The sequence below is a fragment of the Corallococcus carmarthensis genome (assembly GCF_003611695.1).
In the GTDB taxonomy this organism is placed as follows: Bacteria; Myxococcota; Myxococcia; order Myxococcales; family Myxococcaceae; genus Corallococcus; species Corallococcus carmarthensis.
On record NZ_RAWE01000001.1, the window covers coordinates 1 to 115,343 of the forward strand.

The window sequence follows — 115,343 nt, forward strand, 5'->3', positions numbered from 1 at the left end:
GGGCTGGGCGGGCTCACGGCGGCGGCGTTGCTGGCGCGCGGCGGCTGCGAGGTGACGTTGTTCGAGCGCTCGAAGCTCCTGGGCGGGCGGGCGCGGACGACGGAGGTGGACGGCTTCCGCTTCAACCTGGGCCCGCATGCCCTGTACCGGGCGGGCGCGGCGCTGCGGGTGCTGGAGCGCCTGGGCGTGAAGCCCCAGGGAGGCATTCCGGGACCGGTGGGCTCGCATGCGCTGCGAGGTGGCCGGCTGCACACGCTGCCTCGCGGGGCCGTGACGCTGATGACGACGGACGTGCTGTCGCTCGCCGGGAAGCTGGAGGTGGCGAAGCTGCTGGCGGGGCTGATGCGCATCGACACGGGGCCCTTGGGGCGCATGTCCACGCGGGAGTGGCTGGAGACGCGCCTGTCGCGGAAGGACAGCCAGGCGCTCCTCGCGGCGCTGCTGCGCGTGTCCTCGTACTGCGCGGACATGGAGGCGCTCAGCGCGGAGGCGGCGGTGAAGCAGCTCCAGTGCGCGACCGCCGCGAACGTGCTGTACGTGGACGGAGGCTGGAGCACGTTGGTGGACGCGGTGGAGCGGCTGGGGCGCGAGGCCGGCGTCCGGCTGGAGCTGTCCACGCGGGTGGAGACGGTCGTCCTCCAGGAAGGGGGCAAGCGTGTCGAAGGCGTGCGGCTCGCGGACGGCACCGTGCACGGCGCGGACGCGGTGGTGCTGGCGGGGAGCCCCGCGGACGTGGCGGCGCTCGTGCCGGGAGACGCGGTGCTCGCCCGGGAGGCGCGGGAGGCGGTGCCCATCCAGGCGGCGACGCTGGAGCTGGGACTGTCTGCCCTGCCCAGGCCGGATGCGTTGTTCGCGCTCGGGCTGGATGGGCCCTGGTACGCCTCGGTGCACTCGGCCTCCGCGAAGCTGGCCCCGGAAGGGAGCGCGATGGTGCACGTGGCGAAGTACCTGGGCGGTGCGGACACGGAGGCGACCGAGGCGGAGCTGGAGGCGGTGATGGATGCGCTCCAGCCGGGCTGGCGCGCGAAGGTGGTGGCGCGGCGCTACCGCCCCTCGCTCACCGTCAGCGCCGGGCTGCCCCGGGCCGTGAACGGCGGGCTGACAGGGCGTCCCGCGGTGGCGGTGCCGCACGTGGGCGGGCTGTACCGCGTGGGTGATTGGGTGGGCGCGGAGGGCATGCTCGCGGACGCATCGCTGGCGAGCGCCGAGGCCGTGGAGCAGGCCCTGGTGCAAGGAATGGGGGCGCCCCAGCGCCGCGCGGCGGGAGCTTGAGCTGGCATGGCAGTGGAACGGTGCCACATGGTGAGGGCTTGAGCCGGATGGCTGCGCGGGCGAGAAGGGCACCCGGCATGGACGCGCACCGCCGCCGCGCGGTGGAGGCTTGAACGGGATGGACTCACAAGCGCGAGGCGCACTGGGACAGGCCGCACGCGAGCACGAGCGCTTCCTCTGGGGGCTCTGCTACCGGATGACGGGCGTGTCGGCGGACGCGGATGACCTGGTGCAGGAGGTCTATGCCCGCGCGCTCGCGAAGCCGCCGGAGCGCCTGGACACGCTGCGGCCCTGGCTGACCCGTGTGGCCGTCAACCTGGCGCGAGACCACCTGCGCCGCCGCCGCCGCGAGGGCTATGTCGGACCGTGGCTGCCCTCGCCGGTGGAGACCGGCGACGAGGAGGTCCCTCCCTCGGTGGAGGCGCGGCTTCAGGGCGGCGGCTCGACGGAGGGGCGCTATGAATTGCTGGAGAGCGTCTCCTACGCCTTCCTCCTGGCGCTGGAGGCCCTGTCGCCCAAGCAGCGGGCGGTGCTGCTGCTGCGGGATGTCTTTGATTACTCGGTGCTGGAAGTGGCCGAGGCGCTGCGCATGAGCGAAGCGAACGTGAAGGTGGTGCACCACCGCGCGCGGGCGGCGATGGCCGCGTATGACCAGGCGCGCTGCGTGCCCACGCGCGACTTGCAGGCGCGCACGCGGGCCGCACTGGAAGCCTTCCTGGGAGCCCTGGCGACCGGAGACGTGGCCGCCGCGGAGGCGGTGCTGTCCTCGGATGTGCGCGCACTGACGGACGGAGGCGGAAAGGTGCGCGCGGCGCAGGTGCCCATCCTGGGTCCTCAGCGTGTCGTCCTCTTCTTCCACCGGCTGATGGAGATGCGGGGCCCGCCGAAGGCGTGGGAGGCGCGGATGCTCAACGGCCTGCCCGCGGTGGTGGCGGTGTTCAACCCGGCGAGGGATCCGCTGCTGGCCCTGAACTCGGTGATTCGCGTGGACGTGGACGCCAGCGGACGGATCCGCGAGCTGCACTCGGTGGTCGTGGACCGGAAGCTCGCGGGCCTGCGCATGCCCATGCCGGAGTGACCCGGACTTCGGGAAAATATTGTTTGTCGTAGACCTTCCGTGAAAGCCATTCGTTTGACGGAGTTCCCAGGGCGCGGCGAGCAGGGCTCGCACGTCCAGCAATGAGGAGCTCATGTGATGGTGTGGAAGAAGTGGACCTCCAGGATCCTGATGGTGGGGGGGCTGTCGTTGCTCGCAGCGTGCGGCAGTGAGTCCCGGCCGGCGGAAGTCATCCATTCCCAAGCGGCCGGAGACGTGGCGCTGCTGATTGAGCGGGAGGACGGCGCGGGGCCCTACGTGGAGAGCACGGCGGAGCGCTTCCGGGTCGTCGCCTCGGGCGAAGCCATCAAGTCCGTGCGCTGGAGCGCCAACGCGGGTGCCGTCGAGCCCGCGGCGGAGCGGGTCACCTGGACGCTGCCCACGGCGGGGAGCGCTTCCCTGTCCGTCTTCGTCGAGACGGAATCCGGCAAGACGGCGGAGGGTGCGTTCCACTTCAACGTGGTGGCCGCGCCGCTCGCCTCCAGCTCCGCCATCGACACGGGGCCGGATGTCACGGGCAGCAGCTGCGACATCGCGTTCGACAGCACGGGCAATGGCCACGTCATCTACACGAACGACACCCACAACAGCCTGTGGTACGCGAGCTGGGACGGCACGTCCTGGACCAGGGAGCTGATTGAGGGGCCCGGCTTCAACAACGGCGGCGTCTTCGTCGTGAAGGGCGTGCTGGCCGTCGACCCGGTGACCGGCACGCCGCACGTCGCCTACTCCAAGGGAACCGGCAGCCTCGCCACCGCGACGACGCGGGTAGGCTACGCCACGCGCGTCAATGGCACCTGGGTTCGGGAGGAGGTCGACGCGGCGGTGGTGATGCGCTTCAGCCTCGCGCTCAACCCGGCGCAGGCACAGCGGCCGGTCATCGTCTTCAGCACCAACTCCACGGGGACCCTCAAGGTCGCGACCCGGACGGCGGCGAACACGTGGTCCACCGTGTCGCCCTCCGCCGCCTCCCTGTCGCTCACGAGCGACGCCCTCTTCGACGCGACGGGAGCGCTGCACTTCATCACGCACCAGAACGCGAGCGGCTACGTCAACCAGTCCCTGCAAGTCCTCCGGGGCTCGACCCTGGAGTCCTTCCCGCTGAAGACCAGCACCACCGCGCCCTGGCTCGCGACGGCCTGGGCGCCGGACTCGCACCTGCTGGCGCTCTCCAACAACATCTCCGAAGGCGAATGGAACGCCATCGAGGACATCGCGGTCGGGACGCCCGCGGCGTCCAGCACCCGGAGGGTTTCGACGGTGGATTACAAGTACGCCTCGTCGGACCTGGCCTACGGCGGAGGCAAGCCGGTCGTCGCCCTGCGCAATGGGACCGCGCTGGCGCTCGGCACGACGGACGCGCAGGGCTTCTGGACGTACACGCAGCTGGGGACGGTGCAGGACAGCTCCCGTCCGAGCGTGGCCATCCGTCCCACGGATGGCGTGCCGCACGTCTGCTACCAGCGGGACGGCAAGGTGAGCTTCCAGTAGGGCGCCACCGCTGACACGTCAACGGACACGTCAGGCCTCCCGTGCGTGGGGGCCTGACGTGCCAGCCGCGTCCTCCCGGCGCGTCCCTCCGGGGAGCGCCGGGCTGGTCTGGTTGTTGCTCATGGGCGTCCCCGCCGCGGTTGCACAACCTGAAAGCGATTGAATCCCATGGGACGACCCTCGAAGTTCAACCCCCTCGCCGCACTGTGTCTGGGCTTGATGGGCCTCACGGCCGGCGCGCAGACGCTGCCCGCCATCGCGCAGGTTCCGCCGAACCCTCCGCCCGCGCTGCCCGCGGGCACGAAGGTGACCTGTACCCAGGGCCCTGGCACCGGAGCCGCCGCCGCCACCTGTCCGGTGCTCAAGTTCGACGGCTACACGTACTGGGCGCTCAGCTACGGCGACAACCGCGTCTCCATGGACATCGCCGCGTATGACGCCGCGGGCAAGCTCGTGGCGCAGTGGGAGAAGCCGGGCGCCCGCTACGTGTACGGCATCACGGTGAACCCCGCGAACAAGACGGTGACCTTCGCCGGCCAGTCCGACGCGAAGATCACCATGACCTGGGACGAACTGGCGCCTCCGCCCGTGGTGGTCCAGGTTCCGCCGGCTGCTCCCTCCATCCCCGCCGGGATGAAGGTGACGTGCACGCAGGGCCCTGGCACCGGTGCGGCCTCCGCCACCTGCCCCGTCATCCAGTGGAAGGGCTACACGATCTGGGCCTTCAGCTACACGGACAACCGCGTGAGCATGGGCATCGTCGTGTACGACGCCGCGGGCAAGGTCGTGGCGCAGTGGGAGAAGCCGGGCTCGCGCTACGTGTATGGCATCAGCGTGAACACGACCGACCGGACGGTGACGTTCGCCGGCCAGTCGGACGCGAAGATCACCATGAAGTGGAGCGACCTGCTCCCGCCTCCGCTTCCTCCGGTGCCCCAGTGGGTGCTCCAGCCAGCTCCGCAGGGCGCGACGCTCAAGCAGATCTCCGTGGGCAGCGCCAACGCCGTCTGGGGACTCGACAGCGCGGGCTTCAACTGGAAGTGGACCGGCTCGGCCTGGCAGAAGATGGGCGGCACCGTGAGCAACATCTCCACGGCCTCGGACGGGACGCTGTGGGCCACCAATCCTCCGGACTCCCTGCGCGTGCTCAAGTGGGACCCTGCTGGCAACAAGTGGACCTGGAACATCCCCACCGGCATGAAGCAGGTCACCGCCGTCAACGCCAACACCGCGTGGGGCCTGGACAACGGCGGCTCGCTGTTCCAGTGGACCGGCTCCGCGTGGGAGAAGAAGGGCTGCTGCGTGAGCCAGCTCTCCGTCGGCTCGGACGGCGAGCTGTGGGCCACCAACCCGCCGGACTCCAACCGCGTCCTGCGCTGGGACGGCGCGAAGTGGACCTGGAACATCCCCGCCGGCATGACCTTCGTGTCCGTGGGCAGCGCGAAGAACATCTGGGCGCTGAATGCGTCGGATGGGGTCTTCCAGTGGACCGGCTCGGCCTGGAAGCAGGTCCCCGGCGCGCTGCGGAACATCTCCGCGGCCGGCGATGGCTCCGTGTGGGGCCTCAATGCCCAGGGGATGGTCTACAAGTGGCAGTGACGTAGGCCCGAAGGGCGGGGCAGGCGTGGAGCCGCGCCGTCCACTCCCGGATTGCCCCAAGGGATGAAGCCCCTGCCCAAGCGCTCCCTCCGTCACCAGTTCCCTGGTGACGGACGAGGCGAGCGAACGGGAGGGGCGGGCATGGCGGGACTGGGGGACGACTCACCGGCGGAGGGCGCGCCATCGCTGTTCGCCCGGCTGGCGGTGGGCGTGTTCCATCACCGGGGCCGGGTGTTGGTGGGCACGCTCCTGCTCCTGGCCGCGGCGGTGTGGGCGCTGCTGCGGGGCGGGAACCTCACCACCGGGACCATCGAGGGCATCGAATCCGCGCGGGCCGAGGCGCTCGCGCGGAATGCCGCCGCCGGGTCGAACGACCAGACCCTGGCGGTCATCTTCCATCACGATGACTGGACCACGGACGAGCCGCGCTTCGCCCAGGCGGTGACGTCCGTGCTGTCGCGCGTGGAGCGGCTGCCGGAGGTCGCGTCGGTGGTGTCTCCCATTGGCGCCCCCGAGGCCTTCCGCGTCCGCTTCGTGGCGAGGACGGGCCACGACCTGCTGGCGCTGGTGCGGCTCAAGGGCGGCGAACGCGAGGCCACGGCCGCGTTCCCTGCCGTGCGAGCGGCGCTGGAGGACGCGCGTCTCCAGACGACGCTCACCGGCAAGGTGGCCTTCCTGGCCGCGCTCAACGAGCTGCTGGAGCACGACCTGCTGCGCGCGGAGCTGCTCTCGTTCCCGCTGGCGCTGATTGTCTTGCTGTGGGTCTTCCGCACGGTGGTGGCGGCCATGCTGCCCCTGGTGGTGGGCGGGCTGGCGGTGCTCTGCGGCGTGGCGGGCGTGCTGCTCTTGTCGCACGTCACGAACATGGCCCAGTACACGCTCAACGTCGTGTCGCTCATCGGGCTGGGCGTGGCCATCGACTATTCGCTCTTCATCGTGAGCCGCTTCCGCGCGGAGCTCGCGCGGGGTTTGACGACGGAGCAGGCGCTGACGCGCACGTTGGACACCGCCGGGCGCGCGGTGGCGTTCTCGGGGCTGGCCGTCACGGTGGGGCTGGGGGGCCTGCTCTTCTTCCGGGGCTCGTATCTGAGCGCCATGGGACTGGGCGGCGCCCTGGTGGTGGCCTTCGCGGTCCTCTTCGCGCTCACCGTGCTGCCCGCGCTCCTTGCCTGGCTGGGGCCCCGGGTGGACAAGGGACGGCTGCCCTTCGCGCGCACGACGGGGCGCGGCGGCGTCTGGCACGCGCTGGCCACCTGGGTGATGCGGCATCCCTGGTGGGTGCTGTTGCCGACGCTGACGTTGCTGCTCGCGATGGGGCTGCCGTTCCGGCGTCTGCAATTGGCGGCCACGGACATCACCGCGCTGCCCGAAGGCACCGAGGCACGCCAGGGCGCGGAGACCCTGGCCCGCCTGTTCCCCCGCGAGGCCGCCACCCGGGTGCTGGTGGCGGTGGAGTTCCCCGGGGGCAATCCCCTCACGCCGGAGCGCGCGGGCGCGTTGCACGACGCCAGCCGCCGGATCGCCGCGATGCCCGGCGTGGTCGGCGTGGAGAGCGCGGTGGACCTGGGCCCCGGCATGGATAGGGCGACCGTCCAGCGGATGGCCGCCGCGCCACCCCAGCTCCTTCCGCCGGAGCTTCAAGCCGCGCGGGCCGCGTACGTCACCGGCAACGTGGCCGTGATGCAGGTGCTGACGTCCTCCGCGCCCAGCAGCGTGGAGGCGAGGAACCTGGTCCGCGCGCTGCGCGAGGACCGCACGGTGGGTGACGGCCGGTGGCTGGTGGGAGGTCAGACCGCGACGGACGTGGACGCGGCGGCCTTCGTGAAACACCACACGCCCGCGGCGGTGGGCTTCGTGATGGGGATGACGTGCATCGTCCTCTTCGTGCTGCTGCGCTCCGTGGTGCTGCCGTTGAAGGCGCTCCTGATGAACCTGCTGTCGCTGTGCGGTTCGTTCGGGGCCCTGGTGTGGATCTTCCAGGAGGGCCACCTGCACCGGCTGCTGCGCTTCGAACCCGGGCCCATCGAACCGTCGCTGCCCATCCTGTTGTTCTGCGCGCTGTTCGGCCTGTCCATGGACTACGAGGTGCTGCTGCTCAGCCGGATCCGCGAGGAGTGGCTGCGCACGGGCGACAACACCCACGCGGTGGCCGAAGGGCTGGAGCGGACCGGCGGCCTCATCACCAGCGCGGCGGCCATCATGGTGGCCGTGTTCGCGGCCTTCACGCTGGCGTCGGTGGTGGTGGTGAAGGCGATGGGGCTGGGCATGGCCATCGCGGTCGCGCTGGATGCGACGCTGGTCCGGGTGCTCATCGTCCCCGCGATGATGCGCCTGATGGGGGACTTCAACTGGTGGGGCCCCGGCCACTGGAGGCGCTCACAGCCGCGGGCGCAAGGGACGGAGGTGCGGCCATGAACGCGCGGACCCTCGGGTGGACGGCGGCGGGAGCGGCGGCGCTGGGGGTGCTGGTGCATGGACACCGGGAGCTGATGGCCGGACTGCGGCGGCGTGCCGCGCCGTCCGCGAGACGCTTCGAGCCTCCCTCCGTGACGATCATCCGGCCCATCCGGGGCCTGGACGTGGACGCGCGCGAGAACGTGCGCGCGCTGCTGGACCTGGACTATCCCGGCGAATGGGAGGTGCTCTTCGTCTTCGACAGCGAGGACGACCCCGCGTTCCTTCCCACCGGGGAGGAGGCGGCCTCACGTCCGACGCGCGCGAAGCGGGTGGAGCTGGTGGTCGCGGGCGAGCCTCCGGCGGGAATGACGGGCAAGCTCAACGCGATGCAGGTGGGCGTGGCCTGCTCCCGGTGCGACCTGCTGGCCTTCAGTGATTCGGACACGCGGCCCACGCCCGGCGTCCTGACGGCGCTGGTGGGCGCGCTGCTGGAGGATGGCCAGACGGGCGCCACGTTCGCGCCCATCTACGCGGCGGCGGACGCGCCCCTGGCGGGCGACGTGGGCTACGGGCTGCTGGTGAATGCGTGGTACGGCGCGTCGGTCGCGTGCACGGCGGAACCGGATGGCGCGCTGCCCTTCATCATGGGGCAGTTGATGGTCTTCCGCCGCCAGGCGCTCGCGGCCATCGGGGGCGTGGGCTGCGCCGCCGGGCAGTTCGTGGATGACATGTACCTGGGGCGCCGGCTGCACCAGTCCGGGTGGAAGAACCGCGTCGTCCATTCACCCCTGCGCGTCGTCACGGGGCACCTGGGGCTGGGCGCCTTCCTGCGCATCTTCCGGCGGTGGATCCTCTTCTCGGAGACAGGCCTCCCCGGCGCCTTCGCGCGGCCCCAATGGGTGCGAGGCGCGGTGAGCTGGCTGTCATGGGGGGCCCTGGCGGCGGCGGTGGCGCGCAGGGCCTGGGGCGGCGCGGTCCTGGCGGCGCTGCCCATCGGCTTCTCCGTGTGGAGCCAGCTGCGGCTCCAGCGGGCCTGTCACGGACCTCAAGTCGCGCCCCGGCACTACTGGGTGCCGGCGGTCCTTCCGTTGCTGGGTGCCGGCGTGGCGCTGTCCGCGCGGCTGTCGCGTGACGTGGACTGGCGCGGCCGGGGCTACCGGTTGGATGCGAAGGCGCGCCTGGGTGAAGCCCAGCCGGCCCGGGCCAGCGTGTAGACGGGACGGCGGACGCGACGATGCAGCCAGCTCCCCATCTGTTCCATCGCGCTCGCCACGGTGCCGCGCAAGGGCGGCCCGGCCGAGCGCAACAGCGGCGCGGCGGACCGCAGACTGCCCCCGGGGCCCCGCGGCGCGAGCATCGCGGCGAAGGCATGCGCGACGACGCGCAGGTACTCACGGGCCATCACCCGCATGCGGGGCTCCTCCGAGGAGAGCAGGGCCATGGAGGCGCGCGCGCCGCCAGGGCTGTGCTCCCAGTAGTGCAGCAGGCCCATGCGCAGCGCCCGCATGCCCTCGTCCTGTCCGGCGAAGGCGCTGTAGAGCGCGGACGCGAGCGCGACGCGGGTGCGCTGCGCTGGCCTTCGCGCGTGCGCGTAATGCTCCAGCGCGCGGGCGACATTGCCTGGATGGCGTTGCAGCGATTCCTGGAGCGCGAGGGCATCGTGGAAGCACGACGCCATGCCGCTCGCCGTGAGCGGATGGCAGCACGCGGCGGCGTCGCCCACGAGCACGGCGCTCCCCATCCAGACGGTCTCCGCCAGCCAGTCGTCGTTGGAGGCCATGCGCACCGCGGGCTGCTGCTCCAGCGCCCGCAGGACGGCCTGTCTCAGCCGCGAGGGCAGGGCGAGCAGCAGCTCCGGCCGGTCCCGCAGCGTCTGGACCGTGCTGCCCAGCGGCAGGTCCACCATCACGCGCGCCACTCCCGGCTGGATGGCATAGGCCAGCGCATGCACGGCGCCTCCCACGAACTGGTGGCCGTGGTCGGGGTGGGTCAGGCAGTCGCTGTCCACGGTCACGCCCAGCATGGTGGACAGGCGCGTGTGGTGCTCCGCGATGCCCAGCATCCGCCGCACGGGCGACGCGCGTCCGTCCGCGGCCACCAGCAGCCGCGCCCGCACGGAGTGCTCGGTGCCCGCGTGCGTGTAGCTCAGGCGCACGCCGTGCTCGCAGTTGTGCTCCACGGCCGTCACGCGGGCCCGGGTGCGCACGGTGACGCCGCGCCGCCGCGACACCGACTCCAGCAGGGGCACGGTGAGGGCCGCGTGTTCCAGCGACAACCCGGTGACACCGCGACCGTAGGGCAGGACGAGCGTGCGGGCAGGGGCATGGAAACGCACCGCGAAGCCGCGCACGGGCTGGGCCGTCCACCCATCCACGACGCTCCCGAAGCCCAGCGCCCGCAGGTCCCGCACCCCGGCCGGGTGGAGCAGCTCGCCCGCGAGCTGCTTGTGCCGGTCCACGCCCGCGTCCAGCAGCAGGACCGACAGCCCCAGCTCGGAGAGCGCCGCCGCCACCGCGCAGCCCGCGGGCCCACCTCCAGCTATCACCACCTCGGCGTCCTCCACGTGGCCTCCGCCCGGTCCCCAGACTCCATGTCTGGTATTGACGAATTAGCCATTGATGCGCGTTACCGCACGCAGAGGAGGCAGGCATGAAAGAACAGGGAGCGTCATTCTGTCGCACGCAACTGCCCCGGGTCTCCCGGACGTTCGCGCTCAACATCCCGCTGTTGCCCGGCCCCTTGGACCTGTCGGTGACGGTCGCCTACCTGCTGTGCCGCATCGCGGACACGCTGGAGGACGAGGCCGCCGGAGCGCACCCGGGTGCATTGCTCGACGAACTGGGGGGCCTGGTGTCGCTGGAGCCGGGCTGGGAGGCCCGTGCCCGCTCCTTCGCGCGGAGGGCGCGGCTCGCCCTGCGGGACGAGGCCCCCGCCGCGGAAGCCGAGCTGGTCCTGGAGACCCTGCTGGTGCTTGAAACCCTGGCGTCGCTTCCCTCCTGGGTCCACCCGCCCATCGCGCGGTGTGTGCGCACGATGACCGGCGGGATGAACCAGATGCAGCGGATGCACGGGGGGAGCGGACAGGTCATGGGGCTGCCCGACCTCCAGGCGACGTTCATGTATTGCTATTACGTGGCCGGCGTCGTGGGCGAGATGCTGACCGGCCTCTTCATCGCCAGCTCACCCCGGGTTGCCTGGCGTGAGAAAAGGCTCATGTCGCGGGCGCCTGCCTTTGGCCGGGCCCTGCAGCTCACCAACATCCTGAAGGACGTGCGCGAGGACCTGGACCGGGGATGCTGCTGGCTGCCCAGGGACCGCATGGCCGCGCATGGCCTCACGCCCGCCACGCTGGTCCTGCCCTCCTTGCGCTCGCGGGCGGTGGCGCTGATGGACGAGCTGGTGGCGGTGGCGCGCCGGGAGCTGGACGTCGCGCTCGAATACTCGCTGGCCCTGCCCGCGGAAGAGCCCGGCCTGCGGCTGTTCTGCCTCTACCCGCTCTTCTTCGCGGTCGCGACGCTCAATGCGATAGAGGGCAACCCCGCGGTGTTCGACCCCGAGCCGGTGAAGATGGGCCGGGAAGCGGTGGCGACGCTGATGCGGCTCACGCAGGAGCGCGTGTCATCGGATGAAGCGCTGCGGGCGCTCTACGCCGGCTGCTCGCGCGCGTCCCGTGGCGGCATGGAGGCCTGGACCTGATGCGGCCGGCCCGCGACGTGCTGGCCCGGACGCAGGAGGCGGATGGCTCCTGGAAGGGCGACTACAGCGGCCCGCTCTTCCTGGGCCCGGTGTACGTGGCCGGGCTGTACGTGATGGGGCGCACGCCGGACGCGCCTGTCCGCGACGGGATGGTCGCCCACATGCGTGCCCATCAGAACGCGGATGGCGGCTGGGGGCTGGACGTGGAGTCGCCCAGCCTCGTCTTCACGTCGGTGCTCAACTACGTCGCGCAGCGGTTGCTGGGCGTTGGCGCGGACGACCCGGACCTCCTCCGCGCGCGGGCGTGGTTCCTTCCGCGGGGAGGTCCACTGGGCAGCGCGTCCTGGGGGAAGTTCGTCCTCGCCCTGCTGGGGCTCTACGAATACGAGGGCCTGGCGCCCGTGCCTCCCGAACTCTGGCTGTTGCCGCGAGCGCTGCCCTTCCATCCCTCCCGGCTCTGGTGCCACTGCCGCATGGTGTACCTGCCCATGGGCTGGCTTTGTGGCCGCCGGGCCCGCGCCACGGAGACACCGCTGCTGGCCGAGCTGCGGCGCGAGCTCTACCCCCAGCCCTACGCGGACGTGGACTGGAAGGCGGCGCGCGGACGGGTGGCCGGGACCGACGCCTACAGCCCCCACGGTCTGGGTTTGCGCGCCGTGCACCGCGTGCTGGGCCTGTACGAGCGATTCCACTCGAAGCGGCTGCGGGCTCGCGCGCTGGACGAAGCCCTGGCGTTGATTCGCGGGGAGGACGAGGCGACGCACTTCGTCTGCATCGGGCCCATCAACAAGGTGCTCGACATGGTGGTGTGGCACGTGGCGCGGCCGGAGGGCCCGGAGGTGCGCGCGCACCTGGAGCGCCTGCCGGACTACCTCCAGCACACCCGCGAGGGCATCACGTTCAACGGCTACAACTCCTCCCAGCTCTGGGACACCGCCTTCGCGGTGCAGGCGCTGGTGGCCTCCGGAGAATCCGTCTGGGCGCGGGACACGCTGGCGCGAGCGGGCCGCTTCCTGGAGGCGCAGCAGGTGCTGGAGGATTCACCGGACGCCGCGCGCCACCACCGGCATCCGAGCCGGGGAGGGTGGCCCTTCAGCACCCGCGCGCACGGCTGGCCCATCAGCGATTGCACGGCGGAGGCGTTGAAGGCGTGTCTGTTGTTGGAACCGCTCGGGCTCAATCGCGTGCCACGCGAACGCCTGGGACAGGCCGTGGCGTTCATCCTGTCATTGCAGAACCGGGACGGCGGCTGGGCCACCTATGAGCGGCAGCGGGGACCGCACTGGCTGGAGCGGTTCAATCCCTCGGACGTCTTCGCCGGCATCATGGTGGACCCCAGCTACGTGGAGTGCACGTCGGCCTGCATCCAGGCGCTGGCCGCGTGGCGCGAGGCGTCGCCGGCGGCACCCGTGGCGCGGGCCATCGCGCGGGGCGCGGACTTCCTGCGCCGCCAGCAGCGCCCGGACGGAAGCTGGGAGGGTTCCTGGGGCGTGTGCTTCAGCTATGGCACGTGGTTCGGCGTCACCGGCCTGCTGGCCGCCGGAGCAGGGGCCGCGGACCCCGCGCTGCGCAAGGCGGCCACGTTCCTGAAAGCCCACCAGCGCGCGGACGGCTCCTGGAGTGAAACCATCCAGGGCTGCCGCGAGCGCCGCTGGGTGGAGGGGCGTACGGGCCACGCGGTGACGACGTCCTGGGCCGTGATGTCGCTGGTGGCCGCGGGCGACGCGAACTCCGACGCCACGCGCCGGGGCGTGGCGTGGCTGCGCGCGAGGCAGGACGCGGAGGGCCAGTGGCCACGAGAGCCCCTGGCCGGGGTGTTCAGCCGCACCTGCGCCATCCACTACGACGCCTACCTGCGCATCTTCCCGCTGTGGGCGCTGTCGCTCGCGGAGCGACAGGCCGGAGTCTTCACGGCGCGCGAAGGCTCTGTGACCCCAGGTAGTCCATCTTGCCCAGGTTGACGCCGTTGTGACGCAGGAGCGCGTACGCGTGGGTGACGTGGAAGTAGAAGTTCGGGAGCGCGTTCTCCAGGAAGTAGTCCGCGCCGCTCATCACCTGGCCCTCCCAGCGGGGGTGGGTGACCACGCGCCCGGCCGCGCCCTCGAAGTCCTTCGCCGTGAAGGTGTCCAGGTACGTGAGGGTGGACTGGACGCGGGCGCTGAGCTCCTCCAGCGTCTGCTCCGTGTCCGGGTTCGACGGCGCGGCCTTGCCTGTCAATCGTGAGGCCGCCAGCTTCACGGCGTCACAGCCGATCTGCACCTGCCGCACGAAGGGGAGCTGGTCCGGCGCCAGCCGGAAGCCCAGGTAGATGTTCGGGTCGAAGGACTTCGCCTTGGCGTGGGCCGCGGCCGTCTCCAACCACTTGTTGAGCTGCCCGAGCTGCTTCTTCATCTGGGAAAAGGTCTCGAAGTACATGGGCGCGCAAGCTAACGGGGCAGTGCTTGCCGCGCGACCCAATCCGGGGCGTCCGGATCCGAAGAATCCAGACGCCCCGCGTCACGCCGTGGTCACGCGTGGCGTCAGAAGGTGAGGGTCAGGTCGTGCAGGATGGCCGAGCACCCCGTCTTCGTTCCCGCCTCGTCGCCCGACGTGTCGCCCACGCAGGTGAGGGTCTGCACGATGCGCGTGTTCGACGGCAGCTGCGGGAAGCCCCATGCGTCTTGCGAGTGGCCGGTGTCCGTGTACTCGAAGTTGAACTCGGGGCCGAACACGCCGTAGTCCGCGATGGGGCACGGCGACGGAGTGACGCTCACGATGGGCGTCGCGGTGGTGGCGATGTGGTACCACTGGCCCCCCTGGACCTTGGTGGTTCCCCCCACCTCGGTGCCCCAGATGAACATGCCGACCCACAGCTGGTTGCCGCTGCGCACCTCCAGCTCGAAGTTCATCTGCATCAACGGTCCGTGACCGGCGAAGTCCGCGTCTCCACCCGTCTTGGGCGGGACATAGAAGGACAGGGGGAAGTCGTTGATGGTGATGGTGCTCAGGCCCTGCTCCGTGGTGGCCACGGACGGCTCCGCCGGGGACTCCGGCGCGTCGAGGACTTCAGGGCCGCCGCAGGCGCCCAGCAACAGCGCGGCCGCCGGCACGGCGTAGGACACGAAACGACGCAACATGGTTGACTCCTGGGCGTGGGTGGAAGACGCCGGCAGGAGTACCGGGCTTCAACGGCACCCGGAACGTCGCTGACGCCAATGGCCCCCGGCCCGTGGCGAAGTGGCCGCGGGCGGGGGTGAGCTGTCCATGGCGGCAATGCCTGTCATCCCGTGCCGGCGGTCCGCTCAGGCCTTGAAGGTCATCAGCGGCTTGAGCCGGGCCACCTCCCGGACGATGTCCGCGTCCACCTGCGAGGCCACCACCGGACCAATGGGCTTGTAGGCGGCGGGTGCCTCTTCGATGCGGCGTTCGGCCCGCAGCGCGATGCAGTCCACCCCCGTCAGCCCCAGGTCCTCCTCGCGGTGCTTCGCGCCACCGCGCGACATGGAGAAGCGCGAGTGCGCCCGCCCCGCCCCATGTGAAGCCGACGCCAGCGCCTTCGCGTTGCCCAGCCCCCGCATCAGGTAGGACGTCGCGCCCATGGAGCCGGGGATGATGACCGGCTGGTCCTCCTCGGCGGGGCAGGCTCCCTTGCGCGCCAGCCAGCCGCCTTCCCAGGGCAGGGTGATGTTGTGAGGCACGTCGTAGACGAGCGGCGCCTCCACGTCCCCGAACAGCTCCCGCAGCGTCTGCCGCACCAGCTCCGCGAGCAGCAGCCGGTTGAGGAAGGCGTAGTTGGCCGCCGTGGCCTCCGCCCGCAGGTACTCGCGCACCTTCGCCGGGTCCGCGATGGGAAAGATGCCGCTCGCCGGGTGCGGCGCCCCCACGGGCCACGCGGCCCGCGCCCGCTCCTGCCAGGTGCGCCCCACGTGCTTGCCCATGTCGCGCGAGCCCGAGTGCACCATGAACGCGAGCTGCCCCTCCCGCACCCCCCACGCCCACGCCTGCGCGCGGTCCACCACGGCCTCCACCCGCTGCACCTCCACGAAGTGGTTGCCGCCACCAATGGTGGCCAGCCCGGGGTCCCGCACCACGCCTTCCCGCCGCAGCCCGGTGGGCGCCCAGACGGGGTCTCCTTCCAGCGCACCGCCCAGGTAGACGCGCGCGGACTCGCGGTCCAACTGCTCCAACTCCGCACGGGCGGACATGCCCAGGGGCTGCGCCACCGTCTCCTGGAGCCAGCCGGGCAGGCCGTCACGCAGGAGCGCCTCCAGCGCGCGCGAGCCCTGGGCGACGTCCCGCGTGCCGAAGAAGCAATGCCCCTTCATCCGCTCGACGAAGGCGTCGCGGCGGGCGAGGAAGGCGTCCACGGGGATGTCCGCGACATGCAGGCGCATGCCGCAGTTGATGTCCGTCCCCACGGCGCCGGGGACGACCAGGCCTTCGGTGTGGACCACCGACCCGATGGCCACCCCGGAGTCTCCGGGATGGAAGTCCGGCGTCGCGCGCACCTGCTTCACGCGGCCGCCTTCGGGATGGTGGAGCGCGGCGAGCGCCGCGAGTTGTTGAAGCGCCTTGCCCTCCACGGGCAGGTCCGGGGGAAGCAGGACCTCCGCGGGGGGCGCATGGGGATCCGCCTGGAGGCGGACCGTGTAGACACGACCGTCGTAAGCAACGTCGAGCCCCTCGCGGGCGAGTGCCCGCAGGAGCCGGTTGAGTTTCGGCTGCATGACCTTCTCGGAATCTGACCCGGGCGGACCTCAACCCGGGGGACGTGAGCGATGGATTCGAGACCTCGGGTCAGCAGCCGCGGCCGGGATGCCGGAGCATCCGCGCCTCATGGGACGCCCCTGCTCGCGCGGCCTGACAAAGCCAGGGGCGGGCAGGGGCGGCACCACGGAGGGACGCGCCTAGGAATACATCGCCGCCCTGGTTCCCTCGGCGAGGAAGTAGGCGCTGTTCACGAGCGCCAGATGGCTGAACGCCTGCGGGAAGTTGCCAATCATCCTGCGCTGGCCGGGCAGGTACTCCTCGGCGAGCAGGCCCACGTCGTTGCAGAGCCCCACCAGCTTCTCGAAGAGCTTCCGCGCGTCCTCGGTCCGCCCCAGGAGGTGGTACGTGTTCGCGAGCCAGAAGGAGCACGCGAGGAAGGCGCCCTCCTCACCGGAGAGGCCGTCCACGCTCGCCTCCGTCCGGTAGCGCAGCACCAGCCCTTCCGGCATCAGCTCCTCCTCGATGGCCCGCACCGTCCCGGCGATGCGGGGGTCCTCCGGCGGGAGGAACCCGCTGAGCGGGATGAAGAGCAGGCTCGCGTCCACGCCCTTCGAGCCGTAGTACTGCGTGAACGTCCCCCGCTGGGCGTCGTAGCCCTTGCTGCACACCTCGTCGTGGATGGTCTGCCGCAGCTTCACCCACGGCGCCTTGTCCTCCTTCAGGCCGTACTTGTCGATGGCGCGCACCCAGCAATCGATGACGATCCACGCCGACACCTTGGAGGCGGTGAACGAGTGCGTCGGGCCGCGCATCTCCCAGATGCCGTGGTCCGGCTCGGTCCAGACCTCCGACACGCGGGTCGCGAGGGTCTTGAGCGCCTTCTGTCCGCGATCCGCCAGCTTGCCCGCCAGCTCCGCATGGATGTAGAGGACCGCGGCGAACTCGCCGAGGACATCGAGCTGGAACTGTGAATAGGCCCCGTTGCCGATCCTCACGGGCCGGGCCCCTTCGTAGCCTTTCAGCCAGTCCAGCGTGACCTCGGTGAGGCGGCGCTCGCCCCGGATGCCATACATGATCTGGAGCTGGCCCGGCGCGCCACCAATGGCGTGCTCCAGCCAATTGCCGAACGCTCCCGCTTCGTTCAGCAGGTTGGCGCGCATGAGCGCGTTCAGCGTGAGGACCGAGTCGCGGATCCAGCAGAACCGGTAGTCCCAGTTGCGCTCACCGCCCGGGGTCTCCGGAAGGCCGAACGTGGGCGCGGCGACCAGCGCTCCCGACGGTTGGTAGCTGCACGCCTTGAGGGTGAGCAGGGAGCGGACGACCACGTCATCGTAGTGGGGGGGCAGGTGCAGCTGCGAGGCCCAGTCCTCCCAATACGTCTGCGTCTCACTCAGGGCGGTCTCCGGATCGAGCGCCGCGGGGGCGTCATCGTAGGGCCGGGCCCAGGAGAGCACGAAGGGGATCCGCTGGCCGGCCTTCACCGTGAACTCCGACTCGAAGGGAGGCGGCTCCTTGCCGGTGCCGCCTCGGAAGAACACCGCATCCGGACCGGCGATGGCGGTGGAGGCTCCGTCCCTCCTGCTGATGAGGGGGACGGTGTAGCCGTTGGCGAACCGGGGGCGCATCTCGGAGCGCATCGCCACCGTGCCACGGACGCCCTCCACCCAGCGCACCAGGTGGGGGTTTCCCTTCCGGATGGGCATGAAGTCCACGACGCGCACCGTGCCGTCATCCGTCACGAACTCCGTTTCCAGGATGAGGGTCTTGCCACGGTAGCGGCGCCGCACCTCGCGCACGGGTGCCTTCGGCGCGAGCTTCCACCGGCCGTTGTCGGGCGTGCCCAGCAGGGACGTGAAGCACGCGTCCGAGTCGAAGTCCGGGAGGCAGAGAAAGTCGATGGAGCCGTCCTTGGCCACGAGCGCGGCCGTGTACAGGTCTCCGAGGAGCGCGTGGTCCTCGATGAGCACGCCTGGTTCCGCCCGGGTTTCGCTTCCCCATCCCGTCCTGGGGGCTTCGCTCGTCCGTGCGGTCTCTGTCGAAATCATGGATTGCCTCTTGGCCTGCGGTGGGGGGTCCAGAAAAAGGTAGGTCCCGGCACCCTGGATGCAATCGCGAGGGCTGAGGGACCGCGCCGTGGGCGGGCGTCAGGGGAGCGCAGCGGGCGGGGGCCATCCGGGTCGTGCGCCGGACCTGACAGACTTGCGAAAAGGCCGCCCGTTCGAGGACGGGAACCGCGATGATCCAGGACATGCCGAAGCAGCAGTGGAACGGAGCGGTGTCATGACGGTGGCTGTCCTACGGGCCCAGGCCCCGGAGTTCGACGTGGCGTCCATCCTGGACCGCTTCCCGGACTGCCACCCCGATGCCGTCTGGCTTCAAGGGGAGCAGCGGCTCCAGGGGAGGCATTCGACCTCTGGCTTCAACCTCACCCTGGTGGAGGATGGCGAGGGCACACTGCACGGGCCCGTCGCCGCGGCCCGCAGGCAACTGGAGGTGCTGGCCCCCCTGCTCATGGAGCTGCGGCAGCAGGCCGTCCCCTGTGTCGTGGACTTCGGGCTGTTCGTCGGCACTTCCCGTCACTTCACCAGCTCCATCCACTTCCCACCCGACGACGTCCGGTGGTTCGCGGACCAGGGAATCGCCCTGGCGGTCTCCGCCTACCCGACCGCCGAAGAAGAGTCGGAGGACGGGGCGGGAAGCCTCCAATGAGCGCCAAGACCGCCCCCGGCTGGGACCCGGAAGCCGCGCCGACCTTCTGGATCAACCATGCGTCCCGGTTGTTGATGCGCCACTTCGAGCAGCGGCTGCGTCCGCTGGACTTCGGCATGGCCTGCCTGCCGGTGGTGGTCGCGCTGGAGGAGCATGGGCCGCTGTTGCAGAAGCAGCTCGCGGAGAACGCGCGCGTCGAGCAGCCCACCATGGCCGCGCTCCTGACGCGAATGGAGCGCGACGGGCTCATCGAGCGTGAGCCGCATCCGGACGACAAGCGCGCAAGCCAGATTTCCCTCTCCGCGAAGGGCCGGGAGCGCCTGCCCCAGGCGAAGGAACAGCTCACGGAGGTCGCGGAGCAGGCGACCGCTGGCTTCAGCGAGCGCGAGCGCGCCACGTTCATGGCGCTCTTGCGCCGCGTGGTGGCCAACCTCGAACCTGCGTCCGGGGACTGAGCAATCATTTCCTTGGAGCACAAGGGCGGCTGGCATCGCCAGTTGAGAACCTCTCAGGCCGGGTGGATTCAGGAAGGCAGTCTGGAATTGAGCCGGTAGGGTGCGCCCCCCTCCGGAGGATTCCCTTCCGGCATGGCTCATGGTGAGGCCTCTTGAACCGTCTTCCCTTCCTGATGCGCGCGCTGCGCACCGGTGCGCTCTGTCTCGTGGGCGCCAGCTCGCTGCTGACCGCCTGTGATTCCAAGGATGATCCACCTCCCACGCCAACCCCGGTGGACACCTCACCGCGCACGCTGACGCTGCTCCAGACCAGCGACCTGCACACCAACATCTTCGCGTGGGACTACTTCACCGGGAAGGCGGACGCGAAGCGCGGCCTCGCCAAGGTGGCCACGCTCGTCAAGCAGGAGCGTGCGAAGAACCCGGACTGCACGCTGCTCGTGGACACCGGTGACACCATCCAGGGCTCGCCGCTCGGCACCTATGCCGCCCTGGTGGAGAACGCGCCCCAGCACCCCATGGCCACCGCCATGAACGAGCTGGGCTATGCCGCCATGGCCCTGGGCAACCACGAGTTCAACTACGGCCAGCAGGTCCTCAACAAGTTCAAGAACGAGGTGAACTTCCCCCTCCTGGGCGCCAACGTGCGCAAGACCGAGGACGGCTCCGAGGCCTTCACCCCGTATGTGCTGACCACGGTGTGCGGCGTGAAGGTCGGCATCCTCGGCCTGGTGACGCCGGGCGTGGCGACGTGGGAACGCAAGGACAACATCACCGGGCTGCGCTTCGATGATCCGCTGGAGACCGCGAAGCTCTACGTGCCGAAGATGAAGCAGGCCGGCGCGGACGTGGTGGTGGTGGCCATCCACAGCGGCCCGGACAAGCAGCCGGTGGGCAGCGCGACCAGCCCCGAGTCGTGGCTCGCGGACTACGCGGATGCCACGAAGTGGACCGACCGGGGCAACCTCCCCGGTGAGAACGAGGCGGTGCAGATCGCCCAGCAGGTGGCGGACGTGGACGTGCTCCTCACCGGCCATACCCACCAGCCCATCCCGAAGATGCTGCTGAAGAACCAGGACGGCCGCGAGGTCCTCCTCACGCAGCCCAACCGCTGGGGCAGCCACCTGGCCGACGTGCAGCTCAACGTCACCTGGAACGGCGAGCGCTGGGGCGTGGACGCGCACGACTCACAGCTCCACGCGGTGGACGACAAGGTGGCGGAGGACGCCACCGTCGCGCAGCTCACGAAGCGCTACCACGACGCCACGGTGGCCTACGTGAACCAGAAGATCGGCAGCACCACCGCGGCCTTCACGGGCGGCTTCGCCGGACGCTACGTGGACAGCGCCCTGTCGGACCTGCTCAACATCGTGCAGGAAGAGGCCGCGGAAGAGGCCGGCTTCCCCGTGGACCTGTCCGCGACCGCCCTGTTCTCCAATGACGTCGCGCTGCCGGCGGGGGACGTCACCCTGCGCGACGCCTACAGCGTCTACATCTACGACAACACGCTGTACGTGATGGAGATCAACGGCTCCATCCTCCGGCGCGCGCTGGAGCTGAACACGAAGTACTTCAAGCAGCTGGACGCGGCCCACCTGCCCGCGAAGCCCGAGGACGCGAAGGCCACCACGCCCGTCGTCGCGGACTACAACTGGGACCTCTACTCGCGCATCGACTACGGCTACGACCTCACGAAGCCCGAGGGCTCCCGGCTCACGCACCTGCGCTTCCAGGGCCTGGACGTCCGGGACGACCAGGTCTTCCGCATCGCGGTCAACAACTACCGCGGCGGTGGCGGCGGTGGGTACAGCATGTTCAAGGAGGGCCGCCTGCTGTGGTCCTCTGCGGACGGGGTGCGTGACTACGTCGCGCGCTACATGCAGGAGCACCAGAACCTGTCTCCGGACGCGGTGAACACCTGCAACTTCACGCTCGCGCCGGACCTCTACACGCCGTACTTCCAGGCCTCGCTCGGCCCCGCGAAGTGCGCGCCCGTGAAGTGACGTAGCCACCCGGGGACGCCCGGTGGACAGCCCTCCTCCCCGGAGGGCACGTCCCACCGGGCCTCCCGCGTTCCTACCTTCCCGGCCGATGGCCGACCCACGCGCGGAAGAGACGTTCCAGAAGAGCATCCACACGGTGACGCCGAACGGCGCCCCTCCCCGGACGGAGATGGACAGCCTCGGCTCCCGGCGGATTCCCGCGGACGCCTACTGGGGCATCAACGTCAGCCGCGCGCTCGACAACTTCGCCATCAGCGGGCGCCCCATCTCCGTGTATCCCGACCTGCTCTACGGCTACGCCTGCGTGAAGCAGGCCGCCGCGCGTGCGAACGCGGAGCTGGGAGTCCTCGACAGGACGCGGGCCGAGCTCATCGACCATGCCTGCGAGGACATCAAGGCCGGCAGGCTGCACGACCAGTTCATCGTGGACGTCATGCAGGGCGGCGCTGGCACCTCCACGAACATGAACTTCAACGAGGTCCTCGCCAACCGGGGCCTGGAGCTGGCGGGCCATCCCAAGGGCCACTACGAGCACCTGGATCCGAATGACCACGTGAACCGGAGCCAGAGCACGAACGACACCTACCCGACGGCGCTCAAGGTCGGGTTGATGCTGTCCATCGAGCGGCTGCTCGAGGAGCTCCAGCGCCTGGAGCGCGCGTTCCGCGACAAGGGTCAGGCGTTCGCGGGCATCGTGAAGATTGGACGGACGCAGTTGCAGGACGCCGTGCCGATGACGCTCCAACAGGAGTTCGAAGGCTTCGCCGTCACGCTGGCGGAGGAACACGCGAGCCTGAAGGACGTCAGCCGCCGCCTGGGGGAAATCAACCTGGGGGCGACGGCGATTGGCACCGGCATCGCGGCGGACCCACGCTTCGCGGAGGCCGCCCGCAGGCACCTGGCGGACATCACCGGGCGCCCCATCGTCACCGCGCCCGACCTGATTGAAGCGACCACCGACGTGGGCGTCTTCATGGAGGTGTCCGGCACCCTCAAGCGCACCGCGATGAAGCTGTCGAAGATCTGCAACGACCTGCGGCTGCTCGGCTCCGGCCCCCAGGCGGGCTTCAACGAGCTCAACCTCCCGCCCCGGCAGGCGGGCTCCAGCATCATGCCGGGCAAGGTGAACCCGGTCATTCCGGAGGTCGTGAACGAGGTGGCCTTCGTGGTCGCCGGAGGCGACGTGACGCTGACCATGGCCGCCGAAGCGGGGCAGCTCCAGCTCAACGCCTTCGGGCCGGTGATGGCCCACGTGCTGTTCGAAAACCTCAAGTATATGACCGCCGCCATGGCGACGCTGCGCGTGAACTGCGTGAGGGGCATCACCGCCAACGAGCAGCGGCTCGCGCGCCAGGTGGATTCCTTCGTGGGCGTCATCACCGCCCTCATGCCGCACATCGGCTATGCCCCGGCGACGCGGCTGGCGAGGGAGGCCCTGGCCACGAACGCCAGCATCGCGGACCTGGTGGTGGCCGCCGGGCTGCTGACGCGCGAGCAGCTGTCCGAGCTGCTCACTCCGGAGCGGCTGACCCGTGGCCAGGCAATGACGGCCCAGGACGAAGACGAAGAGGGCCCGCGGTAGGCGGCCTGTCCGCCTTCAGCGTGAGTCCGCATGGTCCCCCGCCGCCTGCGCAGGTTCCTCCGTGAGCCCTACTGGCTGCTCCTGGGCGGCCTGATTGTCGTGGGCGGGGCGCTGGGAATCGCGCTCGCCCGCGTCCAGACGGACGCCGCGCCGGCCCTGTTCGGGCATGCCTGGCCAGGCGACATCGACTACGCCCGCGGCGCACTGGGGGCGCTGCTCGGGCTGCAGATCACCGTGCTCACCATCGTCCTGTCGCTGAACGCGCCGGTCATCCAGTCCGCGGCGAACCAGTACTCGCCGCGGCTGGTCCCCATCTACCTGAAGAACGCGCCGCTGCGCCGCGCCATCCCCTTCTTCGTCCTCTCCACCAGCTACATCCTCGCGGCCGTCCGGGAGCTGGGCCTCATCGAGGACGCGGGAGTGCGGCCCCGGCCGGTCCTCTCGGGGGCCATCGTCCTGGTGCTGGTGGCGCTCCTGCTGCTCATCGTCTTCCTGGCCCGCACGTTCCGCTTCCTCCGGGTGGAGCGCGTCCTCGGGCTGGTCCAGCATTTGATCGTGTCGGCCACGGAGCGCCGCATCCAGGCCCGCCTGAAGCGGCTGACGCTCGACCCGTCGGCGCCCCTGCGGCTGCCGGCGGACGCCACCTCGATCCTGGCCGCCTCGTCGGGCTATCTCGCGGAGGTCGACCTCCAGGACCTCACGCGGCGCGCCCGCGGCTGGGGTGTGCGCGCCCGCGTCTGCATCACCGTGGGCGAGTACATCGACCAGGAGGAGGTCATCGGCTGGGTGGTGGCGGACAAGGGAGGCCCCGTGGACGCCCACGTGCTCCGCGACCTCGCTGACACGCTGGTCATCACCTCCGCGCGCGAGCCGGACTGCGACCCGTCCCTCGGGCTCCGCATCCTCGTCGACGTCGCGAACCGGGCCCTGTCCTCGTCGTCGAACGACTCGTACACGGCGCGGCAGGCGCTCCAGCAGATCCGCTCGGTGATGCGCCGGCTGGCGGCCCTGCCCCAGGGGGACTGGAACGTCGTCGACCCCGACGGCAGGGCTCGCGTCTCCGTCGTGGCCCTGCGGCTGCGCGACTACCTCTTCCTCGCCGTGGATGGCCCCCTCCATTACGCGGGGGGCGATCCCGAGGTGTTGGAGGAGGTGCTCCAGATTGCCCTCACCGTGGGCCTGGCCGCGCGCGACGCGCAGGACCGCGCCGCGGCGCACGCCCTCTTCGCCCGCGTGCTCGCGGACGTCCAGGGCTCCCCGGAAAAGGAGCGCTTCCACCGCCTGCTCACCCAGGCGGAGCGCGTGCGGGCCACCTTCCAGGGTGAGCGCCGCACGAGCGTCGAGCGGGGGCGGGCGGATTGGCTGCCGGACTGAAGGGACCGCCTCAGTGGCGGCTTGCGCGGGTGGGTGCGAAGCCCATGAGGAAGTCGATGAGCAGGCGGGTGCCGTAGCCCGTGGCCCCCTTGCTGCGCCACGCGTTGTCGCGCTCGGCCCGTGCCGTCCCCGCCATGTCGATGTGCGCCCAGGGCAGCCCGTCCACGAACTCCTCCAGGAAGAGGGCCGCGGTGATGGCCCCGGCGTTGTCGCCGCCGACGTTCTTCATGTCCGCCACCTCCGACTCCAGCTCCTGACGGAGGCGCCGGTCCAGCGGGAGCTGCCACACGGTGTCACCGGTCCGCTCCCCCGAGCCCTTCACCTGCTCGACGAGCGCCTGGTCGTTGCCGATGACCCCCGCGCTCAGCACCCCGAGCGCGCGCTGGCACGCGCCGGTGAGCGTGGCGATGTCCACGATGGCGTCCGGCCGGGGCGTCTGCTCGGTGGCCAGGACGAGCCCGTCCGACATCACCAGGCGGCCCTCGGCGTCGGTGTTGATGACCTCCACGGTCTTCCCGCCGCGGACCGTCAGCACGTCCCCGAGCTTCATGGCGGTGCCCGACGGCATGTTGTCGGTGCACATCAGGTACGCCGTCACCTGCGTCTTGCAGCCCAGGGACTTCAGCGCCGTCATCGCCGCGAGGATGGCCCCCGCGCCGCCCATGTCGCCCTTCATGGTGGCGTGGACCAGGTCGTTCGGCTTCAGGCCCAGCCCGCCCGAGTCGAACATGATGCCCTTGCCCACCAGTGAGACGCGGCCCACGGGCTGGCCCTTGGGGGTGTACGTCAGCTTGATCATCCGCGGCGGCTCCGCGCTGCCCGCGTTGACGCCCAGCAGGCCTCCGCAGCCGAGTCTGGCCAGGGCCTCTCCGTCGAAGACCTCGACCTCCAGGCCGCACTGTTTGGCCAGGGACTCGGCCACCTCCGCCATGCGGGCGGCGGTGAGCAGCGTGGCGGGGGCGTTGGAGAGGTCGCGCGCGAACGCCGTGGCGCGGGCGTGGATGCCCCCGCGCGCCATCCCCAGTTCAACCTCCGCGGTGTTCCCCGAGCCCGCGACGAGCGTCAGGGTTTCGAGCGGCGGCTCCTGCTCCGACTTCCGCTTGTAGGGCCTGTAGCGGTAGCGCGCGAGCAGGACGCCTTCGGTCAGGGCCTGCGCGGCGACGTCCGCCGGGACGGTTCCGGTGTCCGGCAGCTTGAGCGCGAGGTGCGTCTGCTTGCCGGAGGCCCGCGCGAACGCGGCGGCGGCATCCCGGAGCTTGCCTGCGTCCAGCTGCGCACGTGCCCCCACGCCGACGACGACGAAGGGAGGGCCGTCCGTGCGGGGAATCACCAGCGTCTGACCGGCCTTGCCCTCGAAGCCCGCCGCCTTCAGGAACGCGCGGTCGAAGTGGGGGTCCTTCACCCCTTCGTCGGCTCCGACGAACGCGCCGATGCAGCCGGCGTCGGTGGGGAGGGATGACGACACGGCGAGCTTCGTCGCCTCCGGGGGTTCGATGGAAGGAGCGGGGTGGAACTCGGCCTGAGCGCGCGAATGAAACGAGGTCAACATGGAAGCCTCCTGATGGAGGAACTGGGCATGGAATCGGGAGGGTGCAACATCCACCAGGTCACTCGCCCCTGCCTCCGGGAGCGGTTTTCCGGCGGATGGAAGGTGTGGATGTTCCGCGACGCAATCCTCATGAGGGGGGAAGCCCATGCGCACACTGCCGTCGAAGCGGATGTCATTGCTCACCGAGCGCGAAGCCCAGCTCGTCCTGTCCAGCGCCCCACGCAACCTGGCCGAACTCACGCCACGGGAACTGCGTGGGCGCATCCTGCGAACGCGCCGCCTGATGGAGAAGTACCAGGACGCGGCGCAGCGGCAACGCAGGGAGGCGCTGCGCAAGACGGTGCCCTCCCGCTCCCGCCGCGCGGAAGGAAACATCAACACCGTCCAGAAGGCCGAGTACTTCGCGCTCACCCTGGAGCGCTTCGAGAAGCGGCTCGCCCTGCTGGAGCGCAAGGCGCAGGTCCGGGCCCGCGCCGCGAGCAGTCCCGCGCCCCGCAGGGCGAAGCGAGTGGCGGCGGGAGGACGCAAGCCCGCACGGCGCACGCGCGCCGCGGGGCGCACCGCGAAGGCCGCCGTCTCCCGTAAGCGGACCTCCCGCCAGAAGCGCGGAGGGGCCCTGAAGCAGGAGCGCTTTGCTTCCCTCAAGCGTCAGGCCCAGGCCTCTGGCAGGGGCCGCCGGACCCAGGCGAGGCGCGACTCGCGGCGCTGAGTGTGAAGGCCCTGGTGGCGGTGGAACGCCTCCTTCACGGCGAGGCGTTCCATCCCCCCGGGCCTACCCGAGCCCCCATGGCAATCCAAGCACCTGCCAGGCCACCAGCAGGGCAATCCACACGGCGAAGACCACGATGACGTACGGCAGCATCAAGGCCACGACCGTCCCTACGCCCGCGTCCTTCTGGTACTTCTGGGCGAAGGTGACAATCAGGGCGAAGTAGGCGTTGAGCGGTGAGATGGCATTGAACGGGCCGTCGCCCACGCGGTAGGCGGCGAGCACCGCCGCCGGGTCCACGTTCAACCGCATCAGCAGCGGCACGAACACGGGCGCGAAGATGGCCCACTTCGGGATGGCGCCCGTCATGATCAGGTCGAGGACGGCGACGACCAGCACGAACCCGACGAGCAGCGGAAGCGCGCCCAGGCCCGCGTGCTCCAGGGCATCGCCCACCTTCACGGCCGCGAGCGTCGCCATGTTCGTATAGGTGAACAGGGCGATGAACTGGCTGATGATGAAGAGCAGGAAGATGAGGCTGCCCAGCCCGGCGACCGCCTTCTCCATGGCCTTGATGACGTCCACGCTGTTCTTGAGCGTCTTGGCGCCGATGCCGTAGGCCGCCCCCGTCACCAGGAACAGGATGGTGATGGCGACGATGAGGCCGTTCATGAACGGCGAGTCTCCGACGAGCGCGCCCGTCTCCGGGTTCCGCAGTGGAGCGCCCGGGGGCAGGGCCAGCAGCCCGAAGAACACCAGGACGCCGATGAGCCCCCAGAACGCGAACTTCAGCCCCCGCGACTCCTCCGGGGACAGCTTCGCGCCCGTCGTGGCCGGCTTCTCTCCCGTGTAGGGACCCAACCGGGGCTCAATCAGCTTGTCGCTGATGAGCGACACGACGATGGTCAGCATCACCACGGAGGCGGCGGAGAACCAGAAGTTCGCCGTCAGGTCGATGGAGCGGTCCGGCGCCATGATGTGGATGGCGTCGTTGGTGATCTCCGTCAGGATGCCGTCCAGGGGTTTGATCAGGATGTTGACGGTGAAGACCGCGGCGACACCCGCGAAGGACGCTGCCAGCCCGGCGAGGGGATGCCTGCCCACGGTCAGGTAGGCCGCCGCCGCCAGGGGAATCAGCACCAGGTAGCCGGCGTCCGCGGCGATGCTGGACAGGATGCCCACGAACACCAGGATGTACGTGAGGGCCCGGGCCGGCGCGACCGCCACCAGCTTGCGGATCAACGCGCCCACCAGGCCCGCCGCGTCCGCGACGCCGACGCCCAGCATGGCGACGATGATGACGCCCACCGCGTTGAAGTCCATGAAGTGCTGGACGACGCCCGCGAACATGAAGCGCAGCCCCTCGCCCGTCAGCAGGCTTTTCGCGGCGGTGGTTGTCTGCTCCACCTGGTGCGTGTCCGGGTTGATGGTCTCGTAGGTGACGCTGGCTCCCAGCTTGTAGAAGATGTGGGAGAGCACCATCACGATGGCAATCAGCGCGACGAAGATGATCGCGGGGTGGGGGACCTTGTTGCCCACCCGCTCGATGGTGTCGAGCACCCGCTCCATGCCCTTCTTCTTCGGCGGCGTGCGCTGTTTCTTCTTCGTTTCACCTGGAACGTCGATGTCGTCGAAATGAGCCGCTTTGGCCATGGGAGTGCTGCTCCTTTCCAATCCCTCAGAGCTCCAGCTCGGCCCCCAGTGAGAGCGAGGTGTCCGTCCGGACTTTTCCCGCCGCGGGGGCGCTGTCGTGTTGCAGTTCGAAGAACGTGGTGAGCGCGAAGCGTTCCGTCATGTCCACGGACAGCTTCGTGGTGGAGTCCAGGAGCACGCGCGTGTCGCCGAAGACGTCCGGAAGCAGCACGGCGTCCTCGCGCAGGTGCACCCGCTCGTTGATGTCGTAGCGGAACGCCATGCCCACCGCGGGCGACCACAGGGTCACGTCCGGCAGGTTCTCGCGCGTGGGGGTGTACTGGAACCGGCGATCCCGGGCGACGCTCCCACCCAGATAGAAGCGCAGGAGGAGCTCGTTCGACTCCTTCTCCCGCTCCAGGACCGTGAGGCCGATGCCCAGCTCCGCCTCGGTGCGCAGCTCGATGCTCGCGGGGTGGTCGGTCTCCGCGCCCAGGAAGGTGTAGGCGCTGAGCAGGCGCGTGAAGCGGTAGTCACCGCGTGCCCATCCGCCCAGGTTCTTGGCCGTGACCTCCCGCTCCCCCTCGTCCTCGGCGGCCGCGTTGCCGTAGGCGCCATCCGCCTCCAGGGTGAGCGCCCACACCGGGGAGTCGTACTCCGCCAGGGCATCGCCCGTGAGGGTGAGGGCGCGGCTGTTGCCGGTGAAGAAGGAGGCCCCGAGCCCGAATGAGCCCGTCCAGGGCCCTTCGTCCTCGTCGTCGTCCTCGTCCTCGTCCTTGTCCTCGACAGAAGCCGAAGAGCGGGCATCCGCCGCGTCGTCAGGTGGCGTGGGCGTCTGGGCCAGGGCGGCGAAGAGGAAGAAGAGTGGACTCATACGTGCCTTGGGGAAGGAGGGACCTGCCCGGACAGGCGTGGAGCACGCGGCGGTGCTCCCAGCCTGGCGGCCTCGGTGGTTCTCGGAGGCCTCCTCGGGTTCCACGCAAGCTTCGACACGCACTGCGCGTCCTGCAATCGCATGGCGGGATGCCAGGGGTTGGAACCCTCGTCCCGTTGCTTGTCAGAACGTGATGATGGCTTTGTTTCCAGGCGCCCCGGTCAGGGGTGCACGGCGTCCTGGATGAACCGGCTCAGCGACTCCGCCATCTTCTGATGCGTGGCGGCGGACGGATGCCAGTCCTCGCCAACGCCGTCAGCGAAGGGGTTCTGCATGGCCATGACGTGGCGGTAGACGCGGGTGTCACCCTGGCGCTGGCGCTCCGCCACCAGCGAGGTGATCCAGTCGCCGACGTGCGCGGACTTCACCACGCCCTGCTGTTCCATCCGCTTGTAGCCATCCGTCATGCTGCCCAGCGTGCAGATGATGTGCGCGCGGGGATGCAGCGTGCGGAGCCGTTCGAGGAAGGTCCGGTAGGCAGACGTGAAGGCCGCTTCGTCCGGAAGGAACGCGGGCGTTCCCCCGCCCGCGAACGTGTCATTGGTGCCGGCGTTGAGGACAATCACATCCGGCGAGTCGTGGGAGGAATCCCAGGCGGCGGGATGGTCCGGGACGGCGCGCTCGTAGATGGCGGGAATCAGCCCGGACGTGGACAGGTCCAGGTTGCGGTAGACGCCATGGCCCGAATAGCAGACGAACGTGGCCTCCGCGCCCAGCTGCCGGGCCGTGAGCCAGCCATAGCTCCGTCTGGGATTCTGGTGCTTCGACGTGAAGGTGGGCGCGCTCCAGGACGCGGACGTGGGGATGAGGGAGACGTCGGTGCCGTAGCCGCAGGTGATGGAGTCCCCCACGAACTCCATCCGGAGTCCGGTGTGCTGCCGAGGCGGTTCCTGAAGCTCGCCGTGCACCTCGAGCGCGAGGAGCGTGCTGGCCCCCACCAGGGATTCCGTGCGCTTGGTGATCTCCACCGTGTGCAGTCCCTGGGGCAGGTCGCTGGCGAGCAGGTACGTGGCCTGTCCCGGATGCACGGCGAGCAGCTTGGGAGGTGCTCCGTCCACGATGACGTCGAAGTGGTTGGTCCCCACGTCGCCGCCCAGGCCCGCGTCGTCGAGCCGCATCCGCACGGCGTCCCCTTTGAAGCGCGCGCGAACCGTCACGCCCGGGTGGGAGAAGACGACTCCGGCGCTGGAGCGGTACGTCCGGCCCACGTACCGCACCCGCGCGTCCGTGGCTGGAATGCTCACCCAGGTCATGGCAGGGCTCTCCGGTGTGGGGGAGGGGGCCCTGCACGCGGCCAGTGACAGCCCAATGCCAAGGCAGACGCCCCGGAAGCGCCGTACGAATGCGGTGATGGGCGAGCGGTCGGGCACGGGCTCCCAGCGTACACACAAGGAGGTGCCAGGACTGATCGACATCAAGGCTGTCGCCTCCAGCTCCCTCCGTGCCCTGGCCTTCCGCCAGGACGGCTCGGTCTGGGCGTGGAGGGACAACCCGGCGCAACAGCCTGGCGACAGCCCTGTCGGACGCAATGCACCGGCGCAGGTGCCGGGGGGCCAATGGCGGCGGCCAGCTCGGCAATGGCGAGGCGGCGAACAGCCCCCGCCCCATCCCGGTGACACTGCCGCAGGGGAGGGAAGGAACAGGGGGCTTGCGCTGACTGGATGACCAGATTATAAATTGGGTCAATGAGTCAGGACCCTCGGACAGCCATCCTCACCGCCGCCGGCGAAGTCTTCGCCCGCTTTGGCTTCAAGAAGGCCTCGGTGGAGGACATCGCCCGGCGCGCGGGTGTGGGCAAGGGCAGCATCTACCTGCACTTCGAGAGCAAGGAGGCGCTGTTCGAGGCCTGCGTCCAGATGGCGCACGCGGGGAGCCTCTCCGAGCTCAAGGCGAGGGTCCGTCGCGCCTCGACGTCCGAGGGCCAGGTTCGCGCCTATATCCAGTGCAAGCTGGAGCAGCAGAGCCGGAAGCCGCTGGGAGAACGCATCGAGTTGAGCACGCTCCTCGAGCTGGGCGTCCAGGCGGCCCAGTTCATCCCCCGGATGGTCGAGGATGACGTGGCGGTCCTGGCGCACATCCTCGAAGAGGGCGTGGCGCAGGGAACGTTCTCCGTGCCCGAGCCCCAGCACGTGGCCCGGGGCCTCGTGACGCTGATCATGCAGCTCGCCGTCAAGTTGATGCCGGAGGAGCAGGAGCCCGCGCTGAAGCAGTCGGTGGACAGCTTCTTCGAGGTCTTCATCCGCGGCCTCCTGGCCCCGCCGAGACCTTCCAGCTGACACGCCCTTTCAAGCCCCGCTCCGCGCCCGGGCGCGGTGGGGCTTTTTTACGTCCGGGACTGACCAGAAAACCAATCCAGTCACTCAGTGCCGGAATCCCCAGCGCCCCCGGCCCACAGCACGAGGAACGAAGCGATGAAGACATTCGTGAAGGCAGCAGCGGTCGCGGTGGCTTTGGTGGCGGCGGGGTGTGGTGGCGGCAACAAGCCCGTCGTTCCCCAGGCCTCCGCCGCGCAGGTCGTGCAGAAGCCGGTGGGCGTGCGGGCCGTGACACCTGCCACGCAGCTGGAGTCGAGCGTGCTGCGGGCCACCGGCAGCGTGCGCTCCAAGCAGGCGGCGACGCTGAGCGCGCAGGCGTCCGGCACGCTCACGCGCGTCAGCGTGGACGCGGGCGACACGGTGAAGCGCGGCCAGGTGCTGGCGCAGCTGGACACGTCCAACGCGCGCATCGCCGTCAACCAGGCGCGCGCCTCCAAGGCGGCGGCGGACGCGGCGCTGGATGGCGCGACGTCGGAGTTGGAGCGGACCCGCGTGCTGGCGCAGTCCGGCAGCCTTCCGCGCGCGTCGCTGGACAAGGCGGAGGTGGGCTTCCGTCAGGCGCAGGCGCAGGCGCAGCAGGCCGCCGCGGCCCTGGACAGCGCGCAGGAGTCCGTGCGCGACGCCACGCTCACGGCCCCCTTCGATGGGGTCATCACCAGCCGCGGCCGCAACGAAGGCGACTACGTGTCGCCGGGCACGGCCATCTTCGGGCTGGTCAACACGCAGTCACTGGAGGTGCGCGCCCCGGTGCCCGAGTCGCTCGTGGACCGCGTGTCGGTGGGCGCCGTCGTGAAGGGCACGCTCAATCCCTCTGGCGCGCCGTTCGAGGCGCGGGTGAAGAGCCTGGGCGCCACCATCGACGAGCAGACGCGCACCGTGGAGGTGCTCGCGGAGGTGCTGCCGGCGAAGGACAGTGGGGCGCGGCTGCGCGCGGGCGCCCTGGTGGAGCTGGACTTCTCCAGCGTGGCGGCCAGCGGCGGCGCGCCGGAGCAGGCGGGCCTCTTCCTTCCCACGCAGGCCGTCAATGCCCGGGGCCAGCAGGGCTTCGTCTGGGTGGTGCAGGACGGCAAGGCGCAGCGCCGCGACGTCAAGGTGGAGCGCGTGCTGCCCGGCTTCGTGCGCGTGGTGCACGGGCTGGGCCCCGCGGAGCGCGTCGTGGCGGACGCCAGCCTGCCGCTCCAGGACGGCACCGCGCTCCAGGTCGTCCAGTAGCCCGGCGCCTCTTTCCTCCCATCCCTTTCCCGCAGTACGCCAGCCATGCTCCAGACCTTCATCAAACACTCTGTCTTCACCGTCATGCTGATGGCGGCGGTCGTCGTCTTCGGCCTGTATGCCTATCCACGCATCGGCGTGGACCAGTACCCCAACGTCGACATCCCGTACGTCACCGTCACCACGCTGCTGCCGGGCGCGGACCCGGAGTCCATCGAGAAGAACGTCACCGACCCGCTGGAGGAGGCGCTCAACACGGTCAACGGCGTGGATGAGCTCAACTCCATCAACCTGGAGAACGTGAGCCAGGTGACCATCGCCTTCAAGCTGGGCACCGACGTGAACATCGCGGCCCAGGACGTGCGTGACCGCGTGCAGGCCACGCTGCGCTCGCTGCCGGACGACATCGAGACGCCCGTCGTGGAGAAGTTCGACATCGGCGCGGCGCCCATCCTCACGCTGTCCCTCACCGGGTCCCTGCCCGTGGACGAGCTGACGCGCGTGGCGGAGGACGTGGTGAAGCCCGCGCTGCAAAGCCAGCCGGGCGTGGGCAGCATTGGCGTGGTGGGTGGCCGCGAGCGGGAGGTCCAGATCGTGGTGGATCCGCAGCGGCTGCGCGGCTACGGGCTGGCCATTGGCGACGTGAGCCAGGCCCTCCAGTCGCAGAGCGTGGACCTGCCCGGCGGGCGCACCACGCAGGGCGGCCGTGAGCGCATCGTGCGCCTGACGGCGGAGGCGCGCAGCGTGGGAGAGATTGGCGACATCATCGTCGCCAGCCCCAACGGCACCCCGGTGCGCGTGCGGGACGTGGCGGCGGTGGTGGACGGCGCGCAGGAGGCGCGCGGCCTGGCTCGCTCCGACACGGGCGCCGCCATCGCGCTCGTCGTGCGCAAGCAGTCCGGCGCCAACACGGTGCAGGTGGCCGAGGCCGTCAAGGACTCCCTCGCGGAGCTCAACGCCGACCTGCCCGAGGGCGTGACGGTCAGCACCATCAGCGACAACTCCACGAACATCCGCGCGTCCATCCACGCGGTGCAGGAGGACATGCTGCTGGGCGGCGTGCTGTCCGTCCTCATCGTGCTCGTGTTCCTGCGCAACCTGCGCTCGACGCTCGTCTCCGCCATCGCGCTGCCGGTGAGCGTCATCGGCACCTTCGCGGTGATGGCGCTGCTGGGCTTCACCTTCAACATCATCACCATGCTGGCGCTGACGCTCTCCATCGGCCTGCTCATCGACGACGCCATCGTGGTCATCGAGAACATCGTCCGCCACCTGGAGGAGGGGAAGACGCCCATGCAGGCGGCGCTGGAGGGCACGAAGCAGATTGTGGTCGCGGTGCTCGCGGTGACGCTCGCCATCGTGGCCGTGTTCGTCCCCGTGGCCTTCATGGAGGGGATGATTGGCCAGTTCTTCTTCCAGTTCGGCGTCACCGTGGCCGTGGCGGTGCTCATCTCCTACGCGGTGTCCATGACGCTGACGCCCATGCTCTCCAGCCGCCTGCTCAAGGGGCACGGACATGGCGCGCCCACCAACCGCGTGAGCGCCGCCATCGAGAGCGCGCTCGTGTGGGTGGAGAACGGGTACCGCCGCATCCTGGGCGCCGTGCTCAACCGGCGGGGCCTGGCGGTGGCCGCGGCCGTGGGCGTGCTGGTGTTGACGCTGGGGATGGCCCGCTTCCTCAAGTTCACGTTCATCCCGCCCGCGGACAACGGCGCGGTGCGCGTGACGCTGGAGCTGCCCGTGGGCTCCACCCTGGAGGACACCGAGCGTGAGCTGGCCGTCGTGGCCCGGCAGGCGCGTACCCTGGAGGGCGTGAAGGAGACGTTCAGCACCGCGGGCGGCGGCACGCTGGAGGAGGTGCACAAGGGCGAGGTGCTGGTGAACCTGATTCCGCGCAAGGAGCGCTCCTTCGACCAGGAGACCTTCAAGGTCCAGCTGCGCGCCGCGCTGGCGCAGCGGCCCGGCGTGCTGCTCACCGTGCAGGACGCCGCGGGCATTGGCGGTGGGCGCAACCAGCAGGTCCAGTACGTGCTGCGTGGCACGGACTGGTCCCAGGTCGTCGCCGGCAGTGAGAAGCTGCTCACCGCGATGAAGTCCAACCCGGGCTTCACCGACGTGGACACCACGTTCCGCAGCGGCAAGCCGCAGTACGACGTGCGCATCGACCGCGAGCGCGCCGCGAAGCTGGGCGTGCCGGCCGCGCAGGTGGGCCTCTCGCTGCGCGCCTACCTGGGCCGCGACCAGTTCATGACCTACCGCGAGGGCGGCGAGACGTACGACGTGAAGCTGCGCCTGCCGGACGCGACGCTCGCCTCCGAGGAGGCGCTGGGGCAGCTCACCGTGCGCGGCACCAACGGGCAGCTGGTGGAGCTGCGCAACGTGGCGAACATCACCCCGTCGGAAGGCCCGGTGCAGATCGACCGGCAGAACCAGAAGCGGCAGATCACGCTGCTCGCCAACCTGGCCCCCGGCTACACGCTGGGCGAGGGCATGGCGTACCTCACGGCGCAGGCTCGGCAGGACCTGCCCAAGGGCGTCGTGGGCGGCTTCGCTGGCAACGCGAAGGAGCTGGGCAAGACGACCGCGGCCTTCGCCACCGCGCTGGGGCTGGGCATCCTGCTGCTGTACATGATCCTGGCGGCGCAGTTCGGCAGCTACATCCACCCGTTCACCATCATGCTGTCGCTGCCCTTCGCGCTCATCGGTGCCATCGGTGCGCTGCTGCTGTCGGGCAATGCGCTGTCCATCTTCGCCCTCATCGGCGTCATCATGCTGATGGGCCTGGTGGTGAAGAACGGCATCCTGCTCGTGGACTTCACCCAGCAGCTGCGCGAGGCGGGCCGGAGCGCGCGCGACGCGCTGTTGCAGGCCGCCCCGATGCGCCTGCGCCCCATCCTCATGACGACCATCGCAATGGTGGCCGGCATGGTGCCGGTGGCGCTCGCCCGGGGGGATGGCGCGGAGATGCGCGTACCCATGGCGCTGGTCATCATCGGCGGCCTCATCAGCTCCACGGTGCTGACGCTGGTGGTGGTGCCCGTCGTCTACTCGCTGCTGGACGGGCTCTCCGCGCGCTTCACGCGCCGCGAGGCTGACGCTCCCGCCCCGGTGGCCGCCCAGCTCGCGGAAGAGGGCGCGCACTGACCGCGCGTCCCCAGTCCCTTTCTTCCCAACCCCTACAGCTCGACCTCCATCATGTTCATTCGTGCTCTTGTCTCCAGCGTTCTGCTGACGCAGGCCCCCGGTGTGTCCGACAGGCCGGTCCTGACCCCCAGCCCCGAAGTGAAGGTGGCTCCGGTGGGTGCCTTCCCGCTGCTCACCCTCGAGGAGGCCATCGCCCTCGCGGAGAAGCAGAACCCCAGCCTGGACGCCGCCCGCGCCCGGCTCCAGCAGTCCCAGGAGCTGGGCAACAAGGCCTGGGCGGGCTACCTGCCCAGCATCACCGCGAGCGGTTCGTATACGCGCTACCCCAGGGACGTGACGTTCGCGCTCCCCGGGGCGCCGGACCCCATCACGCTGCAGAAGCAGGATCAGCTCTCCGGCCAGCTCTCCGCGCGGCAGGCATTGATCGTCCCCACGCTGTGGCCCGCCATCCAGAACGCCTACCTGGGGGAGAAGGCGGCGGCGCTGACGGCGGAGAACTCGCGCCAGGAGATCCTCTTCGCGGTGGCCCGGGCCTACCTCGGCGCCGCGAGCCTGCGGGAGTCCCTGGCGGTGCAGGAGCAACTGCTCGACGTGCGCCGTGGCTTCGAGCGCGACGCCGAGGCGCGCTTCGAGGCGGGTGACGCGGAGCGGCTGGCCGTCCTGCGCGCGACGTTGGATCGCAAGCAAGCGGAGCAGGAGGTGGTGCGCAGCCGCAATGCCTACGCCACCGCGAGGAGCGCCCTGGCCGCGCTGCTCGCGCGGCCGGTGGACTTCGACGTGGCGCCGCCCCAGGGTGAAGCGGTCGCCGTTCCCGCTGAAGCGGGTGACGCGGAGGGCGCTGAGAAGACCGCGCTCGACCGGCGTCCGGACGCGGCGGCGGCGCGCATCAACGTGGATGTCGCGCGCGGCGGACGCAAGCAGCGCCTCTTCGAGTACCTGCCCAACCTGTACGCCAACGGCAACTACTCGGCGGCGAACACCGCCGGGCTCACCGGCCAGAGCACCACCTGGACCGCGGGGCTGTCCCTGTCGTGGACGTTGTTCGACGGCGGGCTGCGCGAAGCCAACCTGCGCGAGTCCTTCGGGAGGATCGCCGAGGCGAACGCCAACCTGCGCGGCCTGGAGGAGCAGATCCGCGACGAGGTGCGCAAGGCGCGCAGCGAGCTGGAGAGCGCGGAGGTCAACCTCAGCACGGCCGAGGAGCGGGTGAAGCTGGCGTGGGAGAGCGCGCGGCTGGCGAAGCAGAACTTCGACGCCGGGGCCACGACGTACCTCCAGGTGACGGACGTCAACGCGACGCTCGCGAGCGCCCAGCTGTCGGCCGTGGCCGAGTCGCTCAACGTGCGGCTGTCCCGCCTGACGCTGATGCGGGCCATGGGCCTCTTCGACCCCACGGGTCATTCCCTGGTGTCCCGCTAGCCATGCCCGGCACCTCCCTTCTGGGCACGCTGTCGGGCCGTGCCTGTCTGCTCGCCGCGCTGCACGTCGTGGGGCTTCCAGGCCTGGCCCTGGCCCAGGCGTCACCGTTGGAGTTGAAGGCCGAAGCCGCCCCGCCGGAACCCGCGGTGCTGACGGGGCGCATCGAGCGCATCGAGATCCAGGGCAACACCCGCACGAAGGAGTCCGTCATCGTCCGGGCGCTGCGCATGGCCCCGGGCGACGCGCTCACCGCCGGGGACGTCGGTGAGCTGAAGCGGAGGCTGATGAACCTCAAGCTCTTCACGAGCGTGGACGTGACGACGCGCGCGGACGGCCCGGGCATCGCGCTCCAGGTCCAGGTGGAGGAGCGCTGGACGCTGTTGCCCATTCCCGTCTTCTCCTCCAGCGACGGGCAATGGCAGGCAGGCGTCTTCGCCGTGGAGAGCAACCTGCTGGGACTCAACAAGACGCTGGTGTTCGGCGGACTGGGCGGCAACCGCGGCGGCACGCTGTTCACGATGTACCGGGACCCGGGCATCGCGGGCAGCCGCTGGACGGGGCTCGTCACGCTCCAGGTCTCCAAGACGGACCGCGAGCGGCGCGTCGAGGACGTCGTCCTGGAGGCGTACACCGACCGCCGCTTCGACATCGCGGGCACGCTCGGCTACCAGCTGACGCCGGAGCTGAACGTCGGCGGGGGGCTGTTCTCGCTCACCAACAAGCCGCTGGCCTCGGCGGTGGGGGGCTCCGTACCCGAGCGCGGGTCGGTGCATGGCGTCACCCTCATGGCGGAGTACCTGGGCCAGGACTTCCACTTCTATTTCAACGAGGGGCTGGTGGCCCGGGCCAGCTACCGCGAGGGCGTGAGGGCCCTGGGGTCGTCCCGGGACCTGCAACAGCTCTCCCTCTCCGCTAGCTACACGCTGCCCGTCCTGGGCACCCACGCGCTGACGCTGACCGCGATGCATTCACGCAGCCTGGGCAATCCCTTCCTGGACGCGCAGCTGCTGGGCGGCGTCACGGGGAGCCGGGGCTTCACCTCCGGGACCCTCTGGGCGGAGACGGCGAGCACCGCGACGCTGGAGTATCAGGTGCCGCTCTGGAGCCCCCGCCTGGCGACGTTCACCGCGCATGTCTTCGTGGATGTCGGCCGGGTGAAGTGGAGGGACTCGCTGACCCGGTATGCCGCCCCGGGCGTGGGGTTCCGCGTCTACATCCGCGACGTGGCCATTCCCGCCGTCGGCGTGGAGGTGGTGCGCGATCCGGAGTCGGGAGACTTCCTGCCCGTCGCCACGGTGGGGTTCGGTTTCTAGATGACGGTCCTGTCCATCCTTCCAAGGCAGCGCGCCGCCGTCCTCGAGGCCGCGCGCGAAATCTTCGCGAGGCGGGGCTTCACGGAAGCCTCCCTGGGGGACATCGCCACCCGCGCCGGCCTGGCCCCGGTCCGGATGCCCCTCCACTTCAAGAACAAGAAGGCGCTCTTCGACGCGGTGGTGGATGAAGTCCTCGCCGAGGCGCTCGCGGGGCTCGAAGCCGCCGTGGGCGCGGCGTGGACCCCCGCGGAGAAGATGCAGACCTTCATCGAAGCGCGTCAGGGGCTGGCGGAGCGGATGGTCCGCCAGCTGCGCATCACGCCCCGGGCGCTACGCGACATCCTCCCGCTCGTCGAACCGCGCCTCGCCGCCCCCAGGGCTCGCGAGGTCGTGCTGCTGGCGGCCATCTTCGAGGAGGGGAGGGCGCAGGGCACCTTCGACGTCCGAGACACCCGCGCCGCGGCGCGCGCGTTGGCCATGGGGCTTCAGCACGTGGAGTGCGCGCTGCTGCGCTTTGGCCTGCCCCCCGGTGCGCTCAGCCGCCCATGAGCGCAGGGGCACGCCGCCGGGACACGCCCAACGCCACCACCGCGAGGACGACGAGCCCCACCCAGGCATGCCGGGACGCCGCCTCCACCCAGGTATCCAGGGGCGTGCTCACGCCCAGGGCCCGTTCGACCACCCAGCCACACGCGGCGGCGCCACCCACCGCCGCGCCGCCAATGCGCAGCGCGGTGAAGCCCTTCCCCCGGCTCCACAGCAGGAGCCAGGGCAGCACGAGCAGCACCACCGCGGCCTGCATCACTTCGATGCCCAGGTTGAAGCCCAGGATGCTCATCGCCAGCGCGCCGGAGTCGAACCCCATGCCCGCGAGCACCGTGGCGAACGCGAGCCCGTGGACGAGCCCGAACATGGCCGCGACGACGGGCTCCCTGCCCGGGAAGAGCGGACGCACCGCGTGCACCGCGGACACGAGGATGCTCACCGCGATGAGCACCTCCACGGGCTGGCTCGGCAGGCGGAGCATGCCCACGGCCGCCGCCGCCAGCGTGAGCGAGTGGCCCACGGTGAAGGCCGTCACCACATGGAGGACGCGCTTGAGGCTTGGGCCCAGACGGTCCGGCTCGCGCCAGCGGCCTTTGCGCGCGAGCAGCGGCGCGGGCAACAGCAGCACGAGCAGGAAGAGCAGGTGGTCCGTCCCTTCCGCGATGTGGTGCACGCCCAGGCGGAAGACGGCCTGGAAGCCCGTCCACCACGAGCCGTGCGTCCGGTCGATGCGGAGCGACGGCGTCTGGGCACTCACCGCGCCCACCATCTCCTGGCCCTCGCCGAAGAGGCCGGTGTGGAAGTCGCGCCGCACCGACACCAGCGCGCGGTGGTTCATCACCTCATGGATGATCAACGTGTCGTTGAGCGTGAAGACGCGCGCGGAGGCGCCCGGCGGTGCCCGCAGCGTGATGTGCGCCACCAGGCAGTCCCCGTCCTCCACGCGCTGCACGCCCACGTTGCCCACCTCGACGTCGAAGGGCCGGCCATCGGGCGCCGTCGCGCCGAAGTGCTCCCGGAGGTAGGCCGGGAGCTCCGCGGAGCGCTCGCGGACGACGTCCGCCGGCGCCGCGCTGAACGACTTCGTCAGCGCGAGCGAGAGCTGATCCAGGGGCAGCTGGACCTCCGCCTGGATCGCGCGCTCACCGACGTCGAGCAGCACGGCCGTGTTCTTCACGAGGTGCGCGTGCGCGGACACCCCCACCAGGAGCACGGCGAGGCCCAACGCCCAGGTCCGATGCTTCGTCATGCGCCTGGCGGAAGGGGCGGTCATTGGGTCAGCTGGTTCCCGTAGTCCGTCTGCTTGTCACGGTAGATGGTGTGGTAGTGCGTGTTGTCCCTCAGGACGACGCCCTGCTGGCACGCGACCTCGAGCCAGACGCGGGGCCCGTCGATGCGCATGTACGTGCCGTTGAGGTCCACGTCGACGCCCGCGGACTTGGTGCCGGCCCAGGCCACGTAGGTATGGGCGTAGGCATCCGCGGAGGTGTACGCCGCGACGAGCGGATCCGCGATGGCGGGCGCGAAGTCCGCCACCCACTGCTTGATGGCCGCCGTCACCAGCGCCTGCTGGCTTTCGGTGAGCGTGGAGACGAGCACGCCCTGCTGCGTGGGGAAGACGACGTTGGAATAGCTGCCGGTGCCGAACTCCACGGGCCCGAGCACGACGTCCGAGTAGGTCCCCGTGATGTAGGCGGCGTCGAGCTGCGCGGGCGTCAGGGCGTCGTACATGGCCACCATCGCGTCGCCGTCGTCCACGAGCGGCGCGTAGGTGCCGCCGCCATCCAGGGTGAAGGGCGCCTTGGGCTCCGCGCCCAGGTGGTTGGGCGTGGGGTAGCCCGTGCCGCCCAGGTACGTCACGTTGAAGGCCATGTGGTGGCCGCCAATCTGGAGCATCCAGTTGCCCGTCGTGGACGGCGTCCCGATGAACGCGATGACGTAGTTGTCCGACGAGTAGTCGAGCACGAGGCCACCCATGCCGCCGTCGCCGCCGGGAGGGCCGCCCATGCCGCCGTCGCCGCCGGGAGGGCCACCCGTGCCGCCATCGCCGCCCGGGCCACCGCCGGTGCTGCCGCCCTGCTGGTCGAGGTAGTCATCCGCCGCGAAGACGCCGGTCATGTCGGCGTAGCCCTCGGCGGTGAGCACGAGCGAGGCGAGGTTCAGCGCGGCGGTCTTGCTCTCGGCGCTCAGCGTGCCCCACTTCAGGCCGTTGCGCGTGACGCCTGGCAGGTTGCTCCAGTACGTCTTCTCCACCTGGGCCGTCCAGGCGTAGAGGACGGCCGCTCGCTGGGCTTCCGTCAGCGTGGCGAGGAACGCATTGGACGCGCAGACCACCTGCTCGATGTGCGTCGCGGCGGTGGCGCAGTTCGCGGGGGTGGTGCCTCCATCCTCCGTACCCGCGTCCGCCTGCGTTCCGGCATCGGCCCCGGTCCCCGCGTCGGGCGAGGCTCCCGGGTCCGGATCGTCACCGCAGGCACCCAGTGCCAGCATCGAACAACTCACTCCAAGACACAGCCAGCTGACGGCAGGTCGCCGCATTCGCCACCCCTGGGGAAGGTTTCCAGGGTCATGGCTTGTAGCCGCGAGTCCTTAAGAGAGTCTGAAGGGCGGACTTCGCGGTATCGTCGCGCGAAGGAGTGACTCCCGCCCTATGCCAGGACCCTTCGCGAACCTCTCCCAGTTGGTCCAGTGTTCCGACGAGGAGCTCGAATCGCTGGTGGAGCAGGCCGACTTCGGCGACTTCGTGGCCAGCCGCGACCTGCCGCCGCTGCGCGAGCGGCTGCTCCGGCTCGAGCGTGAGCGCGGCATCACGGAGCTCCACCGGCGGGCCTCCGACAAGGTCCTGGCCGCGGGGGCACGGCTCGTGGAGACCCCGCGCTACATCGGCATGCAGCGCTGCTTCGCGCTCAGTCCGGATGGACGCCATCTCGCCATCGCGAGCAACCGCCTCGACGAATCGCACGGTGGAGACGTGCGCATCTGGGAGCTGGCGACGGGGCGCGTCGTCGGCGCCGTCGGCTTCGAGACGGCGCTGGTGGGCTCGACGCGGGAGCCCTCCTGCCTCCAGTGGTCGCCGTCGGGGGAGTGGCTCGGCGTCATCCTGGATCAGGTCATCATCGGCGTGCTGAGGACCTTCGCCGGGACGCAGCCCTCCTTCACCGCCGACGTCACCCGGCGCTGGGGCTCGCCGCCAGCGTGGGGCGTCATCCATCCCAAGACCGTGGAGAACACGGGGCACCTGCCCGCCTGGTGCTGGTCTCCGGATGAAACCCACCTGTTCATCTCCACCCCCGGGCCCGACGGCGCTCTGGGCTGCATCGTCCCTTTTCGGGAAGGGACCCGGGTCAACGAGGACAGTGACGGGATTCGCTGGTGCCCGGCCCGGTTGGACGGACAGCCTTCGAAGTCGCGACCGCATACCTGGGTGCGGTGGAGCCCGGATGGCTCACGCATCCATGGCTATTGCAAAGACGAGTTCGTCCTCGACCCGAACACCGACCCGAAGCCGGAGCCCCATCCCTCCGCCTCCCTCATCGACGTGCGGAGCGGCGACCTCCAGTACCGTTTCGATGAGCTGAAGCTGCCGGTGGCGTTCTCCCCGGACGGTGCCAGCCTGGCCTACGGTGACAAGGAGGCCCGGCTCGCCCACGGACACACCAGCCGGACGGTGACCGTCCTGAGCAAGCAAGCCGACGTGTCCATTCACGCGGTCGAGGAATACGTCTGGTCCCGTGACGGCCGGCGGCTGGCCGTGCTCATCACCGGCTACGAGTACCCCCAGGTCCTTGTCTTCGAGGACGGCAAGTTCCTGTGCCATGTGGACCTGAAGCGCCGTTCGTTCGGGCCGTCTTCCCGGAGCGGCGACCTGGGCCGCTGGGCCTGGTCTCCGGATGGCTCCATGGGCGCGTGCCTGCTGCGTGAGGGAGCAAAAATCGAGCTGTGGAAGGTGGGGCCCTCGCCCAAGCTGCTGCGGCGGCTCGAGGGCGCCGGCCGCATCGATGGACTGGCCTGGGGCGCGGACGACACGCTCGTGGGAACAGGCCACCATGACATCGCCTTCTGGGACGTGAACACCGGACAGCTGCGCTTCCAGACCTCGTTGGAATTGGAGCCGGGCCGCGTGCCGCCTCCGGAGGACTGGAACCCCTGGCCGGACGAGGTCGCACGGTTCATCCCGACCGAGCGCGGCTGGGACTTCACCCGGGCGCAGCCGGACGGCACCGTGGTGTGTCCCCCGGGCTCGCGGGACAAGCTCGAGCCCAGGCTGATGTTCTCCGTGGCGGGGCGCCATGCCTGGCCGTGGCGTTGGGCTGTCGGGACCCGGCATGCGCGGTGGGAGGACCCGGCACCCTTTCCCGTCGCGCCCCAGGAGGAGGCCGCGTTCGAGGAGCGGCGCGTCCCCGTGCCCGAAGGCGAGACGCTGGAAGCCAGAGACGCCCGGCACGGGAAGTGGGGATTCTTGAAGCAATACCAGGCCCCCACGCGCCCCCTGGACCACTACAGGGCCGACCCTGTGTTCACGCACGGTCCCGCCATCTGCCGCGCCAACCTCACGCCGTATCTCGGCAAGGGGGTGATGCTGCGCCAGACGCAGTACGGGACGTGGTACGCCCTCGGGGCCCTGCTCGAGGTCTCCGATGAGGGAATCCTCCTCCACCCGCGTGCGCCCATCGGCTCGTACCGCGAGCGGCTCCTGTCCTTCCGGGACATCCTCTGGATTGGACCGGCGGTGCCACTCGAAACGCCGGAGGGCTAGTGCCAGGTGCCCACGCCGAAGCCCCAGCCGAAGTAGAGGCGGGCCACGTCGGCGAAGCCGCTGATGCGCCACGAGGTGTCGGGCGACATCAAGCCGAAGACGGACCAGCGGAACAGGCGCACCTCCGCGCTGGCGGTGCCATGCAGGCGGGGCCCGGTGGAGTCGAAGCGGCTGGGCTCCAGGTAGCTGCCCGCGCGCAGCTGCAGCCGGTCCTCGAGGGGCTCGAGCTCGGCGCCGATGCGGGGTGAAATCGAGAGGTGCCGCCCCGAGCGCTCCAGCCGCTGCGACAGGAAGGAGTCAAAGCCAATGGCATTCGAGGCCGCGCCGCTGATGAGCACCGAGCCGGTCAGCAGCAGCTTCGCGCGCGGCAGGGCCTTGAAGCGCTCGGCGCGGTCCGGCCCCCAGGGCAGCTGCAGGGGCCGCTCGCCGAACTGGTAGGCAACGCCCGCTTCAATCTCCCAGGGGAGCCGGATGGAGGAGGGCAGGTAGAGGCCGGCGACCTTCACGTTGCCCGCCTCGTCCGCGGTGGCCGGGCCATTGGGCGTGAGCCCCCCATGGACGGGGGCCCGGAGGGTCAGGGCGGCACGCAGCGGCAGGGCCAGCGGGGTCCAGACGGCGCCGGCCTCGACGTTGATGCCGGACATGCTGGCGAGCTTGTTGTTCGCATCCTCCGCCACGTTGATGTCCAGGGAGACGGCGCGGATGCCGACTCCCACCACCAGCTCCCGGTCGAACAGGGCGCGGGCGAGCTGGACCTGGAAGCGGCTCATGCCGAGCTGGAGGAGCTGTCCGTTCGCGTCCTGGCCCAGCGTATAGGTCTGGATCGACGTCTGGCCGCCGAACCCCCAGGGGCCCCACTGAATCAGTCCCCCGAACTGGGTGAAGATGAAGTCGTCGTTGGCGAAGCCCACCGCGCCGTTGTTGTCGAAGTCGTTGCCGCGCAGCGAGCTGGGGAATGTGAAGGCCAGTGACAGGTCGAAGTCGACGTGCTGGGACGAATAGAGCGGGCGCACGGCCGGAGCGGCCGTGTTGACGCTGACGCCCTCGACGCCCTCGGCGATGGGGGCGTACGCGCCGGCAAGGCCCGACACCCGCACCGGCGCCAGCACCGGTCCCTGGTACACGTCGATGGCGTAGTTCGAGCCGGTCAACGGCGGGTTGTCCGCGAGCGCGGCCCCGCTGGAGACCAGCACGGCCACGGCGGCGATCAGCGCGAGGGAAGAGGGGAGGACCGAGGCCCTGGTGGCTTGGATCGGGCGCGGCCGCGCGGACTCACGACGCAGCGACCGGACTTGGAGTCGGCACACAGGCCTCCTTTTTATCACACCCTCCCGGAGCCGCGTCTCCGTGAAGCCTCCGAGCGAAGAAGGCCAGGATCTCGTCGCGAGCCGCGAGGGTCGGCTCTCCGGCCGCGTCGATGAGGTGCGCCGTCACGACGCTGTGCGCGCCGCCGACGACCCGTTCGAAGAACGGTGGAGGCCTGGGGTTCGCGGCCGAGGCGGGCAGCACCTTCGGGAGGAAGCGCGGCCCCAGCGCTTCGGCGTAGGCCGCGAAGCGCTGTGCCGTGCAGTAGCGATCGCCCTCGAAGCGGTACGCGAGCACTGTCAGGTCCTCGCGCTCCAGCCGCTCCTTCACGGTCGCGGCTTCACCGGGGGCGATTTGAATCGCGCCCGGGTTTTCGAGCGGCAGTGAGGGCTGGCAGAGGACGGGGGCCAGCACCGCGGGTTCGAGCATCATGCTGAGCGCGAAGTTGCCGGTGAAACACATGCCGATGGCGCCGACGCCGGGGCCTCCGCATTCCTCGTGCGCGAGGCGTGCGAGCGCACGCAGCCACAGCGTCACCGGACTTGATTCGTTCGCCGCGAACGCGCGGAACTCCGCGCTCACGCAGGCGCGCTTCATCACGGCCAGCCCTGCTTCCGCCTGCGGGTGGGCACCATCCCTCCCGAACAACGACGGCATGTAGACCGTGAAGCCTGCGTCTCGCACCCACCGGGCGAAGCGCGCGACGTGAGGGCTGATGCCCGGCATCTCGGCCATGACGATGACCGCGGGACCGCGACCGGCGACGTAGACCGGGCGCATGGCCGAATCGAGGGTGATGGACCGCCGCTCGAAATCGTCGAGCGGGTCGTCAGCGGTGGACTCAAGGGCGGAGGTTCGCATGCCTGGACGATGCGGATAATCCACCGTCCAGGGCCAGTGGCGACATTGACAAGCTTCGGTCTAGTCTTGCCATCGTGATCACTCATGTCGTTCTGGATGGAGTGGCCGAAGGTCCGCTGGGCGTCGGACTCGACGTGGTCGCTACGGCCGCGCGGCTCGTGGAGGCAGGCCTCTCCCCGGGGCCCGGGCGAGCGAAGCCGCTGCGTCAGCGCGTGGTGTCGCTCGACGGCCGTCCCGTCCGCTCAGGCACGGGACGCTCCATCTCCGTGGACGGCACGCTCATCCTCCGAAGCGTGAAGGCCGGAGACGTGCTGCTGGTGCCTGGACTCTCCGCGGCCAGCGAGCGCGCCATCGAGCACCTGCTCTCCCGCCCCGACACCGCGCGCGGCATCGAGCTGCTTGCGCGCGCGGCGGCGAAAGGAGCGATGGTCGCGGCATCCTGCTCGGCGACGTTCGTCCTGGCCGCGGCGGGGCTCCTCGCGGGACGGAGCGCGACGACGACCTGGTGGCTCGTGCCCGCGTTCGCGCGGCGATTCCCCGAAGTCACCGTCCGCGCGGACCGGATGGTCGTCGAAAGCGAAGGCGTCCTCACCGCGGGCTCGGCCTTCGCGCACGCTGACTTGATGTTGGCCATCGTCGCTCGCGTCGCGAGCCCGTCGCTCGCGCACCTGGTGGCCCGGTACCTCGTGCTCGACGAGCGCGTTTCACAATCAAGGTACATGGTGATGGAGCATCTGCGCGTCGCGGATCCGGCGCTGCGCGCGGTCGAACGCTTTGTCGCGGCGAACCTCGGCCGGCAGCTGTCGCTGGACGAGCTCGCCCACGCCGCCGCCACCTCCACGCGGACGCTCGCACGGCGGGTGCAGGCCGGCCTGGGAATGACGCCGCTCGAGTTCGTGCAGCGGGTCCGCGTGGCCCACGCCTCCCACCTGCTGGAGACGACCCGGGAGTCAGTCGACGAGATCTCCGCCCGGGTGGGCTACGCCGATGCGGCCGCGTTCCGCCGCGTGTACCGGCGCTACGCTGGTGAGACGCCACGAGGACGGGTATCGAGGGCCACCCGGAAGGGGTGAGCCTGAAGGCGCGCGCAGTCCCGTTCGCTGCACCCCGGAGCCCTTTGGCTGCACCCGCCCGGAAGTGGCGCGGGTTCGGGCGTAGACTCCACGGGCCGTGGAATCCACCTCTCCCTCCGCATCGGCGCCCTCCGTGCTGCTGCCACTGCTGCGCCGCCTGCCGGTGCTGATGCTCCTCTTCGCGGTGCCGGGCCTCGTCACGGCGCTCCACACCTGGGTCTATGCCCAGGCCAAGGACCCCACCTATTCCTTGAGCCGGGCGCTGCTGGTGCAGGTGCCGCAATGGCAGTACTGGGCGATCGCCACCCCGTTCATCCTCGCGCTCGGACAGCGCTTCCGCCTGGAGCGCGGCGTCTGGCCCCGGAGCCTCGCGGTCCTCCTGTCCGCCCTCGTCGCGGTCATGGTCCCCTACGTGACCATCATCTACTTCGCCGCCCGGGCCGCGGGAGAGACGTGGCTCCTCCAGACCTCGCTGGGGCGGATGCTGCCGCTGATGATGGCCAAGTACAGCGTCCTGTCCCTGCTCATCTACGGCGGCATCCTCGCCATCGGCTACGCCGTCGACTACCACCGCCGCTATCGTGAGGGAGAGCTGGTCCAATCCCAGCTGGAGACGCGCCTGGCCCACGCGCAGCTCGACGTCCTGCGCGCCCAGCTCCACCCGCACTTCCTCTTCAACACGCTCAACGCCATCTCCGTGCTCGTGCGCAAGCAGGACACCGCCGGCTCCATCCGCATGCTCACCGGCGTCAGCGAACTGCTGCGCATGGCCCTCCACACCACGGGCCGCCAGCACGTCCCGTTCCACGAAGACGTCGACTTCCTGGAGCACTACCTCGACATCGAGCAGACCCGCTTCCAGGATCGGCTCCAGGTGGTCCGCGCCATCGACCCCGCCACGCTTGGCGCGCTCGTGCCCAGCCTCATCCTCCAGCCCCTGGTGGAGAACGCCATCAAGCACGGCATCGCCACCCGCTCCGGCGCGGGCCGCGTGGAGCTGCGCGCCTCGCGCGAGGGGGCGCGGCTGGTGCTGGAGGTGCTCGACGACGGTCCCGGGCTCGCTCCGGGCTGGGACCGCCAGGACGGCCGCATCGGCGTGGCCAACGTGCGCGCCCGCCTGCACCAGCTCTACGGAGACCGCCACGTCTTCACGCTGGAGAACCGGACCGGAGGCGGCGTGCGCGCCCGGCTGGAGCTGCCCTTCCAGGCCGCCGCCGTGCAGGAGGCGCTGGGGGCATGAACGCGGCCGCCGCCATCCGCACGCTCGTCGTGGATGACGAACCCCTGGCTCGCGAGGGCCTGCGCCTGTTGCTGGCCACGGACTCCGAGGTCCGCGTGGTGGGCGAGGCCGGCAACGGACCGGAGGCCGTGCGCCTCATCCGCGAGCAGCGGCCGGACCTGGTCCTGCTGGACGTGCAGATGCCGGAGCTCAACGGCTTCGAGGTGCTCGCCCAGCTGGGCCCTGGCGAAGTGCCCGCCGTCATCTTCGTCACCGCGTATGACCAGTACGCGCTGCGCGCCTTCGACATCCACGCGCTCGACTACCTCCTCAAGCCCTTCCGCGACGACCGCTTCCACGACGCCATCGGCCGCGCCAAGGCCCAGATCCGCCTGGCCAGGATGTCCGACCTCGGCCAACGATTGATGTCCGTGCTGTCCACCTATGGCGAGCGCGACGGCACGCCCGCTCCGGCACCCACGCCCGCCACGTCCGAGCCGTGGGTGCGCCGGCTGGCCATCCGCGACACGGGCCGGGTGGTGTTCCTGGACGTGGACGAAATCGAATACATCGAAGCCGCCGACTACTACGTGCAGATCCACGCGGGTGGGAAGGCGTACCTCCACCGCGAGACGATGCAGAGCCTGGAGGCGCGCCTGGAGCCGGAGCGCTTCATGCGCATCCACCGCTCGGCCATCGTCAACTCACGCCGCATCCGCGAGCTGCGCAGCGAGGGCCGCAGGGACCTCGTCGTGGTGCTCTCCTCCGGCGCGGAGCTGCGTGTCGCCCGCAGCCACCGGGAGAAGTTCCAGCACCTGCGCTGAGCCGCGAGCCCCGTTCGCCGCACGGTGGCACCGGTTCGCCGCATGCCTGTCCCCACTGGCTGAACACTCCGTCCGCGCGGCGCTCGCGCAGGCACCGTGCCTCCCGTCACCCCATCGCCCACGGAGGCACTCCATGCCCTCTTCACCCGCTTTGAACAGACAGTTCGCGCGCTCCATGGCCCTGGGTGCGCTGCTCGCGGTGGCCTCCGCGCACGCCGCGCCAGCCGGGTCGTATCCGCTTCCCCCGGTCTCCTCTCGCCATGAAGCCCGGATTGAACAGGCCCGAGCCTTCGCTCGAAAGCTGCTCAAGGACTTTCAACTGCCGGGCCTCTCCGTGGCCGTCGCACAGCGCGGGCAGGTGGTCTGGTCGGAGGGTTTTGGCTTCGCGGACCTGGAGCAGGGCATCCCCGTCACGCCGCTCACCCGCTTCCGCGTGGGCAGTGTGTCCAAGGTCCTCACCGCCGCTGGCGTGGCGCGTCTGGTGGAAGAGGGGCGCTTGAACCTGGATGCCCCCATCCAGAAATACGTGCCTTCATTTCCCACGAAGCCCTGGCCCATCACCACCCGCCAGCTCACCGGACACCTGGCGGGCATCCGTCACTACCTGGACCGGGATGAACCCATCTTCAAGGAGGCAAGGCACTTCAGCAGCGTCACGCAAGGACTGGGCCTGTTCCAGGAAGATGCGTTGCTGTCCGAGCCTGGAACGGCCTACGCCTATTCCAGCTATGGCTTCAACCTGGTGGGGGCCGTGATGGAAGGCGCGGCCCAGGAGGAGTTCCTCCGCTACATGCAGCGCGCGGTCTTCGAGCCGCTGGGCATGCGCCATACCCAGGCGGACCATCCCCATCAGCTGGTTCCCCACCGCACGCGCTTCTACGCCAATGGCCCTGAAGGCAGCCACCTGCACGCGGCCCACGTGGACAACAGCTACAAGTGGCCCGGAGGCGGCTTCCTCTCCACCGCTGAGGACCTCGTCGTCTTCGGCTCCGCCCACCTGCAGCCCGGCTTCCTGCGCAAGGAGACCCTTGCGCTCCTCTTCACCCCGCAGAAGCTCAAGTCCGGCAAGGAGACGGGCGTGGGCATCGGCTGGCGGATCGGCGTGTCCGCGCAGGGGCGGCGCATCCTCCACCACCGGGGCGCCATCGAAGGCGGCCGCGCGATGCTGATGATCTTCCCGGACTCCCAGCTCGTCGTGGCCCTGCTGGCCAACACGTACGCGGACTTCGCCGAGGAGCAGGCCGCCCAGCTCGGGGAGCTCTTCATGACAGCGCCCAGGTGAGACTCACCTGCGCTTCCGGACGCTCCGGGGCTCAGGCTCGGCCAGCGTCGCGAGGGCATCCACGAAGAGCCGGACCTTGTTCGGGAGGTTCAGCCGGCTCGGGTAGACGACGTGGATGGCCCGCAGCATCGCGGGCTTCGGACCGAAGAGGACCTTCAGCCGGCCGTCCCGGACCGCCTCCTGGCTGAGGATGTCCGGCACCCGCGCGATGCCGACTCCCGCGATGGCCGCTTCGCATGCGAGCTGGGAATCGTTCACGATCAGGACCGGATCGATTCGTGACTTCACTCCCTCTGCCTCCCAGGTCTCGAAAGGGCTGAAGCCAATGCAGCGCGCGGAGCGGAGCTCCCTGGCCTCCGGAGTGCCGTGCTTCGCCAGGAAGCGGGGACTCGCCACGAAACGGACCGCGCCCTCTCCCAACTTTCGCGCCACGAGCGACGAGTCATTGAGCGGGCCGATGTGGATGGCGACATCCAGCCCCTCTTCGATGAGGTGGACGCGGCGGTCCGCCAGCACCAGCTCCACCTGCACCTGGGGATAGCGGGCGAGGAACTTCGAAATCACGGGGGTCAGGTAGTGCCGGCCGTAGGTCACCGGAGAGGAGACCCGGATCAGGCCGGTGGGGTCGGCCTGCCCCTGTTGCACCTCGCTGTTCGCTTCGTCGATGAGCGCGGCGATGGCGGCGCAGCGCTCGGAGTACGTCACGCCGGCTCCGGTGACCCGCAGGCGCCGCGTGGTTCGTTCCAGAAGCCGCACCCCCAGCCGTTCCTCCAGATGGCGGATGCGCTCGCTGATGGTCTGCTTGGTGATGCCGAGCTTGAGTGCCGCCCGGGTGAAGCTCTCCTCTCGGACGACCGTCGCGAAGAGGACCATGTCGGCGGGTGGGATCATGGCCGTCAAGTTTAACCTGACAATGAGTTCGTCCGGGGCCGCATTGTCCGGACACCTCAGCCGCCGCATGTTGTTGCCTCCCGCGACACCCAGGAGTGCCACACATGAAGCTCTACTTCGCCCCCAGGACCCGAGCGGTCCGTCCCCGATGGCTGCTGGAGGAACTCGGCGTGCCCTACGAGCTGGTCAGGGTCGACCTCGCTCAGCAGCAGAACACCACCCCCGCGTACCTGGCGGTGCATCCGCTGGGAGAACTTCCCGCGCTGGTGGATGGGGACGTCACCTTGCTCGGGTCCCTGGCCGCCTGTCTCCATCTGGCCGACCAGTTCCCGGAGAAGCGCCTGGCGCCGCCGGTAGGGGCCGCCGAGCGCGGCTCCTACTACGGATGGATGGCCTTCGCGGAGATGACGCTCGATCCCGTGGTGATGGCGTTCTACCGGGACGCGCAGTCGACAGGGGAGCACACGCCCTCGGATGAGGAGGTCGCGAAGCACAGGGCCCGCCTCACGGCCGTGCTCGACTTCATCCAGGAGGGACTCGGCGGCCGTGAGTTCCTCGTGGGAGAGAGCTTCACCGCCGCCGATGTGGTGATGGCTTCCATCCTCCACCTCGCGAACGCCCTGATGCTGCTCGGCGGGCACCCGCGCCTGGTGGAGTACGTCCGGCGCCACAGCCAACGTCCGGCGGTGCGCAGGGCTGTGTCTGGGTGAGCCGCGGGAGCGCTACGGCGCCGCGCCTTGCCACGGGCGACGCGAGCTCGTGGATGTCGCTGTTGCGCACGCTCGTGCTTGGCTGAGAGCCCTTGCGAAACTCCAGGAGGTTCTCGGATGTCTGTTCTGTTCGTCGGACGTGTCGTGGCCGATGAGCTACGCGGGCCGACCCCGCGCGAGCTCGTCGATATTCTCGTCGCCAAGGAAAGTTTCAATGACCTCGTCGATGTCATCGACGAAGGCCTTTGGCGTCCCGGAAGGCTCACAAAGGAGCCCCTTGAGTTCAAGTTTCAGTCGACCTTCCACAGACGGAGGGCTTCCTCCGCGATGATGTCGGGGTTCTCCTCCTGGAAGAACAGCTTCCCGCCCGGCACGAAGCGGATCCCCTGGGAGCCGGGGAACGTGCGGTCGAGGTAGTGCGCGTCCTCGTTCGAGAAGATGTCGTCGCTCTCTCCCCAGACGATGCGGACCGGGATGTCGGTGCGAAGGAGCTTCGCCTCGATTCCCGCCAGCGGGTTGGGGAGCAGCGCCTCGTGGAAGGCGTGGTACTGCGCCTTCCGCTTCGGTGAGCTCACGACGGGCGAGGCGTAGGTCTCGACGACCTCGTTGGTGAGGGTGTTGGGGTTCTGGAAGACAGCCGCGCCGAACGTCGAGCGGGCCATGGCCGGGTCGGTGAGCCACGCCGCGGTGGAGGCCGCGAGCGTCCCAGCGAGAGACATTTCAATGGCTGGCATGACCTTGGGCGGAGGGCTGTTCGGCTCGGTGTCGCAGTTCGTCAGGAGGAGGGTCCGGACCCGCTGCGGGAACTTGACCAGGAAGAGCTGTGCGACCGCGCCGCCGCTGTCACTGGCGACGATGTCGACCTGTGAGACGCCGAGCGAGTCGAGCAGGGCCGCGAGCATGTCCACCTGGTCGGCGGCGGCCAGCGACTGGTGCTCGGGGACCTCCGAGTAGCCCAGTCCCATGAAGTCGGGGGCGATGCAGCGCCGGACGTTGCACAGCCGGTCGAACGCGCCGCGCCACTGGAAGCCGTTGAGGGGGGCTCCGTGGAGGAACAGGGCCGCGTCTCCCGAGCCGCGCTCCACGTAGGCAATCTTTCCGAACGAGAGCGGGGCGAAGCGTCGCGCCGCCCGCCAGGCCGCCGCGTCCGTCTCATGGGCCGCCGTGATGCCAGCCGTGGTGGAGTGGGACTCCGGGTGGGATGCGCAAGCGCCGAGCATGCTGACCGCGAGGGCGATACCCGCGGACTTGAGGAAGAACCGACGTCTCATGGGGCGAGCTCCGGAAGAAGAGAACGTGTCGATGATTGCAGCGAGTTCGTATCGGCGCGCGCACACCTGGCCGTTCTCGGGCACAAACGGATGAACTTCCGTGTTGCGGCCCGGCAGTCCCAAGAGGAAGGTTCCCGCGATGACTGATCGACCCTCGTGCTACCCGAGCCTTCCGGCCGCGCTGCTGAAGAGCCTCGGCCCGGGGCGCACGCCGTTGCTCGATGTGCTCACCTCTCCGGTTCCGTCCGGTCGGTTCGACTCGCCGGTGGATGACCGCCATGTCCTCTGTCTGCACGTGGGGGAGCCGGTGCCGGTGACGTATCGCGTGGGGAAGGCCGAGCGTCAGGGGGCGCGTATCCACGGTCAGTTCTGCGTGGTTCCGGCCGGGTCAAGCACGCGGTGGACGTTGTCGGGCCCGGCGCGCTCGTTGCTCCTGAGGCTGACGCCCGCGCTGATGAGGGAGGCCGCGGAGGCCATGGGGGTGGGGGCGCAAGGGGAGGCACTGGATCCGGCCATCCACATCCGGGACGCGCAGGTCGAGCGCATCGGCTGGATGATGCAGGCCGAGGACCACGATGGATATCCGGGTGGGAGGCTCTTCGTGGACAGCCTGGCGATGGCGCTCGCCGCACGGCTGTTCGCGTTGCAGTCTCCCCCGGAGGCCTCGGCGCCCAAGCGTCGCCACGCATTGCCGGCGTGGCGGCTGCGGCAGGTGGTCGAGTACATCGAGGCGCACCTGGACGAGGATCTGACGCTGCCGGAGCTGGCGGGGGTGGCTGGCTTCAGCCTGTCTCACTTCAAGCCGCTGTTCAAACAGGCCACGGGACTGCCGGTTCATCGGTTCGTGCTGGAGCGTCGCGTGGAGCGCGCGCGGCTGCGCTTGATGGAAGGGCGCAAGAGCCTGACGGAGATCGCGATGGAGGCGGGCTTCTCACACCCAAGCCACATGGCCCGCTGTCTGCGCCGCTTCCTGGGCATGAGCCCGACGGAGATCGCCCGGGCGTCACAGTGAGCCAAGGTGCTCCAGCACCTGCTTCGCACGCGCCCTCGAAGAACCTTCGACCTCAAGCACCACCACGCCGAGGGCGTAGGGATCCTCGAGGAGGAGTTCCTTCATCTTCTCGTCCACGGAAAGGCGCAGCGCCTCGTCCTCCGAGGAGGAGAGTGCAATCCGATCCGGCTGCTCGATCCCCACCAGCACGATCAGGTCGAGCGTTCGGAGGGCGTTGCGTACGCGCGGGAGCCATGCGTCGAGGTCGAACGCGTCGCGGTCCTCGTGGGCCAACAGGTAGCCGATGAAGTCCACGGGACATCGGTCGAACAACACATCGCGCGGGCCCTCGTCGAGGTCGGCGATGGACCGTGCGAGCTGCGCTTCGAAGTCCTCGACCGACGGGGGCGCCGCGAAATCGTACCCCTCCTCCTCCAACTGGTGGTACGGCTCCTCCACCGTCACATAGGCCGGGAGAAGGTCGGACAGCTCGTCGATCAGGGTGGACTTTCCCGCGCGATGCGTGCCGGAGACAGCGATTCGCATACACAAGCCCTATCAGGTCTTCGCCGCTGAGAGCGCTTCCACTTCCAGATCCAGAGGGACTTCCGTGCGCACGGGCCACGAGGCAGCATGGCCTCATGCCGCGCGCCTCCCGCTTGCTGGAACTCATGCAGATCCTGCGTCGCCGCCGCGCGCCGGTGAGCGGTCAGGAACTTTAAAAGGCGCTCGGGCTGAAGGTGCTGCAGCAGCCCACGGACATGCCATTCGGGTTCACGCTCGTGGTCGAGGACCCCGACGGACACCGGCTGCGCCCGTTCGTGCTGGCTGAACGGCCACGCTGAACCATGGCCGGGCGCGGGTCCTCTGCGTCAAAGCAGCTCCGCGAGGCGAGCCCGGTCCACATCGACCTGGAGCTGGCGTGCAGCGATGGCCGCCGCACGACCCAGGACGCCGGTATAGGTGGGAAACGAGAGCGGAACGCGAGCCAGCTCATCCACTCTCATCCCTGCCGCGATGGCGATCGCCGCGGTCTGGACCAGGTCGACCGCACGCTCACCCACCACGTGGCAACCGAGGATCTTCCGCGTGGCGCGGTCGACGATGAGCTTGCAGAACCCGGTCGTCCGACCATCGATGAGGGTCCGCGTCGTCGAGTCGAAGCGCACGACGGCCACGACGATGTCGTGCGATTGACGTGCCTTCGCCTCGGTCAGGCCGGCTTGCGCGTACTCGGGATCGGTAAAGCTGCCCATCGGACACACCTCGTCCGTGACGGAGATCATGGGTGCCCGTGCCGCGTTGGAGCCCGCGACGAACCCGTCCTGCAACGCCTGGGGGACCAACATGAGGCGCCCCGTTACGTCTCCAGCGGCGAAGATGTGGGGCGCGGAGGTGCGCAGCTGAGCATCGACGCGCACGAAACCTCGCGAGTCGGTTTCGACGCCCGCGGCCGCGAGGTTGAGCGCGGCGGTGTCGGCCGTCCATCCCACGGCGACGACGACGAGCGCGGCCTCGGCGCTGTCCCGCACGCCGTCCCTGGAGAAGACCATCCGCACGCCGTCTGGCGCCGTTTCGAAGCGTTCAATGGTGCCGAAGGCCTCGCGCACCACCATGCCGGCCTGACGGAAGGACTCCGCGACGGCGGCGGACACGTCGTCGTCCTCGGTCGGCAGGATGCGTGCTTCCGCCTGGAAGAGCTGCACCCGCGTGCCGAAGTCCGTGAAGACCGACGCCACCTGGACTCCCGTCGCGCCACCGCCGACGACCACCATCGTCGGAGGAACGGAGGTCAGGCTCCACGCATCGCTGTGGGTCTTCGTGAGGTCGAATCCCGGGATGGGCAGGCGCCGGCTCACGCCGCCGGAGCAGAGGATGAACTTCTCCGCTCGAAACCGCGGCCCGCGCTGGGTCTCGAGGGTGTGGGGGTCCGCGAAGCTCGCAGTGCCGGCGTGCTCGTGCACGGTGACCCCCGCCGCGGCGATCTGCTCGCGCAGGGCAGCGTGAGTGCGAACGTCGCCGGTCACCTCGCGCACGCGCTCGAGCAGCCGCTGGTAGTCCAGCACGAGCTCGGTCACCGAGATGCCATAGCGCCCCAGTTGCCGGGCGTCGCGGAGCAACCGCGCCGCCTGCGCCAGCGTCCTCACCGGAACCGGTCCGTCGTGGGCCGCCATGCCGCCGAACTCGTCGCGGGTGACGAGGGCGGTCCGGGCGCCCAGGTCGCCAGCGCGGAGCGCCGCGAGCAGTCCCGCGGGTCCGGCTCCGACAACCACGACGTCCATGTCCGCGGAGCCGTTCATGTCCGGAGGTCCCCCAGCCACCGCAGCGCGCGCAGCCCGGGCATGAAGCAGTACTCGCCTCCGCGCGTGACCACGAACAGCGGAAGGCCCTGCAACCGCCTGGGGATGGGCCGCTTCGGAAAGGAGAAGACGCCTGTTCCGTCGTGAGCGCCGGCCAGGGGGTCCTTCGCCTCGCCCAGCCCGAGAAATTCACCGGCGTTGAGCCACTCCGCTTGCACGAACTCGAACTGCCGTCCGAGGTGCGCACCGATGAAGGCGAACATCAACCCTCGCTCGGCGCCATCGTCCTCGAGGACTCCGTCGGGCAGCTCGGGGCCGTAGGCGGTTCCGCGCCGGATCATCCGGTGGAGCCTGACCACGCCAGCGACGGACGCGTCGCGGGGGTTCGCTCGCCGGATGTGCGACGCGGGAGGCGTCTTGTATCCGGTCGGGTCATCTGAATAGTGGAAGTCATTGTTGCGTGACGCATCGGCGCCAAGGCCGGGAGCGTCGTGGTGGGGGCACAGCGCCAGCGGCGCGCCGCTCCGCCATCTCCCCATCATCTTCGCTGCCAGGACCTCCTCGTCCTCCGTGCTGCTCGCGGCGTTCTTCAGGTACTGCCTGAACGCGGCCACCCGCTGATGAAGCTTGCGGAAGGCGACGTACGTTCCATTGCGCCCCAGGACGTCAGGCTGGGGCATCGGGGACACGCCGCCCGTCTCATCGGGGTAGCCGAGGACGAATTCGCCGGACCTGAGCGGCGCCTCATGGGGATTGCTCCCTGGAATGCCGCTCCCCTCGACGGCCGGATGGCTGATGCCATCCTTGAACCCGAACGGCTCCTTGCCCGTGCTCAGGGCGTGGCAGTCCTGACGCCAGATCGCCTCCACGCCGCCAAGCTCTCGCAGGGCCGCATGCGCGCGAGCCAGCGCGGCTTCGAGCCGGACTTGATCCGGCGAAAGCGCCGTCAACACGACGTGGACATCGCTCGTTCCCAGCGGCGGTTCCCAGTGTTCGGGGCTGCTCTCGCCGTCGTCGCCCAGCGCCTTCGCCCGGGCGGCCATGCCCTGCCGGAACTCCCACGCGAAGCTGTCCAGGGAGTCCTCGGGCACACCCAGTGCCTCGAGCCCGTGGTACGTGAGCGCGACGCTGAGCCCGCAGTCCGCAATAGGGCTGTTCGGATGGGCGGCCGCGGTCACCGCCGAGCCGAGCCGCCGCATCAGCTCGCGTCCCGCGCTCCGGTCGTCGATGCGCAGGAGGATGTAGGTCGCGACGTACGGAGACGGACGGGGTCGCAGCACTCCGCTCTGGATGTCGTCCAGTTCGAGCATCTCAATGGGCCGTGGCAAGGTTCTTCCAGAAGCGCACGAGACTCTCGTCCGCCCCGAACAAGGTGCTGAAGATGGTGGAGTCCGCAACCAGCACATCGCCGGCCCTGCCGTCGCCGGGCGGCATCCACACCAGCGCATTGAACTCGGTGTTTCCCGCGTTCGTGAACGGATGGGGCCGCGTCTGGTCGATGGGCTGCTTCGCCAGGACGCGAGCCGAACGGGAGTCCTCCGGGGTGACCGCGTAGTGCGGCAGGTGCATGTGGAAGTTGAAGTTCTGGACCCCGGTGAGCCAGCCGCGCGTATCCAGGTCCGCCATCACCGTCAAAGGGACGCTCCGGTTCGTTCCTTGGACAACGGCGGGGCGGAGGCCCCAGCGGTTCTCGACAGGGATTCCCAGTCCCTTCATCAACGAGCGGGTATAGCCGCCGAAGCGTTGCTGACGTGGGACCAGTGCGTCGCCGTGGTGGGCGTATTCCAGGGCCCGCTCGTCCAGGTCCGGCGAGTGCCCGACGTCGTGGTGGGGGCCCATGACCAGACAGGTGCCTTCGCGCTTCAAGAATGCGCGGACCGCTTCGATCTCCTCCGGGGCTGCCACCTGTCCGGTGACATCGTGGTCCAGACCGAAGACGAGCAGCGTGTCCGCATCCGCGAGCACCCGCTCGTCGAGCGGCAGGGGGAAGCCCGCCTGGTCGACCCGCTGGAACATGGGGACCGCGTGCCCGGTGACCTCTTCGATGACCTGCTGGAACTTCACCCACGCCCAGAAGAAGAGCTCCAGGGAGCCCGAGATTCCCTGCTGGAACCTCAGCGGGTCCGCCCACTGCGGGGACTCGTAGCCGGGCCAGAGCACCCGGCGAACCTCGGTCATCGTCGAGAACCGGTTGTCCATCTCGGCGGGGTTGCGATTGGCTTCTCCGGGGTAGCTCCAGGACGTGTAGACGCTGACCCGCCGATGGTCCCTCGAGTATTTCCTCGGCGAGTGGTTCTGGTTGTACGTCCGCCCGGATGGCGCGCTCATGACAGTCCCCTACTGCATCTGCTCGAGCATCTCGGTGAACGAGGCCTTGAGCTTCAGGGCCTTCTTGATCTCATCGCTCGTGAAATACGGATACTCGCCGTATTCGAGAAAGCTGGTGCACTGGTGGTCCCGGATGAACTTGACGAACGCGGCTGCGTTGGTCTTCCAGTCCATGGGAAACCCCTCGAGGTTCTCGAAGGCGGTGTTGATTCCGGACTTCGTGAAGAGAACGACCGCGTCCTCGGTGTATTTGTCGAAGTCGGTGTCGAAGATGCCCTGATACATGAACCGGGTGTCGTCATCGAAGAGCACCCAGCGGAGGTAGTGGAGCTTGAGCGGCGCGAGGAGGTCAGGGGCTCCCTTGAGCGCTTCGGCCAGGCTCTGGCCGTAGCCGCGCAGCGTATCGGCGCGCCCCGGCTTGACGTTGGCGACGATCGTGAAGCCATAACAGGCGGGGGTCTTCGGGAAGATGGGACCGTACTTCCCCTTCTCGAGGTGATCCGTCGACCTGGGTATCGCCATGGCCTGAGGTTTGATCTCCATCGCCAGTCTCCCTGTGCTCGTGCACTTCAAGCTCGGGGTGGAGTGCCTCACCTGCAAGCACGCCATGGCCTTCGAGCGGAAGAGCACAGGCTGTCCCGTCGTCCCAGCACGCAGGGCCGCGAAGGCATGTCGCGACCGGCAGCACCCGCTCCGGTGCGAGGAACGCCATGCGCCCCCACCGGGCAGCGGAGGGGGCGGTGGCTCAAACCCCCGTCAGCCGACGTACGCCGCGAGGTGCTTGCCGGTCAGCGTTGATGGCGCCGCGACCAGCCTGGCCGGGGTTCCTTCGAACACGATCCGTCCGCCGTCATGGCCCGCGCCCGGCCCCAGGTCGATGAGCCAGTCCGCGTGCGCCATGACCGCCTGATGGTGCTCGATCACGATGACCGACTTGCCGGCGTCGACCAGCCGGTCCAGCAGCCCGAGCAACTGCTCGACGTCAGCCAGGTGCAGGCCGGTGGTCGGCTCATCGAGCACGTAGACGCCACCGTCCTCGCCCATGTGCGTCGCGAGCTTCAGCCGCTGCCGCTCGCCCCCCGACAGCGTGGTGAGTGGCTGGCCGAGCCGCAGGTAGCCAATGCCGACGTCCGCCATGCGCTTCAGGATCGCGTGCGCGGCCGGTGTCTTCGCCTCGCCGGCGCCGAAGAAGGTGACCGCGTCCGCGACGGGCAGGTCGAGCACCTCGGCGATGTTGAGCCCGCCCAGCCGGTAGTCCAGCACCGCCGCCTGGAAGCGCCGGCCCTCGCAGTCCTCGCAGACCGTGGTGACGCCGGCCATCATCGCCAGGTCGGTGTAGATGACCCCTGCGCCGTTGCAGGTGGGGCAGGCGCCCTCGGAGTTGGCGCTGAACAGGGCAGGCTTCACGCCGTTGGCCTTCGCGAACGCCTTGCGGATGGGCTCCAGCAGGCCGGTGTATGTCGCCGGGTTGCTCCGCCGCGAACCCCGGATCGCGCTCTGGTCCACCGTCACCACCCCGTCGCGGCCCGACACCGAGCCGTGGATGAGCGAGCTCTTTCCCGACCCGGCCACGCCCGTCACGACCACCAGCACGCCGAGCGGGATGTCGACATCGACCTTCCGCAGGTTGTGGGCGCTGGCGCCGCGCACCTTCAGGGTTCCCGACGGCTTGCGCACCGTCGGCTTCAACGTGGCCCGGTAGCCCAGGTGCCGCCCGGTGAGCGTGCCGCTGGCCCTCAGCCCGGCGAGGGTGCCCTCGAACACGACCTCGCCACCGGCGGTGCCTGCGCCGGGGCCCAGGTCGACGATGTGGTCCGCGATCTCGATGGCCTCCGGCTTGTGCTCGACGACCAGCACGGTGTTTCCCTTGTCGCGCAGCCGCAGCAGCAGGCCGTTCATCCGCTGGATGTCGTGCGGGTGCAGCCCGACCGTCGGTTCGTCGAACACGTAGGTCACGTCGGTGAGCGACGACCCGAGGTGACGGATCATCTGGGTGCGCTGGGCCTCCCCGCCCGACAGCGTCCCCGCTGGCCGGTCGAGGCTGAGATAGCCCAGTCCAATCTCCACGAACGAGTCGAGCGTATGCCGCAGCGTCGTGAGCAGCGGCGCGACGGACGGCTCGTTCAGGTCGCGCAACCACACGGCCAGGTCGTTGATCTGCATCGCACAGGCGTCAGCGATGTTGATGCCCTTGATCTTGGAGGACCGGGCGGCCTCGCTGAGCCGGGTGCCACCACACTCGGGACAGGCGGTGAACGTCACCGCCCGCTCCACGAAGGCGCGGATGTGCGGCTGCATCGCTTCGACGTCCTTGGACAGGAACGACTTCTGGATGCGCGGGATGAGGCCCTCGTAGGTGAGGTTCATCTTCTCGATCTTCAGCTTGGTCGGTTCCTTGTAGAGGAAGTCCTGGCGCTCCTTCTTGGTGTAGTCACGGATCGGCTTGTTCGGGTCGAGGAAGCCAGACTCCGAAAAGATGCGGACGTACCAGCCGTCAGCCGTGTAGCCGGGGATGGTGAGCGCCCCCTCGTTGAGGGACTTGCTGTCGTCGTACAGCTGCGACAGGTCGATGTCGGTCACCGAGCCCATGCCCTCGCACCGTGGGCACATGCCGCCGGTGACCGTGAACTCGCGCTTCTCGGTCTTGCCCGCGTCCTTGCCCTTCTCGATCGAAATCTGACCGACCCCGCGAACGGATGGGACGTTGAAGGAGAAGGCATTGGACGAACCGATGTGCGGCTTGCCGAGGCGGCTGAACAGCACCCGCAGCATCGCGTTGGCGTCGGTCGCGGTGCCGACCGTCGAGCGGGAGTTGGCGCCCATCCGCTCCTGGTCGACGATGATGGCGGTCGTCAGCCCTTCCAGGACGTCGACCTCCGGCCGTCCCAGCGAGGGCATGAACCCCTGCACGAACGCGCTGTAGGTCTCGTTGATCAACCGCTGCGACTCCGCCGCGATGGTGCCGAACACCAGCGACGACTTGCCCGACCCCGAGACGCCGGTGAACACCGTCAGGCGCCGCTTGGGAATCTCCACGCTCACGTCCTTCAGGTTGTTCTCACGGGCACCCCGGACGCGAATCAGGTCGTGGCTGTCGGAGGGGTGCTGGCGGGAGGAGGGCAGGGGCTTGGTCATGGCGGTCAGCGTATGACTTGACGGGTATATGAAGCAATGGGTATATGACCCGCATGGAATCATCGTTCGCGATCATCGCGGAGCCAAACCGCCGGAGCATCCTCAGTCTCCTGGCGGCGTCGGAGTGCTCCGTCGGCGAGCTTGAGCGCCAGCTGCGGATGCCCCAGACCTCCGTGTCCAAGCATCTGCGCGTGCTGCGCGAGGCCGGCTTCGTGGAGTCGCGCGTCGAAGCCCAGCGGCGCGTCTACCGGCTCCGGCCCGAACCGCTCATGGAAGTCGACGCCTGGTTGACGCCGTTCCGGCGCTTCTGGACGGCCCACGTCGATGCGCTCGAACGCCACCTCGACCGGATGGACGCAACACCCGAGACACCCACGAAAGGAAAGAAGCGATGAGCCACCGTGCGAAGTACACGCCCGGCCCCGCGGCGGGAGCCAGGATCCAGAAGGAAGGGGACAAGTGGACGCTCGTGCTCGTCCGCGACCTGCGCCATCCCCCCGCGAAGGTCTGGGAGGCCATCACGGACCCCGAGCATCTGCGCGAATGGGCGCCGTTCGACCCTGACCGGAACCTCAGCGCCGTGGGCACCGTGAAGCTGTCGACCGTGGGCACGCCGACGCCGCAGGTCGCCGAGTCCCAGGTGAAGCGGGCGGAGGCGCCAAGGCTGCTCGAATACGGCTGGGGTGGGAACGACATGCGCTGGGAGCTGGAGCCGCTGGGAAGCGGCGGCACCCGGCTCACGCTCTGGCACAACATCCACCGTGGCTTCATCTCGATGGGCGCCGCGGGCTGGCACATCTGCTTCGACGTGCTGGAGGGGCTGCTCTCTGGCGACCCCCTGGGCCGCATCGTCGGCCCCGAGGTCATGAAGTTCGACGGCTGGCAGCGCTTGAACGCCGAGTACGCGAAGCAGTTCGGCGTCGAGCCCGCCGGTTTGCCCTCCAACCCCCGGACCTGAACATGCCCCGCTCCAAAGGACTCATCATCGGCTTCTGGCTCGCCACCGCGCTGTTCTGTTTCGAGATTGGCTTCACCGCCTACGCGCAGCTGAGCCTGAAGGAAGCGGCGGAGGGGTTCACCCACCTCGGCTTCCCCGGCTACTTCCGGGTGGAGCTCGCCTTGGCCAAGATCCTGGGCGTGGTGGTGCTGCTTGCGCCGGTGTCGGCGCGGCTCAAGGAGTGGGCCTACGCGGGCTTCGCCTTCAACCTGGTCTCCGCGCTCATTGCCCACTTTGCGGTGGGGGATGGCCCGGAGGCGTGGGGCTTCGCGGCGGTCACGAGCGTGCTCTGGGTGATCTCGTATGTCCTCTGGCACCAGCTGCAGGCCCGCCCGCTGACTCATTCGCTCGAGGCCGCCCATGGGTAGCAATGATCAAGCGACCGGGAAGGCCGCTTCCCGGCTCATCGACCAGCGGATTGTCGACCTGGGCGATTGGCGCGGGGAGACCCTGGCCCGCATGCGGGCGCTCATCCTGGAAGCCGACCCCGGGATGACCGAGGAGTGGAAGTGGATGGGCACCCCGGTCTGGTCTCACGGCGGGATTGTCTGCACCGGGGAGTCGTACAAGAAGGCCGTGAAGCTCACGTTCGCGAAAGGAGCGATGCTCCCGGACCCGTCAGGCCTCTTCAATTCCAGCCTGGAGGGCAACACGCGAAGGGCCATTGACCTCCACGAAGGGGTGAAGGTGGACGCGCGCGCGTTCAAGGCGCTCGTGAAGGCCGCGGTGGCCCTGAACAGCCTGCCGGCGAAGAAACCCCGCCCGGCCACGAAGTCTCCGGCGAAGCCCGCTGCGCCCAAGTCGAAGACCGTGCGGAAGAAGAACTCCGGCTCCTGATCCTCAGCGAAGGGGGACGCCGGGAACGCATGAGTCGTAGAGCGCCAGTGAGACCTTCGAGGTCTTCCTTGCGCGCAGCCAGGTCACGCCGTGAAGCTCGAAGTCCACCGCGCAGACGACGATGGGCCTTCGCCGGGCGACGTCCTCGAGGCGGCGGAGTACGGCGGACAGCATTTCGCCGTTGAAGGGGGAGTACAGAAAGAACACCGAGCCATCGAGCTCGGTGTCGGCGGCGTTGGCGTGAACGAACGAGACGAGGGGAAGGGCCAGCTCGGCGCAGCGTGCCCTCGCGAGGTGGACAAGAGGCTCTTGAAGCTCCACGCCCTGCGCTCGCGCCCCGGACAAGAGGTGCGCGAGGATCACCACGCGACCCAGCCCTGAGCCCAGATCGACGAACGCGTCGTCGCGCCGGAGCGGTACCTCGGACACCATCGCCAGAATTTCGTCCACGCCGCTCGGCAGATAGGGCACCGCTCCGCGTGGGAGGTTCGCGATGTCTGGCGGCGGCTCATCGAACCCGAGCAGCTCGTCGAGCCAGACGTCCCGCTCGAGCGAGGGGATCGAGAGAAGGAGCTCGGAGAGCGCGGCCCCTCGCAGCGCGCCGGACTCGATGTCGGCGCGCGCCATCCGAAGCCGTTTGTCGTGAATGCTTTCGCTCCTGACGGGGGTTTGCTGGCGACAGCGTACGCCCATCCCCTTCGTACCTCCCACCGCCAGGCCCGGTTCTCCCGGAGTGCGTCTCGATGGGACGCAGAATTCGCGGGTTTCGTCGCGCCATGACGCGGCCGGGCTGGGGTGAGGACCTGCCCCGGGGCAATCCTTGGTGGCGTGTTAATTGCTCCAGGCCTCCTGCGCTCACGCACCGCGGAGTGTCATTGGCTCCGCTCGGTGCCGCGCCAGAGGACCAAGATGCCACTATGTCTGACCTGTGCACGCGACTACTTCGGGACCTACTGCCCGAGCTGCCACGCCCCTTCGCCCCTCTACTCCAAGGGGGGACCGAAGAAGGTTTCTCCCTCCGGCAACGAGCTGATGGCCGCGCAGGTGAATGCGTGGCTCGCCCAGGAGCAGGAGGGCATCCGTTGGAGCCGGGTCTTCTGGCGCAACAGCGTGCATGAGCTCATCCGGGAGAAGCTCACCCATCATCGGTGGAGCATCGAGCGGTTCGAGAACCTGGTGACCTACGGCAGCGCCGAGCGTGTCCGTCAACTGGGGCAGGGGGGGATGTTCTTCGGGGACCCGCTCGAATGGGACCTGGGCATCGCGAGCTGTGGCGTCACGGCGAACCAACTCGCGCTGGCCGTGCTGGGACGCGCGGAGGGCAACGCCCTGGTGAACGCGGCGACCGCGGCCCTGCGGATGGCCAACCAGGAGGAGGTTGTCACGCAGGGAGGAATCACTTCGGGCGGTGGCATCGACAACCTCGAGAATGCGCTCTCCGTGGCCGGGCGGAGACTCGCCATCGTCAACTTCGGCCCGAGCCACCGCCTGCTGCTTGAGAAGGGGCCCTGCTCCGCGGTCGAGCTGCTCCAGAGCTGGTACGATCCGCAGCCAGGTCATGGCTACACGTTCGCGCGGTGGTTTCGCTCCGCCGACTCCCGGCTCCGTCACACCGTTGGAGGTTTCATCATGCTCCTGCGGGTCGCGCTCACGGAGGGACACGCTCAGCGAGCTGCCGCCACGAAAGAGCTGTTTGCTCCGGTCGGCAGCAACTTCAACGAGGTGCTGAACTCCAATGTGCGGCCGACCTTCTCGATTCGCGATGTCCAGTTCCAGCAGCTCAAGACCTCCCTCACGAACTTCTGCAACCAACCTGCGTCCATCTTCGGGTGAGGAGCGCATCGCACCTGCACAGCGGGAACGCCCAGGGAAGGCCGCGATGAGTGATGGACGGGAGACCCAGGAGGCGCGGCGCCTCGCGGAGCTCGGTCTGCGTCCTGGCGAAGCGGTCTTCAACGCCGGTCGCGACGACGTGCTGGTGATTCAGCGCCGGGATGGAGACGTCGTCCGGCTTGACCTGGACCTCGTCGACTTCGAGCGCGCCGACTCGGGGCTCGACCTGCTCGAAGTGGCCCGGACGTCGCTCGACACGACGCGGCTGGAGACGCGCTCTGCGAGGCCCTCGTCCACGCGTGCTTCGCCCACCACTGCGCCTCGCCTCAATGCATGGAGACAGTGTCCGCTGGCGGGAATGGTCAAACCTCGGGCCATGGGGTGGAGTGCCGTCCATGTCCGTTCCCCCTGCGTGGCATCGCTGGAGTTCCGCCGCTGGCTTGATCTGGCCCTTCGGGCTCCCGCACTTCTTTCCGCTGCTGGGGGTCTACATGCTGATGTTCAACAAGCAGTTCCCCCAAGGGATGGCTCTGGGGTTCGCCGTCACCGGCCTCTTCCTGGGCCTCGTTCAATGCTTCTGGCGTGGCTTCAAGGCGCTGTTGGTCACCCCAGTCTTCTTCGTCCTGGCATATGCGCCCATTCCGCTGGCCCTGACCCTGGTGGAGTCGCGCATGTCCTTCGGTTCGCTGGCGATATTCGCCGTGCCCTGGTCCTGCGGCGTCATCCTGCTGGGCCAGTGGGTGCTCGACCGTTGGTGGGCGGGCCCTGCCCCGACGACTCCGCCGCGTCGCCGCTACAACACCGCTCGTTTCTGAGCGCGCGCTATGCTGGTCGCCACTTCCCATGGCCTCCTCCCGGAAATCTCCTGGCTTCGTCTCCAGCTACGTGCTGCCTGCGCTGTTGCTCTTTGCCCTGCCGCTGTTCGGGTTCTGGTTCTCCGGTCATGCCTCCGACCGCTTCGACGCGCAGGTGCTCGAAGTCGTCGAGAAGCAGATCGGCCGGGACACGGAGATGACCGCGGCGGACCGTCAGGAGGCGCTCTCCTTCTACCGCGCGGTCCCCGCGTCGGTGGCATGCCTGAGCGACCGCGAGGAGTTGACGGGCTACCGCGACAACCTGGGCGAGGCGTGCTCGGACGTGAAGCAGTTCGGGTGGGCGCATACGGCCGCCTGGATCCTGCTGGCGCTCGGGCTTGCCTCCACGGTGGTCGCGCTCCTGTGCGTCCTGGCCGCGTTCATCTCACGCCCCTTCCAGTACGGCGGCTTCCTGGTGGGCTGGCACGTGCTCCGCATCACCAGCGCGCTCCAGGTGCTGGGGCAGGGCGCCCTGCTCGTGTGGCTCTCCTACTGGGTGACCGCGCTGTGGTTGGAGCGCTACTCCCCGAAGCTCATCCTCCTCATGGCCATCGCGGCCGGACTCGCCGTGATCGTGGTGGTCATGGCCATCTTCCGCCGTCCGCCCACGGACTTCGACGTGGAGGCGGAAGAAGTCCCCGAGGCGCGCGCGCCGGAGCTGTGGGCCTGCGTGCGCCGGCTGTGCGAGCGGCTCCAGACGTCGCCGCCCGACCACATCCTCGCGGGCATCGACACCAACTTCTTCGTCACCGAGCATGAGGTGCGCGTGGGCGGGCGCATGCTCTCCGGCCGTACGCTCTTCGTGAGTGTGTCCCTGCTGCGCCTGCTGGAGCGCTCCGAAGCGGAGGCGGTGCTGGCGCACGAGATGGGGCACCTCCTGGGCGGAGACACGGGGCACAGCAAGCGGCTGGCGCCCATGCTGTCGCACTTCGGCCACTACCTGCAGGCGCTGTACGAAGGAGGCCTGACGCGTCCTGTCTTCTATTTCATGCAGGCCTACCGCGGGCTGTTCGAGCTGTCGCTGGGCCGCAGCCGGCGCGCCAGCGAGCTCGCGGCGGACCGGCTGGCGGCGGGTGTGACGTCGGGGCAGGACATCGCCCGCTCCCTGGTGAAGGTGGGCGCGTACGCGGGCTTCCGCGATCGCGTGGAGGCGAAGCTCTTCGCCCAGGATGAGCAGCACCAGTCGGTGGCCATTGCGCGGCGGGTCGCGCACGGCTTCTCCGAGTATGCGCAGTCCGAGGCGGTGCACGACGACCTGCAGCGTGCCGTGACGCCCCATCCGTTCGACTCCCATCCGCCCCTGGCCGCGCGCATGCAGAACGTGGGCGTCCAGCTCAAGCCCGCGGACATGGCGCAGGTGCTCCTGGAGCCCGTGACGTCCTCATGGGTGGAGGCCTTCGTGGACGCCGAGGCCATCGAGGCAAGGCTGTGGGGCGTCTACGAGGAGCGCTTCGCCCAGGCCCATGACCTGGCGCTGGCCTGCCGTTACGAACCGTCCACGGACGCGGAGCGGCAGCACGTGGAGAAGCACTTCCCGCCGCTCACCTTCGAGGGCAAGGAGGCAGGCTTCGAGGTGCGGATGGACTACGCACAGGTGAGCTGCACGGAGTGGGAGCAGCCCGTCCCGTTCGACCGGGTTGCTTCCGCCGCCACCGCCGACCGCATGTTCAAGAAGTACCTGGACCTGAAGGTCACCGGGGAGAGCCGCTTCAAGAACGGGCGCTCCCTCTGCCTGAGCAAGCTGAAGGATCCGGATGCGGCGCTGGCGGCCTTCGAGCGCTTCCTGGGACGGCACAGGTTCATGAAGGCGCACCGCTCGGATTCGCAGGCCGCTTGAGGGGGGAGTTCCGCTCGCTGGCGTCACGGCGTCGGCAAGCCGGGACCTGGAGCCCGCTGCACCCTGGCCAGACTCCCTGATGACTGGCGTCATGCTCCTGGTGACCGCAGTCACCGGCTGGGCGCATGGAGCGCGTGCCCCGGCGCCCCCCATCCCTGAGAGATCCACGGGTTACGGGGACGCACCGGGCTGGCATCCGCGCTGCAATGAGACAGCGCAACGATGTCCCGAACCCGGTGACCCCATGATCCTCGCCAAGCCCTCGGCCCTCTCCTCTTCCGCGCTGCGCCCGAACGCTGCTCCGTCCGCTTCCGTCAACCCGAGGCAGTTGCTGTCGGCGGGGCCTGTTCAGGACGTGGGGGCCGGGAGCCTCCAGGGCATCCGGGGCGGGCCCGCGCGGGGCTTCAGCCCGGTGGATTCGTTCGAGCCCGCGATCATCAACCGGCGGCAGCCCCGCACGCAGGAGGCTCAGCCGGCTGCCGCGGCTCCCCAGTCCTCCGGTTCTGGCGTCCCGAGCGCCAACGACAAGCGGCCGGCCGGGGACAACCGCTCCGCGGCGCAGATCGTCGATGACTCGCCCGTGCTGAAGAAGCTGGGCCGCCAGAAGGACATCAAGTTCGAGCAGCTGTGCAAGCAGACGGGGGTCGACCCCAAGCTCGACCTGAAGGACCCGAAGCAGAACGCCGACGGCGTCTACCGGCTGACCAAGGTGCTGGAGTTCATCGACAGCGCCAAGGCCTCCACCGGCGGGGACCGGTCGAGCAAGGTCCAGGGCGGCCAGGGCGACGGCAACATCGAGGGCATCACCAAGGATGGCGATGCGCGCCACGGCACCGAGGCCGGCATGCTCAAGGACTTCGCCGAGAAGGGGTACTCCTTCCTGGGCGAGCACCAGCTGCCGACCACGAAGGACACCCACGTCAAGGCGGACGGGAGCAACAAGGACAACTTCCAGTGGGCCGCGGGCGAGGCGGGCAAGGCCCTGTGGTTCGTGCCGGGACTCAGCAACGTCCTGACGGGGGTCGGCAACTCGGAGGGTGGCTTCAAGGGCGTCCTCGAGGGCGCCGCGACCGGCTACTTCAACACCTTGAAGGGCGCCGCGGAGGGCGTCATCGGGTCCATCACGAAGGGCCGCGCCAACCCGGCCTCCATGCTCTTCGGAGCCGCCATGGGCGCGCTGGGGAGCACCGAAGCCGCTCCGCAGCCGGTGAAGGACATCGCCAACCTGTTCTGAGCCAGGGAGGCGGCCCTCCATCCGGCGGAGCCGCCGGGCAGCGTGTCCTCGGCAATCCAGGCCGCCCTGAGGTGGCGCGTGCCCGGGTCGTAGCGCACCAGTCAGACGTGGCGGTTCGCGGTGTCCACGGTGTGCACGAACAGCTCCGTCCTGCCGTTGGCGTCGAGGTCTCCGGCCTGCGGGTAGGCGTCGCGCTGGCTCATCGTCCAGCCGCCCGGAAGGGTGTTCTGGAGGATGCCGTCCGCCTTGATGCCATGCGTGGCCGGGTCGTAGCGCAGCACGCCGACGTAGCGGTCTCCCGCGTACATACTGCGCACGATGAGCTCCGATTAGGCATTGGCACTGTTCAGGGCCGGGCGAAGCCGCGCAGGAGCGCTGCGAGCGCCGCGGGTTGATCCTCGGGCAGGATGTGGGCGGCGCCGGAGAGGCGCGCGGTCGCGAGATGGTCGCACAGCGGCGCGATCTGCCGCGCGAGTGCGTCGCCGACAACGCCCCCGGCGATCGCGAGCGCCGGGACGCTCAGGCGCTCGACCTGCGCAAGGCGCCGTGCGTTTTCGGGGAGCGCGCGGTAGTGCGCAAAGGCGCAGCGGAGCGAGTCCCGGCCGCGGTAGGCCTCGAGGAATGCGGCGCGCGCCTCGGCGGGAAGGCCTCGCTTCGTGCCAATGGCGAAGAAGTGGTCGAGGTACGCCTCCTCGTGGCCCGAGATGACCTCCTCCGGCATGCCGGGGATCGCGTGGAACGCGAACCACCACGGCGGACGGAACGCCTCCGCGCCAGGCAGCCCACCGAGGAGCGCCTCCATGACGACGAGCTTCTTCACGCGCGCGGGATGGCGCGCGGCGGTGAGGAACGCGATCGGCGCGCCGAGATCGAGGCCGATGACGACCGCAGGCTCCTTCGTGTGCGCGTCGAGCACGGCGAGCGTGTCGGCGACGAGCGTGTCGAGGTCGTAACCCGACGCCGCCCGCGTCGTCGCGCCGAGGCCCCGGAGGTCCGGTGCGATGACGTGGTGCTCGCTGGCGAGCTCTCGCATCACGTTCCTCCACACGAACCAGGTGTGCGGAAATCCGTGAAGGAAGAGGAGCGGCGGACCCCTGCCGGCCGATGCGACGTGGATCGCGATCCCGTTGGCCTCGACGACGTCATGAAGGAAGTCGTTCATGGGAACCACCTTGTGCCCGCGGATCGCTGGTATCAAGAGGATACCAGGAGGCGTCCAGGGGACTTGGATGGGACCAAGGCACCTGGAGGAAACCACGATGGCCGCACGCAAACCGGGAGGCCCCTTCGTCGCGACGTGCCCGACGCGTGAGCTGCTCGACCAGCTCGCTGACAAGTGGTCGGTGCTGCTCCTGCTCGCGCTCTCCGACGGACCGGTGCGCTTCAATGCGCTGAAGCGCAAGGTGGAAGGCATCACGCAGAAGATGCTCGGCCAGACGCTGCGCCGCCTCGAACGCAATGGCCTTGTCGAGCGCCGCGTCTTCGCGACGGTCCCCGTCACGGTGGAATACGAGGTGACGCCGCTGGGCCGCTCTCTCTACGGCATCGTTGACGCAATCCGGAACTGGTCGATCGACCACATTGGCGTCGTCCAGAAGGCACGCGAGCGCTTTGACTCGGCCCGCGACCGCGAGCAGGACGCCACGGGCGGAGCTCGACCGATGCGCGGCAGGGGGCGATGACAGCTGTCCTGGCCCTGGTGACCGCAGTCACCAGCGCGCTGGCTGCTCCCGCGAGGTGCCTCCCGCCAACTGCTTGAAACCACAGGCGGGCTTTGGCCACACCGTTCGACATGGGGACGGCATGTCGGATGCAGTAGGGCAGAGCATCGACGTACCGCTCTCCTTCGCCGCACCTTCTGAGGTTCCTCCCATGTCCCGTCGCATTGGTTCGTCCCTCTCCCGCTCCGCGACCCTCCCGTCCTCGTCGGTGTCTTCGCCCAAGCCTCCGGCGCGCGCGTCGACGCTCCCCGCTTCGAAGCCCACCGCGACGGCCACGAAGCCCACGGCGAACGCACCGGCGGCCACGGAGTCCAAGCCGCTGAAGCACGCGGGTGCCCCTGAGGGTGCGCCCTCCTACAGCCCCTGGGAGATGAGCACGGGCCAGGCGTCGGACGTGTCGGTGAGCGGCGGTGACAACAAGCTCACGGCGCCCCCGGCCGCGAAGCAGACGATGTTCATCGACAAGCCGGGCAGCCCCTTCCAGAAGGACACCTTCGGTGGCGGCAGGCTGAGCGGCAACGTGGGCTCGATGCAGGCCTCCACCACCAGCCACAGCGGCGGTGGCGTGCACCACTACTCGGCCCAGGCCGAGGTGCAGGGGCCCAACGCCGCCTTCGAGCTCCAGAAGACGCACGCGGGCCGGCTGGGCGTGTCGAGCGCCCAGCTCACCGGCGAGGCCAACACCTTCAAGGCGCAGGCCCAGGCCGGTGTGTCGGCTGACACGAACTCGCACGCCTACACCGCCGCGTTGACGGCCAAGGCGGAGACGGGCGTGGGCGTCACGGCGAGCGCGAGCCACGACTTCAACCGGCACGTGGGGGGATACGTGAAGGGCGAGGCGAAGGCCTCCGCCTCCGCCTTCGCCGAGGGCGTGGCCACCGTGGATCCGAAGACGGCCACGGCGATGGTCTCCGGGAACGTGGGCGCGGCCGCCACGGCGGGCGCGTACGCCACGGCGGGCGGTCATGTGGGCCGGGTGCACGGCTCGGTCACCGCGGGCGCGGTGGCGGGCGCGGCGGCCCAGGCGGGCGGCAAGTTCGGCCTGGAGAATGGCTTCCTCAAGCACTCCGCGGACGTGAACACCGCGGTGGGCGTGGGCACCCACGTGAAGTCGGACGTGGCGGTCGACCTGCGCCACCACATCAAGCCGGGCATCGCGTCGGGCCTGCGCCCCGCCCTTGGGTCCGCCATGAGCGTGCCCGCGCCCGCGATCGCCATCGAGCCCGAGAAGTCGGGCGTCGAGAAGTTCTTCGCCAAGGCCTTCCACAGGTCGTGACACGCCCCGGGTGGCGGTTTCCATTCCCGCCAGTCAGGGCTTCAAGCCGGAGCCGCGCGCCCCGGCCCTTCCAACGGTGACCGGAACAGGGAGGCCGCGAGGATTCCTGTCGCCATGTACCACCCCAGGATGGGGCCCGCCCCCGCTCCCATCACGGGTACCGGGAAGTTGCCGAGTGCCGTCACGCCGAGCGTCGCCGCGATGTAGACGACGAGGCTGGCGGAGAGGGCCCCTCCGTGGCCCTCCCTGGCCCGCCCTCGTGCGGTGCCAAGCGCTGCTGGCACCAGGAGGAGCGCAAGCGCCACGACGCCCGCGACGCCGAGCGCGGGCGACAGCGACGTGGCCAGATGCACGATGCGCTCGACGTGGGGCACCGCGGCGAGCGGGTCTGGCTGGAGCCATGAGGCGAGGCCGATGACGAGCACTCCGGCGCAGCTGAAAGCGCGCTGGAGCCAGTGCGCCGAATGCCCGCGGGCGAGCAGGGTGCTTGCCGCCAATGCGAACGCGGTGCCCTGGCCTGCGTCGGGCTGCACCGCATGAACCGCCGACAACCCCAGGGCCAGGACGGCGGCGACGGCGAAGCGCTGGCGCAGGGCGACACTCATCCCCAGCAACACCCAGGGAACGGCGATGGTGGAGGCATGCAGGCGTATGGGCCCCAGCACCATCCATCGATGAACCCCATCGAGTCCCGGGAAGAGGAGCGTCGAAGCGGTGAGCAGCACCGCGATGAACGCGAGGGGGACGGAGGCTCGCAGGAGGGTCCTGCCCGGAAGGCGTCCCACCCTGGCCGCCACGCCGGCCCCCAGTGCCGCCGTCACCGCATTGACGGCGAAAGCGGTGACGGGCACGCCACTTCGCCATGCGACGAAGGCGCCCAGGAGGATTGCGGGCAGTGGCAGCAGCACGAACCCCTGTGGCGAAGCACCTGGCGTCTCGGTGGGCGTCATGGGACGCGCATCGTACGGAGTTCAGTCCCGCGCCGTCTTGAACGACTTGCCGGTGGCCTGCATGCCATTCCCCCGACGAGGGCCGACATGCACTTCATCCGGGACGCGGGCTAGCTACAGGGCGCGCCACAGACGCCAGCGCCACGGGCCTGACATGCCGCCGTGTTGATGCAGAACAGGCCATCCCCCGTGCAGCAGCCGAGCAAACGCGAGGGTTCGTCCGAGGTCTCGTCCGGAACCGCGCTGCTGGGGGCAGTGGACACGAGCACGGCTTCTTCATTCGCCACGACTTCATTCGGGGCGAGCTGAGAGGAAGAGGGGACAGCCATTCCCACCACGAAGGCAAAACTCAGGGCGACTCCGGAAACGAGCTTCCGCAGCATCTGGGGCTCCTTGGTTTGAGAGGCATCAGGGATGGTACTCCCCGTGCGCCTTCAATCCAAGACGCCACAGTGAAAGTGATTCTGCACCTGGTGCAGCGAATTGGACCGGCACGGCCAGCCACAAGTTGCCGGGGAGCTCCGGTCAGCCATGACGCAGCGACCCGCTCCCGGGCCGTCACTGGCGATCAGGTCAGTCCGCGACGCTGGCGAGCCCAGGTCTCGAAGCTCATCAGCGAAAGGCCGTAGGACCGCGAGATCTCAGGTCGTGCCAGCACCGGGGCGACGTTCATGAACGTCAGGCCGTGCGCCACGCTGGGATGCAGGCCGGCCGCGACAGCCTCTTCGATCGTGCCGGACTGGACGACGTACTCCTTGCCATCGATGCGCGAGAGGAGCTCAACGGCCTGCGGAAGCGTGAGCAGGTCACCCGCCAGTTGCAGCGTCACCCCGTTGAACTTCGCGGGGTCGTTGATCGCCGCCGCGGCGGCCTTGCCAACGTCCTCCGGCGCGATCATCGCGACAGGCTTGTCGGTCCTGATGACCGTGACCAGCCGGCGCCCGTCGACGAAGCTGGCGGGGTCCAGCATCGGTTGATCCATGAAGGTGGCGGGCAGGATGAGGGTCCAGTGCTTGAAGCCCGCGTTGCGTACGAGGTCGCAGGTGGCGAGCTTGTTCTCCCAGTACTCCTCGTGCGACTTCCAGCGCCCCTCCGCCCAGCCCTCGACGTCGCGGTGGTCGCCAACGCCGGACGTCGCGGTGTGCACGAACGTCCCGACGCCCTGGGCAAGCGCGGCCTCGACGAGGTTCCTCCCTTGCTGGCGCTCCTTGCTGAAGTCGACACCCGTCGCGGACATGATCGGTGACTGCATCGAGAAGACCGCCCGCGCCCCGGCGCAGGCGGCGCGCAACGAGGCCGGATCATCAAGGTCCCCGACGACCACCTCGGCGCCAGCCGCCGCCAGGGCCCTGGCTTTGGGTGCCTCCGGATCGCGCACCAGCACGCGCACCCGCGTGCTGCCATCGGCCAGCAGCGCCCGGGCGGTGGCGCCGCCCTGACGCCCCGTGGCGGCGGTGACGAGAACGGGATCGTGACTGCTCATGGGCAGCTCCTTGCGTAAGTGGGGGACCCCACCGTTTCGCTCTTCTTAAACAGGGGGGCCCTCCGTTTGTCAAGGCGTGGGCGGGTGAGTAGAAGAGGTCCGTGGAGCATGTGAAGCCGTTGCGAGCGGACGGGCGACGCAACCGGGAGCGGATTGTCGCGGTCGCCGCGGAACTGGTCGGCAGGGATGGCGCGCAGGCGTCGCTCGAGGAGATCGCGCGGCGAGCGGGCGTCGGCTCGGCGACCCTGCACCGGCACTTCCCGTCGCGGCAGGCGCTGTTGGAGGCCATCTTCCGGGATGGTGTCGCGCAGCTCTGTGAGCGGGCCGCGGCGCAACCGGGCAGGGATCCCGCCGCCGAGCTGGCGGACTGGCTCGAGGAGCTGACGGGCTACACCGCGGCCAACCGCGGGCTTGCCGCCGCGCTGCTGACCGGCCCGGATGGCCTCTCGGCCGAGGAAATCTGCTGCACCGACATGTTGCTTGGCGTGTTGAAGACCCTGGTGACACGGGCGTCATCGGCGGGCGCGATTCACGCCGGCGCCACCCCGGAGGACCTGATGATGTTGGCGAACGCGATCGCCGTCGCCAACGAAGACGATCCGCTCACCGCCCGCCGGGTGCTGCGCCTCGCGCTCACCGGCATCCGTCCGTGAACGCGGCAAGATCGCCTCCCCCACCGTTGCCGGTGCCGCGAGGCCATCCCGCAGAGCCGCGCTGTCGTCAGGGGGCGTCGGGCTGCCGGACCGAGTACTCGGTGCCCGAGCGGAAGGGGACCGTCATCGACGCGAAACCGTTGCGCGGATCACGCACCCAGGTGACGTAGTCGCGGTAGTCGGCCTTGAAGACGCCGACGTTGTCCGTCACCACCACTGCGCCCGGACGCAGGGCCGGGGTGACGAGCTTCAGCACATCGAGGGCCCGCAGGGGGAACCCATCGTTGAGCATGAAGTCCACCTCGCCGAGGTCCGCCCGCAGCGTCTGCATCGCGTCGCCGACGCGAATCTCGGCGAAGGACGCGAGCCCCGCCTCCTCCAGGTTCGCCTGCGCGCGCCGCGCCTTCTCCGGCAAGAGCTCGGTGCCGATGACGCGGCCGCCGCCGTTGTCGCGCACCGCCGCCGCCAGCCACAGCGTCGAGACGCCAAAGGACGTGCCGAACTCGACGATCGTCCTGGCTCGGAGCGCTCGCGCCGTCAGGTAGCAGAAGGCGCCCTGGGCCTGCTCGATCGCGAGGTACTTGTCGGCGAAGGCGACCTCCGCGCCTGGAACGTCGACGGGGCGGCCCAGGAGCATTCGCGGCAGCTTCGGCAGGAATTGGAGGAGGACGCCCGGTACCTGCCGGTCGGCCTCGCCGTGGAGGCGCCGCAGCACGGCGCGCACCCGTTCGTCGGGCAGGACGTCAAAGGAGTTGGACTTCATGGTTGGCCTCGGGTCAATGACACACAGCTAGCGCTGAACACCGGAGAATCCCTTCCGCCCTGGGGACCAGTAGGCGACGTTGGTGACCTGTTTCGCGGAGACGCCTTCCCGCCGTACCGCCTTGTAGAGGCGCTGGATTGACGACGCCTTCCCGGTGAGGACGCATCGCGTCTGAGGCGCGGAGCGAAGCGCGCTCGTGAGGCCGTTCTCGATGTGCTCGAGGTGACGCTCCTCTGGCTCACGCGGGGTGAGCGTCACACCGTCCGTGACGCCGATCCGCTCGAGCACGATGCGCGAGGCCTCCACGGATTCCACCTCGAACAAGAACGCAACCCCTTGCATGCACTCTGGCGTCGCTCGAAGCGCGGCCGCGGTGCCGAACGAGGTCTCGTCACCGAAGAAGACCATCGGCCGGGTGATGGCGTTGAGATCCAACGCTGAACGCGGGCCAACGAAGAAGAGCGGCTCTCCAGCAGTCGCCAAAGCGAGCCAGTCCGACGCGATGCCGTGGCCGTGGACGTAACCGAGGAACGTGGTGGTGCCGGTGCGCGGATCGAAGGAGAGCGGTGTGTACGCGCGCCCGGCCAGGCCCGCGAAGCCAAGCTGGATCATGTCGCCGGGTGTCCAGCGGCGGTCTTCGAGGTCTTCTCCGACAAGCGTCACGAGGCGGAACGCATCGCCCACGGGCTCCACTTCGCGAACGCTCGCGCGGCGGGACACGAGGCGATGGAACATGGACTCGACGACGCCCGAAGGCGCGGTGGACGGCGAGGGCATGGAAAAGCACATACCAACCGGCGCCGCTGGCCGCATTGCGCAACCCGGACAAAAAGTTTATCAAAACGGCCATGGCGGCGAAGCGGCGGAATTCGAAAGCGGCACGGCTCCCGCAGGCGACGGGCTGGACCATTCGCGGAGACCTCAAGCTGACGAGTGAGCCCCCTGGCACGGTGGCCTCGCTCGATTCGCTCGCGAACCGGTTCGTGTTGGAGTCGCGCGGGCGCTTGAAGACCGGGGTCGCACGGCCGGCGAATGCAATCGGGCTCAGCATGGCGAGCGGCGGGCTGGAGAGCGAGATGCATGCGCACCGCGAATCGCAGCTCCTGTACCTGGTGCGCGGAGAGCTGACCTGTGAGGCGTCGAGCGCCCTCTGGATCGTGCCGCCGCAATCCGCGCTGTGGATCCCCGGCTCGGTGACGCATCGGATCCGCGCGCGGGCGCCGCTCGAGGGCTACGCCGTCTTCGTCGATCCCGGAGAGGCACCGAACCTCCCGCTGGATTGCCGGGCGGTGTCGGTGACGCCGCTCTTCCGTGAGCTCCTGCTTCGCCTGACGACGCGCCCCGCGCTCTACGACCTCGAAGGACCGGATGCGCGCCTGATGCGCGTGCTCCTCGACGAGCTCGCGACGGTCTCCATCGAGAAGCACCGTCTGCCGATGCCGAACGACCCCCGGCTCCGTCGTCTGGTGGATGCGATGACCGCCCATCCTGCGAGCCGCGCGACGACGAAGACGTGGGCAAAGCGAATCGGTGTCGGTGAGCGCACCTTGAACCGTGTGCTGGTCGAGGAGACGGGCTTGAGCTTCGGCCGCTGGCGCCAGCAGCTCCACATCATCCTCGCCATCCAGAAGCTCTCACGCGGCGCGGCCGTGCAAAGCGTGGCGCTGGACCTGGGCTACGAGAGCGCGAGCAGCTTCGTGACCATGTTTCGCAAGGCGCTCGGGGCGTCGCCCGCGCGGTACATGGCCAGCCGTCTGGCCATGCCCGCTTGACCCGCGATTCGGCGGAGGGCGAACGGAAAGAAGCGAGCTCACGGACGAGCCGTGAGCCCTGGCAGAGCCTTCGTTCGCGACAGCGTTACTTCACGGCTCCCTGACGCTTGCGGCGGCGCAGGGCGCTGAGTCCAACGGCGACCGCCATCCAGCTGACGGCGGAAGCGGGGGCGGCGGTGCATCCCCCTCCTTCTTCCGGCTGCGGTTGGGTGGAGGGAAGCGTGATCGTGAAGGCCGTCGGGGCGGAGGCCGGACCCTGGTTGCCCTCGGTATCCACCGCGCTGGCCACCAGCGTGTGGCTTCCCGAAGAAAGGCCCTCGGCGAGCTCGAAGCGCCAGGTGCCGTCGCTGTTCGCACGGGTGCTCCCGATGACGTTGCCGTCGACGGAGAGGACGACCGTGCTGCCGGCTTCGGCCGTGCCGGAGATGACGGGGGTCGCGGTCTTCACCACGGCGCCGTTGGCGGGCGTCGTCACCACCGGGGCCTCAGGCGCCACCGAGTCCACGCTGAAGGAGCTGGAAGGGGCGTCGGGGCTGGTATTGCCGGCCGCATCCGTCGCCCGGGCCGTGACGGAGTGCGTCCCCTGCGCCAGCGCGGTGCTCGGGGTGAAGCTCCAGTTCCCACCGGCATCGGCCTGGGTGGTCCCCGCCGCCTGTCCATCCAGGAGGACGGTCACCGTGCTGGCGGCCTCGGCCGTGCCGGAGATGGCAGGGGTCGCGGTCTTCACCACGGCGCTGTTGGCGGGCGTCGCCACCACCGGGACCGCAGGCGCCACCGAGTCCACGCTGAAGGAGCGGGTGGGGGCGTCAGGGCTGGTCGTGCCCACCGCATCCGTCGCCCGGGCCGTGACGGTGTGTGACCCCTGCGATAGCGCGGTGGCCGGTGTGAAGCTCCAGTTCCCACCGGCATTGGCCTGGGGGGTCCCCACCGCCTGTCCATCCACGAGGACGGTCACCGTGCTGCCGGCTTCGGCCGTGCCGGAGATGACAGGGTTCACGGTCGTCACCACGGCGCCGTTGGCGGGCGTCGCCACCACCGGGGCATCAGGCGCCACCGAGTCCACGCTGAAGGAGCGCGAGGGGGCGTCAGGGCTGGTATTGCCGGCCGCATCCGTCGCCCGGGCCGTGACGGAGTGCGTCCCCTGAGACAGCGCGGTGCTCGGCGTGAAGCTCCAGTTCCCACCGGCATTGGCCTGGGGGGTCCCCACCGCCTGTCCATCCACGAGGACGGTCACCGTGCTGCCGGCTTCGGCCGTGCCGGAGATGACAGGGTTCACGGTCGTCACCACGGCGCCGTTGGCGGGTGTCGCCACCACCGGGGCGCCAGGCGCCACCGAGTCCACGCTGAAGGAGCGCGAGGGGGCGTTTGTGCTGGTATTGCCAGCCGCATCCGTTGCCCGGGCCGTGACGGAGTGCGTCCCCTGCGCCAGCGCGGTGCTCGGCGTGAAGCTCCAGCTTCCCCCGGCGTCGGCCTTGGCGGTCCCCGCCGCCTGCCCATCCAGGAGGACGGTTACCGTACTGGCGGCCTCGGCCGTGCCGGAGATGACAGGGTTCACGGTCTTCACCACGGCGCCGTTGGCGGGCGTCAGCAGCACCGGGGCGTCAGGTGCCACCGAGTCCACGCTGAAGGAGCGGGTGGGGGCGTCAGGGCTGGTATTGCCCACCGCATCCGTCGCCCGGGCCGTGACGGAGTGCGTCCCCTGAGACAGCGCGGTGCTCGGTGTGAAGGTCCAGTTTCCTCCGGCATTGGCCTTGGCGGTCCCCGCCGACACTCCATCCAGGAGGACGGTCACCGTGCTGGCGGCCTCGGCCGTGCCGGAGATGACAGGGTTCACGGTCTTCACCACGGCGCCATTGGCGGGCGTCGCCACCACCGGGGCATCAGGCGCCACCGAGTCCACGGTGAAGGAGCGCGAGGGGGCGTCAGGGCTGGTATTGCCAGCCGCATCCGTTGCCCGGGCCGTGACGGAGTGCGTCCCCTGAGACAGCGCGGTGCTCGGAGTGAAGCTCCAGTTCCCACCGGCATCGGCCTGGGCGGTCCCCGCCGCTTGCCCATCCACGAGGACGGTCACCGTGTTGTCGGCTTCGGCCGTGCCGGAGATGACCGGGGTCGTGGTCGTCAACACGGCGCCGTTCGCGGGCGTCAGCACCACCGGAGGCACCATGGGCGTCCCTTGCACGAGGACCATGCGCCCACCCGGGATGCCGTTCGTGATGACAGTGAGGAAGTAGTAGCCAGCCTGGACGGAGGGCACGGTGCCCGTCACCGAGGTGTCCGAGTAGTTCCCGCGGGGCATCCGCGTCTGGGCGCCTCCCTCCACCGCCATCAGGCCGAGCATCGGGAAGTTGGTGGCGGAGCTCTGGGAGTTCCCGCTGCTGGCCTCCGAGACTCCTCGGAAGTGATTGCCGGTCAGCTGGATGGCCGTCTGCGGTCTCAAGGCCGCGGACGGAGCCTGGAACCCGGGACGCCACGCAGCGAGGGCTCCCGTGTCCTCATACACCTCCGCGCTGACCAGCGGGCTGCCATTGCTCGAGCCTCCGGTGACGAGCACCTTGCCATCGGGCAGCAGCGTCACCGCATGGCCTGTCCGGGGCGTGTTCAAGGACGTGTCAGCGGAAGCCCATTCGCCGGTCCCGGGGTCATAGACCTCCATGCTGGCCAGGGAGCTGGTGGTGCTGGAGCCCCCGATGATGAAAGCCTTGCCCGAGGTCAGCGTCGTCGCCGTGGCGGAGACGCGGCCCGTGGCCATGCTGCCCATCAGCAGCCAGATGCCCCTGGCGGGGTCATACTCCTCCGTGCGCTGCACATAACCGCTGCCGGAGTCACCCCCGGCGATGAGCACCCTGCCATTGGGCAGCATCGTCGCCGCGTGGTCGTAGCGCTGGATGTTCAGTCTGCCGGTCTCGCTCCAGGTGCCCGTCGCGGCGTCGTAAAGCTCCGCGGTGAACCTGGCGCCGGGGTCGGACCCTCCGGCGACGAGCACCTTGCCATTGGGGAGCCGCGTCGCCGTGTGGCGGTCTCGACGGTCGCCCATCGCGCCGGTGGTCGCCCACGTGCCCGTCGCGGGGTCGTACACCTCGGCGCTGGTCAGGGCGCTGCCGTTGATGCCGCCAGCCACGAGCACCTTGCCATCTGGCAACACCGTCGCCGTGTGGCCTTCCCGCGGCGAGTCCATGGTGCCGGTGGGAGTCCACGTGCCCGTCGCGGGGTCATACACCTCGGCGCTGGCCAGGGTGCCGCTGGCGCTGAAGCCGCCGGTGACGAGCACCTTGCCCGTCAGGAGCAGCGACGCCGTGTGCCTGGAGCGCGCGGTGCCCATGGAGCCCGTGGAAGCCCAGGCGCCCGTCGTGGGGGCATACACCTCGGCGCCGGTCAGGGGGCCGGCGGCGTTGGAGCCGCCAGCGACGAGCACCGTGCCATCTGGCAACACCGTCGCCGTGTGGCCATTGTGGGCCGAAGCAGGAGCGGCCGTGGAAGCCCAGGCACCCGCTCCGGGGTCATACAGGTCCACGCTGCGCTGGGATTGACCGGAGTTGGAGCCTCCCGCGACGAGCACCTTGCCCGAGGGCAGCAGGGTCGCCGTGGCGTGGTACCGGCCAATGGACAGGGCGCCGGTGGTCGTCCAGGTGCCCGTCGCGGCGTCATACTCCTCCGTGCCGGCGCTGGAGGGGCCGTTTCCTCCCGCGATGAGCACCCTGCCAGAGGGCAGCAGGGTTGCCGTGGCGCCGTCGTGCGCGGTGGCGAGGGAGCCGGTCGTCGTCCAGGTTCCCGTCCCGGGGTCATACGTCTCGGCGCTGAGGCCGTTGCCGCCGGCGACGAGCACCTTGCCATTGGGCAGCAGCATCGCCGTGTGGCCGTTCCGGGCAGAGACCAGCGCGCCGGTGGAGGTCCAGGCGCCCGTCGCAGGGTCATACACGCTCACGCTGTTCAGGGAGGCATCTCCATTCCAGCCGCCAGCGACGAGCACCTTGCCGTCGGGCAGCAGGGTCGCCGTGTGGCTGGCCCGGGGCGCGGGCAGAGAGCCGGTGGCGGTCCAGGTGCCCGTCGCGGGATCGTAGACCTCCGCGAGGGTCAGGTAGTTGCTTCCGGACCGGCCGCCGACGACGAGCACCTTGCCGGTGGGCAGCAGCGTCGCCGTGTGCTCCCGGCGGGCACTGACCATGGGGCTCGCGTACGTCCAGGCACCTGTCGCGGGGTCATACACCTCCGTGCTGGCCAGGCCGCTGCCGAAGTAGGTGCTGGCGCCTCCCGCGATGAGCACCTTGCCATCGGGCAGGAGCGTCGCCGTGTGATTCTTCCGGGCCAGGGCCATGGCGCCGGCGGAAGCCCAGGTGCCCGTCGTGGGGTCGAAGATCTCCGTGCCGGGAATCCCGTCGCCGAGGATGTTGGCGCCTCCCGCGACGAGCAGCTTGCCTGACGGGAGCAGCGTCGCCGTGTGCTCGCCGCGGATCCCCGACATGGCGCGGGCGGACCTCCAGCTCGCCGCCTTCACCCCGCCCGTCATTCCCTCCCGTTCCAGGGCCTGGCCTTGCTGTGCCGGCCGCGCCGGGGGCTCCCCGGTGGAAGGGTCCGCGGGGCTGCAGTGGAGCCACAGGAGGCCCAGCAATAGCGGCCAGAGCCTGGCCAGGAAGGAATGGGAAGACCGCGGACGGCCGTCGCGAAACATGTCGGATGCTCCTGAAGAAGATCGAAGAAGGTGGTGCTCCGGCCCGCAACCCGCTCGCCCGTCGCAGGGTATGTCGACGGCAGCCGTCTGTGTAAGAGGCAAGAACGTTTGAAGGCCATGGGGAAGGTCGCTGGGGCTTGAACGCCAGGGACGCGAGCCCATATCGCCCGAAATGCAAGCCTGCGCGATTCAGGCAATGAGATGGATTGGAAATGGCGGGCGTGGCGAGCGCGCCCTCCCCGTGGACTGCCGGGAAGGGCGCTGCCGGTGGCCGTCCGGAATCCCGCGTCAAGCCTGGAGCCCGGGAATGTCTGTCAAATCAGAAGCGGGCGAGGAAGGCGTCGTAGCCGCCGGCGTGGGTGTTGCCGCCGAGGCTTCCGAAGGTCTGTCCAGCGACGTAGGTGTTGCCGGAGGCATCCACGGCCACTCCGTAGGCGATGTCCGGGCGCGAGGTGCCCAGCGTTCGGGCACCCAGCGCGGTACCGAGCGCGTCGTACCGGGTGAGGAAGGCATCAGAGCCGCCCGCGGACGGGATGCCGGCGAGTCCGTAGGTGTAGCCGACAACCTGCACGACATTGTCCGTTGTGACGGCGACTCCGAATGCGTAGTCGGGCTGAGTGCCGCCAAGCATGCGGCTCCAGTCGCGGTTGCCGGCGCTGTCGTAGCGGGCGAGCAGCACGTCGATGGTGCCGTTGTTGGTGTTGCCGTCCAGACTGCCGAACGTGTCGCCAGCGATGTAGACACCGCCGTCGGGGCCCACGGCAACGCCCTTGGCGTCATCGAGGTCGCCCGCGTCGATCTGCCGGACCCACTGCTGGACACCGAGGATGTTGAGCTTGAGCAGGAAGATGTCGCTGGTCCCCGGCGTGCTGGAGCCGTCGAGGCTGCCCTGGGTGTTCCCGACGACGTAGACCTCGTGGGTGGGCGTGACGGCGATGCCGCGCGCCATGTCGCCCGTGGCGGTGCCGTACTGCTGGAGCCAGTACGGGTTGCCCGCCGTGTCGTAGAGCGCGACGACGATGTCGTAGTTGTTGGGATTGCCGCCGTTGGCGAAGCTGCCGCCGGTGTATCCGGCGAAGTAGAGGGTGTCGTCCGCGCCAATGGCGATGCCGGTGGCGAAGTCATCCATCTGCGTGCCGTTCTGACGCAACCACAGGCGGTTGCCAGCGGCATCGTACTTGGCGATGAAGTAATCGATGCCACCCGCGTTCGTGTAGAAGTCGAGGCCGCCGAAGGTGGTGCCGGCCACGTACGCGTTGCCGTCCGCGTCGGTGGCCACGGCGGTGGCGCGGTCCATCTGCGTGGTGCCCAGCTGGTGCACCCACTGGAGGTTGCCGGCGGTGTCGTACCGGGCGATGAACGCGTCCTGACCGCCGGCTTTCGGGTCGGCGCCGAGCTGGCTGGTCGTCTGACCCGCCACGTAGACGCTCGTGCCCGAGACGGCCACGGCGTTGGCCTGCTCGTCAAGGTTGGCGCCGAGCTGGCGCACCCAGGAGGGGGCCGGGACCTGGGCCTCGGCGACAGCGGGGGCACCCGCGGCGCAGATGACGCTGGCGAACCCGAACATGCTCAAGAGGGGGTGTTTCATCACGAACTCCATTTCTCAGTGGGGGGACCGAACCGTGGGCAGGTCTGTCGCCACGGCACCCATGCAAGACCACGAGATACAGGCGCGCGGAAGATGGGTAGGGAAAGACACGCAACAGGCCGTGTCTCACTCGGCCCCGAGTGGCCGCTGACCCGGATGCGAATGATGCACCGTGGCAGACCCGATACACGTCGAGACAGGCACAGGTCGTTGAAAGGGATTGGAGCCAGCCTGTCGGGGACACGCCTGGAGAAACCGGGACTTCCAAGGGAGCAACGTCGCTCCAGCGGGACGCGAGCAGGAAGCGGGGTGTGCCTACCCGGATTTCGGGTAGGCACCGGTCCGCATCATCCCGCCGTCGGGCAGGTCGCGGGCTCGAGGTAGAAGGCTTCCCAGGCGCCAACGTCGGTGGGATTGCAGATGCCCACGTTGCCGCCATTTCCGCTCTGGATGGGAGCGCCGGTGGTGTTCTCCTTCCAGTTGCGCGCGGTGCCCGTCGACGATTCGAAGCCGTAGCGATTGCGGCCGCCGTGGATGCCGCAGTCGTAGCGGGTGAACGCCTCCGCCGTGGTGAGCGTGGCGTTCACGGTGAGCTGGTCCGCGACCACCGCCAGGTACGCGCCGCTCGCTCCCTTGAGCTTGTACTTCGCGCCGCTCGTGACGAGCTCGAAGATCGCGCCACCGGTCTGCGTCGTGCCGAGCGCGGCCACCTTGCCCGCGCCGTCGACGGTGAGCCACTGGTCGCTGCGCTCGCTCTGGATGCGGAAGCAGCCCGTGCTGCTGCTGGTTTCGATGTGGCACGTCGCATCGCAGCCATCCCCCGGCTGGGTGTTGCCATCGTCGCATTGCTCGCCGCTCTCGACCGTGCCGTTGCCGCACACGGGGCCGGTGCTGCCACCCGGGCAGGCCACCAGTTCGAGGTAGAAGCCCTCCCATGCGCCGCCATCGGCCGGGTTGCAGGCGCCGCCATTGCCGCCGTCACCGCTCTGGATCGGCCCGCCCAGCGTGGTTTCCTTCCAATGGGGCGCGCTCCCCGACGAAGCCTGGAAGCCGAAACGATTGCGCCCGCCATAGCCGCAGGCAAGCCGCGTGAACGACTCACCGCTGGCGAAGTTGGCGCTCATCGCGAGCTGGTTCGTGACGACCGCCAGGAACGCGTCGCCCGAGCCCTTGAGCTTGAATTGGGTGCCGTTCGGAACGAGCTGGAAGATCTGCCCTCCTGCTTGCGTCGCGCTGCCTGCGACGACCTTGCCCGCGGTGTCGATGCTGAGCCACTTGTCGCTGCGCTCACTTTGAATCTGGTAGCAGCTCCCGCCCGAGGTCTCGACGAACGTGGCCGTGTAGGTGGCCGCGCTGCCAGGCGTGGTGAAGGTGTGCGATTGCGCGCCGCCGTCCGACCACGACGAGAACGCCCAGAACTTTCCGTTCGCGTACTGCGGCGAGTCGACGCCCACCAAGCGGACGACACCGACCACGCCGGTCGTGTCATGCGGCGCCGCGAACGGCCGCCCGTCCATCAGCACCTGCAGCCCGCTCGGCACGCTGGTGACCCTGAGCGGTACCGTGACGGGGAGGACGTCGCGATACGTCGTGTGGGTGAGTCCAATCGAGTCGCGCACCGTGAGCCGCACGCGATACCAGACGTTGGCCGAGCTCTCGCCGATGCTCGGTATGGGCCAGCTCCCGCTCGTGATGCCGGTGGTGTCGGCCATGGCCGGGTGCGTGTGGGTATCGTGATGGAAGGTGATGCTCCAGGTCAGCGCGCTCGGAGGCAGCGCGCCATCCTCCAAGTCGCTGGCCGAGCCGGAGAACAGCATGTTGGTGGCCGCGGCGTAGGTCGCGCCCGCGGCCGGCGTCGCGATCGTGGCCACCGGCGGCTTGTTGGACGTCACCGTCAGCACCGCCTCGGCGCTGGTGGCCGAGCCAAGCCCGTTGGTCACGACCACGCGGAAGCGCGCGCCACTGTCAGCGAGCTGCGCGGCGTTCAGCACGTAGCTCGGCGAGGTGGCGCCGGCGATGTCCACGCCGTTCCGCTGCCACCGGTAGGTGAGAGGCGGCTCGCCGCTCGCCGACACCGTGAAGGTCGCCGGATAGCCGACGGAGACCAACGTGCTCGCCGGCTGCTGCGCGATGCTCGGAGGCAGCGACGCCGTGTAGGCGATGCGGCCCACCTGGCCCGCGCCACGCGCCAGATAGTAGAGCGCGCCATCGGGACCCACATCGAGGTCCACGGGGCCCGCGGCGGCCGTCGCGAACAGCGAACGCGCGCCGGTGTTCGGGTCGATGCGTGAGATCCAATCGTTGGTGTAGTCCGCGAAGAAGTATTGACCGACGTACGCGCTGGGAAACGCCGAGACCGGTGGGTTGTAGAAGGCCCCGCCTGCGATGCAGTTGCCGGCGGCCGTGCCGGAGCCATGCGGGTACGCGAAGAACGGCTGCGTGAGCTCCGGGCGATTCGTGAAGTAGCCTTCAGTCATCGGCCAGCCGTAGTTGGCACCGGCCTGGCCGCGGTTGATCTCTTCCCAGCCGCCTTCGCCCACGTCGTTGATGAACAGGGTCCCCGTGCCGGGCTGAACGTCGAAGGTGAAGGGGTTGCGCAGCCCCATCGCCCAGGTCGCCTTGGCAAGCCCGGTGGCGGCCGCGTAGAACGGATTGTCCGTGGGAATGCTGCCGTCCGGGTTGAAGCGCAGCAGCTTTCCAAGGGGCGTATTCAGGCTCTGCGAGTTCGAGGAGACGGCGTTCTCTCCGACCGAAACGTAGAGCTTGCCGTCGAGTCCGAAGCGAACCGCGCCGCCGTTGTGGTTGGCGGCGTCGAGCGTCGGAAGGTCGGCGAGCACCAGCTCGCTTCCGGGAACCGCCACGTTGCCGTTGGCGGTGAAGCGGCTGACCCGATTGTGGATGCTGCCGGCAACCGACGTGTAATAGACATACAGATAGTGGTTGCTGGCGAAGTTGGGATCGAACGCGACGCCCATCAGCCCACGCTCGTTGTCGGTGTCCACGGCGAGCGTCACGAACGGAGTCGCCAGGAGCTGGCCGTTCTGGACGATGCGCAGCGCGCCGTTCTTCTCCGAGACGAACAGGCGCCCATCGGGCGCGAAGGTCATGGTGGTCGGTCCCTGGAGGCCGCTGACGAAGACGGAGTCCGCGAAGTTGGCGTCTTGAACGACCGCGCCCGCGCGCGCGACCGCGAGCTCCGGGGCCTCCGGTGTCGAGCAGCCCACGGCGAGGGAGAGGACAGCGCATACGACGAAGAGCGGCATGGGATGCCATGCTCGTACACTCGTTCTCACCTGTGATTGCATCGCGACTTCTCCCGGTTGAACAGGCTCACGCGGCCCGTGGGCTGCGGGAGCGTTGGTGGTGCTGTCCTGTTTTACCTTGAAAGCCTGTTCACCGGGAACAACTTAAGAATCAGCGCGTCTCTCTTGCAGGCGTGGCTTTCTCAAAACGCCGATCCGGCACCAGCCACATCATCGCGGCCAGCACATAGACTGCCTCGGAAAAATGCCCATTGAAGAAGGCGCTGATGATGCCGACCAGGTAGAAGACCGGCGAAATCTTGCCCTTGAGATCGCGCCCGACCGCCAGCGCCAGTGTCGACTTCCGGCCCTGCGTCGCCACCATGAGGGTTTGCAGCAGCCACCAGGCGAAGGCGCACATCAGAAGCACGAAGCCGTAGAGCGCCAGCGGCACGGACGCGAAATGGTTTTCGCCCATCCAGCCGGTGGCGAAGGGGATCAGCGACAGCCAGAACAACAGGTGCAGGTTCGCCCACAGCATGCCGCCGGTGACATGGCTGATGGTGTGCAAGAGATGATGGTGGTTGTTCCAGTAGATGCCGACGTAGATGAAGCTGAGCACGTAGCTGAGGAAGACGGGGAGCAGGGGCCGCAGGTCGGCCAGCTCGCTGCTGTGCGGCACCTTGAGCTCCAGCACCATGATCGTGATGATGATGGCGATGACGCCGTCGCTGAACGCTTCCAGCCGGTTCTTGTCCATGCTTCCCCCGCGCACACTGTGAGTCGCCTGGCGGACGACCCTGCCGGTCATGCTATTCCGGAATGGCTCCCAGGAGCGGCGTCAAATCCGGATCGGCCTTCTGCATCGCCTGACGATAGGCCGGCCGCGCGCCAATGCGTTGCAGATAGGCCAGGATGTTGGGCCAGGGTGAGAGGTCATACGGCTTGAACAGCCGCATCGTGGTCAACGAGAACACGGTCATGATGTCCGCCGCCGTGAACTCCTTGCCGGCCAGATAGGGTGCCTCCCCCAGCCGCTTCTCCAGGGTCGAGAAGACCCGGTTGAAGCGCTCCCTGGCCGCCTGCAGCACCGCGTTCTTGTCCGAAGGGTCGACGCGCTCCAGATACCTCACCTGCAAGACGACCGGTTGCAGCGTCCCGTTGGCGAAGTGGAACCAGTAGAGGTAGTCGGCGAACCCGGGTTCGCCGCGCTTCACCACGAGCCGGCCATCGCCATGGGTCTGGAGCAGATACTCGCAGATTGCCCCGGACTCCCCCAGGACGAGGTCGCCGTCAGTGAGGATGGGCGCCGTGCCCATGGGATGAAGCGCCTTGTATTCCGGCGGGGCCAGCCGGTTGTCGGTCCGGCGCGGATAGCGCTTCAGCTCATAGTCGAGCCCGAGCTCCTCACAGAGCCAGACGATCCGCTCTGATTGTGACCGTCCCAGATGATGCAGCGTCAGCATGCTCGCTCCCTCGCCCGGAGCATTGTCCGGGTCATGCGCGAACCGTAAGCTGCGTGGATCCGCTGGAAAAGACGGGCCCGCATACCGGTATGGCGACTACCACCCTCCCCGAATTCCTCCGCGTTCGCCGCGAGCGGCTTCACCCCGCCTCGACCGAGCGGCGGCGGACGCCCGGACTTCGTCGCGAGGAGGTCGCGGCGCGCGCTGGCGTGAGCGTCACCTGGTACACGTGGCTCGAACAAGGCCGCGGCGGCGTGCCGTCCGACGACGTGCTCGAACGGCTGGCTCGCGCGCTCGAGCTCGACGACACGAACCGCGAGATGCTGTTCCTGCTCGCGCACGCGCGTCCGCCACCGCGCCGCCACACGCCGCCCGCCCAGGTCACGCCCTCGTTGCAGCGGGTGCTCGACAACCTGCACGTGCCCGCGCTCGTGAAGACGCCGACGTTCCAGATCGTCGCGTGGAACCGCGCCGCGGTGGCGGTGATTGGCGACTACGCCGCGATTCCCGAGCACGACCGCAACATGCTGCGCCGGGTCTTTCACCCTGAATCCGCCGCGTTCCTGCCGCATGGGGATGACATGCGCCGCACGTGCCTCGCCGCGTTTCGCGTCGACATCGAGCGTGCGGGAGCATCCGAAGAGGCCGCCGCGCTCGTCGACGAGTTGATGGCGGCGAGCGAGGAGTTCCGCCGGCTGTGGGCCGAAAATGAGTTGAGCACGCACGGCGTGAAGGTCAGGCGGATCGTCCGGCCGGATGTCGGCGAGCTCGTGTTCGAGACATCGGTGTTCTCCGTCGATGACAGCGACGGCCTCAGCATGTTGGTCCTCTCCCCGGCGGACGACGCTTCCGCGCGTGGGGTCGAACAGTTGATCCGAGCGAACACCGCGGGTGCGTCATGATGAGCCACGTCACGATTGCCGCAGTGAGTCTGGCATGACTGTATTGACGTATGGATGTTGAAGGACGTGAACCTGTCGTTCAGGCCGCTCCACGGCCCCCCGACCACGTTCCAGAGCGTGTCGATTCCGAACGCCACCGGCGTCGGCTCATCTCCCTGGGAGCGCCCGGAGATTCTCGCTCGGGGCCTACCGCCCCTGACGCTACTCGGTCAGATGAATCGGGCGCGGCAGCGCCGCGAGGAATTGCTGCACGACCGGCGAGTCCGCCTGACCGTCGTACACAAATTCGACGTCGAAGCGGCCGTCGAGCTCGTCAAGCGCGACCAGCCGCACCGTGCGCGGGCACATCGGTGAAGTGCTTTCCGGCACGAACGCGTAGCCCATGCCGGCCGCGACGAGCCCGATGAGCGTCGGGATGTCGCTGCCGACCTGCGCGATGCGCGGCGTGAATCCGGCCCGCCGGCATTGCTCGAGCAAGAACCGGTGATGCGCGGCGGACCGGAGTGGATCGAACCAGACGAACGGCGCGCCTGCGAGTTCGGCCAGTCGACGGGGCGCGCGGAAGCGCTGGCCCGGCGTGGACAGCATCGCGAGCACGAACCGGTCGCGCAGCAGCCGGATGCCTGACAGCTGTGGCGCCTCGTCCTGCCGCCACGCCATGATGCCGCCATCGAGATCTCCGCGTGCGATCGCAGTCGCCTGATCGGCCGACAGCATTGGCGAGATCGACAGCATGACGTCAGGGCAGGCGTTCCGGAAGGCCTTGAGAACGTTCGACACCACCGGCAACGGGAAGTAGTTCGGCAGCACGCCGAGACGCAGCTCGCCGAGTTGGCCGGCTGCGCAGCGCAGCGCACGTTCGCGGCTGCCCTGCAGCTCGGCGAGCAGGCGCGTAGCGTCCTGCAGAAAGCTCGCGCCGGCCGCTGTGAGCGCGATGCCCGTCGAGCGGCGGATCAACAGCGGGGTGCCGATCGCCTCTTCAAGCTCGCGGATCTGCCGGGAAAGCGCGGGTTGCACAATCCCGACCGCGCGGGCGCCGGCCATCATGCTGCCGGCTTCAGCGACCGCCACGAAGTAGCGCAGATGGCGCAATTCGACCTGTCGCATGCGGTGCCTGTCCATTCCGTCGATATACCTGGAAAGCATGACGTACTGCATTGAATAGTATTGGGAAGTATGGATGGCTCAATCTAGGTTGGCCAGCGTCATGACGACTGTCCGCGCGGCGCGGACGTTTGTCGCACTTCCACATGCCACTCCATATCCAGACTCCCTACATCCGTTCGCAAGCTGCGTCCCGCCGGCTTGGCAAAGACGTCCTGTTGAAGATCGAGGCGATGCAGCCGTCCGGCTCGTTCAAGCTGCGCGGTGTCGGTGCGGTATGCGACGCGCGGCGCGCAGCGGGAGCCCGTCGTTTCGTGTCGTCGTCGGGCGGCAACGCGGGCATCGCGGTCGCCTATGCCGGTCGCGAGCTTGGCGTGCCCGTGCTCGTCGTTGTTCCGGAGAGCACGTCCGCGCGCGCACGCGACCTGATCCGTCTCGAAGGCGCGGAGTTGATCGTCCACGGCGCTTCTTGGGCGGAGGCGAACACGTTCGCGCAATCCGTGATCGGCGCGCACGACGCGTTCGTGCATCCATTCGACGATCCGGTGCTGTGGCGGGGCCATGCGACGATGATCGACGAGATGGCGGCAGCCGGACCGAAGCCCGACGCAGTCGTGCTGGCGGTGGGCGGCGGCGGGTTGCTGTGCGGTGTGCTCGAAGGGCTGGCGCGCAACGGCTGGCGCGATGTGCCGGTCGTCGCGGCCGAGACCCAAGGCGCGGACTGCTATGCGCGTTCGGTTGCGCAGGGGCGGCCATTCGAGTTGCCAGGGATTACGAGCATCGCCACGTCGCTCGGCGCGAAGCGGCCTTGCGACGCGGCGGTTGAGTGGGCGACGCGCCATGCGGTCGACAACGTCGTTGTGTCCGATGCGGCAGCAGTGGCGGCCTCACTGCGGTTTCTCGACGAACACCGGATCCTGGTGGAGCCCGCGTGCGGGGCCGCACTGGCCGCGCTCGACGCGGCGTCGCCGGTGCTTGCCGCCGCGTCACGCATCGCGGTGATTGTCTGCGGTGGCGTCACGGCCACGGTTGAGCATCTGCAAGCATTGAGCAGCCGGGCGCGATGACAGGGGGGAGTGGGCGGATGTCGTGCCGCGCCTCCGGGGCTAGCTGGAGGAACGTTCGACCTGCAGGGCCTGCTCGACGTGCTCGCCCCTGACGTGGTGCTGGTCGCCGACGGCGGCGGCGTGGCGGCTGCGGCCCGGCGCCCGATCGTCGGTGGCAATCGCGTGGCCGGGTTCTTGTCTCGCTTCCCCACGATCGCCCCCGGCGCTCGGAGCGCAGGTGACCCTGAGCCGGTAACAGGCATGGCTCGGCTGCGCCCGGGTCCAGGAGGAATTGGAGCGCTGTTGGAGGCGAGGTGACCGAATTTCGGATGGGCACACCGGCACCGCGAATGCGTGAGGTCTCTGACCTGCATCACCCGGTGAAGACGCCCCAGCAGATGTCGTTCCGCGCCCGCTGGTCTTCGAGGACCAGCTCACGGAGGGCGGCGGGGATCCGCTTCCGCTGCCATCCCAGCTCCTTCAGGCGGGCCTTTTCCGCGTCACCCACGGCGACCGACGCGGCGGCGGCCCGGATGGCGTACGCCGCCGCGCCCAGGTAGTGCGCGGCGACGTGGGCGACGGCCACGGCCTGGCCTGCCGCGAGCGCAGCGAACCGGGCCGGGTCAGGCAACCCACGACCCGCGGCGTTGGCCACGAACGCGGTCCGGTGGGCGTCACGCATCGGCACCTCGCCCTGGATCCACGCCCGTCCCACGGCGATGGCGTCACGGGGGCGCGCGTCCTCGGGGCACGCGGTCTCGAAGAAGGGCAGGACGTGCTCCGCGCAGACGGCGGCCCACTCCGCGAGCAGGTGGTGGTCCTCGTCGGTCAGGCTCCCGCCGCGACGAACCGTGATCAACCTGGGGTCTCGCTCTTTCGGTAGGATCGGCATCGAGCGATTCTCGCTGAGCCTCCTCGTCGACGCGATGGGGTTGGCGATGGACGGTACGACGGGGACCCAACGAGATGAAACTCCCGGAACGGCTGATAGGTCTCAACGCGGATGACCAGGGGGCGTTCGCGCGCAGGAACGTCGAGAAGGCTTCGCTCGAGGAACTGCTCGACGCGCTCGACCTCGATCCGCTTGGCGAATGGGCGCTTCTCCACATCACCCACGAGCTGGTCCAGCGCGGTACGGAGATCCTCGCGCCGATAGAGGCGAGGCTGGTTGCGCGTCCGACACGCAAGGCGGCCTACGGGCTCTGCGAGGCGCTGATCGAGCTCTTCCAGAAAGCGCCAGAAACGGAGTCCTCGATCATCCGCGTGCTCATCCAGGCAGGGGAAGAGGCCATGCGGGTCGAGGCCAATCCATTCGACGCCACGACCTTGATCGTCCACCTCGCCGATTGCGCCCGATTGGCGGAGCGGGCACTCCCGGAAGCACGACCGCTGGCGCTCGCCTTCCTCGACCGCGCCCGGCACGAGCCGGAGCCCGACCGTTTTGCCGTGCGCGAAGCGGCATTCCTTGCTGGCGGGGAGGGTGGCGGCAGTCAGTGATGAGCGTGTGAGGCCCTTCGCAACGGGGCTCCAGGTGCCTCTATACCGGGCATTCCCCTGAAGGAGCCTCGCCTGATGCAAACGGGTTGTTCGTCCTGCCCGGGGAGCCTCACGCGGTCATCCCGGACGACGAGTTCCGGCCCGACCGCTTGCCCCTTCGGTTCGGACACGAAGTAGGCCCGCCCGTAGAACCGTGTTCCAGGGCGGCGATCATCCGCTGGCGGTCAGCTCTTCCGGCTCGTTCCGGAACGACTCCCTCCACTTCCTGGCCGTCCGTGAACCACACATACTCGACCTCCGCATGGCGGCCGTCGAGATCAATGGGGCGGACTCGATGCACCCATGACGCAGCGCCCCGGCCTTGGGCAGGCACAGGACGCGATTACCTGGAGCAGACACGGACGTGCACGATGGCCCTTTGCGCGCAGCGGCAGCGACACGAACGGCCTGGTGCCTTAACGCGCGATTCCGTCGAGCGCGGCGATGCTCTTTGCCGGCAGCACGAGTGACGCCGCGGCCACGTTCTCTCGCAGGTGCGCGACCGACGACGTGCCCGGGATGAGCAGGATGTTCGGCGCGCGGTGCAATAGCCACGCGAGCGCGACCTGCATCGGCGTCGCGTCCAGGTCGTTCGCGACTTCCGACAGCGTCGAGGACTGGAGCGGCGTGAAGCCGCCGAGCGGGAAGAACGGCACGTAGGCGATGCCCTGCTTCGCCAGCGCGTCGATGAGCGCGTCGTCTCCGCGATGCGCCAGGTTGTAATGGTTCTGCACGCACACGATCTCGGTGAGCGCTTGCGCCTGCTCGACCTGACGTGCCGTCACGTTGCTGAGTCCGATGTGGCGGATGAGCCCCTCGCGCTTGAGTTCGATGAGGACGGCGAGCTCTTTGTCGAGCGGGCCTTCCGTTGGCGTCATGCTCATCATGCGCAAGTTCACGACGTCGAGCGCGTCGAGCCCGAGGTGGCGCAGGTTGTCCTGGAGGTCCGAGCGGATCTCGGCGGGCGATAGCGCCGGGAGCCACGACTTGTCCGCGCCACGCCGGCCACCCAGCTTCGACACGATCACGACGTTCCTCGGATACGGATGCAGCGTGGCGCGAATGAGCTGGTTCGTGACGTGTGGTCCGTAGGCTTCGCTCGTATCGAAGTGGTCGATGCCAATCGAGATCGCCTCGCGCAGCACCGCCGCGGCCGCTTCGGGATCACGCGGCGGTCCCCAGACATGCGGGCCCGCGAGCTGCATGGCGCCGTAGCCCATGCGGTGCACCGTGAGCGATGTGCCGGGGAACGTGAACCGGCCGCCGAGTTTGTCTGTATTCGTCATGGGCTCAAATCTAGCGATGGCCACAATTCACACCAGCAAATAGCATGCATGCCAATCATGAACGTTGTTCGTGCCAGGAATCTCGACCTCAACCTGCTGCGCGTGCTCGTCGCCGTCGCCGACACGGGCTCGGTCACGAAGGCGGCCGCGGGGCTCTACCTCACGCAGTCGGCGGTGAGCGCGGCGCTCGCCCGGCTCAGCGAGTCGCTGGACACGCCGATGCTCGTGCGCCACGGACGCGGCGTGATTCTGACGAGCCGGGCGGCACGCCTCGTGACCGAGGTCCGTCCGCTGCTCGAGGCGATGCTCCAGGCCGCGCTCGCACCGGCGCGCTTCGATCCGCGCACGAGCGAGCGGATCATCCGCCTCGGGCTCGCCGACTTCGCGGACGAGTGGCTGCTGCCGCCGCTGTTGCGCCGGCTCGGACGTGACGCGCCCAAGATGCGGCTCGTCTGCATGCCGGTCCAGTTCCGCACGGTGGTCGAGGCGCTGACGACCCGTCGCGTCGACCTCGCGGCCACGGTCATCGACAAGGTGCCGCGGGGCATCCTGCGCACGCCGCTCATCCGCGGCCATTTCGTCTGCCTGTTCGACCCGCGCCACGTGCGCCTCGGAGCGCGACCCAGCAAGCGCATGTATCTCGCGCAGGAGCACGTCATCGTCTCCTTCAACGGCGACCTCCGCGGCACGGTCGAGGACAGGTTCGGAGTCGAGCGGCGCGTCCGCTGCTCGGTCGCGAGCTTCAGCGCGATCGGCGCCATCGTCGACGGCAGCGAGCTGGTGGCGACCTTGCCCGAGGCCTTCACGGCGCAGCTCCAGCGGCAGCGGCCGCACCTTCGCAGCGCGCCCTTTCCCTTCGCGCATCCCGCTGGCGGCCTGGACCTGCTCTGGCCCGCCGCGCTGGACCAGGACGAAGCATGCACCTTCGTGCGCGCCGCGATCCTCGATATCGCCAGGCAGGGATCCGCTGCTTCTTGACGTCTCGCGTGGGTGACGAGTTCAGTCCGTCAGGCTTCTGAAATAATGGGAGTCACCTGGCCCCTTGGCCGGGGGAAGGCGGAGCCTGTCGCTGGAGGAGGCTGACGCGTGCACGAGTACGATTTGATCGCGGACTGGTATGCATCCCACCGTGCAGGCCGCATGGGCGTCCCGGAAGTGACAGCGCTCGCGGCCTCACTTCCGGCCGGCGCCTCGGTGCTGGACGTCGGCTGCGGCACGGGACTGCCGCTGACACGGGTGCTGCTGGAGCACGGCTGCCACGTGATGGGCGTGGACAGCTCCCGCGAGCTGCTGGCGCGATTTCAAGCGAACTTCCCCCTCGTGCCGGTGCGCTGTGCGCCCATCCAGTCGTGCGAGCTTCAGGAACAGGCGTTCGACGCCGCGATCGCTTGGGGGGTCTTGTTCCACTTGAGCCACGAAGCGCAGGAACAGGCGATCTCCAATATCGCGAGGGCCTTGAAACCTGGCGCCGCGTTCCTCTTCACCTCAGGCGACGCGCATGGCACCATCGACGGCGAGCCGATGAATGGCGTCCCGTTCCGCTATCACTCGTACAGCGTCGACGGGTACCGCGACCTGCTGCGCGCGCACGGGCTCACGCTGGACGCGACGCACACGGACCCTGGCGGGAACGTCTACTTCCTGGCTCGCAAGACGGGATGAGGCGGCTTCTCGCCATCCGCGACACACGGGTCCGAGGCGTTTGCATGGCCGGCACACCGGACTCCCGACCGTTGTGCCTACCCAAAATCCGGTCGCTGCCTCAGGTGCCGGTGCTCGTCCTGCTCTACGACAGGCCTCCGTGGCTCGGGCTGGAGCTATCATGACGGAGCAGGCCACATGGCCCGACGCCCCATCGCGGGAGAGCGGACCTGGCACTTGAGCGAGGACAGACCGTGGAATTCCGACACCTCTCCGCACCCGCCTGGTCCGCGTTCAAGTCCTGGCTGCTCAAGTTGCACGGCGTTCCCATCTCCCACCTCCGTCTCCTGACCGGCGGCTGTCCGGCGGAGGAGCTGCCCGCGCTCGCGAAGGAACTCAAGCGCGTGCGGGCCGACTTCAAGAAGCGCCCCAACGAGGTCTCGGCCCCTGCGGACGAGCGCCTCCGGACGGCCTACGCGGCGCTCGGTGTGCCCTGGTCCGCGTGGAGCGAGGTGGCGCGCGAGGTCCAGCACGACCTGAAGCGCAAACGGTACGCGCGCTGGACGGGGGGGGATGCGCTCGAGTTCCCCGAGGGGCCTCCCGCCGAGGACCTGGTGACCGTCTTGTTGTTCGGAGGCGTGGAGCAGGCACGAACCCATCTGCTGCGCCGCGCATCGCTCGCCGCGGGCTCGCTCGAGGCGCTGTGGTGCCGCTGGCTGGCGGGTGAGCCGCTCGAACCCGGGACGCTGCGCTCGTTCGCGGGTGCGCCGGAGCGACTCGCCGAGCCCCTCTACACTCCAGGCGTCGAGGAGGTGCTGCCGCTGTTCTTCGTCGAGCCCGACCCCGCACGCGCCGAGCGGGCGCTGGAGGTCGCCTCGGCCCAGCTGGGCTCGTCCCGGTCGCAACCGTTGATGGACTTCCTGCGCTCCCTGCTCGGCCTGTGGCGTCAGGACACTCCGGTGGAGGAGGTGAGGGCGCGCTTCGATACGTTTGTCGCGACCGTCTCGCCCTCCGAGGTCGCCGTTCTGAGCGCGCCCGCCTATCTGTATGGCCGATACATCGAGGCACTCCCTCCTCACGCGCTGTTGGAGCAGGTGGGCTCGCGTCTCGAGCGCATCGCCGTGCCTGCCCGGGTTGCCGATGTCCAGCCCGTCATGGAGGTCCTCGCCGCGATCGAGGAGTTGACGGCCATGGGTCTGGGCCTCCGCGTGGAGCAGCGGCCCGGGGATGTTCTCCTCTCCGCACAGGAGCCGGAGACTGGGGGAGGGGACGAGTTCCTGTAGGCGCCTCTCGCGTGCTGTGGGCTGTGATGTGGAAGCAGCGAGCCAGTGGAGCCCACGGCTCACGCGGCGGATGTGCTCCGGCGGTAGCGCCCCGGGCTCATCCCTGTCCAGCGCTGGAAGGCCCGTCGCAGGGCCCGTGCATCCGAATAGCCCACGCGCTGCGCGATACCCGCGACGTTGAGCGAGTCGTCTGCAAGCAGGCGGCGGGCTTTCTCCAGGCGCGCGTCCTCGGTCACTTCGCGGAAGGTCCGCCCCTCGGCCTTGAGCCGGCGCTGGAGTCCGCGCGGGCTCATTCCCAGGCGCGCGCACACGCTGGCGAGCGACGGCTCTCCTCGCTCCAGTGCCTCTTCGACCTGGGCCTGGAGCCGCTCACGCCAACCCACGGGGCGTGTCGCCTCGCGTGCCAGCAGGTCCACGTGGCGAAGGAGCAGGGCGTGCAATCCGCCATCCGCCTGGCGCAGGGGGAGGGAGAGCATGTCCCGGGGCAGCGTGAGCGTGCAGGACTCCTGACGGAAGGCCAGCCGCGTCGTACCGAAGGCCTCGGCGAGGACGTCCTGCCCACGCGGGGCCGCGTGGGTGAAGCCCACCTGGAAGGGAACCAACGGCTGGCCCGTGGCCTCGCGCGCGAAGGTCAGCAGCCGCGCGAGCGTGAATTCCGCCTCCTGTCGTCCAGGTCCGGCGGGGCGGTTCGGGCAGCGATAGCGGAGCGTCGCGCGGCGCTCCGACATCGCGAGATGGAGCTCGGCGCCATCATGCAACAACCGCAAGTGACGGCTCGCGAGGTGGAGCCCCGCCCCCAGGGTCGCGGCGGTCCGGCACAGATAATCGAAGAGGTCGAACTGGCCGGGCTGGAAGGTCGTGGCCAGATGGAGCCCGAAGTGCGGGTCGCCGACAGCCGCGGCCGCATGCTCCCAGAGCAGGTGGCCACGAGGCAGGGCGATGCGCGTGTGCGCGTCCGTCAGCCTTGTCCGATCCACTCCGGCACCGCGAGCCAGGGCGTCGGCGTTCGCGCCCTTCGCCGCGACCGTGTCCAGGATGAGCCGGGGCAATTGCGTGGAGACGATGGAGGTGGCCATGGCGATGCCCTCGTCTTCCGGACGCTACGCACAACACGGGTCCGGCTCAAGCGCGCGAGGTGGCGCAAGAGGTCCCCTCTTCGTCGCGAGCGGTCCCTTCCGCGCCATGGGGCCCGGCGCTACTCACTGGCCATGCGAACCCTTTCGTCAATTCCCCTCGACGCGCGGCTCCGGGCGGCGGCTCCGGGGCGATTCATCACCCTGAGCCATGGGCAGACACACTACCTGCTGGACGGCCCCGAAGGAGGCTCCGCCGTGGTGTTGATTCCCGGCGCCACACTGCCGCTGTTCATCTGGGAGCCCCTGGTCGAGCCGCTCGTGCGCGCGGGCCACCGGGTGCTGCGCTATGACCTGTTTGGCCGGGGGTACTCGGACCGGCCGAAGGTGAGATACGGCCCGGAGCTGTATGAACAGCAGCTCACGGAGCTGCTGGCCGCGCTGGGGTTCCACGCGCCGGTGCACCTGGTGGGACTCGCCTTCGGCGGGCTGCTGGCGGTGCAGTACGTGGACCGGAATCCCGAGCGCGTCCGGAGCCTCTGCCTCATCGAACCGGATGGCTTCGGAACGAAGCTGTCGCTGGGGGTTCGGCTCATGCACGTGCCCGTGCTGGGGGAAGCCCTCTTCGCGGTGATGGGCGAGCGGCAGCTGAGAGCGCGGCTGCCGGGCTATTCACGCCGCCCCGAGCTGATTCCGGAACTCGAGGCCCGCTTCCTGCCCTCCACGCGCATCGCGGGATTCGGCCACGCGCTGCTCTCGACGCTGCGACACATGGCCATCCACACCGCGGCGCCGGCCTTTCACCGTGTGGCCGGGCTCCGCGTCCCCACGCTGCTGCTGTGGGGCCGCGACGACCGGATCACGCCCCTCCACATCGCCGAAGAGGTCCGCGCGGCCCTGCCTCACGCGGAGTTCCACATCATCGACGACGCCGGGCACCTGCCTCACTACGAGCGCCCCGACGCAGTGGCCCCATTGCTCACGGCGTTCCTCTTGGGCCGCCAGCCCCGACGTGCCGGATGATTGGCCCGCCGGGTCGGCTCGCGAACACGAGAGCAGGGACAGCCCTCAGGGTGTGACGGTCCACGTATTGTCGTTTTGCAGCGTCGCAGTGAGTGAGTAGACATTGGCCGGGTAGATGATTGGCGCCGTCTGGGTGACTGTCTGGATGTCCAGCACCGTCCCCACTTTCTGGTCAATCCCAGCCGCAACCCAATACGAGGGCGTGGGCGTAAAGACATGCTTGAGGTTGGTGCCGGCCTGGGTCGCGAACGTCCCGGCGTCCCCCATTCCGATGCCCACCGAGAACTGGGAGTTGGGGACATCCGACTGATCGTAGATGGTCAAGGTCCCGAGGCCGCCGCCGGGCTGCGCCGGAGTCAGGTTCGGGCCAGGGTTCACCGAAAACTGGGTCGTGTCACCGGCTGCTGGGTCCGCATCGATTGACATCCCTGCCACGAACGACACGCCGGGCTGGAGGACACCCGTCTGTGCCCAGAGGAAGGTGTAGTTGACCTGCCACTTGAAGGTAATCTGTGCTTTCGGCACGATCTTGTACGGGCTGGCGAGCCATGCGAGCGAGAAGATGTCGCTCGTCTGTTGCGGAAACGTCTGATAGACATAGAAAATCCACGGCTGGGCGGATTGATTCACCATGGTGAGGGAGTAGGTCGTGCCGTCGTTGGCTGACTTCACGGCCCCCGCCTCGAAGCCATTGGGCGTATCTCCTCCACGCTCCCGTGCATCCACCTTGGCAATGTAAGCGCTCTCATCTTTCGGGAGCGTCATCTCTGGCGACACGTCCATGGCAAACATCATGGGTTTCTCTCCGGTGTGGTGACTGCTGTTGGCTGGTGCGGCTGAACAAAATGGTGAAGTTTGTTCAGCACACGTCGTGCCAACCCGCGCTGAAACGGCGACGGCAGTGGCGGAGGTGGCGCTGTCGCGTGCGCGCGCATGTCCTGGACATGTCCGGACATGTCCAGGACGCGGGCGGCTTCAGTCTCGCTGCGGGGCGGGAAGCGGAACCGGGGCGGGCGCGCAGACGCGGAGGCCGATGCGGATGTCCCTCAACCAGGGCTCGTTGGGCATTCGCGAGTTGGAGCGGTTGGAGATCCGGTCGTAGTACCAGGACCCGCCGCGGGCCACCGCCTCTCCGGGCTCGCGGACCGACCGCACCCATTCGATGACGTTGCCGGCCAGGTCCATCACCCCGAAGGGGCTGGCGGAAGCAGGGTGGGCCCCCACCTCGTCCGGGCCGAAGCCCAGTGGCTGCCGGCCATAGGTCTCATCGAAGTTCGCGTCGTCCGGCGCGAGCAGGTCGCCCATGGGAAACAGGCGGGCGTCCGCGCCACGCGCCGCGCGCTCCCACTCGTATTCGGAACACAGCCGGGCTCCCGGAATGCGCCCGGAGTGGTCCAGCCATGCGAGGTACGCCCGTGCGTCCTCCAGCGAGATGGCCGAGATGGGAAAGCGCAACCAGTCCTGCACGGCCCTGTGGGCGCGGCCCGGGTAACGGATGGGCTCGCCGCTGCTCGCATAGAGGGGGTGCTGCGTGGGCTGCAGCATGAGCCGCCAGCCCGCCTTCTCCCGGGTGAGCGCCAGCGCGCCGGCCGTCGACCGCACGCCGGGCGTCCGTCGCCTCCGCTCGTCCGGTGGCAGCGCCTCAAGGAACGCGAGCCACTCGGCGAACGTCACCTCATGGCGGGCGATGAGGTAACCCCCGGTCGTCACCTGCCGGAGCGGGGGGGCCTGGAGGAACTCGCGCCGCAGGGCCTCGTCGTCGCTGCTTCCAAAGAGGAAACGGCCCGGCGGGATGTAGACGAAGCCCTCCGGGATGTCGGCCGCCCGCGGCAGGGGGATGCGCGCCTGGAGGTGCTCTCCCGGTGAGAGCACCACTGGCAGGACGGCGCGCGCCAGGCCCGGCGCCTGGAAGGTGAGGACATAGGACCCCGGGCCCGTAGCGAGGGCGTGCGACGCGATGGGCGTCGGGCCCAGGGAGATGCCTTCGGACAGCCTGGGCGCTTCGGGCACGCCCGTGTCGTGCTGGAGCAGCACCTCCGCGCCCGGCGGCTCCGTGGTGAGGTCCAGGACCGGCGGTGCGAGGAGCCGGCGTTGGCCGGTGCCGTCGTCATCGAGGCTCGCCAGCCTGCGCAGGGCTTCGCGCCGCTGTCCGGGACGGAAGAACCACTCCGCCAGCTCCATGCGCCCGGTCAGGACCTCCGCGAGCAGTCCGCGGGCCTCCCGCCGCGAGCCGTCCAGCAGCAGGGCGGTGTCGAGCGCCTGCGTGGCGCGCTGGTAGGCCTCGTCCGCGCGGCCATCGCTCTTTCGTGCCTCGGCCCAGGTCTCCTCCGGCGGCCCTCCCTCTCCCACGACCGGAGCACCGGTGAGGGCGCGCTCCCCTCGCGCGTCCCATCCCTGGAAGGCGTCCGCGCGCGAGGCCTTCGCCGCGGCATGGTGGGCCCGGGCTTCGGTGATGGACGCCCGGGCTTCATCCAGGTGCTCCTGCACCGTGCGCTCCAGCGCGTGGCGGCCCTTCAGCCAGGCCGTCCCCCCCGCCACCATCGCGGTGAGGGGCAGGGCCAGCACCAGCCCCAGGCGCCGCGCGAAGGTGCGCCGGAGCGCCCGCCGCGAGGCCTTGAGGAATGCCGCTTCCCGCCGCGTCAGCGCGAGCTTGCCGGCCGCGGTCACCGCGTCGAGCTCACGCCGGCTCCAGAGCGCCGAGGCGGGGCGGTCCGCGCGCTCCCAGCCGGCCGCGGCGAGCCTCACCCGCTCGAGCACCTGCCGCTCCTGGTGGGCCGCTTCAAGCCATCCGCGCAGGGTGGACCAACCCTCGAGCAGGGCTTCGTGCGCCACCTCGTGGACGTGCGCCTCGCCGTCCTGCCGGACCACGACGAGCCGCGCCCGGACCAGGGCCTCCAGCGCGAGGCGATTCGCGGAGGTCTCGGCACCGAGTTCCCCGGTGGTCCGCCGGACCCGGGTGCCTTCCGGGCTGATGAGTCGCAAGAGCAGGCCGCGAGCCGCCAGGCGCGCAGCGGGGGCCAGCGCCGCCAGCGCTCCGTCCGCGTGACGGCCCAGGGCCCCGGCCACGCCCCCGAGCGCCTCCAGCGACGCCTCCCGGATGTGCTGGGCCGCCCGGTCGCGTGCATCCCACAGCTCGGCGAGCGTGAACTGGAGGAGGGGCAGTCCTCCCGGGGCGTGGGCGGAGGACGCCACGAGCGTGTCCACCAGGGCCTCCGTCTCGAACGCGACGCCCGTCACGCGCGCCGGACCCACTACGGCCTCGCGCGTTCCTTCCGGGCCCAGCGGCTTGACGAGGAAGAGGGCGCGCGCCACTTCATCCTCCAGCCCCGGCAGCGCCGCCAGCCGCGTGAAGAAGTCCCCTCGCACCGTGGCCAGCGTGCGCACCCCCCGGGCCAGGATGGCCAGGTGCCCGAGCACCTGCGTGAAGGCGGACGCCTCGTCCGGCTCGCTCTGGGTGAACAGCTCCTCGAGCTGATCGATGAACAGCAGGGTGCCCCGCGTGGGCCCGGCGGCGCGCAGGGTCCGTGCCATGGCCGCGGGCTCACGCCGCACCTGGGCGGCCAGTGTCTCCTCGGACAGGCCGAGCCGGCTCGCCACCGCGGCAACCAACGCCGTGAAGGGCCGGCGCCCGGGCAGGAGCGACAGCACGGTGTATGCACAGCCGTCCTCGAGCCCCGCTTGCGTGACGAGCGGCGACACTCCCGCCCGGCACAACGAGGACTTGCCCACGCCCGAGTCCCCCGCGACGAGCACCAGCGCCTGGGAGCGAAGCCGCTCATGGATGGCGCGGATCTCCGCGCCGCGTCCGAAGAAGACCCCCCGGTGCTCCGCGTCGAAGGCCTGGAGCCCGCGATAGGGATTGCCGGGGGGGACCGGCACCGGGTCGCCGTCCTCCTTCAGGCGCTCGAGCTCCGCGCACAGGGTGTCGGCGGAGGCGAAGCGCCGCGCCGGATCGTATTCAAGACACCGGAGGAGGATGGCGCGCAGGCGGACGCCGAGCCCGCTTCCGGATGGCTCCGGCGCCGGGCCGGGGGGGCGCGCTTCGGGGGCCCTGGGGTCGTCCACCGCTCCGCTCGCGGTGGGCTCGTCGAAGGGGCGATGGCCCGCCAGCAGTTCATGAAGCACCATGCCCAGGCCATAGACATCTCCCCGCGGGCCGGGCGGTTCGCCACGCAAAGCCTCCGGCGCCATGTACCCGCGCGTGCCAGCGATGGGGACGGGGGGCCGGGCCGCGGGCGCGGCGTCCCCCGGAGCCGCCGTCCAGGACAGGGCGAGCCCGAAGTCGACGAGCTTCACCTCGCCATCTGGAAGCACCATGACGTTGTCCGGTTTGAGGTCGCGGTGAAGCACCTGCGCGCGGTGCGCGGCGGCCAGTCCCCGGCCCAGTCCCAGGGCGATGGCCAGGACCCGCTCCGGGGGGAGCGGCGTGGACAGGCTCCTCAATGAGTCGCCGGGGAGGAACTCCTGCACCAGATAGGGGTGGGAGCCCACTTCCGAGACCCGGTACACCGTCACCACGTTCGGATGGCGGAGGCGGGCGAGCGCCCGGGCCTCGGCGAAGAGCCGGTCGCGCTGGCCCGGGCCGGACCGCTCGGCGCCGATGAACTTGATGGCGACCCTCCGCTGGAGTGCCGTGTCTTCGGCCAGGTAGACGCGGCCCATTCCCCCCTGGCCCAGCAGGCGGATGAGGCGGTACTCGTCGAACGCTGGGGGAGGCTCCCAGCCCTCTGGGCCTGAGGCGCTCAAGGCATCGGAGGAAGCGCGCAGTTCCCACCCTCACAGGTCTTGGGCCCGAGGGGATCCCCGCCGCACGAGGGACACCGGGTGCGGAGCCCGCCTCCCGACCCATCGTCCGTGACGCAGTACTCGTTCTTCCAGGTCTGGGTCAGCAACAGGAAGGGCACGCCCCCATCGAAGTACTCCCTCAAGGGGGTCCCCGCGTCACCGGGCTGCTGGCAGTCGTAGCTCGCCGTCAGGTGCGTTCCTGGCGCCCCCCGGATGCTCGAGAGGGGGGCGGGGGCGTAACGCGGACGCAGACACCTTTCCCCGCCTGGCATCACTCCGAAGGGCAGGGCGCCTTGCTCGTTCCAGGCGGCCTCGAAGAGCAGCGGCGGAAGCCCTCCGCCGTCGAAGGTGTCCTGGGTCTGGATGCCATGGCCGTCGACGAAGTCGACGTAGGTGCCCTGGCACGTGAAGGGCTCGCCGTCACCGTTGTAGTCGGCGCGCGCGGCCCGCACACACGCCTGGAACAGCCGCGCGAGCGGGGGGCCTCCATCCCACTCCTGATCCGGGAGGTAGCCCCAGTGCGCGCAGACGCCGACCGCGCCCGTCGTGCAACTCGCCGTGAAACAGGGCGCGTCGCCGCCTCCGTCGTTGAATCCTCCATCCGGCATCCAGCAGCCGGGGAGGATCACGGCCTTCCCTTGATAGAAGTCACCCGCGTCCGGTGAGCATTCATTGGGGTTCTGCGTGCGATAGCCCTTGCCTGCGCAGACGTTGCGGTTCAGTGCGACATCGGTCACGGAATAGAGCTTGAGCTGGGCGCCCGCGTCTTGAAGGACCGCGGGCAGGCACGGGTCCACGGGCGGGCTCTCGGTGATTCGATAGAGCCGCCCATCGCTTCCCGTCCAGATGCCGGCGCCACCGCCGAACCGTTTCTGGAAGAAGACGCTGCCGCCATCGACTCCAGCCCAGCCGGTAGGGCTTGGCGCCTGAGGATTGACGTGATCCGGCTGGGGGGGCGTGGCCGCGCGGGAGGCCTGGGCCCGCGGCCCGGATGCGATGGGCACGGCACAGTCCTGGCCGCTCAGCGCCGCCATCAAGGCCATCATCGACAGGGGAAGGAGCGAACGCATGGGGCCCTCTGGGAAGTCTCAACCGAGGCGCGGCGGGGGGACGCGGTAGTGGTCCAGCTCGAGCCCGAAGTCCTCGATCCACCGATACACCTGCTGCCGCGAGCACCCGAGGTGCCGGGCGACTTCCGCGACCTTTCCCTGGTGCGCGCGCAGGTGGGTCTCCAACTCCTGGGGGGTGGATTCGACGGCGCGCGCCGGACGCGGAGCAGGAGGCTGGGAGGAGCCCTCCTCCGCTGACGCCGGCGCGGGAGGCCTGGCCGTCAGCATCCGCCGCTCCGCCTTCAGCTCGTGCTCCACCTGCATCCCCAGTTTCAGCGGTCCTCCGTCCGAAGCGATGACCGCGATGGAGAGCACGTTGAGCAGGCCCCGCACGTTGAGCGGCCAGTCATGCAGGAGCAGCGCCTCGGCGAGGCCCACGCCGATGGGCCGGGCTTCGGCCTTCATGCGGCCGAGCAGGTGGAGCGCGAGCGGCGCGATGTCCTCGCGGCGCTCGCGCAGGGGGGGCATCAGGAGGCGCCACTGGACGAGCCTCGCGTAGAGGTCCGCACGGAAGGCGGCCTCGTTCACCTGCGAGACGAGGTCCCGGTGGGTGGCCGCGAGCACCCGCACGTCGATGGGAAGCTCCTGCGTCCCTCCCAGGGCGCGGACCCGCCGCGTCTCCAGCACGCGGAGCAGCTTGACCTGGAGCATGGGCGGCATCTCCCCCAGTTCGTCCAGGAACAGCGTGCCCCCATGCGCCTCGCGCAGAAGCCCGTCCCGGGAGGCCGCCGCGCCAGTGAACGCACCGCGCACATGCCCGAACAGCTCGCTGTCCAGCACGCTCTCCGCGACGCCTCCGCAGTTGAGCGCGATGAAGGGCCCCTCGCGGCCGCTCATTTCATGGAGCGCGCGCGCCACGACCTCCTTGCCCGTCCCGGTTTCGCCCAGGATGAGCACCGACTGCTCATACCGCGCCGCCCGCTCGAGGTCGCGGTGAAGCCGCGTCAGCGCCGCGCTCCTGCCCACCAGTCCGTCGATACGCTGTTCGTCATTCGAGGCCTCGGAGGCCTCGGCGAAGACAAACAGCGTGTCCCCCATTCGAAGGACGTCTCCCCACGCGAGGGGGGCGCGTCCCGTGAGCTGTCGTCCATTGAGACGGGTGCCATTGTGGCTTCCCAGGTCTTCGACGAACCAGGTCCCCCCGACGTGTTCGATGCGCGCATGGCCACGGGAGAGCCGGGCATCGTCCAGGGCGACGCGGGAGAAGAGGGGGGCGCCACGCCCCAGGAGCGTCGCGCCGCTTCCAAGCCCATGCCGTTCATCCCCGATGAACGTGTCACGCGTATAGGCAAGGACGAGCGCCGCCGCTCCGGTTCCGCCTTCAGCAGAGGGCGCGTGCTCGGCGCTGAGGGTATCGTCGGTCATCTTGCCGGCACCCATCCTATTGCAAGCAGATGGAAACCGGAAAGACCTGTTCATGCTGTATATTGACAGGCCGCCCGATTCGTCATTCTGACAGCGGAAAATGACGCACCCCTGGGGGGTGCGTCATCAAAAGCCCGGGATGCTCAGAAACGGCTGCCCTTGGTGGCTGACAAGGCGGTCAACCACGGGATGCGGCCCGTGGGAAAGGAAGGAAGCGGTCTCCCTTCCTTCCCACGACTTCAGCGGCTACGGGCTGAACATGCCGGTGAGCACGCTGGCGCGGCCTCGAGGCAGCGCGCGCTTGTACGGGCTCGTCGCGAGGTCCGAGCCGGGCTGGTACCAGCTCTGGATCTCGGCGAAGTACGTCTGGCCCGCCAGCAGCACGCCCGGGGGCAGGTACACGCTCTGGAGGTCCGTGTGCAGCGCCGCCACGCGCGTCGCGGTGGTGGCGCCGTTGCTCGTGCCCAGCCGGTAGATGTTCACCACGTAGTTCGTGGCCGTGCCGACCAGCGGCTTCGACCAGCGCAGCGAGGCGTCGGTCCCCACGCCCGTGAGGTTCTGGAACGCGCCACGCGTGTTCACCTGGGGCGCCTGCACCGGCCCGACGAGGGGCTGCACGGGCGCGGCGGTGAACGCGCTCGCCTCCTGATCCACGCGGATGTCCACACCCATGGTGTAGGGCGTCGCGGTTCCCAGCGTGTAGCTCTTCGTGAAGCCGGCGGCGACGAGCGCCACCTTCTGCCACGTCGCCGGGAGCGGGTTGTTGTAGGTCATGCTCCCCGTGACGATGTCGGTCCGCAGCGTGTCAGGATTGAGCTTCACGAGCAGTGGCTGCCCGCTGATGGACGCGAACGCCGAGCTCAGCGCGGCCGGCCGGGCGGACATCCAGATCTCGTTGTACGTGCTGACCGCGCCCGGGTTCACCTGGGTGCGCATGGCTTCGAAGGCCGAGCGTCTCCAGTCCACCGCGAAGGTGCCTGTCGCGGCGGGCTGGGTGAAGGTCCCGCTGACGGAGACGGGCTGGCCCTCCACCTGCGTCATGCTCGTGTTGAGCACCTTGTGCATCGCGCGGTAGGGAACTCCATTCGCGCTCGTCTGCCACCGCATCTGCGCCAGCGAGAACACATCCCCGAGGCTGCTATCGAGCAGCACCGGGTTGAGCATGTCGGCGTAATTGAAGCTCAGCCCGGAGAGCGACGTGGCGCCCGCCAGGGGGAACCCCGTGACGCCGCTGTTGACGTAGCCGAACGCGCCCGGGTTCAACGAATACACCTCCAGGTAGTCCCCCGACTGCCAGGGAGACAGGCCGGTGGCGGACACCGTCACGGGGGTGGGCAGCGAAACGAAGGTGCCATCGCGGCCCCACTCCGTGGAGCCCAGGTCGAACGCACGGCCGGTGCTCACCAGGTAGCGCGAGCCCAGCTTCAGGTAGATGCGGCCGGAAGGGACGTTCGGCACGGAGAGGGTGCCGTCCGCGGAGCCCGTGCCCGGATAGGCCGTGAACGCCCCGGTCGTTGAGTCCCGCGTGTATGCCACCACGGACGTGGCGGACTGGTCGTAGGGCTTCGTCTCGTTGCCCGACGTGGCGACGAAGGTGACCGGGCTGGTGCCGGTGACCTGGGTGATCAGGCCCTGGGTGACCTGGGAGGTCGCGTCCGTCGACACGGAGGAGTCCACCGCCTCGGCCTCGTCGAGACCCCCGCAGCCGACCCCTGTCATGCCGACCAAAATCCCGATGGAAATCAATGTCTTATGCATTGGGAAGGCAACCCTTTCGGCGACGCCCTGATTGGCGCCGCGCAGGGAGATTCATACCGTGCCGGTCTGACATTTCCGGGAGCGCTTCGAGTCCGACTTTCCCTCGGAACTGTGAAGGCAAACGCGCTTGCCGGCAGGTGAGCCCGGCAACGGCCTCCGTTGATGACTGGCGCTGTTCCTCGTCTGGGTACGGAGTCGTGGACAATCCATGAAGATGCCATGCGTTGCCGTCCCTTCGGACAACACCCTCATGGACCTGCGCCTGCTGCCCCCTCCTGCGCAGGCACAGGCGAAGGCCGATGCGCCCCGCCCGGGTGACGCGACGTCGTCCCGTGTGCCTCCCTGGGCTCGGCGCCCATGAGGTCGAGGCGTGTCACCGGTCTCCCTGGACCCAGCGTGAAGCCGCCGCAACTCCGTGTGCTTCCTTGTGGCCGTTGCGTGGCCTTCAGGGTCGCCCCGTTTCTTTGGGGGGTCGGCAATGTATACTGGCGGACAATTACGCTGACCATGGAACGTACGGGGGCAAAGGTCTGAAGCTGTTCGGACCCTCCGCCATGCGCGTGACCCTTCCGGCGGCGGCACGCCCCCCACGGGTGCTGACGGCGGGAGTTCCCCTGAACGCTGTGTGGAGTCAAATCCATGTCCAAGCCGTGGCCCCGGTGGCCTCTGCTCCTCGCCGGTCTTTTCTCGGCGAGCTCATCCCTCGCGGCTGAGAAACTCAGCCCTGTTGCCCCATCCACGCTGATGCAGCTCCAGGTCCGGGAGCCAGCCCGTGTGGCGCAATCCCTGGCAAGCCTCAAGGCGCAAAGCCTCAAGCTCGGGCTGGGCTCGCGGGACGACTTCCAACTGTCCAGCTCCAGCACGGACTCCTTTGGCCAGACGCACGCGCGCTTCGAGCAGACATACCAGGGCATCCCCGTGTGGGGCGCCATGGCCATCACCCACCAGGGACTGTCCGCGGGGGACCTCCGCATCACCACTGACGGCCTGCGCAAGGGCATCCGCCTGGGCGTGACGCCTGCGCTGGACGCGAAGTCCGCGGTGACGAAGGCCACCCAGGAATTGGCGCCCAAGGGCGAGCTCGCCGTCACGCCGAAGAGCGAGCTCATCGTCTACCCCCAGACGCGGCTCGTGAACCGCTACCCCGGCAAGCCGGTCGCGGAGCAGAACGCGGCGGACTTCGACACGCAGGTCGTCAGCTACCGGCTCGCGTACCACGTGCACACCGAGCTGGAGAACGCGAAGGACGGCGTCAAGCACACGGACTTCATCGTCGACGCGCAGTCGGGCGAGGTGCTGAAGCAGTGGAACTCGCTCCAGACGGCCGCCGCCAAGGGCCTCGGCCACTCGCAATACAGCGGTGACGTCCCGTTGGACGTCTTCCAGAACACCCAGGGCCTCTTCGAGCTGCGCGACGTCACGCGCACCGGCGGCGAGGGCATCCGGACCTACGACGTCAACCACGCCGCCGTGCAGAGCGGCGTCGTTCCCACGCTGACCCTCTACACGGACGCCGACAATGCCTGGGGTGACGGGCAGAACTACATCGTCGGTGCCAACAACACCCTGAGCACCAACGGCCAGACGGCCGCCGTCGACGCGCACTTCGGCCTGCTGGCGACGTGGGACTTCTACAAGAAGATCTTCGGCCGCGACGGCATCGACGGCGTCGGCTCGCCCACCTACAACCGGGTGCACGCCAGCAACCTCTACAACAATGCCTTCTGGAGCGACGGCTGCTTCTGCATGAGCTACGGCGACGGCTCGTTTCCGGCCGCCGGCGGCCTCAGGTCCATGGGCGTGCTCGACGTGACGGGCCATGAGATGACCCACGGCGTCACCTCGCACACGGCCGGCCTCATCTACGACGGCGAGTCCGGCGGCCTCAACGAGGCCAACTCGGACATCTTCGGCACCCTGACGGAGTTCTGGGTGGCCAACGGCCGCGGCAGCGCCATTGGTGACACCGGCGGCAACTGGCTCATGGCCGAGCAGCTCAGCGCCTTCCCGCTGCGCGTCATGTTCCGCCCGTCGCTGGACGGCAAGAGCCCGGACGCCTGGTACCCCGGCCTCGGCAACGTCGACGTGCACTACAGCAGCGGCCCGATGAACCGCGCCTTCTACTTCCTGTCCCAGGGCGTGCAGCCGCTGGCGGTCAGCACCGACTACTCCAGCACCTACCTGCCCGCGGGCATGAGGGGCATCGGCAACGACAAGGCGGCGGCCATCTGGTACCGCGCGCTCACCGTCTACCTGTTCCCGTCGTCCAACTACCTGTCGGCCCGCACCAGCAGCCTCCAGGCCGCGGCGGACCTCTTCGGCTCGCAGTCCAACGAGTACCGCGCGGTGCAGAACGCCTTCGCGGCCATCAACGTGGGCTACACCGCCGGGACGTACGACGACCGCACGGCCCCCACCGTCGCCGCGAGCGTCTCTGGCAGCGCGCCGGACCTCCAGCTGAAGGCGCAGGCCGACGACAACGTCGGCGTGGCCCGCGTGGAGCTCTACGTCGACGGCGCCCTGGCGGGGACCGTCTCCTCCCAGCCGTTCCAGCTCCCGCTGGATGCCACCTCGCTGACCAATGGCGCGCACGCGTTGGTGGCGGTGGCGTTCGACGCGGCCGGCAACTCCGCCGCGTCCGCTCCGGCGAGCTTCACCGTCTCCAACACCTTCGCTCAGCTCCTGCTCAACCCGGGCTTCGAACAGGAGAATCTGGGCTGGACGGATGACCCGACGAACATCAACTTCCCGGTCTCCTCCGGCCCGCGCAACGGCCAGGGCTACGCATGGCTCAACGGCTATGGCACGACGCACGTCGACCGGCTGTGGCAGGACGTCACCATTCCCGCCGGCGTCACCCAGGCCGCGCTGACCTTCTTCCTCAACCTCACCACCTCCGAGACGACGACCACCGCGGTGCGCGACACGCTGACGCTGCAGGTGCGCGACACCTCGGGCACGGTGCTGGGGACGGTGGCGACGTGGTCCAACCTGGATGCGACGCTGGGCTATGCGCAGCAGAGCGTGGACCTGACGGCCTACGCGGGCCAGACGGTGCGAATCTTCCTGGAAGGCAGCGAGAACGCCTCGCTCGCCACCAACTTCCAGGTGGATGACTTCTCGCTGCGCGTCACCTCCGCGGCGGACGCCGAGGCGCCCCGGGTGAAGGCCAACGCGGTCATCTCCGGCACGCGCGTGGGCTACTTCGCGGACGTATCCGACAACGGCTTCGTCAACGCGGTGGAGTTCCTCGTCGACGGCACGTCCCTGGGCAACTCGGTCAAGTCGTTCTCCCGGGTCGTCAACCTCTCCACGCTGACGTCCGGCGCGCACACGCTCGTCGCCCGGGCCACGGACGCGGGCGGCAACGTGGGTGACTCCGCCATGGTGACGTTCTACGTGGACTCCACCTCCACCCAGCGCGTGCTCAATCCCAGCTTCGAGGCCGCCGGGAGCTGGACGAGCGCGACGACGACGTCGGGCTCGACAGGCATCCTCAGCAGCGCGTCGTTCGCGCACACGGGCAGCCGCATGTACGTCTTCTATACCAACGCGGGTCTGGCGCGGAGCTCCGTTCGTCAGTCCGTGGCCATCCCGGCGACCGCGACCTCGGCCATCTTCAGTTTCTGGCTGCGCATCTACAACGGTGCGTTCAACGACGCCGTGGCCCACCACACCATCAGCGCGAAGGTGAGGGACTCCGCCGGCACCGAGCTGGCGACGCTGAAGACGCTCTCCAACCTGGATGACACCGCCGGGGAGTACATCCAGCACCGCTTCGACCTGACCGCGTACAAGGGCCAGACGGTGCAGTTGTTCTTCGACGCGGACCAGACGGCGGCTCCTCAGATCACGGGCGGAGTCACCCAGGTCTTCCTGGACGACGTCAACCTGGTCACCTCCACCCAGGCGGACATCGAGAGCCCCACGCTCTCCGCCGCGGTCGATGGCAGCTACGGGACGGTGCAGCTCAAGGCCTCCGTGGGCGACAACATCTGGACGTCCACCCTCGCGTTCCTGGTGGACGACGCCCCGGTGACCTCGTTCACGGACGTGCAGGGCATCTACGCGACGGCGTTCGACACGAAGACCCTGTCCAACGGCACGCACCAGTTCAAGGCGACGGCCACGGACAAGGCGGGCAACACGACGGAGCGCGTGGTGACCTTCGAGGTGCGCAACTCCACCGTCCAGGACCAGGCCGCGCCGCACATCACCGCCAGCGTGGAGGGCCTGTTCGAGACCTACACGATGCGGGCCGAGGCCACCGACGACACGGGCGTTGCCTACGTGGAGTTCTACGTGGACGGCGCCCTGAAGGGCCGGACCTCGTCCGCGCCGTACCTGCTGCCGCTGTTCCTGATTCCGCTGGCGCCGGGGGAGCACATCCTCGAGGCGGTGGCGTACGACGCCTACGGCAAATGGTCCAAGGCGACCACCCCGTTCACGCTCCTGCCCGTCACGGTGGAGTTCGCGGTGGCGCAGCACGTGGTGCCGGTGGGTGGCTCCGTTGCCCTGCAGGCGAACGTGGCGAACGTGGTGAACACGGCGGTGAGCTGGTCCGTGGCGGAGGGCCGCGTCTGCGGCACCATCAGCACGGACGGCGTCTACGCCGCGCCGGGGGTCCGTGGCCTGTGCCACGTATCCGCGGCGAGCGTCGTGGTACCGACGGCGACGGCCGTGGCGACCTTCCAGGTCTACACCGGCGACATCAATGGCGACAACGTCGTGGACGGAGAGGACATGGGCCTGCTCGCGCAGGACTACGGCACCAACGGCTCCGAGGCGACCAACCTCGATGGCGCCGGCTCTGTGAACGACAACGACATCACCCTCTTCGTCAGCCAGTTCGGACGGTAATCCTTCATGAAAACGTGGATGAAGCTCATTGTTCCGCTCCTGATTGGGGCGCTGGCGGCCTGCTCCGACCCCGACTCGGGGCCGGTGACGGTGACTCCGAAGACCGTCACGGTGAAGGCCGGTGAGAAGTCGACCTTCAGCGCCTCGGTGAAGGACGCGAAGGACCCGCGCGTGCTCTGGTCGGTGGAGGGAGGCGACTCCCGCGGCACCATCAGCAGCTCGGGCGTCTACACCGCGCCGGCCGAGGCCGGCACGTACACCGTGGTGGCCACCAACGCGGTGGACACCTCGAAGAAGGACACGGCCACCGTCAAGGTGGAGGCGGTCCAGACTCCGACGGTCATCGTGAAGGTGACGCCGGAGGTGGCGACCATCGGGCAGGGGACCGTCACGGACCTCACGGCGGAGGTCTCCGGTTCCTCCATCACCGCGGTGCAGTGGTCCGTGGAGGGTGGCGACGAGAACGGCATCGTCAGCAGCACGGGCCGGTACACGGCGCCGGACAAGTCCGGCACGTTCACCGTGACGGCCACCAGCGTGGCGGACCCGACGAAGAAGGGCTCCGCCTCCATCACGGTGGAGCCCGTCGTCGTCGAGGAGGTGAAGGTGACGGTGAGCCCCACGTCGGCCACCACCACCTGGGATGGCACCGTCCAGCTGACGGCCGCGGTCACCGGCACCAACAACCTCGCGGTGCTGTGGTCCGTGGAGGGTGGCGACGCGAACGGCTACGTCAGCAGCACGGGCGTGTACCGCGCGCCGCACAAGGCGGGCACGTTCACCGTGACGGCCGCCAGCGTGGCGGACCCGGCGAAGAAGGCCACGGCCACCATCCGGGTGGACCCCGTCGTCGTCGAGACGGTGGCGGTGACTGTCTCTCCGAAGACGGGCACGGTGGCGCAGGATGCCGCCTTCTCCCTGTCCGCGCAGGTCACCGGCACCAACAACGCCGCGGTGCAGTGGTCCGTGGTGGGCGGTGACGACAACGGCACCGTGAGCAGCACGGGCGTGTACCGGGCGCCGCGCCGCGCGGGCACGTTCACCGTGACGGCCACCAGCGTGGCGGACCCGACGAAGTCCGACTCGGCCACCCTCACCGTGGACCCCATCGTCGTTCCGACGGTGGCGGTGACTGTCTCTCCGAAGACGGGCACGGTGGCGCAGGATGCCGCCTTCTCCCTGTCCGCGCAGGTCACCGGCAGCAGCAACGTCGCGGTGCAGTGGTCCGTGGTGGGCGGTGACGACAACGGCACCGTGAGCAGCACGGGCGTGTACCGGGCGCCGCGTCGCGCGGGCACGTTCACCGTGACGGCCACCA

Annotated in this window: 91 protein-coding genes (1 of these 91 running past the window's edge); 49 read left to right on the forward strand and 42 right to left on the reverse strand. The window is 69.4% G+C overall.

Going from position 1 to position 115,343, the window contains the following annotated elements; translation table 11 throughout:
• From D7X32_RS00005 to D7X32_RS00030, 6 genes are all read left to right on the forward strand, one after another.
• The coding region (locus D7X32_RS00005) for a phytoene desaturase family protein (RefSeq protein ID WP_147449948.1) at positions 1–1,272 on the forward strand (1,272 nt) is incomplete at its 5' end.
• Positions 1,273–1,390: 118 nt separating this feature from the next.
• Positions 1,391–2,350, forward strand: a complete 960-nt coding sequence (locus D7X32_RS00010; protein ID WP_120600417.1) for a sigma-70 family RNA polymerase sigma factor — start codon at positions 1,391–1,393, stop codon at positions 2,348–2,350.
• Between the two features lie 117 nt (positions 2,351–2,467).
• Positions 2,468–3,859 carry a hypothetical protein gene (locus D7X32_RS00015; protein ID WP_120600418.1) on the forward strand — a complete coding sequence of 464 codons (1,392 nt, stop codon included), beginning with the start codon at positions 2,468–2,470 and terminating at the stop codon, positions 3,857–3,859.
• 168 nt (positions 3,860–4,027) lie between these two features.
• Positions 4,028–5,458, forward strand: a complete 1,431-nt coding sequence (locus tag D7X32_RS00020) for a tectonin domain-containing protein (protein WP_120600419.1) — start codon at positions 4,028–4,030, stop codon at positions 5,456–5,458.
• 141 nt (positions 5,459–5,599) lie between these two features.
• Complete coding sequence (locus tag D7X32_RS00025; protein WP_120600420.1) at positions 5,600–7,873, forward strand: MMPL family transporter; 2,274 nt, start codon at positions 5,600–5,602, stop codon at positions 7,871–7,873.
• Positions 7,870–9,069, forward strand: coding sequence for a glycosyltransferase family 2 protein (locus D7X32_RS00030; protein WP_120600421.1), 1,200 nt, complete (start codon positions 7,870–7,872; stop codon positions 9,067–9,069). The genes D7X32_RS00025 and D7X32_RS00030 overlap by 4 nt, the downstream gene beginning before the upstream one ends.
• Here the strand turns inward: D7X32_RS00030 and D7X32_RS00035 are convergent.
• Entirely contained in the window at positions 9,009–10,418 is a 1,410-nt protein-coding gene (locus D7X32_RS00035; RefSeq protein WP_120600422.1) for an FAD-dependent oxidoreductase, read from the reverse strand. The two genes, D7X32_RS00030 and D7X32_RS00035, sit on opposite strands and share 61 nt — an antisense overlap.
• An 86-nt stretch (positions 10,419–10,504) precedes the next feature.
• On the opposite strand from D7X32_RS00035, the gene D7X32_RS00040 reads away from it, so the two are divergent.
• Both D7X32_RS00040 and D7X32_RS00045 read left to right on the forward strand, forming a co-directional pair.
• Positions 10,505–11,551 carry a phytoene/squalene synthase family protein gene (locus D7X32_RS00040; RefSeq protein WP_120600423.1) on the forward strand — a complete coding sequence of 349 codons (1,047 nt, stop codon included), beginning with the start codon at positions 10,505–10,507 and terminating at the stop codon, positions 11,549–11,551.
• Complete coding sequence (locus D7X32_RS00045) at positions 11,551–13,512, forward strand: 2,3-oxidosqualene cyclase (RefSeq protein WP_120600424.1); 1,962 nt, start codon at positions 11,551–11,553, stop codon at positions 13,510–13,512. The genes D7X32_RS00040 and D7X32_RS00045 overlap by 1 nt, the downstream gene beginning before the upstream one ends.
• On the opposite strand, the gene D7X32_RS00050 is transcribed toward D7X32_RS00045, so the two are convergent.
• From D7X32_RS00050 to D7X32_RS00065, 4 genes are all read right to left on the reverse strand, one after another.
• Positions 13,460–13,942, reverse strand: coding sequence for a DUF1993 domain-containing protein (locus D7X32_RS00050; RefSeq protein ID WP_244238767.1), 483 nt, complete (start codon positions 13,940–13,942; stop codon positions 13,460–13,462). The two genes, D7X32_RS00045 and D7X32_RS00050, sit on opposite strands and share 53 nt — an antisense overlap.
• A 128-nt stretch (positions 13,943–14,070) precedes the next feature.
• Entirely contained in the window at positions 14,071–14,667 is a 597-nt protein-coding gene (locus D7X32_RS00055) for a hypothetical protein (protein ID WP_120600426.1), read from the reverse strand.
• A gap of 165 nt (positions 14,668–14,832) precedes the next feature.
• Positions 14,833–16,257: an RtcB family protein gene (locus D7X32_RS00060; protein ID WP_120600427.1), complete on the reverse strand. Its 1,425-nt coding sequence runs from the start codon at positions 16,255–16,257 to the stop codon at positions 14,833–14,835.
• A gap of 180 nt (positions 16,258–16,437) precedes the next feature.
• Positions 16,438–18,207, reverse strand: a complete 1,770-nt coding sequence (locus tag D7X32_RS00065; protein WP_244238768.1) for a glycoside hydrolase family 15 protein — start codon at positions 18,205–18,207, stop codon at positions 16,438–16,440.
• Between the two features lie 313 nt (positions 18,208–18,520).
• Between D7X32_RS00065 and D7X32_RS00070 the strand changes: the two genes are divergently transcribed.
• The 5 genes from D7X32_RS00070 (at position 18,521) to D7X32_RS00090 (ending at position 24,363) form a co-directional block, all read left to right on the forward strand.
• Complete coding sequence (locus tag D7X32_RS00070) at positions 18,521–18,949, forward strand: hypothetical protein (RefSeq protein ID WP_120600429.1); 429 nt, start codon at positions 18,521–18,523, stop codon at positions 18,947–18,949.
• Positions 18,946–19,404, forward strand: coding sequence for a MarR family winged helix-turn-helix transcriptional regulator (locus tag D7X32_RS00075; RefSeq protein ID WP_120600430.1), 459 nt, complete (start codon positions 18,946–18,948; stop codon positions 19,402–19,404). Before D7X32_RS00070 ends, D7X32_RS00075 begins: the two co-directional genes overlap by 4 nt.
• Before the next feature lie 173 nt (positions 19,405–19,577).
• Positions 19,578–21,407: a bifunctional metallophosphatase/5'-nucleotidase gene (locus tag D7X32_RS00080; RefSeq protein ID WP_120600431.1), complete on the forward strand. Its 1,830-nt coding sequence runs from the start codon at positions 19,578–19,580 to the stop codon at positions 21,405–21,407.
• Between the two features lie 88 nt (positions 21,408–21,495).
• The gene (locus D7X32_RS00085) at positions 21,496–22,989 is read left to right on the forward strand and encodes an aspartate ammonia-lyase (protein WP_208752261.1); all 1,494 of its coding nucleotides are present in this window, start codon (positions 21,496–21,498) and stop codon (positions 22,987–22,989) included.
• 30 nt (positions 22,990–23,019) lie between these two features.
• Positions 23,020–24,363, forward strand: a complete 1,344-nt coding sequence (locus D7X32_RS00090) for a DUF2254 family protein (RefSeq protein WP_120600432.1) — start codon at positions 23,020–23,022, stop codon at positions 24,361–24,363.
• A gap of 10 nt (positions 24,364–24,373) precedes the next feature.
• Here D7X32_RS00090 and D7X32_RS00095 read toward each other — a convergent pair whose 3' ends face one another.
• Positions 24,374–25,912 (reverse strand): leucyl aminopeptidase, encoded by a 1,539-nt coding sequence (locus D7X32_RS00095; protein WP_120600433.1) that lies wholly within the window; start codon positions 25,910–25,912, stop codon positions 24,374–24,376.
• Positions 25,913–26,057: 145 nt separating this feature from the next.
• On the opposite strand from D7X32_RS00095, the gene D7X32_RS00100 reads away from it, so the two are divergent.
• Positions 26,058–26,621 (forward strand): hypothetical protein, encoded by a 564-nt coding sequence (locus D7X32_RS00100; RefSeq protein WP_120600434.1) that lies wholly within the window; start codon positions 26,058–26,060, stop codon positions 26,619–26,621.
• Between the two features lie 63 nt (positions 26,622–26,684).
• Here D7X32_RS00100 and D7X32_RS00105 read toward each other — a convergent pair whose 3' ends face one another.
• The 3 genes from D7X32_RS00105 to D7X32_RS00115 all read right to left on the reverse strand — a co-directional run bounded on the left by D7X32_RS00105 (position 26,685) and on the right by D7X32_RS00115 (position 30,440).
• The gene (locus D7X32_RS00105) at positions 26,685–28,274 is read right to left on the reverse strand and encodes an AbgT family transporter (protein WP_120600435.1); all 1,590 of its coding nucleotides are present in this window, start codon (positions 28,272–28,274) and stop codon (positions 26,685–26,687) included.
• A gap of 25 nt (positions 28,275–28,299) precedes the next feature.
• Positions 28,300–29,127 (reverse strand): DUF481 domain-containing protein, encoded by an 828-nt coding sequence (locus tag D7X32_RS00110; protein WP_120600436.1) that lies wholly within the window; start codon positions 29,125–29,127, stop codon positions 28,300–28,302.
• 221 nt (positions 29,128–29,348) lie between these two features.
• The gene (locus tag D7X32_RS00115; protein ID WP_244238770.1) at positions 29,349–30,440 is read right to left on the reverse strand and encodes an SGNH/GDSL hydrolase family protein; all 1,092 of its coding nucleotides are present in this window, start codon (positions 30,438–30,440) and stop codon (positions 29,349–29,351) included.
• A 432-nt stretch (positions 30,441–30,872) separates the two neighbouring features.
• Here D7X32_RS00115 and D7X32_RS00120 point away from each other — a divergent pair, with 432 nt between their 5' ends.
• From D7X32_RS00120 to D7X32_RS00145, 6 genes are all read left to right on the forward strand, one after another.
• Entirely contained in the window at positions 30,873–31,463 is a 591-nt protein-coding gene (locus tag D7X32_RS00120) for a TetR/AcrR family transcriptional regulator (protein WP_120600438.1), read from the forward strand.
• A gap of 135 nt (positions 31,464–31,598) precedes the next feature.
• The gene (locus D7X32_RS00125) at positions 31,599–32,714 is read left to right on the forward strand and encodes an efflux RND transporter periplasmic adaptor subunit (RefSeq protein WP_120600439.1); all 1,116 of its coding nucleotides are present in this window, start codon (positions 31,599–31,601) and stop codon (positions 32,712–32,714) included.
• 45 nt (positions 32,715–32,759) lie between these two features.
• Positions 32,760–35,858, forward strand: coding sequence for an efflux RND transporter permease subunit (locus D7X32_RS00130; RefSeq protein ID WP_120600440.1), 3,099 nt, complete (start codon positions 32,760–32,762; stop codon positions 35,856–35,858).
• Between the two features lie 51 nt (positions 35,859–35,909).
• Positions 35,910–37,277: a TolC family protein gene (locus tag D7X32_RS00135; RefSeq protein ID WP_120600441.1), complete on the forward strand. Its 1,368-nt coding sequence runs from the start codon at positions 35,910–35,912 to the stop codon at positions 37,275–37,277.
• A gap of 2 nt (positions 37,278–37,279) precedes the next feature.
• On the forward strand, positions 37,280–38,590 hold the full coding sequence (locus D7X32_RS00140) for a POTRA domain-containing protein (protein WP_120600442.1): 1,311 nt from the start codon (positions 37,280–37,282) through the stop codon (positions 38,588–38,590).
• The gene (locus D7X32_RS00145) at positions 38,591–39,139 is read left to right on the forward strand and encodes a TetR family transcriptional regulator (RefSeq protein WP_120600443.1); all 549 of its coding nucleotides are present in this window, start codon (positions 38,591–38,593) and stop codon (positions 39,137–39,139) included.
• Here D7X32_RS00145 and D7X32_RS00150 read toward each other — a convergent pair.
• The gene (locus D7X32_RS00150) at positions 39,126–40,385 is read right to left on the reverse strand and encodes a HupE/UreJ family protein (protein ID WP_120600444.1); all 1,260 of its coding nucleotides are present in this window, start codon (positions 40,383–40,385) and stop codon (positions 39,126–39,128) included. The genes D7X32_RS00145 and D7X32_RS00150 overlap by 14 nt on opposite strands.
• A gap of 20 nt (positions 40,386–40,405) precedes the next feature.
• Positions 40,406–41,626 carry a DUF3500 domain-containing protein gene (locus D7X32_RS00155; RefSeq protein ID WP_158625544.1) on the reverse strand — a complete coding sequence of 407 codons (1,221 nt, stop codon included), beginning with the start codon at positions 41,624–41,626 and terminating at the stop codon, positions 40,406–40,408.
• Positions 41,627–41,786: 160 nt separating this feature from the next.
• On the opposite strand from D7X32_RS00155, the gene D7X32_RS00160 reads away from it, so the two are divergent.
• Positions 41,787–43,892, forward strand: coding sequence for a WD40 repeat domain-containing protein (locus tag D7X32_RS00160; RefSeq protein ID WP_120600446.1), 2,106 nt, complete (start codon positions 41,787–41,789; stop codon positions 43,890–43,892).
• Here the strand turns inward: D7X32_RS00160 and D7X32_RS00165 are convergent.
• Both D7X32_RS00165 and D7X32_RS00170 read right to left on the reverse strand, forming a co-directional pair.
• Positions 43,889–45,091 carry a hypothetical protein gene (locus tag D7X32_RS00165; RefSeq protein ID WP_244238771.1) on the reverse strand — a complete coding sequence of 401 codons (1,203 nt, stop codon included), beginning with the start codon at positions 45,089–45,091 and terminating at the stop codon, positions 43,889–43,891. The two genes, D7X32_RS00160 and D7X32_RS00165, sit on opposite strands and share 4 nt — an antisense overlap.
• 73 nt (positions 45,092–45,164) lie before the next feature.
• Positions 45,165–46,058 carry a dienelactone hydrolase family protein gene (locus D7X32_RS00170; protein WP_120600447.1) on the reverse strand — a complete coding sequence of 298 codons (894 nt, stop codon included), beginning with the start codon at positions 46,056–46,058 and terminating at the stop codon, positions 45,165–45,167.
• A gap of 101 nt (positions 46,059–46,159) precedes the next feature.
• Here D7X32_RS00170 and D7X32_RS00175 point away from each other — a divergent pair, with 101 nt between their 5' ends.
• The 4 genes from D7X32_RS00175 (at position 46,160) to D7X32_RS00190 (ending at position 50,456) form a co-directional block, all read left to right on the forward strand.
• Positions 46,160–47,131 carry a GlxA family transcriptional regulator gene (locus D7X32_RS00175; RefSeq protein WP_244238772.1) on the forward strand — a complete coding sequence of 324 codons (972 nt, stop codon included), beginning with the start codon at positions 46,160–46,162 and terminating at the stop codon, positions 47,129–47,131.
• A gap of 97 nt (positions 47,132–47,228) precedes the next feature.
• The gene (locus D7X32_RS00180; protein ID WP_120600449.1) at positions 47,229–48,371 is read left to right on the forward strand and encodes a sensor histidine kinase; all 1,143 of its coding nucleotides are present in this window, start codon (positions 47,229–47,231) and stop codon (positions 48,369–48,371) included.
• The gene (locus tag D7X32_RS00185) at positions 48,368–49,174 is read left to right on the forward strand and encodes a LytR/AlgR family response regulator transcription factor (protein ID WP_120600450.1); all 807 of its coding nucleotides are present in this window, start codon (positions 48,368–48,370) and stop codon (positions 49,172–49,174) included. Before D7X32_RS00180 ends, D7X32_RS00185 begins: the two co-directional genes overlap by 4 nt.
• Before the next feature lie 133 nt (positions 49,175–49,307).
• On the forward strand, positions 49,308–50,456 hold the full coding sequence (locus D7X32_RS00190; protein ID WP_120600451.1) for a serine hydrolase domain-containing protein: 1,149 nt from the start codon (positions 49,308–49,310) through the stop codon (positions 50,454–50,456).
• 3 nt (positions 50,457–50,459) lie between these two features.
• Here the strand turns inward: D7X32_RS00190 and D7X32_RS00195 are convergent, their stop codons facing one another.
• Positions 50,460–51,347: a LysR family transcriptional regulator gene (locus D7X32_RS00195; RefSeq protein ID WP_167506420.1), complete on the reverse strand. Its 888-nt coding sequence runs from the start codon at positions 51,345–51,347 to the stop codon at positions 50,460–50,462.
• Positions 51,348–51,451: 104 nt separating this feature from the next.
• Between D7X32_RS00195 and D7X32_RS00200 the strand changes: the two genes are divergently transcribed.
• The gene (locus D7X32_RS00200) at positions 51,452–52,057 is read left to right on the forward strand and encodes a glutathione S-transferase family protein (RefSeq protein ID WP_120600452.1); all 606 of its coding nucleotides are present in this window, start codon (positions 51,452–51,454) and stop codon (positions 52,055–52,057) included.
• Positions 52,058–52,347: 290 nt separating this feature from the next.
• Here the strand turns inward: D7X32_RS00200 and D7X32_RS00205 are convergent, their stop codons facing one another.
• On the reverse strand, positions 52,348–53,328 hold the full coding sequence (locus tag D7X32_RS00205; protein ID WP_120600453.1) for an alpha/beta fold hydrolase: 981 nt from the start codon (positions 53,326–53,328) through the stop codon (positions 52,348–52,350).
• A gap of 139 nt (positions 53,329–53,467) precedes the next feature.
• On the opposite strand from D7X32_RS00205, the gene D7X32_RS00210 reads away from it, so the two are divergent.
• The gene (locus D7X32_RS00210) at positions 53,468–54,340 is read left to right on the forward strand and encodes an AraC family transcriptional regulator (RefSeq protein WP_120600454.1); all 873 of its coding nucleotides are present in this window, start codon (positions 53,468–53,470) and stop codon (positions 54,338–54,340) included.
• On the opposite strand, the gene D7X32_RS00215 is transcribed toward D7X32_RS00210, so the two are convergent.
• From D7X32_RS00215 to D7X32_RS00240, 6 genes are all read right to left on the reverse strand, one after another.
• On the reverse strand, positions 54,332–54,865 hold the full coding sequence (locus D7X32_RS00215) for an AAA family ATPase (RefSeq protein WP_120600527.1): 534 nt from the start codon (positions 54,863–54,865) through the stop codon (positions 54,332–54,334). The two genes, D7X32_RS00210 and D7X32_RS00215, sit on opposite strands and share 9 nt — an antisense overlap.
• 326 nt (positions 54,866–55,191) lie before the next feature.
• A complete protein-coding gene (locus D7X32_RS00220; protein WP_120600455.1) occupies positions 55,192–56,619 on the reverse strand; it encodes a dihydrolipoyl dehydrogenase family protein in 1,428 nt (475 codons plus the stop codon).
• Positions 56,616–57,947 (reverse strand): Dyp-type peroxidase, encoded by a 1,332-nt coding sequence (locus D7X32_RS00225; RefSeq protein ID WP_244238773.1) that lies wholly within the window; start codon positions 57,945–57,947, stop codon positions 56,616–56,618. Before D7X32_RS00225 ends, D7X32_RS00220 begins: the two co-directional genes overlap by 4 nt.
• Entirely contained in the window at positions 57,931–58,947 is a 1,017-nt protein-coding gene (locus D7X32_RS00230) for a hypothetical protein (RefSeq protein WP_171446075.1), read from the reverse strand. The genes D7X32_RS00225 and D7X32_RS00230 overlap by 17 nt, the downstream gene beginning before the upstream one ends.
• 9 nt (positions 58,948–58,956) lie before the next feature.
• Positions 58,957–59,469 carry a hypothetical protein gene (locus tag D7X32_RS00235; protein ID WP_244238774.1) on the reverse strand — a complete coding sequence of 171 codons (513 nt, stop codon included), beginning with the start codon at positions 59,467–59,469 and terminating at the stop codon, positions 58,957–58,959.
• Positions 59,470–59,703: 234 nt separating this feature from the next.
• Entirely contained in the window at positions 59,704–62,082 is a 2,379-nt protein-coding gene (locus D7X32_RS00240) for an ATP-binding cassette domain-containing protein (RefSeq protein ID WP_120600459.1), read from the reverse strand.
• 53 nt (positions 62,083–62,135) lie between these two features.
• Here D7X32_RS00240 and D7X32_RS00245 point away from each other — a divergent pair, with 53 nt between their 5' ends.
• The 4 genes from D7X32_RS00245 to D7X32_RS00260 are packed head-to-tail and all read left to right on the forward strand — an operon-like array spanning position 62,136 to position 63,916.
• Positions 62,136–62,477 (forward strand): ArsR/SmtB family transcription factor, encoded by a 342-nt coding sequence (locus D7X32_RS00245; protein WP_120600528.1) that lies wholly within the window; start codon positions 62,136–62,138, stop codon positions 62,475–62,477.
• A complete protein-coding gene (locus tag D7X32_RS00250; protein WP_120600460.1) occupies positions 62,474–63,040 on the forward strand; it encodes an SRPBCC family protein in 567 nt (188 codons plus the stop codon). Before D7X32_RS00245 ends, D7X32_RS00250 begins: the two co-directional genes overlap by 4 nt.
• A 2-nt stretch (positions 63,041–63,042) precedes the next feature.
• A complete protein-coding gene (locus D7X32_RS00255) occupies positions 63,043–63,447 on the forward strand; it encodes a DoxX family protein (RefSeq protein ID WP_120600461.1) in 405 nt (134 codons plus the stop codon).
• Entirely contained in the window at positions 63,440–63,916 is a 477-nt protein-coding gene (locus D7X32_RS00260) for a DUF1801 domain-containing protein (RefSeq protein WP_120600462.1), read from the forward strand. The genes D7X32_RS00255 and D7X32_RS00260 overlap by 8 nt, the downstream gene beginning before the upstream one ends.
• Positions 63,917–63,919: 3 nt before the next feature.
• On the opposite strand, the gene D7X32_RS00265 is transcribed toward D7X32_RS00260, so the two are convergent.
• On the reverse strand, positions 63,920–64,543 hold the full coding sequence (locus D7X32_RS00265) for a class I SAM-dependent methyltransferase (RefSeq protein ID WP_158625545.1): 624 nt from the start codon (positions 64,541–64,543) through the stop codon (positions 63,920–63,922).
• A gap of 282 nt (positions 64,544–64,825) precedes the next feature.
• Here D7X32_RS00265 and D7X32_RS00270 point away from each other — a divergent pair, with 282 nt between their 5' ends.
• From D7X32_RS00270 to D7X32_RS00285, 4 genes are all read left to right on the forward strand, one after another.
• The gene (locus D7X32_RS00270) at positions 64,826–65,749 is read left to right on the forward strand and encodes a hypothetical protein (RefSeq protein ID WP_147449949.1); all 924 of its coding nucleotides are present in this window, start codon (positions 64,826–64,828) and stop codon (positions 65,747–65,749) included.
• Positions 65,750–66,240: 491 nt separating this feature from the next.
• A complete protein-coding gene (locus tag D7X32_RS00275) occupies positions 66,241–66,564 on the forward strand; it encodes a hypothetical protein (RefSeq protein ID WP_147449950.1) in 324 nt (107 codons plus the stop codon).
• Between the two features lie 28 nt (positions 66,565–66,592).
• Entirely contained in the window at positions 66,593–68,440 is a 1,848-nt protein-coding gene (locus tag D7X32_RS00280) for a M48 family metallopeptidase (RefSeq protein WP_120600466.1), read from the forward strand.
• A gap of 244 nt (positions 68,441–68,684) precedes the next feature.
• The gene (locus D7X32_RS00285; RefSeq protein ID WP_120600467.1) at positions 68,685–69,674 is read left to right on the forward strand and encodes a hypothetical protein; all 990 of its coding nucleotides are present in this window, start codon (positions 68,685–68,687) and stop codon (positions 69,672–69,674) included.
• A 101-nt stretch (positions 69,675–69,775) separates the two neighbouring features.
• On the opposite strand, the gene D7X32_RS00290 is transcribed toward D7X32_RS00285, so the two are convergent.
• Positions 69,776–69,991, reverse strand: coding sequence for a hypothetical protein (locus tag D7X32_RS00290; RefSeq protein WP_147449951.1), 216 nt, complete (start codon positions 69,989–69,991; stop codon positions 69,776–69,778).
• Positions 69,992–70,020: 29 nt separating this feature from the next.
• Positions 70,021–70,836, reverse strand: a complete 816-nt coding sequence (locus D7X32_RS00295; RefSeq protein WP_120600469.1) for an alpha/beta fold hydrolase — start codon at positions 70,834–70,836, stop codon at positions 70,021–70,023.
• A gap of 97 nt (positions 70,837–70,933) precedes the next feature.
• On the opposite strand from D7X32_RS00295, the gene D7X32_RS00300 reads away from it, so the two are divergent.
• On the forward strand, positions 70,934–71,356 hold the full coding sequence (locus tag D7X32_RS00300; RefSeq protein ID WP_120600470.1) for a winged helix-turn-helix transcriptional regulator: 423 nt from the start codon (positions 70,934–70,936) through the stop codon (positions 71,354–71,356).
• Positions 71,357–71,546: 190 nt separating this feature from the next.
• A complete protein-coding gene (locus D7X32_RS00305) occupies positions 71,547–72,671 on the forward strand; it encodes a hypothetical protein (RefSeq protein ID WP_120600471.1) in 1,125 nt (374 codons plus the stop codon).
• A gap of 41 nt (positions 72,672–72,712) precedes the next feature.
• On the opposite strand, the gene D7X32_RS00310 is transcribed toward D7X32_RS00305, so the two are convergent.
• Positions 72,713–73,621 carry a hypothetical protein gene (locus D7X32_RS00310; protein WP_120600472.1) on the reverse strand — a complete coding sequence of 303 codons (909 nt, stop codon included), beginning with the start codon at positions 73,619–73,621 and terminating at the stop codon, positions 72,713–72,715.
• 568 nt (positions 73,622–74,189) lie between these two features.
• Entirely contained in the window at positions 74,190–75,104 is a 915-nt protein-coding gene (locus tag D7X32_RS00315) for an NmrA family NAD(P)-binding protein (protein ID WP_120600473.1), read from the reverse strand.
• Between the two features lie 101 nt (positions 75,105–75,205).
• On the opposite strand from D7X32_RS00315, the gene D7X32_RS00320 reads away from it, so the two are divergent.
• Positions 75,206–75,757 carry a TetR/AcrR family transcriptional regulator gene (locus D7X32_RS00320; RefSeq protein WP_120600474.1) on the forward strand — a complete coding sequence of 184 codons (552 nt, stop codon included), beginning with the start codon at positions 75,206–75,208 and terminating at the stop codon, positions 75,755–75,757.
• 67 nt (positions 75,758–75,824) lie between these two features.
• On the opposite strand, the gene D7X32_RS00325 is transcribed toward D7X32_RS00320, so the two are convergent.
• On the reverse strand, positions 75,825–76,520 hold the full coding sequence (locus D7X32_RS00325; RefSeq protein ID WP_120600475.1) for an O-methyltransferase: 696 nt from the start codon (positions 76,518–76,520) through the stop codon (positions 75,825–75,827).
• A gap of 27 nt (positions 76,521–76,547) precedes the next feature.
• Positions 76,548–77,255 (reverse strand): siderophore-interacting protein, encoded by a 708-nt coding sequence (locus tag D7X32_RS00330; protein ID WP_147449952.1) that lies wholly within the window; start codon positions 77,253–77,255, stop codon positions 76,548–76,550.
• Between D7X32_RS00330 and D7X32_RS44795 the strand changes: the two genes are divergently transcribed.
• Positions 77,254–77,457: a hypothetical protein gene (locus D7X32_RS44795; RefSeq protein ID WP_147449953.1), complete on the forward strand. Its 204-nt coding sequence runs from the start codon at positions 77,254–77,256 to the stop codon at positions 77,455–77,457. The genes D7X32_RS00330 and D7X32_RS44795 overlap by 2 nt on opposite strands.
• 13 nt (positions 77,458–77,470) lie before the next feature.
• The gene (locus D7X32_RS00335; protein ID WP_244238776.1) at positions 77,471–78,292 is read left to right on the forward strand and encodes an AraC family transcriptional regulator; all 822 of its coding nucleotides are present in this window, start codon (positions 77,471–77,473) and stop codon (positions 78,290–78,292) included.
• An 85-nt stretch (positions 78,293–78,377) separates the two neighbouring features.
• Here the strand turns inward: D7X32_RS00335 and D7X32_RS00340 are convergent, their stop codons facing one another.
• The 5 genes from D7X32_RS00340 to D7X32_RS00360 all read right to left on the reverse strand — a co-directional run bounded on the left by D7X32_RS00340 (position 78,378) and on the right by D7X32_RS00360 (position 89,254).
• Complete coding sequence (locus tag D7X32_RS00340; RefSeq protein ID WP_158625546.1) at positions 78,378–82,751, reverse strand: Ig-like domain-containing protein; 4,374 nt, start codon at positions 82,749–82,751, stop codon at positions 78,378–78,380.
• Positions 82,752–83,277: 526 nt separating this feature from the next.
• On the reverse strand, positions 83,278–84,546 hold the full coding sequence (locus D7X32_RS00345; RefSeq protein WP_244238777.1) for an SBBP repeat-containing protein: 1,269 nt from the start codon (positions 84,544–84,546) through the stop codon (positions 83,278–83,280).
• Positions 84,547–84,893: 347 nt separating this feature from the next.
• Positions 84,894–87,809, reverse strand: coding sequence for a PQQ-dependent sugar dehydrogenase (locus tag D7X32_RS00350; RefSeq protein ID WP_244238778.1), 2,916 nt, complete (start codon positions 87,807–87,809; stop codon positions 84,894–84,896).
• A gap of 151 nt (positions 87,810–87,960) precedes the next feature.
• Complete coding sequence (locus tag D7X32_RS00355) at positions 87,961–88,548, reverse strand: TMEM175 family protein (RefSeq protein ID WP_120600479.1); 588 nt, start codon at positions 88,546–88,548, stop codon at positions 87,961–87,963.
• 52 nt (positions 88,549–88,600) lie between these two features.
• Entirely contained in the window at positions 88,601–89,254 is a 654-nt protein-coding gene (locus D7X32_RS00360) for a glutathione S-transferase family protein (RefSeq protein ID WP_120600480.1), read from the reverse strand.
• A 53-nt stretch (positions 89,255–89,307) separates the two neighbouring features.
• Here D7X32_RS00360 and D7X32_RS00365 point away from each other — a divergent pair, with 53 nt between their 5' ends.
• Positions 89,308–90,156, forward strand: a complete 849-nt coding sequence (locus tag D7X32_RS00365) for a helix-turn-helix transcriptional regulator (protein ID WP_244238779.1) — start codon at positions 89,308–89,310, stop codon at positions 90,154–90,156.
• 201 nt (positions 90,157–90,357) lie between these two features.
• On the opposite strand, the gene D7X32_RS00370 is transcribed toward D7X32_RS00365, so the two are convergent.
• Complete coding sequence (locus D7X32_RS00370; RefSeq protein ID WP_120600531.1) at positions 90,358–91,263, reverse strand: LysR family transcriptional regulator; 906 nt, start codon at positions 91,261–91,263, stop codon at positions 90,358–90,360.
• 143 nt (positions 91,264–91,406) lie between these two features.
• Here D7X32_RS00370 and D7X32_RS00375 point away from each other — a divergent pair, with 143 nt between their 5' ends.
• Positions 91,407–92,327 (forward strand): pyridoxal-phosphate dependent enzyme, encoded by a 921-nt coding sequence (locus D7X32_RS00375; protein ID WP_120600532.1) that lies wholly within the window; start codon positions 91,407–91,409, stop codon positions 92,325–92,327.
• A 352-nt stretch (positions 92,328–92,679) separates the two neighbouring features.
• Here D7X32_RS00375 and D7X32_RS00385 read toward each other — a convergent pair whose 3' ends face one another.
• Positions 92,680–93,165: a putative immunity protein gene (locus tag D7X32_RS00385; protein WP_244238780.1), complete on the reverse strand. Its 486-nt coding sequence runs from the start codon at positions 93,163–93,165 to the stop codon at positions 92,680–92,682.
• A 107-nt stretch (positions 93,166–93,272) separates the two neighbouring features.
• On the opposite strand from D7X32_RS00385, the gene D7X32_RS00390 reads away from it, so the two are divergent.
• Positions 93,273–93,803, forward strand: a complete 531-nt coding sequence (locus D7X32_RS00390) for a hypothetical protein (protein ID WP_120600483.1) — start codon at positions 93,273–93,275, stop codon at positions 93,801–93,803.
• Between the two features lie 455 nt (positions 93,804–94,258).
• Here D7X32_RS00390 and D7X32_RS00395 read toward each other — a convergent pair whose 3' ends face one another.
• Positions 94,259–95,128, reverse strand: coding sequence for an aldo/keto reductase family oxidoreductase (locus D7X32_RS00395; RefSeq protein ID WP_120600484.1), 870 nt, complete (start codon positions 95,126–95,128; stop codon positions 94,259–94,261).
• A 48-nt stretch (positions 95,129–95,176) separates the two neighbouring features.
• Here D7X32_RS00395 and D7X32_RS00400 point away from each other — a divergent pair, with 48 nt between their 5' ends.
• From D7X32_RS00400 to D7X32_RS00410, 3 genes are all read left to right on the forward strand, one after another.
• Positions 95,177–96,106, forward strand: a complete 930-nt coding sequence (locus D7X32_RS00400; protein ID WP_244238781.1) for a LysR family transcriptional regulator — start codon at positions 95,177–95,179, stop codon at positions 96,104–96,106.
• Between the two features lie 108 nt (positions 96,107–96,214).
• Entirely contained in the window at positions 96,215–96,790 is a 576-nt protein-coding gene (locus D7X32_RS00405; RefSeq protein WP_120600486.1) for a class I SAM-dependent DNA methyltransferase, read from the forward strand.
• Between the two features lie 233 nt (positions 96,791–97,023).
• A complete protein-coding gene (locus D7X32_RS00410; protein ID WP_120600487.1) occupies positions 97,024–98,052 on the forward strand; it encodes a hypothetical protein in 1,029 nt (342 codons plus the stop codon).
• Positions 98,053–98,111: 59 nt separating this feature from the next.
• On the opposite strand, the gene D7X32_RS44800 is transcribed toward D7X32_RS00410, so the two are convergent.
• On the reverse strand, positions 98,112–99,128 hold the full coding sequence (locus tag D7X32_RS44800) for an AraC family transcriptional regulator (RefSeq protein WP_147449954.1): 1,017 nt from the start codon (positions 99,126–99,128) through the stop codon (positions 98,112–98,114).
• 255 nt (positions 99,129–99,383) lie between these two features.
• Here D7X32_RS44800 and D7X32_RS45225 point away from each other — a divergent pair, with 255 nt between their 5' ends.
• Positions 99,384–100,148, forward strand: coding sequence for an alpha/beta fold hydrolase (locus D7X32_RS45225; protein ID WP_158625547.1), 765 nt, complete (start codon positions 99,384–99,386; stop codon positions 100,146–100,148).
• Positions 100,149–100,193: 45 nt separating this feature from the next.
• Here the strand turns inward: D7X32_RS45225 and D7X32_RS00425 are convergent, their stop codons facing one another.
• From D7X32_RS00425 to D7X32_RS00445, 5 genes are all read right to left on the reverse strand, one after another.
• The gene (locus D7X32_RS00425; protein ID WP_120600489.1) at positions 100,194–100,943 is read right to left on the reverse strand and encodes a RhiA family protein; all 750 of its coding nucleotides are present in this window, start codon (positions 100,941–100,943) and stop codon (positions 100,194–100,196) included.
• 180 nt (positions 100,944–101,123) lie between these two features.
• Positions 101,124–104,894, reverse strand: coding sequence for a bifunctional serine/threonine-protein kinase/formylglycine-generating enzyme family protein (locus tag D7X32_RS00430; RefSeq protein ID WP_120600490.1), 3,771 nt, complete (start codon positions 104,892–104,894; stop codon positions 101,124–101,126).
• Positions 104,891–106,003 (reverse strand): ADYC domain-containing protein, encoded by a 1,113-nt coding sequence (locus D7X32_RS00435; RefSeq protein WP_244238782.1) that lies wholly within the window; start codon positions 106,001–106,003, stop codon positions 104,891–104,893. The genes D7X32_RS00430 and D7X32_RS00435 overlap by 4 nt, the downstream gene beginning before the upstream one ends.
• An 18-nt stretch (positions 106,004–106,021) precedes the next feature.
• Entirely contained in the window at positions 106,022–107,407 is a 1,386-nt protein-coding gene (locus D7X32_RS00440) for an FHA and sigma-54 interaction domain-containing protein (protein ID WP_244238783.1), read from the reverse strand.
• 246 nt (positions 107,408–107,653) lie between these two features.
• A complete protein-coding gene (locus D7X32_RS00445; RefSeq protein WP_120600492.1) occupies positions 107,654–109,165 on the reverse strand; it encodes an ABC transporter substrate-binding protein in 1,512 nt (503 codons plus the stop codon).
• Between the two features lie 774 nt (positions 109,166–109,939).
• Here D7X32_RS00445 and D7X32_RS00450 point away from each other — a divergent pair.
• Both D7X32_RS00450 and D7X32_RS00455 read left to right on the forward strand, forming a co-directional pair.
• Positions 109,940–114,025, forward strand: a complete 4,086-nt coding sequence (locus D7X32_RS00450) for a M4 family metallopeptidase (protein WP_158625548.1) — start codon at positions 109,940–109,942, stop codon at positions 114,023–114,025.
• 18 nt (positions 114,026–114,043) lie between these two features.
• A protein-coding gene (locus D7X32_RS00455; RefSeq protein WP_120600494.1) for an Ig-like domain-containing protein crosses the window boundary here: on the forward strand, positions 114,044–115,343 show its 5' portion. The gene runs 779 nt beyond the window's last position; 1,300 of the gene's 2,079 nt are visible here — the first part of the coding sequence; its start codon is at positions 114,044–114,046; the stop codon falls past the right edge of the window.

Coding starts and splice junctions, on each gene's coding strand:
- D7X32_RS00235 (WP_244238774.1), bottom strand. CDS start 59,469: ATGGCGATACCCAGGTCGACGGATCACCTCGAGAAGGGGAAGTACGGT.
- D7X32_RS00270 (WP_147449949.1), top strand. CDS start 64,826: ATGCCACTATGTCTGACCTGTGCACGCGACTACTTCGGGACCTACTGC.
- D7X32_RS00315 (WP_120600473.1), bottom strand. CDS start 75,104: ATGAGCAGTCACGATCCCGTTCTCGTCACCGCCGCCACGGGGCGTCAG.
- D7X32_RS00195 (WP_167506420.1), bottom strand. CDS start 51,347: ATGATCCCACCCGCCGACATGGTCCTCTTCGCGACGGTCGTCCGAGAG.
- D7X32_RS00145 (WP_120600443.1), top strand. CDS start 38,591: ATGACGGTCCTGTCCATCCTTCCAAGGCAGCGCGCCGCCGTCCTCGAG.
- D7X32_RS00360 (WP_120600480.1), bottom strand. CDS start 89,254: ATGCTGACGCTGCATCATCTGGGACGGTCACAATCAGAGCGGATCGTC.
- D7X32_RS00205 (WP_120600453.1), bottom strand. CDS start 53,328: ATGAGACGTCGGTTCTTCCTCAAGTCCGCGGGTATCGCCCTCGCGGTC.
- D7X32_RS00275 (WP_147449950.1), top strand. CDS start 66,241: ATGCTGATGTTCAACAAGCAGTTCCCCCAAGGGATGGCTCTGGGGTTC.
- D7X32_RS00105 (WP_120600435.1), bottom strand. CDS start 28,274: ATGGCCAAAGCGGCTCATTTCGACGACATCGACGTTCCAGGTGAAACG.
- D7X32_RS00280 (WP_120600466.1), top strand. CDS start 66,593: ATGGCCTCCTCCCGGAAATCTCCTGGCTTCGTCTCCAGCTACGTGCTG.
- D7X32_RS00095 (WP_120600433.1), bottom strand. CDS start 25,912: ATGTTGACCTCGTTTCATTCGCGCGCTCAGGCCGAGTTCCACCCCGCT.
- D7X32_RS00260 (WP_120600462.1), top strand. CDS start 63,440: ATGGGTAGCAATGATCAAGCGACCGGGAAGGCCGCTTCCCGGCTCATC.
- D7X32_RS00075 (WP_120600430.1), top strand. CDS start 18,946: ATGAGCGCCAAGACCGCCCCCGGCTGGGACCCGGAAGCCGCGCCGACC.
- D7X32_RS00055 (WP_120600426.1), bottom strand. CDS start 14,667: ATGTTGCGTCGTTTCGTGTCCTACGCCGTGCCGGCGGCCGCGCTGTTG.
- D7X32_RS00215 (WP_120600527.1), bottom strand. CDS start 54,865: ATGCGAATCGCTGTCTCCGGCACGCATCGCGCGGGAAAGTCCACCCTG.
- D7X32_RS00140 (WP_120600442.1), top strand. CDS start 37,280: ATGCCCGGCACCTCCCTTCTGGGCACGCTGTCGGGCCGTGCCTGTCTG.
- D7X32_RS00100 (WP_120600434.1), top strand. CDS start 26,058: ATGCGCACACTGCCGTCGAAGCGGATGTCATTGCTCACCGAGCGCGAA.
- D7X32_RS00310 (WP_120600472.1), bottom strand. CDS start 73,621: ATGACGCCCACCGAGACGCCAGGTGCTTCGCCACAGGGGTTCGTGCTG.
- D7X32_RS00210 (WP_120600454.1), top strand. CDS start 53,468: ATGACTGATCGACCCTCGTGCTACCCGAGCCTTCCGGCCGCGCTGCTG.
- D7X32_RS00170 (WP_120600447.1), bottom strand. CDS start 46,058: ATGCGAACCTCCGCCCTTGAGTCCACCGCTGACGACCCGCTCGACGAT.
- D7X32_RS00045 (WP_120600424.1), top strand. CDS start 11,551: ATGCGGCCGGCCCGCGACGTGCTGGCCCGGACGCAGGAGGCGGATGGC.
- D7X32_RS00250 (WP_120600460.1), top strand. CDS start 62,474: ATGAGCCACCGTGCGAAGTACACGCCCGGCCCCGCGGCGGGAGCCAGG.
- D7X32_RS00090 (WP_120600432.1), top strand. CDS start 23,020: ATGGTCCCCCGCCGCCTGCGCAGGTTCCTCCGTGAGCCCTACTGGCTG.
- D7X32_RS00395 (WP_120600484.1), bottom strand. CDS start 95,128: ATGACGAATACAGACAAACTCGGCGGCCGGTTCACGTTCCCCGGCACA.
- D7X32_RS00400 (WP_244238781.1), top strand. CDS start 95,177: ATGCCAATCATGAACGTTGTTCGTGCCAGGAATCTCGACCTCAACCTG.
- D7X32_RS00015 (WP_120600418.1), top strand. CDS start 2,468: ATGGTGTGGAAGAAGTGGACCTCCAGGATCCTGATGGTGGGGGGGCTG.
- D7X32_RS00390 (WP_120600483.1), top strand. CDS start 93,273: ATGAAACTCCCGGAACGGCTGATAGGTCTCAACGCGGATGACCAGGGG.
- D7X32_RS00370 (WP_120600531.1), bottom strand. CDS start 91,263: ATGCGACAGGTCGAATTGCGCCATCTGCGCTACTTCGTGGCGGTCGCT.
- D7X32_RS00125 (WP_120600439.1), top strand. CDS start 31,599: ATGAAGACATTCGTGAAGGCAGCAGCGGTCGCGGTGGCTTTGGTGGCG.
- D7X32_RS00355 (WP_120600479.1), bottom strand. CDS start 88,548: ATGGACAAGAACCGGCTGGAAGCGTTCAGCGACGGCGTCATCGCCATC.
- D7X32_RS00300 (WP_120600470.1), top strand. CDS start 70,934: ATGGCCGCACGCAAACCGGGAGGCCCCTTCGTCGCGACGTGCCCGACG.
- D7X32_RS44795 (WP_147449953.1), top strand. CDS start 77,254: ATGGACTCGACGACGCCCGAAGGCGCGGTGGACGGCGAGGGCATGGAA.
- D7X32_RS00070 (WP_120600429.1), top strand. CDS start 18,521: ATGACGGTGGCTGTCCTACGGGCCCAGGCCCCGGAGTTCGACGTGGCG.
- D7X32_RS00255 (WP_120600461.1), top strand. CDS start 63,043: ATGCCCCGCTCCAAAGGACTCATCATCGGCTTCTGGCTCGCCACCGCG.
- D7X32_RS00010 (WP_120600417.1), top strand. CDS start 1,391: ATGGACTCACAAGCGCGAGGCGCACTGGGACAGGCCGCACGCGAGCAC.
- D7X32_RS00085 (WP_208752261.1), top strand. CDS start 21,496: ATGGCCGACCCACGCGCGGAAGAGACGTTCCAGAAGAGCATCCACACG.
- D7X32_RS00110 (WP_120600436.1), bottom strand. CDS start 29,127: ATGAGTCCACTCTTCTTCCTCTTCGCCGCCCTGGCCCAGACGCCCACG.
- D7X32_RS00040 (WP_120600423.1), top strand. CDS start 10,505: ATGAAAGAACAGGGAGCGTCATTCTGTCGCACGCAACTGCCCCGGGTC.
- D7X32_RS00240 (WP_120600459.1), bottom strand. CDS start 62,082: ATGACCAAGCCCCTGCCCTCCTCCCGCCAGCACCCCTCCGACAGCCAC.
- D7X32_RS00120 (WP_120600438.1), top strand. CDS start 30,873: ATGAGTCAGGACCCTCGGACAGCCATCCTCACCGCCGCCGGCGAAGTC.
- D7X32_RS00305 (WP_120600471.1), top strand. CDS start 71,547: ATGTCCCGTCGCATTGGTTCGTCCCTCTCCCGCTCCGCGACCCTCCCG.
- D7X32_RS00135 (WP_120600441.1), top strand. CDS start 35,910: ATGTTCATTCGTGCTCTTGTCTCCAGCGTTCTGCTGACGCAGGCCCCC.
- D7X32_RS00030 (WP_120600421.1), top strand. CDS start 7,870: ATGAACGCGCGGACCCTCGGGTGGACGGCGGCGGGAGCGGCGGCGCTG.
- D7X32_RS00350 (WP_244238778.1), bottom strand. CDS start 87,809: ATGCCGCTCTTCGTCGTATGCGCTGTCCTCTCCCTCGCCGTGGGCTGC.
- D7X32_RS00200 (WP_120600452.1), top strand. CDS start 51,452: ATGAAGCTCTACTTCGCCCCCAGGACCCGAGCGGTCCGTCCCCGATGG.
- D7X32_RS00245 (WP_120600528.1), top strand. CDS start 62,136: ATGGAATCATCGTTCGCGATCATCGCGGAGCCAAACCGCCGGAGCATC.
- D7X32_RS00375 (WP_120600532.1), top strand. CDS start 91,407: ATGCCACTCCATATCCAGACTCCCTACATCCGTTCGCAAGCTGCGTCC.
- D7X32_RS00325 (WP_120600475.1), bottom strand. CDS start 76,520: ATGAAGTCCAACTCCTTTGACGTCCTGCCCGACGAACGGGTGCGCGCC.
- D7X32_RS00440 (WP_244238783.1), bottom strand. CDS start 107,407: ATGACCGACGATACCCTCAGCGCCGAGCACGCGCCCTCTGCTGAAGGC.
- D7X32_RS00265 (WP_158625545.1), bottom strand. CDS start 64,543: ATGGCGCGCGCCGACATCGAGTCCGGCGCGCTGCGAGGGGCCGCGCTC.
- D7X32_RS00050 (WP_244238767.1), bottom strand. CDS start 13,942: ATGAAGAAGCAGCTCGGGCAGCTCAACAAGTGGTTGGAGACGGCCGCG.
- D7X32_RS00020 (WP_120600419.1), top strand. CDS start 4,028: ATGGGACGACCCTCGAAGTTCAACCCCCTCGCCGCACTGTGTCTGGGC.
- D7X32_RS00295 (WP_120600469.1), bottom strand. CDS start 70,836: ATGAACGACTTCCTTCATGACGTCGTCGAGGCCAACGGGATCGCGATC.
- D7X32_RS00330 (WP_147449952.1), bottom strand. CDS start 77,255: ATGTTCCATCGCCTCGTGTCCCGCCGCGCGAGCGTTCGCGAAGTGGAG.
- D7X32_RS00155 (WP_158625544.1), bottom strand. CDS start 41,626: ATGCTGGCACTGGGTGCCTGCGGTGACGATCCGGACCCGGGAGCCTCG.
- D7X32_RS00025 (WP_120600420.1), top strand. CDS start 5,600: ATGGCGGGACTGGGGGACGACTCACCGGCGGAGGGCGCGCCATCGCTG.
- D7X32_RS44800 (WP_147449954.1), bottom strand. CDS start 99,128: ATGGCCACCTCCATCGTCTCCACGCAATTGCCCCGGCTCATCCTGGAC.
- D7X32_RS00220 (WP_120600455.1), bottom strand. CDS start 56,619: ATGAACGGCTCCGCGGACATGGACGTCGTGGTTGTCGGAGCCGGACCC.
- D7X32_RS00425 (WP_120600489.1), bottom strand. CDS start 100,943: ATGATGTTTGCCATGGACGTGTCGCCAGAGATGACGCTCCCGAAAGAT.
- D7X32_RS00130 (WP_120600440.1), top strand. CDS start 32,760: ATGCTCCAGACCTTCATCAAACACTCTGTCTTCACCGTCATGCTGATG.
- D7X32_RS00060 (WP_120600427.1), bottom strand. CDS start 16,257: ATGCAGCCGAAACTCAACCGGCTCCTGCGGGCACTCGCCCGCGAGGGG.
- D7X32_RS00345 (WP_244238777.1), bottom strand. CDS start 84,546: ATGAAACACCCCCTCTTGAGCATGTTCGGGTTCGCCAGCGTCATCTGC.
- D7X32_RS00285 (WP_120600467.1), top strand. CDS start 68,685: ATGATCCTCGCCAAGCCCTCGGCCCTCTCCTCTTCCGCGCTGCGCCCG.
- D7X32_RS00340 (WP_158625546.1), bottom strand. CDS start 82,751: ATGTCGGGGATCCGCGGCGAGCACACGGCGACGCTGCTCCCGTCAGGC.
- D7X32_RS00445 (WP_120600492.1), bottom strand. CDS start 109,165: ATGCATAAGACATTGATTTCCATCGGGATTTTGGTCGGCATGACAGGG.
- D7X32_RS00185 (WP_120600450.1), top strand. CDS start 48,368: ATGAACGCGGCCGCCGCCATCCGCACGCTCGTCGTGGATGACGAACCC.
- D7X32_RS00435 (WP_244238782.1), bottom strand. CDS start 106,003: ATGCGTTCGCTCCTTCCCCTGTCGATGATGGCCTTGATGGCGGCGCTG.
- D7X32_RS00230 (WP_171446075.1), bottom strand. CDS start 58,947: ATGAGCGCGCCATCCGGGCGGACGTACAACCAGAACCACTCGCCGAGG.
- D7X32_RS00190 (WP_120600451.1), top strand. CDS start 49,308: ATGCCCTCTTCACCCGCTTTGAACAGACAGTTCGCGCGCTCCATGGCC.
- D7X32_RS00080 (WP_120600431.1), top strand. CDS start 19,578: ATGCGCGCGCTGCGCACCGGTGCGCTCTGTCTCGTGGGCGCCAGCTCG.
- D7X32_RS00160 (WP_120600446.1), top strand. CDS start 41,787: ATGCCAGGACCCTTCGCGAACCTCTCCCAGTTGGTCCAGTGTTCCGAC.
- D7X32_RS00115 (WP_244238770.1), bottom strand. CDS start 30,440: ATGACCTGGGTGAGCATTCCAGCCACGGACGCGCGGGTGCGGTACGTG.
- D7X32_RS00150 (WP_120600444.1), bottom strand. CDS start 40,385: ATGACGAAGCATCGGACCTGGGCGTTGGGCCTCGCCGTGCTCCTGGTG.